Genomic DNA, 115,343 nt, shown 5'->3' on the forward strand with positions numbered 1-115,343 from the left:
TAGTTATTGGCTTCAAGTAAAAAGCACTGTCCCATTAACAGACCTCTACTTTTTACGCTGCCTAACCTTCCGCAGCTTCGTACCACCTTATACCGATGACGGCTTAGATGCATTTAGAAAACACGTCGATGCCATTGTGCAAAAAGAGGCAGAATTTGAAGTTGAGCCTCAACCTTCAACTTCGGAATTAGGTCTGATTTAATAAAAAGCTCATCATTGCGAATCTTAATGAAGCGCTAGAACAGTACTTTGTTAGAGCTCCGTTCTGGATTGCTTCACTAAAGTTCGCAATGATGACAATGTTGTATTGAAAGAGCATGCTACCTCAATATTCATCTCTAAAAATCTAATGTAGCGCGGATGCAACGCAGTTTAATCCGGGAACCATGAGTGCAGCGAATTCATTAAGATTTGTGCAGTCCCTTGCTACAACCCAACACGTGCCAAGTAGACCATTACAAATAGAATTTCCTACCAAACCCCGCAAGAAATTAACAGTATTTAATACTTTGTTTAATTATGATATAGTCCGATGCCTTTTTTTTAACCAACCATCAAGGATAAAAATAATGAAAAATAAGATACTATTTATTGGTCTACTTCTATCATCACTAATGTTCAATGCACACGCCAGTACACTCTTCACTGAAATAACAAGAGCAAACCAAGTTAAATCAGCTCAACAAGAAGAAGCAAAAACAGAAATCTTTATAAACAATAATAGCGATGAAAGTGTTTGGATATCCGTATATGGGCATCTAGAACTACTTCTAAAAGGCTTTACTCTTCGTTTGTATAGCAATGAGGTAGAAATGGAGGCCGTACACATTAAAATGTCAAAAAATATCTTTTCTGATATTTTCTTCGATGGTTTAGTACCTAATCACTCTAAAATTAAAGTAAGAGATTACCTCACTCCCCCTGCATCTAATTCTTAAGTTAACCTCTATCCGCCTGTATTAGGACTTCGTCTAATACAGGCCACACACTGCACTTGTCTTAATAAATGTCGATTGGGCTGTGAAGCTCAACACAGGAGGCAATACAAAGTATGTATGCTAAGCCCTACAGCATCCAACCTACCCATTATTCACACCAACCTTTAGATTGGAGGATTATTTTTTTTAGCAAACGAGCAGAGTGGGTACAGCGAATTTATTGCAGCTTTATGTAAGTCTCTTACTCCACAAGTGGGCCATTACAACTATTAAACTCCGCAAAAAATTAACATAAATCATAGCTCGCATTAGACGAAGTCGTAATACAAGATGGTGAGGCACAAACTCGCATATTATTTACACTATCCTTAAATTATTCTTAGCCGCTAAAACAGTGGGATGTGTAGCACCTAATTTCTTTGTACCAATAGCTATTGCCTTTGCAAAATAAGACCTTGCCGCCTCTTTTTTACCCTGTTCAGAGTATAACGTGCCCAGGTTATTCATATAAGTCACTAAAAACGGATGATCTTCACCATGCTTTTTTTCAACAATGGCTATAGCTTGCAAATAAAGCGGCTCTGCTTTCTCATACTGCTTTAACTCGCCATAAACATAGCCTAAGTTATTTAAACTTTCAGCGTATAATGGATGCGCTTCTCCTAATGCTTTTTTCCTAATCGTCAATGAACGTCGATACAAGGCTTCAGCTTTACGGTAGTTCTTTTCTTCCACATACAAGCCCGCTAAATTGTTTAGCCCATTCGCTATCAAAGGACTGTCGGCTGGAAGCTTCTTTTCATAAATAGCCAGGGCTTGCTGATACAAGGATTCTGCTTTTCTGAAATTATGCCGTTTCACCTGAAAAGTCCCAAGACTTAGTAATGCATTGGCAGTACTAGGATGCTCATTTCCCAATTTGCTTTGGTAAAGCGTAGCAACCTTTTTGTAAAGTTCTTCTGATTGCCTTGTCTTTCCTTGCTCTCCATAAATACCTGCCAGGTTATTCATATCTCGACCGATAGAACGATGGCCCGCAGGAAGGAATTTCTGGTCAATGGCTAAAGATTCCAGATATAATTTTTCTGCCTCTATATAACGGCCCTGTGCTTGATACAGACGGGCCATATTATTTAAGGTCGTAGCATAATCAGGGCCCTTAATTTGCAACTCCTTCAGAATTGCTAACTCTCGCTCATACGTGCGAGTCGCCTTTTCATACTCCCCGATTCCTTCATAGGCTAATCCAAGATTATCTAAACTCGGGGTTAACGAGTAATCTTTAGAATCAGTATGTTGCTCATGTATTTTTATAGCACGTAACAGTAGGGGTATTGCTTTTTCATTTAAGTCTTGACGTATATAGAAATAAGCCAGATTATTAAGGGTTCTCGCCACAGTCGGATGATTTTTTCCGTATAGTTGTTCTTTCAGATTTAATGCGTGAAAATAAAGTGGTTCGCACTTATTGTAATCTCCCATATCCTCATAAAGGTCCGCAAAATTAGAAAAAAGTTCAGCCCTTAACGCCATATTTTGTGTTGGCTCTTTCTTTAAAATCTCCTGAGCCTCTTTATAAAGAGATTCGGCCTGAGCATATTTATTTTGATCTTGATAAACTGTACCCAAAATAACTAAAAATGGAACCCGCTTAACATCGTCTTTACTGTGCTTTTTATCAAAAAATCTCAATGATTTTAAGGCATAATACTCGGCCTTATCATGCTGTCCTTGCTTGCCACAATTCCTGGAAAGGAGATTTAATGCTCCTGCAGCTGAATAGCCCTCACCATATAACTTTTCAAAAAAGAACAAAGCCTTACGTAAAAATTGATCTGCCTGCTTAAAATTTCCTTGAGTGTAATAGGAATACCCTAACTTAAAACAGCTCATGGGTAAATGTTGAACCTCTTTATTTAAGGCAATCGTATAAGCTTGTTTTGCCAGACTTAAAGCCTTTTTGCTATAGCCCTGTCTTTCAGCTTTCCTATAACGAACATTTACAGTTTCCCATGGTGTTTGATGTGCCCAACTCTGGCTTAAAAATAAAAATAAGATTAAAGCAACAACTATTTGCCTGTTTATTTGAATTCCCATGTTCTACCTACTTCATTTAAAAACTGATTCAACAACATACTCTTATCTTCTATTCCTACTTTTTTAGCGCCAAAGAATACATGTTGCCCCACCTACTTGGATTGAGAAAGAAAACCCGCTGTAATCCCTAAAAGACCACCCGTAGTAAACGAAGTCGTCATTCAAACTACACCCAGAAAATATAACTACATTATCCTTAAATTATTCTTAGCCGCTAAAACAGTGGGATGCGTAGCGCCTAATTTCTTTGTGCCAATAGCTATTGCCTTTGCAAAATAAGACCTTGCAGCCTCTTTTTTACCCTGTTCAGAGTATAACGTGCCCAGGTTATTCATATAAGTCACTAAAAACGGATGATCTTCACCATGCTTTTTTTCAACAATGGCTATAGCTTGCAAATAAAGCGGCTCTGCTTTCTCATACTGCTTTAACTCGCCATAAACATAGCCTAAGTTATTTAAACTTTCAGCGTATAATGGATGCGCTTCTCCTAATGCTTTTTTCCTAATCGTCAATGAACGTCGATACAAGGCTTCAGCTTTACGGTAGTTCTTTTCTTCCACATACAAGCCCGCTAAATTGTTTAGCCCATTCGCTATCAAAGGACTGTCGGCTGGAAGCTTCTTTTCATAAATAGCCAGGGCTTGCTGATACAAGGATTCTGCTTTTCTGAAATTATGCCGTTTCACCTGAAAAGTCCCAAGACTTAGTAATGCATTGGCAGTACTAGGATGCTCATTTCCCAATTTGCTTTGGTAAAGCGTAGCAACCTTTTTGTAAAGTTCTTCTGATTGCCTTGTCTTTCCTTGCTCTCCATAAATACCTGCCAGGTTATTCATATCTCGACCGATAGAACGATGGCCCGCAGGAAGGAATTTCTGGTCAATGGCTAAAGATTCCAGATATAATTTTTCTGCCTCTATATAACGGCCCTGTGCTTGATACAGACGGGCCATATTATTTAAGGTCGTAGCATAATCAGGGCCCTTAATTTGCAACTCCTTCAGAATTGCTAACTCTCGCTCATAAGTGCGATTCGCCTTTTCATACTCCCCGATTCCTTCATAAGCTAATCCAAGATTATCTAAACTCGGGGTTAACGAGTAATCTTTAGAATCAGTATGTTGCTCATGAATTTTTATAGCCCGTAACAACAACGGTATTGCTTTTTCATTTAAGTCTTGACGTACATAGAAATAAGCCAGATTATTAAGGGTCAGTGCCACGCTCGGATGATTTTTTCCGTATAATTGCTCTTTCAGAGCTAATGCTTTACGATACAAAAGTTCACATTTATTATAGTCACCCATATCTTTATAAAAATCAGCCATATTAGTTAAGAGCCCAGTTCTTAATTTCATGTTTTTTAATGATTTTTTACTTAAAATTGCCTGAGCCTCTCTATAAAGATTTTCTGCCTGCGTATTTTTATTGTAATGTTGATATACTGTAGCTAAAACAACCAAATACGGAACTCGTCGAGTATTATTTCTTCTATGCTTTTTATCAAAAAGTCTTAACGACTTTAGGGCATAATACTCGGCTTTATCATACAACCCTTGTTCTCTATAATTCCGAGCAAGAAGATTTAATGTCGTTGTAGCAGAATAATCATCTTCACCATATAATTTTTCAAAGAAAAACAAAGCTTGACGTAAAAACTTATCTGCCTCCTTAAAGTTTCCTTGCACATAATAAGAATACCCTAAATTAAAACAGCTCATAGGTAGATGCCTAACTTCTTTATGTCGAGCAATTGAAAAGGCCTCCCTGGCAAGTGTCAAAGCTTTTTTATTGTAACCCTGTCTTTTGGCCGCCCAATATTGAGCATTTACATTTTCCCATGGTGTTTTTTGCGCCCAACCGATACTTAAAAACAACAACAGAATAAAGGTAACAGCCAGCTGCTTGTTTATTTGAACTCGCATGTTCCACCTACTTCATTTAAAAACTGATTCAACAACATACTCTTATCCTCTATTCCTACTTTTTTAGCGCCAAAGAATACATGTTGTCCCACCTACTTGGATTGGGAAAGAAAACCCGCTGTAATCCCTAAAAGACCACCCGTAGTAAACGAAGTCGTCATTCAAACTACACCGAGAAGATATAACTACATTATCCTTAAATTATTCTTAGCCGCTAAAACAGTGGGATGTGTAGCGCCTAATTTCTTTGTACCAATAGCTATTGCCTTTGCAAAATAAGTCCTTGCCGCCTCTTTTTTACCCTGTTCAGAGTATAACGTGCCCAGGTTATTCATATAAGTCACTAAAAACGGATGATCTTCACCATGCTTTTTTTCAACAATGGCTATAGCTTGCAAATAAAGCGGCTCTGCTTTCTCATACTGCTTTAACTCGTCATAAACATAGCCTAAGTTATTTAAACTTTCAGCGTATAACGGATGCGCTTCTCCTAAAGCTTTTTTCCTAATCGTCAATGAACGTTGATACAGTGCCTCGGCTTTACGGTAGTTCTTTTCTTTCACATACAAGCCCGCTAAATTGTTTAGCCCATTCGCTATCAAAGGACTGTCGGCTGGAAGTTTTTTTTCATAAACCACTAGTGCCTGTTGATATAAAGATTCTGCTTTTTTGTAATTTCCCCGTTCTTCATAAAAAGTTCCAACACTTAGTAATGCCGTGGCAGTACTGGGATGATCATTACCCAATTTATTTTGATAAAGTTTCGCGGCCTTTTGATATAACTCTTCTGCTTTTTTCTCCCTCCCTTGAGCACTGTAAACTCCCGCCAAATTGTTCATATATCTACCAATAGAGCGATGGCCTTCAGGAAGAAACTTCTGAGCAATTGTTAAAGCCTGAAGATACAACTGTTCTGCCTCGTAATAATTGCCTTGCAATCGATATAAAGCAGCCAAATTACCTAAGTTCGTCGCATAATGAGGACCATTAATTTGTAGGTTTTTTTTAATACTCAGACTTCTTACATAGGCATGCTTTGCATAACCATACTCTCCTACTCCAGCATACGCCAAACCAAGATTATTCAAACTTTTGGTTAACGTATAATTGTTAGCGTCTGTATATTGTTCATCAATTTTTATCGCGCGTAAAAGCAAAGGTATCGCCTTGTGATACAAACCACTTGCAGTGTAAAAAGTAGCCATATTATTGAGAATCAATGCCACCTCAGGGTGACTTTTTCCATATAATTGCTCAGCCAAAACTACCGCTTGATGATACAATGGCTCGCATTTTTCGTAATAACCCATTTCTTCATAAAGACCTGCAAAATTAGAAAAGAGACCAGCTCTTAATCTCAAATTTTTTGTCGGCTCTTTATTCAAAATTTCCAAGGCCTCTTTATAGAGACGTTCTGCCTCAGCATATTTATTTTGATGCCGATAAACAGTACCTAAAGCAACTAAAAAGGGAACCCTCTCAATCTCATCTTTACGATGATTCTTATCAAAAAATTTCAATGCTCTTACAGCATAATATTCTGATTTATCATATTGCCCTTGCTCATTATAGTTTTTAGCAAGAAGATTTAATGCGCCAAGTGCAGAATAACTATCCTCACCATATAGCTTTTCAAAAAAAAACAAAGCCTTACGTAAAAATTTGTCTGCCTGTTTAAAATCTCCTTGGGTATAATAGGCATATCCTAAATTAAAACAGCTCATGGGGAGATGTTTAATCTCTTTATTTAAGGCTATCGTATAGGCCTGTTTTGCCAAACTTAAAACTTCGTTGCTGTATCCCTTCCTTTCAGCATCCCAATAACGAGAATCTATATTTTCCCAAGGTGTTTTTTGTGCCCAACCCTGGCTTAAAAATAAACATAGGACTAAAGCAAGCACTATTGGTCTGTTGATTTGAATTCCCATATTCCACCTACTTCATTTAAAAACTGATTCAACAACATACTCTTATCCTCTGTTCCTACTTTTTAGCGCCAAAGAATACATGTTGCCCCACCTACTTGGATTGGGAAAGAAAACCCGCTGTAATCCCTAAAAGACCGCCCGTAGTAAACGAAGTCGTCATTCAAACTACACCCAGAAAATATAACTACAATATCCTTAAATTATTCTTAGCCGCTAAAACAGTGGGATGTGTAGCGCCTAATTTCTTTGTACCAATAGCTATTGCCTTTGCAAAATAAGACCTTGCAGCCTCTTTTTTACCCTGTTCAGAGTACAACGTGCCAAGGTTATTCATATAAGTCACTAAAAACGGATGATCTTCACCATGCTTTTTTTCAACAATGGCTATAGCTTGCAAATAAAGCGGCTCTGCTTTCTCATACTGTTTTAACTCGCCATAAACATAGCCTAAGTTATTTAAACTTTCAGCGTATAACGGATGCGTCTCCCCTAATGCCTTTTTCCTAATCGTCAATGAACGTTGATACAGGGCTTCAGCTTTACGGTAGTTCTTTTCTTCCACATACAAGCCCGCTAAATTGTTTAGCCCATTAGCTATCAAAGGACTGTCGGCTGGAAGCTTCTTTTCATAAATAGCCAGTGCTTGCTGATACAAAGATTCTGCTTTTCTGAAATTATGCCGTTTCACCTGAAAAGTCCCAAGACTTAATAATGCATTGGCAGTACTAGGATGCTCATTTCCCAATTTGCTTTGGTAGAGAGTTACAACTTTTTGGTATAATTCTTCTGATTGCCTTGTCTTTCCTTGCTCTCCATAAATACCTGCCAGGTTATTCATATCTCGGCCGATAGAACGATGGCCCGCAGGAAGGAATTTCTGGTCAATGGCTAAAGATTCCAGATATAGTTTTTCTGCCTCTGCGTAACGACCTTGGAATTGATTCAAGCGCCCCAAATTATTTAAAATTGTGGCATATTGAGGACCATTAATGTGCAAAGTCCTCATAATTTCCAATGCTCGTTCATAAGTGCGATTCGCCTTACCATACTCACCTACTCCCTCATAGGCTAATCCAAGATTATCTAAACTCGGGACTAACGTGTAGTTTTTAGAGTCTGTATGTTGCTCATGAATTTTTATAGCACGTAACAACAATGGTATTGCTTTGTCATTTAAGTCTTGGCATATATAACCGTCCGCCATATTATTAAAGATCAACGCCACCTGTGGATGGTTTTTTCCATGTAATTGTTCTATCAAGGATAATGCTTGCTGATAAAGGGGCTCACTCTTATTGTAGTCTCCTGTAGCGTTATAAAAATCAGCTAAATTAGCAAATAAACCCGCTCTTAATTTCAAGTTTTTTGATGGTTCTTTGCTTAAAATTTGTTGAGCCTCTTTGTAAAGATTTTCTGCCTGCGTATTTTTATTGTAATGTTGGTATACTGTAGCTAAAACAACCAAATACGGAACTCGTCGAGTATTATTTCTTCTATGCTTTTTATCAAAAAGTCTTAACGACTTTAGGGCATAATACTCGGCTTTATCATACAACCCTTGTTCTCTATAATTCCGAGCAAGAAGATTTAATGTCGTTGTAGCAGAATAATCATCTTCACCATATAATTTTTCAAAGAAAAACAAAGCTTGACGTAAAAACTTATCTGCCTCCTTAAAGTTTCCTTGCACATAATAAGAATACCCTAAATTAAAACAGCTCATAGGTAGATGCCTAACTTCTTTATGTCGAGCAATTGAAAAGGCCTCCCTGGCAAGTGTCAAAGCTTTTTTATTGTAACCCTGTCTTTTGGCCGCCCAATATTGAGCATTTACATTTTCCCATGGTGTTTTTTGCGCCCAACCGATACTTAAAAACAACAACAGAATAAAGGTAACAGCCAGCTGCTTGTTTATTTGAACTCGCATGTTCCACCTACTTCGTTTACAGACTGATTAAAGCTCGTTTGCTCTTCGCTCATTACTACATCTGAAGGAGCAAAAAATGAATGCCGATTCACCTTTTTAGGCTCCTGAATAATTGGGGCTGGAAATATAGCTCCTACCGAATCCCCCAACTCATTTGTCCTCTCAACAAACTTGGGGACAAGGTTCCCTAAATAATGTATTACTTGAGTATACCAAACCGCCTGAGCATGCTCCGAAGCAAGATGCATGGAATTTGCTGCAGCTGCATAGTTACCTTCATCTAATTGTTTACGGCCTTCCCCAACAAATGATTTGCTTTGCTCTTGAAATAATTCGACGACCTTTTCATCATATAAAAATGTATCCAAAACCCCGATCCCAACTAAAACCCAACCGATGGGACCAGCAAAAGCACCAGTGGCGGATTTTAAAGCAAAGTTAATAGTCAGATCCCCAGCAGTATTTTGCATTGCAGTACCCCAAACATCCTCTTTTCCACCAAGAGAAGCACCATATAAATTGAAAATAAAGCTAATATAAATAATACCTCGACTCCCCATATAAGCTTTAACACCAGCCCCATCAGGAGAAGACAATATTTTAGCTAATTTATCTGCTGAATCAGCGCCAATTTTTTTAGTAAGCCGAGCCCAAGTGTCCTCGGAGCTTGCTTTAACCACTAGGCTAACTGCAGATAAGATTTGGGTTTTAAGCTTCTGTTCAAGTACAGAAGTATTTTTTCCTTTTTCTGAGGACTTAACAATTTCTGCCGCAGTTTCCTCAATATCGCGCTTATTTTTTTCAGGAATCAAAGAAAGTAGCTCTTGCAATGCAGCAGCTGCCTCCTTTTCAGCAACCGACCGTTCTCGATCATTTTCATTTTCTTTTTCAGTCTTTTCCCCTAACTCTTCTTCTTCCTCCTCTTCCTCTTCCTCACGACGAGAAGGTAAAACAGGTTCTCTTTGCTCTGGAAGCTTAGTCTCTGGAACACCCTTAAGCCCTAATGCAGTAGCTATTTTTTCCGCTCCAGATTGAATGTTCTCGACACTTTTTTGCATGTAATCTGAATTAGTAACAGGAACATCCACGGTCACGTGCAACTCGTCGTTTTTAAGTACGGTAGCACCATTTGCAGATTCGGTATGTACCTCTCCCACAACTTCTTTTATGACAATTTGAGCGCCATTTTCTCCATAAACAACAGGAGTATGTTCTACTTGGCGATCTATTTTATCAAAAGTGACTTCTGCCACAGCAATGGCTTGCTCTCCAGTTGCATTGGACGCTTGCTGACCAGCCAACCGTTGTAAATCATGCACATTAAGGCTAACGCCCATACCAGAATAAGATTGATGATCAACTAGCTTTTCGCTAACCAGTTTAGTGATTTCTACCACACCACCATTAATCAGCATCTCACTACCGGTCATATGCGCTTCGTCGATGACGACAGAATGTCCGGTATTATCGGCAACATACATACCGCTATGTTCTCTGACAACGGCTGAATTGCCTTTGCCAACATATGCGGATATTTGTCCAGATAGACTCACTTGGCCTGATTCTGTTTCCGTAGTACTAAGATCCTGCTTGTCAATAATACTCAAATGCTCAATCTTTGCATCCAAGCTCCCTGCGACAATTCGTGCACCATCAAGAGTAACCTGATGCATAGCCCCTCCTTTATAACCTAACTCCATATGACCACCAGCAGACAATTCTGCATTGACATGCTGTGTCGATTTGGTGCTCGTGTGTGAATAGGCAAAAGATGCATCTTGAATTTGTCCCGTGGGGGAAACCCCAACACTTTGACTAGTAACCGTTTGATCTACAGAGGAATGAAGCTCAGCAGAGCGAGCAACAATTTCAGGAGCATTGACCACCATATTGCCCCCTGCGTGAACACGCACGCCATTTTCTAAATCGATGCCTTCTCCAGCTTCCAGATATACATTACCCCCTCGATTTACACCGCCTACACCTTGAGTCTGGTACTTAGTTTTAGTTGTACTTTCTGTCATTGTTACATTGATAGTAGGTGAAAACCCTTTCCCACCGGTGCCACCTAATCCATAGCGTGCAAGTATTTCGCTAGTCAGAGTATGATCGCTCAAACCGCGCATAAAGCTGCTGGTGGTATTATATAAATTAATCCCCAGATTTGATGCATTCGCTAAAAGCTCTGTTGTGTTATTGCTACCCAGCATGGAATTTAACTTGGACAAAGTAGCATCTTCCGCACTCATCGCATCATAAAATGAGCCGCCACTTTTCCACGAGCTCCAGGCTCCCATTCCCGGTACAGAAACACCGATTCCTCTGGATTTTTCAATAACCTCATGATCTAGAATAGCAGTTCCAAACGAGATGCGCCCATGCTCTGCTCGCATATCCAAATCACCATTACCCGCAAAATAAGCACCGCGAGCATCAATACTTCCTTGCGTAGAATAAATACGTGTTACGCCATTATCAACAAATAAAGTAGGAGCGACTTCCTCGTGTTTTTCATCGATTGAATGTTTCGATAATCCCCAGAAGCTACTTGAAGATTTATGCTTTTTAGTTTGCGACTTTAAACTATAAAGTAATACGGTATCCCTGGAGGAAACTTGAGTTCCGCCTGGAGAAATAAAATGGGTTGCAACAGATGTTACCCCCCCTTCTTCGGCCACTAAAGTATTTATCCCACCAAAAGATTGAACATTGGAATGACTAACAGAAGTCGTTGTAGTAACACTTTCGCTGGATTTACCATACCAAGTTTTTGTTTTCTTAACTTTTGAAACATGGGTCTCTTGTCTTGCTTCTAAATCAATACCGTATCGCCCGTAAATATAGTTCGATCCATTAGCAATAAAATTAGAAGCATCAGAACGCACCATACCATTCGCTTTCAGATAAAGACCAATTCCATCCGTATCAGCTAAACCACCGCCTCCAGCGATTAATCCGGGATCAAAGGTTGTAACTTGTCCGTAAGGGCCTCGATGTGTTGACACATTACATTTATTAATTATATCACCTGCGGCAAGTAACTGAGTGTATGCTCCTCCACGAATAACTCCTCCGCAATTCACAATATTCCCGCTTGTTGCCTCCATGTAGGTTTCACTACGCCCATTAATAACTCCGCTACTGCCCATAGGTATACCCCAAGGATTTGGAGGGGGCTCTGTCGTGTCTTTAGGCTTAGACCGAGGAAAAGGGGAAGTAGGAACACCACGAACAACTTTTTCCCAGATACCGCCGGGTTTCTTGGTAGGCGCAGGAACAGAGCCAGGAGTAATATTGATTATCTCACTGGCCTTAATAGAAAGTATATTCCCATTAATACTACCACCCACGTTATAAAAACCGCCCGCAGCCTCAAAACAAACCAAGCCAGCAGCATAAATCTGATTGTTCGTTCTAATCGCCCCAGCAGATTTAACCAAAATGTTAGCGCCACTAAGTGTACTTAATAAATTAATATCCGTGTCCGTGGAAATTAATTTAAGCGTATAATCTGAAATGTAATCAGAGTGCGTAGTAATCCCACTAGCTTTTACCGTTAAATCACAACGGCGATAAAAAGGTAGAGTAAGATCCATGTAATCTGTGGTATCAAATTCAAGGCTACCAGAAACACCATAGCTACTGTACTGCCCACTACCAGAAATAAATTGATTGGCATTAGCTAAGTGTTTAATATCAAAAATGGCATTATCTAGATTTGATGAACCATGTAAATTAGCAGTGTCTGCTTGCACCGCAAAAATATTTCTAGTTGCAGTACCTGATCTGGGTAAATCTGATACGGAGATTCTACCCGCATGCTCATAATGTTTCGTAAAAAACGTAGTCTGGCCTTGATAAGATAATTGGCTGTAATCTACTAATTTATTAGTTGTAACGGTAGAGTCTACTATATGCTCACGCCCATATTGGCTTAGTACTATATCTGTTATGGTAACATTTGAATGATCTAAATTGAATGTTCCATCAGCATTACCTAATAAAGTGCCGTTAAATACCGACTTCTCAAGAGATAAATCTCCACCATGATGAATTTTAGTACGGTCAATCCCTACATCAAAACCTGAAAGGTGCGTGATACCAGTGATATCTCCTGTTTCAGCAGAAATAAACCCATGCGTCAGATCAATTTCGGCAGACGTTCCTACCTCTAATAATTCGCATTTCTCCGTTTTCTCAACCCCATCCTCTTCAGTACGTTTACCATGAATGGAGGTAAAATCACCACCTGTAAGTTTACCATTCAACTGTACTTTTTTTGCCTCAATAGCAAAAATATGTTGAGGTTTAAACTCTTTTTTATCCTCAGGAGTCTCTCCTGCAGGAGTTTCACCTACTGGAGTCGTGGTATCAGTTTCTGAATTCTCTTTGGGAACAAATAATTCATCCTCTGCAGTCTTTTTTCCATTGATGGAAGAGCCTGCTTGCAAAGAAACAGTTTCCGCTTTAACTGACAGAAGATGTTGATAGTCTACTTTTCCTCCAACCTGAAAATGGTCAGTAGTGATCCAGCTATCATCTGATTTGAACTCGGAGGTTGCTGTAGTTAAAAATTCCTCACTATAGTGAAAACTAGTTTTTTGAGAATCAACAGCACCTGTTGAAACAAAGCTATTTCCCGTTAATGCACTCTGAGTTATCCTGGTGTTCGATGTTTCGCTATCACGAAATTGAGTAACCTCACCAGAGCATTTATCTAAAACCTGAGTGTTATTTTGTTGCAAGGAATCGATGTCTAAAGAAAAGCTATCCAAATTCACATGGCCATCATTCACTACCTGATGGCCAGTAATTGAACCATAGCTCAGCGTTATATCTGCATGTTCACCAATAACGAGCTTATCAAATTTGGCAGGCTTCTGTTCTGCTGTATCCTCTGAGGCACTCACAGATGTAGCTTCAAGTGGAGAAGGCTCTGGCTTAGTTTCTATACCTTGTATCAGCGTATAATCTCCACCACTCATAGTTCCATCGAGCATCACTTCCTTTGCTTTTATTTGCAACACATGATGAGGATTAAACTCTTTTTTGACCTCTATAGCCTGTTCGTTAGTTTCTTCAACTGGTTCTGTTTCTTGAACTGGCTCTGTCGTCGATACTTCTTGTACAGTTTCCGTTGTTTGTGCTGGTGCCACTTTAGGTACAAATAGCTCATCATCTGACGTTCGCTCGCCTCGAATTACGGAACCTTCAGTCAATATAACCTTATCTGCTTCGATAAAAAGACCTTCTTCATGTTGTATTTTACCGGCGATGGTGACTTCATGGGCTTTCATAGAAAGATGGGAAGTGTGGGCAGTAAAATTTTCCCCCAGGTTAATTTGATGCTCATAATCCAAAAATGTTCTTTGGGCCTCCAAATGTCCCGTTGACGTATAATCAACTCCCGTAACAAACATATCAGAAAATTCAGTTATCGCATCGTCAGAATCAGTAAATTGAGCAATTTTCGCAAAACCATGACTTAAATGGAGCGTCCCCTCTTGCTCAAGCGAATCGACCATCACGCATGCTTGCTCTCCACGCATCGTGCCAGTATTCACTGTTCTATTTGCTCTATAGGAAAATCGATTAAGCCCTTCTAGAGTTCCTTCGTTATAACCATATTGAGTAGAAAAATTAGCATCCCCCCCTCCAGACCAACCACTATTAAAAAATGCCTGATTATTTATATTATGAGAGAATGCCGAAAACTCTGCTCCAGAGTTAAAACTAAAGAGGCTTCTCTTTGAAGTATTGGACGATAAGATTCCTCCAATATTGAGATTAATTAAGGAATCATCACTATAGCAACCCAAAACTGCCCCTGCTGAACGCATTGCAAAATTTTTATAATCAAAGCCTGCGGCAGCTGATTTAATATCATAAAGCGATAGTGTTTTATCAAGAAATGTACTCTGAATAGAGCTAAGAGCATCGCTCAGATGAGAGAGCTCTGACGGGACCGCGCACGCCATGTTCGCCGCTCCATATGCGGTGGAAATAAGACTCTTTAGACAACTTAACTCAGCCATCAGCTCATGAGATCGCATATGCTTATAGTGTTCCAGGTTAAAATCTGAAAGCTTATGATAAAGACTTTGGACACTGTTGCGAAAATTAGGATCTACAAACATTAGACCCAAATTAATTGCACTACTATAACCAGGAAGTAATGTTGTAGCAGCGATTTTAGCTACTGCTCCCAAGTTACTTAAATTGAAAATATCCCCTGTCTTTCCAGCCAAATTAGGTGTGATTAAACCCGCATTAACTGATAACAAGGTACTGTTTGAATAATTATTTGCGGCAATAAGGCCCCCATTAGCACCATAAAACCCTGCAACAGATAATGATCTTTTTGCATAAGTCTGGCCTAACACGTTAAAGAAATTACTATGGATAACCATCTCTTCTGCAGAGAGTGACCCGGAGTTATATACTTGAGAATCAAATCCCAGGAACATATTCTCAGCCTGAATTGAACCTTGATTAGTGAGAGTGCTTCCTGTAACTTTCAGTTTTCCACACAGCTCAACAGCTCCTTCATGTTGATAATGAGCAGCCTCAATACATAAGCCTCCACGCCCTTCAATTAAGCCTTCCTCAGCAACGGTTAATTCATGAAGCACGTTAATAAAAGGCATTGGCCCTTCTTGTTTTGATTCTTGTTCTGTCTGCTCTTCCTGAGGTGCGTCATGTACTACAAGTGCCCCCATCACGTGCATGTCATTGGCCTCAACTTGCGTCACTCCCGCTAAGGCTAGTGATGCATCAGAAAAAACTTCTAACTCATTTTGGGCAGTAATAGCGGAATTAACCACATCCACCTTGCCCAAAATCGATATAGCGTCTCCCGTCAATGCCGCTTTTTCTAATTTAATTTGAGCATCTAGCGCCACATCAATTAATCCTTCAACCGTCACCATAGACATGGAGTGAGCTGAAAATTGATCGTAAATAGATAATTCTTTTGCTGATAAAAGGCTAGAACATAACTCTGTACGTCCTAATGCAGTAAATTTTTTAGCTTGAACTTTTGAGTCAGTGCTAATAATAGTTGAATCAACAGTATTTTCGAGTTGAGAATCAACAGCTAAAGCACTCTCTTCTTTCAATCTAAGCGAAGAGCTATCCATCAGGGCAACATCAAAAGCCCTTAATACTGAGCCTTGAGACAACTCTACTGTACTTCTCTGAGAGCTAAGCTTATCCTCAATAACAAGAGCACTTGTTTCAAGTTGAATACTTGCATCTTCTTGTTTTAATCGTTCACAAAAAACTGCTGAGTCTTTTGCTTTCATTGCTCCTTGTGAATGCAAAAGTCTTACTTTCATTACACTCTTATCTTCTAATTCAATTTGACCATTAAGATAATTTCTGATGTCATCATCAGTAATGAATTTTGAGTTTCTAAGTTTTAATCCGGCATGAAGTAGATGGCTTATTTTTTTCTCAGAAAGCCCATATACTGTAGAGTCATCAAGTAGAATATGATTAGAGCACTCCAGTATTGCTGTAGTAAAACCACAGCCTCTAAACAGTGCGGGGTCTTCTACAGCACCGCCATTTATTTCCAAATATTTTGAATTAGAGAATAAAGAATTGATATTTGCTTTTTGAGAAGTAATATTTAGGGAATTCACCTTAAAATGAGCTCTATCAATAACCACCGCACCATTCAAAACTAAGGTATCCCCAAAAATACGGGACTCCCTTAAATCAGTGACTCCATTGAGCTCTAGTAATACTTCCGAAGTGATAACAGAGTTTTTACTTGTTAATCGACCATCTATTGTTCTTAAGTATTTTGTCTCAACATTGGCTTTATCAAATAACAATCGTCCTCTGGATTTTATTGAAGTATCTGCTTTAAGCTTAGAGTCATGAATAACCGTCTCAGCCTCTTCATCAACAAATAACTCTTCAATTTCAATTACTGAATGGCTGTTACATTCTAAAGATCCTGCATATACGCTGCACACGCCCCCTTTATAAGCACTATCATGGATAGAAAAATCACGGTCATGCACGTATGTTATTGGGGCAATAAAAAGACAATTTTTAAGCTCTGTTAGCGCTTTATTGCCATGGGTAAAATAATCCGAAAGCTTTATCAGAGAGCTACTCGCATCAAAAATACCCTGCTGCTCGATATGCTGTGCTTCCAAATGGCATTGTTCAAGCAGCAACTCGCCTTTATTTTCTATTTCGTTTACAGAAGACATTGTATTAAAAACATGAACTAAAGCTGACTCATCAATAGCTAATTGTTCATCAACCAACAATGCCCCCTCCTGAGGCAAAGCAGGGTTTCCGATACGGGCTTGAGTATCTCCCCGAAGATGTAAATTACCCGTATGAATATGATTGGTTCCTAGAAATCTAAAGGTGGATAATTCAGTTTCGTGGCCCCAAACTGATGATTTAGATGTTAAAAAACATTCATTATTGACAGTAAAGTCCCCGTTCATTTCACTCTCTGTGGAAACGAGGCGTAACTTGTCAACTATTGTTTTAACCGAAGTATCTTGTTTAAAAAATTGTGCACTAACATCAAATTGCCCTGATGTTTCTACACTCGCAGCCTGATGAACATAAGCGGCATCAATAATTAAATTCTCTGACTTAATAGGTGCTAAAAGACCTATACCTTGACGCGCCTTTAGGAGAATAGATCCTTGAGAAGTAACTTCATCATCCAACCAAAGTGCCTCTGCATCAATGGCTAATACTGAATCAGTCTCCAATGTGCCCTTTATATATACAGGGCCTTTCGCATTAATAAAACACTCTTTTGTTTTAATGGCAGCAAATAGATTAATTTGCTTTTCAGTATAAGATTGAACTATTAATTTTCCATCCAGAGTGGAGTGCCATTCTAAAATCTTAATACCGTTGTCATAGAGTTCCCCATGGCTTTTCGTCCCAATCACACTATCCGTAATATTATATTCACCATTCTTATCGGGTTGAATTGCAGCCTTGGCATGTTCCTGATTGGATTCAAACCAATTAATCTCAGCTAAATAATCAGCATTTACCTCTCGAGGTAATACTCCAAGATCATGCATTCCAATAGTTAAAACTTTAATTGCGCTTGCCATTTTCCTTAGTTCCTTGCTTGCTAATGGTTGGAATAAAATTTACCTGAAATCTATTTGTTACATCCTTAGGTTTGTCGGATTTCTTCTCTTGCTTGCAGATGAAGCATCTGATGGTGGGCGAAACTCACTTTGATTTGAACTATGTAAACCATGTTTCGATAAAAGCGTACTCACATTTTCAGGAATGGTATCTGTTTGCTCTTGGTCAGTTTGAGTCGAAGAGCTTGCAGCACCAGAAGAAACTGTTGGAGCTTTATCTGTATGAGAAGTCATTCTGCGCTCAAAGGTGCTAATTTTACGACTTTGAGAATCGACGTCCTCTCGAATCAATGAGATACGGGCAGTCTGCTCTCGCTTATCCTTTTCATGTTGTATTTCCAGTGTATTTTGACGAACCTCCATTTCGCCAAATTTCTGATTTACATTCTGCATGTCACCTGTATTTTTTTCACACCGCTCCTCCAAACTCGTCAGACGACGTTTTAGCTCCTCTATATAATCCTCTTCTTTATTTTGCTCCGCACCAATACAATCACTAAAGTGATTAACCGCAGTATCTCCCGCTGCCCAAGCCGTACCAACAAGCCCCAAAACGCTAGCCCCTAGTTTGGCTCCAAACGGTATTGCTAATGGAGGCGCAATACAAACAGCCACAACAGTTCCTAAGGATACGATCCCTATACTAATAACACTCCCAGTCCATATAGTGCTTACTTTTTTTTTCATAATTAAACCTTTAACTAATTACTTTAATAAGGTAATGAATGATCATTTACATTGATATTAAGGAGTTATGCTCGTGGGGTTCATTTTCAGGGCTTTTATTCAACTTTTGAGCCAATAGCTCAGCCATACTTATTACCTTGGCATGATGTTCTGTTAATTCCTTATGCATCATATTGGCATAGTTTCGATCTCTACCTGCTAAATCAAATGAACACTCTGGATAAGAGGTAAGTAATTCAGAAAGATCTCTAAAAAACTTTTTATCCTCACTAAATTCACGCTTAAGTTTTACGAATAATTCAGGATCTGAAAAAAATCCTTGCCCACGGGTCAATGTTTGTGAGGTTAAATCAAGGTTCTCTACAAACTCACTAAGACACTCACGAACGCGAGTTCGCTCGTTAAAAATTTTTTCACAAAACTCCACAAAAAACTCAAGTTCTAGCAGCGTCTCTTCCTTAATAAGCGTGCACTCCCCATTTCTTGCCAATGTTCCTATAATAGAGCCCCCGAAGATACCCAGAAAAACACTACCCGATGTTAAAGCAAGTGCTTCAAGAAGAGGGGTTCCTAAAACCATAAAATAAAGATAAGCAGAACAGACTGTAAGACTTGCGAATACTAATTGTGGATAAAAAGTAGCTACAAAAAGAGTAAGAGAACGGCAAAGATTTAAACACAGCAATCCTAGTGCCAACGTTAATTTAGTTAGAGCAGTCAGGCACTCTTGGGAAGCATCGTAAGCCAATGAGGCTGCGTTCGAGAAATTCAAGGCAAACAACGAACCTGCTACTTTACCGAGGATTTTGAATGTTTCGAGTATCAGCGAAAAACCAGAGTTCACATACTGCCACTGCCCAATCCACATAGGGTAATTTATTTTTTTAAAGTCATTAAAACTACGATAAGGACGAAAAAAATAGTCCCCAGGATGTTCCAATAAGCTTATTTTTAATTCATTTAGATATTTTTTTTCTACTTCAGAAAAATTCTCGAACATGATCTTTTCTACCTCATACAATAATTTTTTAGCAAGGCTATGGCTTGACGATTATAGGGAGAATGAAACAGATGGCTTTAAGATTGGTAAGTAAAAATGATTTTTCCATAATTTATCCATTCACAGCAGACTAAGAAGATTGCTTTTCCATACCGATTAAGGTTGAAGAATGTGAAGAATACACGCGTGAATTATTTTTTTCAATAGCGATACCAGTAAGATCATACTGGAAAAATAAAACTCACAAGGAACTAGAATATCCTTATCGTGCTCATGGGAAATTAACAATTTTTAATATTCAATTAGTTATCATTAATTGTTTTTTCATCAAAGCCTAAAGAAAATAATTTAAAAAAAAACAAAAATTCTGTTTGATGCATTCCTCAATAGCAAAATCACAATTACACTCCTTACTTTTCTATTGTAAAATGTAGTATTTTGAACTCTAACTTATGAAATTCCCTTATCAGTTCATTGACTTAACCCATACCTTAGATGGTTCCATTCCCAATTGGGATAACAGCTGTGGCTTTAATCATGAACTGCAAATAGATTATGCTGACTGCCAAGGTGACGATAAATTCCGTGTGATGAAACTCCATATGGATGCAGGGATTGGCACCCATATGGATGCTCCAAGTCACTGTGTTCCTCATGGAAGATGCATTGATGAGTTTGATGTTAATGACTTATGTATGCCATGTATTGTCATTGATGTATCCAGTAAAGCACATGCACATTATCGGGTATCAGCACAGGATATTAGCGATTTTGAAAGCCTGTATGGCCCAATTAGCCTGGATGCATGCGTGATGATTAAAACTGGTTGGGGGCGATTCTGGAGTGAGCCGCTCAAATATCATAATAACCATGTGTTTCCCTCCGTCTCCGCGGAGGCTGCTAATTTATTGCTGGAGCGAGGAGTCGCCGCGTTGGGCATTGATACCTTATCGCCAGATTGTCCAAAATATGGTTTTAAAGTCCATCAAGCCTTTTTAGGAAAAGGCAAAATATTGCTGGAAAATGTTGCCAATTTAGAGCATATGCCGGCAACGGGGGCTTTTGTCCTGATTTGCCCTCTTAGGATACGCAATGGAACCGAGGCACCGGTAAGGCTGTTAGGATTACTTTCATAAGTTAACTCCTCAAAAACCGACATTACCTCGCCCTGCCTCTTTGGCTTGATATAAGGCTTCATCTGCGTGTTTCACTAATGAATAAATATCATCTAAACTGGTTGAAATCGCACAACCAATACTGCAAGTGAGATAAATAATAGATCCATCAAAAGAAATAGGGGTTGCGGCAATCTCATCGCAAATCTGCTGGCTGATTCTCAGTGCTTCGCTTAGATTAACATCTGCTAATACCGCTAAAAACTCATCACCACCATAACGTCCTAATGCATCTTTTGGACGTAATATAGCGCGTATTTTCTCAACCATCGTATGCAGAGCCAAATCTCCAGCTTGATGCCCATATGTGTCATTTACTTCTTTAAAACAGTCAACATCAATCATCAATATTGCAAGAAAGCTGTCCTGGATATTCTCTAGCTCCATGGCAGCAATATCAAAAATAGCAGCCCTGTTCCAACTGTGGGTTAAAGGATCGATGCGACTCTTGCGCTCAAGCTCTTCGTTTTGCTGCGCCAACCTAACTTGTGCTTCAGACAGCACATGAAAATTTAGCTCCCGTTCCACTAAGGAGGCAAGGTCTCGCAGTGTTTCTTGTTGCTCTAAGCTGAATCTACGCGGTTTAGTATCGCCAACACAAAATACACCTATACGTTCACCTTCAAAATGAATGGGAACACCTGCATAAAAAACCCAGGTATCCGTATAAGCACTATCAAAAAAACGAGGGTCTTTGCGCGCATCAAAGGTAACACAAATTTCGTCGTCCAAAATGGTATGGTGGCAATAAGAGTCTTTTCTTATCCCCATAACCGCCTTTAAGCCCTGTGAACTTTTAATCCATGATACTTTCGCCCCCAAAATATCAATTACGGCCAATGGCACGTTAAAAAGCTTACGTGCAAGTCGCGTAATTTTGTCAAAACGTTCCTCAGCGGGTGTACCGAACATCTGTGATTTTTGAACAGCCGCGAGGCGTTGTTCTTCATTGGGCAAGTAAGGAGCTTCTGGCATTCTTGCTTCTCTAATTAGGTGATAAACACCGGGTAATATAGTACTAAATTATAGCAGCGCTTTTGATTTATTTATGGTTTTTCTCTTTTTTTATCGATTACCTTGGTGTGCTTTAAAAGAAACAGACATACACCAAAACATTAAGCAGGGTTAAGGGCAAGCCCAGTTTGATAAACTCAAAAAAACCAAATCCCTTAATACCTCGTTTTTCACTATTTTGAATGATGATAATAGTACTTGCCGCACCTAGAATAGATAAATTACCGGCAATAGTACTTCCTACGGCTAAGGTTAGTAATTGAGAATTGGTGTGAGCGGAGTGCAACAATAAAGGTAAATAAAGTGCTACCAATGGGACATTAGAAATAAATTGGCTTAAAAGAATACTAATCGCGAAAATGACAATTGGGCTGGTTAAGGAAATGTGATAACGATGAATATTCGCTTGAAAGAAACCACTATCCCAAACACTTTGCATCAACACAAAAGTGCTGGCGAAGAAGATTAATGTTCCCCAATCAAGTTTCCTTAGAAACACCAATTTCTGTTTGCTAAATAATAAAGGGAACGCAGAAATAAGCGCAATATAACTAAAATTAACCCTAATTGCTGAATGGGAAAAATCCATAATCATTTTAGTAAAAACCAGGCACAGCATAATAATTAAACTTAATTTAACTAAAACAACCGTCCTAGAATCACGAATCGGAGTAGGCGTTACTTTTTCGATGGGCTCATCAAGCTGCTCTTTATACACAACATAGATAAGTACATAGCAAATAATAAGATTTAAAATGGTTGGAATCGCTAAAGGTTTTATAAAATCAAGAAAAGGAGAAGGCATCTCTCCTTTAACAGCAATCAGTAAGTTTTGTGGATTCCCTACAGGGCTTAGTGCGCTTCCAATCGTCACAGCAAATGCTAAAGCAAAGAGTAAGGGCTTAATTAAGCTCTTATGTGACTTGCATAATTGCAGAATAATGGGCGTACCAATAATCGCAATAGTATCATTCATCAGGAATGCAGCACTTGTTCCGAGTATAAAAACAATAATGAATAAGGCGTGTTTTCCGGTATGCGCATGATAAAAAATATCGTTCGTTACCTGTTCTAAATACCCACTTTCCTCAGCGGCTTGTGCGATAAAAAAGACACCAAATAAGTAGACCATGACCTCTGGGTCAATCGCAACGATTGCCTGCACTGGGGTTATTTGTTGGCATAATAAACTAACAATAGCACCAAAAGCCATAACAGCCCAAATAGGAATAACTGTTCTAGCGACCCGACGTAATGCAATGCCAACGAGGGTAATAAAAAGAATAATAACTGCCAATGGCATTCTAATTCTGCCCTTTTTTGAATTACTCCATTATGAGTGAATCATCTGCAATGTAAAGAGGTCTCATTTGCTTTAGCCCTAATACTATCCTTTAATTTATATACACACCTCAATTATTGAAAATATCATGTCTAATTATCATGTTGAACGGATGAACCGTGATGAAGTGACACTGGCAGTAGATTGGGCAAGACAGGAAGGATGGAATCCAGGTCTTCATGATGCAGAATGTTTTTATCAAACCGATCCTCATGGCTTTTTTGCAGGTAAGCTTAATAACCAAATAATCGCTGTAGGCTCTGCCGTTATCTATGATGAACATTTTGCCTTTTGTGGTTTTTATATTGTTGATGAAAAATACCGTGCACAAGGTTATGGCATGCAGCTTACTGAAGCCAGATTAGCCTATATTGGTAATCGCAATGCAGGTATTGATGGTGTTTTGGAGATGACCGATAATTATGCGCGTATTGGCTATCGTTTTGCTCATAACAATGCACGTTATGCCTTAGAAAATAGACGACTCACTCCTAGAGCCATGGATTATCTTGTTGATTTAAAAACAATTTCTTTTGAACAACTAGCAAATTACGACCGCCGGCACTTCCCTGCCCCCAGAGCTAACTTTCTCGTAAATTGGATTAAACAAGATCAAGCTTTAGCTTTAGCCTATGTCGAAGAGGGGCAACTGCAAGGTTATGGTGTAATCAGAAAATGTTTTGAGGGGTATAAAATAGGGCCATTATTTGCAGATACACCTGCAATTGCAACAGACTTGTTTGAGCAGTTAGTCGCTCATGCTCAGGGCGAAATGGTCTTTCTTGATATTCCAGAAAATAACCCCTCTGCGGTTGATTTGGTTGAGCATTACGGCATGACCAAGATATTTGCTACAGCAAGAATGTACTTAAAAGGAGCCCCTAATTTGTCTATTGAAGGCATTTATGGGATTACTTCTTTTGAGTTAGGTTAGAGGCCATTTAAATGGCATAAAACCACGTAGCCCGTATTAACACTGCGTAAGATGGGAGCGAAGTTTGATTCATGTACCGACCCCGTATTACGCTGCGCTAATATTGGCTATGAACGTTACGTACTCTGTGCTCTCATTCAATTAAAACAAATTGACTTCCCTTTTATTTAAGGTCAAGATTCGCCATCAATCTAAGCCAATATCGGTCATGGGAGCAATGGAAAAGATGAACCCTTTCGCTAAGAATATAAATTACTCTGTTGGCTTATTTATAAAATTTCTTTTACTTCTCATTCTCATCTGCGTCTTTGTCCCTTTTGCGCCAAAAATGCCCGCGTCAACACTTGATTCGTCTTGGGCTGTGGGCTTAAATCAAGCTGTCGTCCAAGGGCTGGCTTTTGGTAAAGACATTATCTTTACCTTGGGCCCCTACTCATTTATTTATACTAAAACCTACCATCCTGCATTAGACACACTAATGGTTGGGGGAAGTCTGTATTTGGCACTTAGCTATTGGCTTTGTTTGCTTCTATTAATAAAAGAATTTCGTTGGTCTTGGGCTTTAGTCTTTTGCTTTTTTCTGTTTATTATGGTCTATGCCCGAGACTCATTGCTTTTTTCCTATCCCTTACTTGTTGGACTCTTTTGTTATAAAAATCTGTCCTCGGCTAAACCATCCCCTTATTTCTCTTACTGGGTAGCCCTATTCTTTGCTCCATTTGGATTAATGATTTTGGTCAAAGGCTCCTTAATACTGTTATGCATCACCATGAGCAGTTTGTGTTGCCTCTTTTTTGTGAGCAACAAGAGAGCCCACCTGGCATTAATTGCGATAATTGTACCTATCCTTTCGATGCTGTTATTTTGGCTTGCTATTGGGCAATCCCTCAGTAATCTCCCTTCATTTTTGAATGGTAGTATCTCTCTTGCTTCAGATTTTACCGAAGCAATGTCTGTTGATGGCAATAAGGATGAAATTATTTTATATAGCCTTAATGCACTCGCTCTTCTAGGCAGCATCGTTTGGCAGAAGAACATTCGTGGGATGAGAAAAATATTTTTATTCTGTATTTTCTTTGTCTTTTTATTTATGTCCTTTAAAGCAGGATTTGCTCGTCATTATGGGCATGCATTAATTCCTGGCACCTCCATCATGATGGCAACTTTGTTTTTACCTTTATTGATTAATAATACAAAACTGCTAATCGCCCTGTTCTGTGTTTCTCTGAATACCTGGTATGTTATTAATAGCCATTACACCCATTTATCGATTAGCGATAACTTTAAATCGAATTACTCTTCTGCCTTGCATGGGCTTAAAAATCGAATAAACAATCCCAATTCGTTAAAACAAGACTTTGCCCTCTCAATGAGTTTTCTGAGCCAACAAGCAGAATTTCCCATATTTCAAGGCACTACGGATATTTATTCGTACAATCAATCTTATTTAATTGCCTCAAACAACCAATGGTCTCCTCGACCGGTGTTCCAGAGCTATTCGGTGTTTAACTCCCGCTTGGCGGAAAAGAATAAACAACATTTGCAGGGAAAAGCCTCCCCAGATAATATTATTTTTAAAATTGAGCCCATCGATGAACGTGTTCCTGCCCTAGAAGATGGCAAGAGCTGGCCCTTACTTTTAGCAAATTACCAACCTGTTGATTTGAAAAATGATTTTTTATACCTTCGCAAAAAGAAGGAAGCAAACAATGGGAGAAATACGCCTACTTTATTAGCTAAAGAACGGCATGTGCTTGGAGAATCGGTAACAGTTCCACATACACAGGCTCCTATTTATGTTGAAATTGAAATAACCCCTACCTTTCTAGGTCGTGTCGCAACGCTGTTCTTTAAACCCAGTCAGTTATACATGACGTTTACATTGGAAAACGGCATAAAAAGGCAATATCGTATCGTAGCGAATATGGCAAAAGCGGGCTTTTTGCTCTCTCCTCTGATTGAAAATACAACGGAATTCACCTTATTGTATGTAAAAAACAGTTACTTAAATGAAAAGAATGTCGTCTCCTTGACTCTTTCTACAGATAATGAGCACAGTGGGTTCTGGAAGCATCACTATGTAATCCATTTTAAGCAATTAAATTAGGCCCTATTAAGGCTATAATCAAATTAATAAGGCTAGCCAGGGAAGAACCATGCGTGACTTAATAGGTTATGGCCCAGATGGATTTAATTTCTATTGGCCCAATAATGCTAAAATAGCAATCAATTTTGTCCTTAACTATGAAGAAGGCGCTGAGCTTAGTCCAGTTAATGGCGATGTATATGCAGAAACGCAAGGAACAGACTTCCCCTTTGCCCCTAAAGATCAGGGAATACGTAACCTCAGTGTTGAATCATTCTATGAATACGGCAGTCGTGTGGGCCTGTGGCGATTACTCCGACTTTTCGACCTCTATCAAATTCCCCTTACTTTTTTTGTTACCGGGCAAGCATTGCTCTTAAATCCTTTATTGGCACTGTATCTCGCTCAAAATAATCATGAAGTTGCAGGACATGGTTGGCGTTGGGTTGATTACGCCGGTGTGCCTCGAGAGGTTGAAAAAGAGCATATTGTTTTGTGCATTGAAACATTGGAAAAATTAGTTGGGCAAAAACCTAGGGGTTGGTATACCGGCAGGCGCAGCGAAAATACCCGGGATTTACTTTTAGAAATTGGCGGGTTTACTTATGATTCAGACAGTTATGCTGATGAATTACCCTATTATGTGGAGCGACATTTAATCATTCCTTATTCTCTTGATTGTAATGATTTTAAATTTACAACCAATCCTGGTTTTGCTACGCCACAAGCTTTCTATGAACAGCTCGTAGCCAGCTTTAATTATCTTTATGAAGAAAAACGCCCAGTAATTATGACGGTAGGATTACACCCTAGGCTCAGTGGTAAACCTGCTCGCTGCCAAGCAATTAAACAATTTTTGGATTATGTGCTGCAGTATGAAGATATATGGATTACTCAACGTATTAATATTGCTGACTATTGGTTAAAAGGATTTCCCGCTGGATAAAGTGGAGTGGAAACATCAAGCTCATCATTAAAGTCCACATTACTGTGGGTTTAAATTAAGAGATTGTGCTGAAATAAATATCCTGTTATTGCGAGGAATGGAACGATGACGCAATCCAGAAGTCCATTGCACGGAACCCTGGATTGCTTCACTGCGTTCGCAATGACGGCTGGAATTAGATTCAAAAATAGTGCCCAAATAAATACCTCGTCATTGTGAGAAACGTAGTGACGAAGCAATCCAGGAGTACGAGCACGGAACTTCGGAGTTCTTCACTTCGTTACAACAATGACGGTTTATTGTCTATTTTATCTAGGCGGTATAACGAACAGCTAAAGCAACAACGTCTCCTGAGCCCTTATATTTCGCACTCACCTGATTCACCTCTTGAACCCCAGCCCCCCCAAAAGCTACTTGAGTAGCATGTAGCCGTTGATCATTCATGAAAATATGCGAGTATGCCCCATCAAGAGATAAATATTTATTAATCATATAGCTCAGGCCAAAATTTAGCACAACGCGGTCCGCATCAGGGAAACGAGGATCATTAAATCGCTTGCTTACTGGTGTTTCATCATAAGCAACACCTCCTCGAGCAACCCAGGATGGATTAACACGATAATCAACCCCTAATGCCCCAAACCATGCATCACGCCACTTCATAGGCCCAGTGCTTATTTGGTTAAATCCATTCGGCGTCTCTATGCGAAAGCGATTCATGCCATTCCAAAAACTAACTTGTGCTGTGGCCTTAACAGTCCACGCATTAATATCCCGAGCGGCACTCATAGTTAACACCCCAGGAGTCTTGAGATTAGTATTCGCATAAGATTCAACATTAGCCAAAAAGGTATTCGCAGGAGCGGGAATAAGCCCCTCACCTGGCAAGGTATAAAGTTCAGCAGATCCCATTTGACGTGATGAAATTTGGGAACGATATCCAATTCCCAATCGCGTTAATTGATTAGGCTGATATAGGGCTCCAAGAGTATAACCATATCCCCAATTATCCCCTTCAATGTAAGAAGGTCTGGTCGCCGCTAAATACATATCAATAGCAGGGGTAGCCGTATAAATACCATTAAAATTAGAAAGTTCTGTTTTAAGGTATTGCGCTTGAAAACCAACCCCCAAAGACCACTGCTCATTTACTTGATAAGCAATAGATGGATTAATATTAACGGAATTAATTTCCGATTTAACTGCAGCAAATCGTAATACTGAATCTCGCGAATAATTATTCGACATGTAATATGGTTCAAGAACGGCAACACCAAAACTAAATTTATTATTAAAAAAATGCCAACCAATATAACCATTAGGAATAAAAACTGATTTGTTTAAATTATTTCTATGCGTATCGCCAGATACGGACGTAGAAAAATTAGTCGGTGGAGTGCCTGGCACATTAAAAGTATGTACAGCGTCTCCCTGAGACACGCTCATATTAGGGAATAATTGGCTTGCACCGATATAAGCTTGAAGGCCACTTAGCGTAGACAATGTTGCGGGGTTACTAAACATTGCAGAAACATCATTAACTTGCGCGGCAGAACCTGCCATTGCTGTTCCTTGCAAGCTAGTACTCGTCTCATTCAGCTGAAAACCTGCCGCATCTGCATGTATGCCGAATAACGATGAAACTATGGCGGTAAAAGTTACTAATTGTTTTTTTAATAAAGGCGGCTTAATTAGCATAAACTCCCTCTTTTAGTTAGACGATGTGAAGTATTTTTTATTACGAGCTGACATGCTTTTAAGGGGGATTAAAATCCAGGCTTGATAGCGGCACAACGTTCTCAGGGATCGGGACTTAATTCAAATACCGACCCCAGATTGGGCTGCGCCCCATCCAGGATACCTATTCTCCGACGGCTGAAGCATCAGCCGTCTATCTGGAATTAAATATAATTAAATAGAGATAAATTTTGCACGCGCACAAAACTTTCCTGTGCTGCTTGTAGATTTACTAGCTCTTGATTGAACTCCGTTGCGACATCAACAGGATTAGTATCAGTTAAAGACTTTAAAATTTCCTTGCTCATGTCGATCAAATCTTGATTCGAGTCTGATGAGCTAGAAACTTGATTCATTCGAGAACCAATACTTGCAAGCATGTTAGTAAAATTCGTCAACGCATTATCTATTTGAGCTAATATTTGATTGTTCACAGTTACTGCAGAAGCCTTTTCTGTCGCAGTAGAATAAGGCAAACTTAAATTGTTAACCATGGATTGAATCGTAGCAAAAATAGACGTATTCGTTGAGGGATTAATAGCAAACGCATCACCAGCGTTTGGCATGCCAGACACTTCTACCGTCATACCATTGAAACTAACAGACATTCCTTCTTGATATAATGGTGCATCATCAGGCGAGCCCGATGGAGGAATCACATTACCAGTTGTGGCCCCACTCACCATGACCACTAATTCACCGGCAGAGTTCGGTACAAAGTTAATCGTATAATTGTCAGGAATATAGGCAGCCTCATTGGTCACAGACCCTGTACTGGCCGAAGCAGTACCCGTATTAGGTGTTGCTGTTTGGCTTACAGTAAAACTACCATTTCCGCCAGGTATATTCATAAAAATCCCATTACCTGGATCATTAATTGCGATCTGCAAGCTACCTGAAATAACCTGATAACGAGTAGTACTATCGCCATTATAAACATACTCTCCCGCAGCATTTAAAGAGAATGGTTCCGTAGAGGTTTGGCCACCGGAAAAAAGGTAATTGCCATTATTATCTTTGGTATTTCCAAACGCCTGCAGTTGCGTCAATATGTCGTTAGCTTCAACAGCATAGGCTTTCCGTTGGATATCAGATAAAGTACCGTTTCCAACCAAAACCTGAATATCTCGTAAACGTTGCAGGTTGCTAACACTATTCGTTAATATTGATTCTTCTAAACCCAGCGCATTTTGAGCATTAATGCAATTCGTTTGTAATAATTCAGTCGTGCTCACACGCTGATTCAACCACTGAATTTGAGCATAGGAAATAGGATCATCAGAGGCATATTGTACCTTAACTCCCGTTGCAAGCATTTCTTGCAATTTTGTTACACGCATTTGCTGAGTTAATAAACTACTTAATCCAGTCTGGTACACCTGATTTGTTGAAATACGCATTTATCACCTCATCATCTCAAACAGCACTTGCATCATTTGATTAGAAACTTCAACTAATTTTCCTGCAGCTGCATAAGCCTGCTCGAGCCTCAATAAATTTGCGGCCTCTTCGTCTAAGTTCACCCCGCTTTTACTTTCTTGAAAATAAACCGCTTGCTTGTACAACACATCAAAAGCGTCATAACGCGTTTTTGCTTGGCGAGTTTGACTTCCAACACTAGAAAGTAAGTCAGAATAACAATCAAAAAGCGACTCATTGCCACTATCAAATAACTGTGCTTGTTGAATACCTGCGAGTAATAAACCATTCGTGTTATCACCAAAACCACCTTGGTTATATTCAGCAGTAAAACTATCTCCTGCATTAGGTATTCCAGAGAGAACCACTGAATAGGATGGGTTTGTTGCGTCAGGAATTTGTACCACATTGTCCATATTAGGAGTAAAAGGTAAAGGACCTGCAACTGTAGTGCCTGTAGTGACATCAACCACATTAAATTCAGTAGGTGAGGTAAAATTAATTGCGTATTGATCCGACACACCTGAGGTATTAAATACGGTACCTAAAGCAATTTTCCCAACCCCAGTATTGCTGGTAGCTGCAGAAGTTCTAACAGGTGATGCTAAAGCCATTAAATTAGGATCGCTCACTAAGAGCTCTAAATCACGCGCAGCGCCACGTGTAGGGATTAATGAATAGGAGTCATTATTCACTAATTTACTTATGTCATCGACAGTAATAGTCATTCCATCAACTTCTATTTGTCCTGCAGGAGGAGCTGGTGGATTACTGGACCAATTAAGCGTCATACTCGTGCCATCAGATTGACGAATAAGACGTACTTCATTGGTTCCCGTATCATTAACCACTAACTGATAATCGCTTAATTTCATTTGCGACAGATCAGAAATAGCCACCGACAATACGCCAGTGCCCACATTATCAGTAGAAGAAATCGAACGCTTTAACTGTGCAGTACTGCTGTTAAAATCAGTAAAATAATCTTGTCCGATTTGGTTATAGAGATCCATGCCTAATTTGTTTTGGGCATTGAATGTTTGCGCTAAACCAATCGCCATGAGCCCTACTGTTTGGCTGGTTTGCGCAATAATATTGCTTTCATAACTCATTAGACCACCTAAGGTTCCAGTGGTTAGCTCAGCAGAAATATCTAACTGACCGGCCCCGCTGCCTAATAAAACGCGAGTACCTAATGTATTTAAAGGATCAAACTGGACGGATAAGGTTCTTTGGTTTGGACCAACAACCAACATTTCGCCACTTCCAATCCCAACGTTTACCGTACCATTATTTTGGACAATAACCGTTAAATCAGAGAATTCTGCCAATTCTTTAAGTAATTGATCGCGCTGATCTAAAAGTTCAGGCGAAGTTGGATTTCCCATGATTTCTTCATTAAATGCAACCAAATCAGCACCTATCTGATTAATTCGGTTAGCAATCATGGTTATTTGAGCGGTAGTATTTTCTTGAATTTGATCCAAATTAGATTGCAAGAAATTAAATTGTTGCACCAATAATTGACTTTGGCTTAATGCAACACCACGTGAGGCTGTGCTATCAGGCGCATTATTTAACTGATTAAATGAATCGAAAAAAGATTGCATTGCAGCAGAAATGCTACTGCCATTTTGAGAGATTAACTGATCAATCTGGCTTGCTTGGTTATAAAATGCCTCATATTGGCTACGAGTGCTTAAAGCGGCTCTCATTTGAGTATTGGCAAATTGATCGGCATTCCGGTAAATAGAGGTAATAGAAACCCCTGTACCTACATAAACGCCACCATAACGCTCCGACATCGCATCCGCTAACAATATACTTTGTTTGGAATAACCTGGTGTTCTCTGATTTGCTATATTATTAGCGGTTACATCCAATGCATATTGGAAGGCATTTAAGCCCGAATACGCGATACTCAAAATCGACATAACTGTTCACTCCCTGACCTATTATTTCGTTACCATTTCAACTTGGGACTGTTTTCCTCAAGCTAGCGAAACGCAAACTGTCCCTAGTCTTTTATTAGCTTACCACAATAATTCTAATATTATCATAGTTTTATTATTAAACCTGTGCCGATAAATCGCAACGTTGGATTGCCTGATTTAATTCATCACCACGATAAATAGACAAAATCTTTGTACTGTACTCTGGATCTGTTGCATAACCAGCTTTATGTAACTCACGCACATAACTTTCAGGATTGGCAGCGCTCGCTAAAGCATCTTGATAACGCCCATCTCGCTTAATCAAGGAAATATAATCCTCAAAACCCTGCTCTATTGAAGAGTATTTTCTAAACGATGCGTTCACCTTAATAGGTGTATCGGCAATGTACTCCGTTGTTTTAACATTAACCGAATCATAGTCACTATTAGCACCAGATTTGATATTAAATAAGTTATTACTGCTATTCCCTTCAGAATCCTTCGTAATAAATTTACCCCATCCAGTTTCTAACGCAGCTTGTGCCATTAAAATCTTTGGATCCAGACCGATAAGGGAGGCCGCTTCTTTGGCCTTGGGCCAAATGGATTGCACGAAATCATCCACGGTAGTTGGTGGTTTATTGGTATCGCTGCTAATCGCTTGTTTCGGAGTTATATACTGCATATCAGCAGATGCTGTTGGCATAACCGTCGGGGGCGCATTCGGAGCTGGGGTTTCTATATTGTTTACTGATCCTAAGTGTCGAGTCAGCATCGCAGCAACACCAATACCTTTTGAGCCTGCAATGTTACTTGCATACTGAGCATCCAACATGTCTTCGAAGGTTTCTCGATTTTTGCCTCGAAAAGGGCTGGAGTCATCAAGAAAATGTTGTCCCATACGCATACTTTTTAGCATGGACTGTAGGAAAATTCCTTCAAATTGTTTGGCCACTTCAGGAGCTGCTCCCTTAGCATCAGTAACTGCCTTCGCTTTTAAATCAGCCAAAGCTGAGAAATCACTGGTTGCAATGCCATGTAACATAGTAACTATCCTTATCAATTAACCTAAATTCTAGCTCAAAAAAAAAGCAAATTCTTTTTTGAGCTATTTTGATTCTTTGTCACCTCCGCGTAAGCAGAGAGCTTTTAATTAACTTTTAAGTTTTTATTCGGCTTTCTAAACGACCGAATCCCTATCTTATATCACGATTAAGGTTGCATTCAATGCACCAGCCTGCTGTAAGGCTTCAAGTATGGCAATAACATCCGCCGGTGTCGCCCCTACTGCATTAATACCTCTAACGATATCTTTAAGTGTGGTGCCCCTAGGTAATACAAATGCGTGATTATTTTTCTGCGCAATATTCACCTGGGATTGTTGTCTGACCACCGTTCTACCGCCTGCAAATGCATTTGGCTGGCTAATTACAGGCGTTTCAGTAACACTTAATACGAGATTACCATGAGATACTGCGGCTGATTTAACAATAACATTGGATGAAATGACCACCGTACCTGTACGCGAATTAATAATAATCTTAGCCATTGGTTCAGCAGGCTTAAATTCTATGTTTTCTATAACCGAAACGTAATCAACTCGTTGTGACATTTTCACCGGCGCAGTCACCACAACGGAGGTTGCATCTAATGCCTTAGCAGTACCTGGGCCTAATTGCTGATTAATTGCATCCGACATACTTTTAGCCGTAGAAAAATCAGGGCTATGTAAATTATAAGTAAGGTTTTTAGTAAAATAAAATGGATTAGGAATATCAGCTTCTATTGTCGCACCATTAGGAATACGCCCTCCACTTGGCACGTTGACCGTAACACTGGAGCCATCGCTTCCTGAAGCACTAATACCTGAAACGATAACGTTTCCCTGAGAGATTGCATAAATACGGCCATCAGCTCCTTTTAGCGGAGTCATCAATAAAGTGCCACCTAACAAACTTTTAGAATCCCCTATTGAGGAAATATTAACATCCAAAGTTTGCCCTTTTTTCATAAACGACGACAAACTGGCTGTTACCATAACAGCTGCCATGTTTTTCGAATTAAGTTTGGTCCCTGCTCTAATATTTACACCCAACTGCGTGAGCATGTTTGCAAAGCTATCTTCGGTATAACGTGTGCCATTTTTATCACCCGTACCATTTAAACCAACGACCAAGCCATAGCCAATTAATTGGTTAGTACGCACACCAGCCAGCGTTGCCAAATCTTTGATCCGTTCTGCATAAACCTGATTTAGTAACAGGTTCATTGCGAACAGGCATGTAACCATCAGCACTCGCCGCATTACTGTTCCTTTCATTATTATTAATATCCAAATTCCAATGCCACACAAGCAAGTAAGCTTTACCAGGTTGAGCCCGAAAGCCCAACCCCAAATAACACTATTAGGTTGGGAATAAGGGGCCCCACATAATTCGAGCCAGCCACCCTTGAGCATTTGTATTATTAACCTGTCCTGTACCACCATAAGAGATTCGTGCATTGGCAACCCGATCTGAAGTAATCGTATTATCGCCTTTAATATCTTGTGGCCGCACAATACCTGACAAGCGAACATACTCCTCGCCCTGATTGATTTTAACCCACTTTTCTCCTTGAACGACCAAATTACCATTAGCTAAAACTTTGGCTACAGTTACTGAAACATTCCCAGCCAACTTATTATTTTGTACCGCTTGTGCTGAACCGTTAAACTGGCGTTGATTATTTAAATCAAAATCCATGCTGTAACCACCGCCAAGGGAAATAGGACGACCTAGAAATAGTTTGTTGGTTACCTTATTAGTATCATTTTTCATTTGCTGGAGTGTCGCATTCTTGGTGGCATTCGTATTTTCAATCAAGAGCACTGTCAATATGTCCCCTTCATGGCGAGCTCGGTTGGTCTCAAATAGTGGTAAGGCGGTTTCAGGATCATAAATGGCTCCTGTTTGCCTTCTCAACTGTTTGGGATCCGGCGATGCAGGATAAGTAGGTGCATAATCAGGGCTTTTTCCAGCGACAGGCGGATTTAAAGCATCACATCCGCCTAAAAAAAGTGCCATACAACCAACTGTTAAAAAGTTAAGTAATTTCATCGTTCCAATCTTCTTAAACAGTCTGATTTAAATATTGCAACATATTATCTACGGTTTGCATTCCTTTCGCAGTAATTTCATAGCTACGTTGAGCCTGGATCATATTGACTAGCTCTTCAACTACGTTCACGTTCGACGCTTCCAAATTATTCTGCAATAAAGTTCCCAGACCATTATTTCCAGGGTTATCAAGTATAGGATTTCCACTTGAAGGCGTTTCAACGAATAAGTTTTGACCTAATGGCTGAAGTCCTGCTGGATTCATAAAATTAGTAAGCTGAATAGTGCCGAGATTAGTTGGTGTTGTAGAGCCTGCTACAGTAGCGCTAACTACTCCATCCTGGCTAATTGTCACACCCAATGTCTGAGCTGGTAAGGTAATTGCTGGTTGCAATAAATACCCGTGGCTATCAACAATCTGGCCTGTACTATCAATTGTAAATGCACCATTACGGGTATAAGCCTGAGTACCGTCTGGCATCAAAATAGTAAAGAAACCTTGTCCCTGGATCGCAATATCATAAGCGTTATTGGTGTTCTGAATGCTTCCTTGTTGAAACATTTTTTGAGTAGAAACCAAATGAACCCCTGTTCCGGTATTAATACCCGTTGGAACGATGGAGTTTTCCGAAGACTGCGCTCCCGCTTGACTAGAAGTTTGATAGAGTAAATCTTCAAATTGAGGCCTGTCACGCTTAAAACCAGTAGTGTTTACGTTAGCCAAGTTATTTGCAATTGTACCGATAGTTTTTTCTTGAGCTTCCAAGCCCGATTTGCTCACCCATAATGCTGGTTGCATGTAAATCTCCTACATTTATTCAAAAATAATCCACACCACTTAAAATTAAAAACTTATTTAATCACCTATTATTTGGGTTAGCTTTTGAGCATTTTCCCCCATAGTTGATAACAAGTTCATTTGAGTTTCAAAATCTCGTCCAGCATTTATCATTGCAACCATTTGTTCTACCGCCTGAACGTTAGACCCTTCAAGCGCACCACTGGTCAGCTTCAGTGTAGTGTCCGTAGGAGCAACTCCACCTTTGTTTAATTGGAATAAACCATCAGGACCTTTAGAGATGTTGGCAGGATCTAAAGAAACCATTTTAATTCTATCTACTGTAGTCGCAGATTGAGGCCCGTTTCCGGTTGGTACAATCGTTATTGTGCCATCGGTACCAATATCAATATTGGTGGCAGGAGGAATCGAAATTGGACCGCCATTTCCAATGACCTGTCTACCAGATGCGGTCACTAAAAAACCATTTGCATCAATATTGAGGCTTCCAGCTTTGGTATAAGCTTCTTTTCCATCACTACCGCGCACCGCTAGCCAACCTTTTCCACCAACCGCTACGTCCAGGTTACGCCCAGTTACAACAATAGGCCCTGGAGTAAAATCAGCAGCAGAAGGATTTTGGACAGTAAACGATTGACCGTAATTATTGCTGCCCTTGGCGCCTTGCACATAGAGTGTTTGTGCTTGGTACATATCAGCTCTAAAACCGGTAGTACCTACATTTGCCAAATTGTTTGCAATCACTTCCTGACGGGCGAAATTACTACGCCCGCCATTGGCAGCATTATACAAAATAGGATCCATTAATTAGCCCCTTAACGCATATTGATAATCGTTTGTGTGATCGCATCACCAGTACGAATGGTTTGAGCATTCGCTTGGAAATCACGTTGGGCGCCAATCAAACTAACCAGCTCGCCAGTTAAATCAACATTCGACTGCTCTAAACTACCAGAGCGAATACTGCCCAAATTACCGGTTGTTCCAACCCCAATTAAGGGCTGGCCTGAAGCGGCTGTGGCAGACCAACATACATTACCAATGTTTTGTAAGCCTTCAGGGTCTGCAAAGTTAGCTAATTGGATTTGCCCCATAGCTAAAGTTTGACCATTGGAATAACTTCCAGAAACCGTACCATCAGCAGAAACATTTAATCCAGCTAAATTACCAGTGGTGTATCCATTCGAGTTTGCTGACTGCACCGCAAATGGACTGCCAAACTGAGTACAATTTGATAAATCAACATTTAGATTCAGTGGATTAGCACCATTAGTTAATGTCATTGATAAGGGAATCAAATTACTTGCTAATGGAGTTCCTGTGGTATCTTGCACTAATGAAAACGAACCATCGGAATTAAAATTAGCTGCATAAAGATTGGCGCTATTGCCAGGCGTCGTAATTGCAGGAACATCCTGATTATCAATCTGAAACGCTACATACCATTGGTTTTCAGTTCCTGGAGGTGAAGCAGCATCAGGGCTTCCACCTGTGGCCGCAGCATCCGCTTTGATGAAATACATACTCAATACATGCGAATTACCCAAGCTGTCATAAATCGTCATTGAGGTTGTATTGTTATACGTATCACTTACAGGTGCTGCCCCACCAGCCCAATCAGCTGCAGGCGGTGTAGTACCGGAATTCAAATTAAGTCCTGCAGTTACGGTAGTACTTGCCTGTGGGGCCAGATTTGCCTGATTCACCTGGATTCTACCAGTAGTTCCAGTGATATTTCCTGAAGCGTCTGCCAAATAACCAGTAAGAAATTGGCCTGTTGAGTTGGTAATATAATTCTGATTATCAAGACCAAACTGCCCTGCTCGTGTATATGCGGTGCTACCTTGGTTATCCAAAATAAAAAAGCCATTGCCGCTAATAGCAAGATCTAAGGTGTTATTTGTATTAGTAATGGTACCATTTTTAAACATCTGCTGAACTTGAGTCAACATAACACCGCCACCAACAGTGGTGCTGCCTCCTGAGTTATAGCCACCAAAAGAGTAAATATCACCAAAATTAGCACGAGACCCTTTAAAACCAACGGTTGAAGAGTTCGCAATATTATTACCGATTACATCGAGATGGCTTGCTGCCGCATTCAGTCCACTTATACCAGTATCAAAAATCATTTTTGTCTCCGTCCTATACCGTTATTTGTTTTACCTGGTCTAATGAAACTGCTCCGACCCCAGCTACATTCAGTTTTAAACCATCTCCATTTTGGCCAAGGCTCACGCTATCTACATTCGCAGAGGTCATTGTCCTAAATGCAACCTCTTTACCCATATACTTAGCGTGTACTGCTACTTTGTATTGTCCCTCTGGTAAACGGCTTCCATCCTGCCCCATCCCATCCCAAGCGAATTGATAGAACCCAGGTACTTGCTGACCTAAAGGAATTGTTTTTATCAGCTCACCCGATGCACCATAAATAAATGCATTGATGTCGCTTACTCCTGGTGGGATATCAATAGCTGTTTTTACATCACCTTCTTTATCCAACTTGAGGCTATCACTATTGACTAAAACTTTGCGCCCTACTAATGCTGAGGCTTGTAATGCTTGATTTGATTGCAATGAGTTTGCCATTTGTTGCATAGACTCTTGCATTTTATTAACGCCATCGTTTGTGCTAAATTGCGCGAGTTGTGACAAAAATTCACCATTTACCTGCGGCTGCATTGGATCTTGATTTTGAATTTGAGCGACCATTAACCGCAAAAAATCCTGCTGTCCCAAATTTTGGGGAGCCATTTGGCTTGCCGACATCTGAGCCGCACCGTTTACTCCATTTATTGAATTTGTTGTCATTCCCTTTCCCCTTACTCACCTAATTGCAAAGTACGTTGCATTAATTGTTTTGCTTGACTAACTAACTGAAGATTCATTTGATAAGACTTCGCAGCGGAAATAACGTTGGCCATTTCTTCGGCGTAATTGACATTAGGCGTATAAACATAACCATCCTTATCTGCTATAGGATTATCCGGTTGGTAATGCTTAATAGGATCAGCATTGCTAACATAATTTCCTTTTAGTTGCACACCAGCTTTTACCTGATCACCAATCCATTGATTTGCACCTTCTTGTATTGATTTGAATACAGGGTATTGGACGCGATATACATTATCCATATCACCTGTTTCTATGTTGGCATTACTTAAATTTGAAGTACTGCTAGTTAAACGTGCAGTTTCAGCAGTTAGTGCTGAACCTGCAATATCAAAAATCGAACCGATAGACATCCCTACTCTCCTTTCAATGCAAGCATCATAGTTTTAATTTTATTATTAAGAAAAGTCAAACTTGCCTGATAATTCAGAGAGTTACGAGCAAATTCCATGGTTTCTAAATCTTTATCAACCGTATTTCCATCTAAAGCAGTTTGTGCAGTAACACGAAACTTCGCATTAGCCGCAAGATCACCATTTTTAGTAATATGATTCGCTGAAGTAACGGCCATTTGCTGTGCACTTGCCGCCATTTGCTCGGCCAGAAAACTATTAAAATCCACGTCTTGGGCTTTGAAATTTGGTGTGTTGGCATTAGCCAGATTATTGGCTAGCATTGAGGCTCGCTGATCTCGTCCAATTAAGGCTTTGGCGTGAACGCCAAAATAAGAGTCAAGATTTCGTGACATACATACTCCCTTGTAACTTTACATCCCTCAGCACAAACATTGTGCCAATTCTAAATAAATGAGAAAATAGCTCGTTGCAGGAAATCAACGATCCTCGATGATTACATGCAACATCTAGCAATAGTCGATCTAATATAAATTTGAGTACTCGCCATGTCAATTACTTATGAACTTCCTGTAGATGCTATAGAACAAGTAAAAGCTTATCTTTTGCAATTACAAAACAATATTTGTACTGTTATTGAAGATTTGGATGGGCACTCGCAATTCATTGAAGATGCATGGAAACGCCCTGCTGGTGGCGGTGGTATCACCCGTGTATTAGCCCAAGGTAAGGTCTTTGCAAAAGCCGGAGTTAATTTTTCCCATGTTTCAGGAGAACAGCTTCCCCCTTCAGCCAGCGCGCATCGTCCTGAATTAGCAGGTAGAAAATTTAGCGCCCTTGGTGTCTCTTTGGTGATTCATCCAGATAATCCTTACATTCCTACATCACATGCGAATGTTCGCTTTTTTATTGCAGAAAAAGAAGGTTCATCTCCCGTTTGGTGGTTTGGTGGCGGGTTTGACTTAACACCTTACTATGGATTTGAGGAAGATTGTCGGCATTGGCACCAAACGGCATTAAATGCCTGTCAACCTTTTGGTGAGGACATTTATCCCCGTTTTAAAAAATGGTGTGATGAGTATTTCTTTATTAAACACCGTAATGAAGCCCGCGGTATCGGTGGTTTATTCTTTGATGATTATAATGAAATTAGCTTTGAACATAGTTTTTCCTTGATGCAAAGTATTGGAGATCATTACATCAAAGCCTACGCTCCTATTGTATCTCGTCGAAAAGAACTTCCTTTTGGAGAGCAAGAAAAAGCTTTTCAAAATTATCGACGTGGACGTTATGTAGAATTCAATTTGGTTTATGACCGCGGTACGTTGTTTGGTTTGCAATCTGGTGGTCGAACCGAATCGATCTTAATGTCGCTTCCACCTGATGTCTCCTGGGCGTATAACTGGCAACCTAAAGAAAATAGTCCTGAGGCTCGGCTTTACAGTGATTTTCTTCCGGCTAGAGATTGGTTGAGTAATTATTAGGCATAGTCTGGTTGCTAACAACTAGATTTTCTATTTTACTCAATGCACTCTCACTGCTTGCCATTTAAGGAAAACCTGGTTGCAAGCAACCAGGCTACACTAAACCAATTGTCGTCACACGTTTTAAAAATCGCCATGCAAGCCAGGCGGCAATCGTATTCAACCCACTTAAAACCAAAAACATTTGCGGAATGGCTGCACTAAAATGCAAAAACAGCATGACCATTAATGAACCTAAAACCATAAATAATGCATTATAAATATTATTTGCAGCAATTACGCGTGCCCTGTGTTCTGGTGCACTAGCAACTTGTAAATAGGTATATAAAGGCACGACAAATAAGCCCGCACTAAAGGCCAGTAAGAATAAATCAATAGCAATGCGCCAATGAGTTTTATTAGTGAAAAATGACATGAATGTTAATAAAGATTCATGTTCCTGAATATAGGATGAGGCCCAATAAAGATCCGCAGTAAAACAAGTAAATGCAAACATCGCCCAAGGAACTATAGCCAGAGCAATTCGACCCCGAAAAATGATGTTAACACTCACAGAACCTGCAGCGATTCCCAGAGAAAATAGAGCTAGAAATAGAGCAAAAACTGTATTATTAGCACCTAAAACATAATTGGTATAATCAGGTAATTTGGTCAATAAAACCGTTCCTAAAAGCCAAAACCAAGAGAGGATTAAGGTAGCTACTAAAATACCAAAATGCTCCCTCGCCTGCTTTATCAATCGATAGGTTGCCCGCCAAAACTGAATATCAATCTTTAGATTGGATGAGTTTGGAGGAGCGCTAGGAATAAACAAAGAAGACAACAGGCCTAGTAAAGCAACTAAAATAGTCATAAAAATAGCGATATAGGGTGTAGAGCCTTTGATGCCTATAGCTAAACTTCCTAAAGTAGTTCCTAAAAGAATCGCAATAAAGGTACTTGCATCAACAAGCCCCGTTGCACCCAACAAATCTTTTTTGGGCAAATGATCAGGCAAAATAGCATATTTTATTGGTCCAAAAAATGTTGAATGGGTTCCCATTCCAGTTAAGGTAAACATCATCCAAAAAATATTACCGCAATAAAGCGAAAAACTGCCGATAATCATTAAAAGTACTTCAAAGATTTTAATGATGCGGATAACCTTGGTTTTATCGTATTTATCGGCTATTTGTCCTGAAGTGGCCGAAAGTAAAAAGAATGGCAATATAAATAAAGCGCCAGCGAGGGCTTGGTAATATTCTGATTGAGCCTGAGAATCAGTTAAATAGTAGCTAATCATGGTAAGCATTGCTAACTTGAATGCATTATCATTAAAGGCACCTAAAAACTGAGTAAAGAAAAAAGGCAAAAATCGCCGTTCTTTAAAAAGGTAAATAACACCTAACCCCATAAGGTATCCCTCTGTTTTACAAGCAAAAGTGGCTAAGAATAATCATGTCTTACAGGAAAGTAAATGATTTTCAGTGCAGCGCCACTGGATTGCTTCATCACTTCGCTCCTCGCAAGAACGAGGTGTAAACATGCAGTTTGAGTCCCCCACCCCTCCGTCATTACGAACGAAGTGACACAATCCCGGGGATCGTGTTCCCAATACTCCAGGGTTGCTGCGTAGCTCTATACTTGCAATAAAATAAAGAGTGGTTTTTTTGAGTCTATTTGCTCATAAATAAGGCAATCTCTGTGCTAAAATTAATTAGATATAGAGCTTGTTTTGATAAGGATCGATCATGAACAATGAATACATCGAAATCTATCAAGAGCATAAGTACCATGAGCAGAAAGATACGATTGATGCATTGATAGAAACTTTAGAACGATTAAAAAGTGACACCGAAAAACAGCAATCATCCTGGTTACACTCCATCTTACGCGGCACAAAAAATGGTTTATTGGGATTTTTTAAAGATGCGTTACCCAAGTCAAACTCCCCTGAAACACTAGTGCTGATCGAACAAATCATTGCAAACTTAACCGCTTTAAAACACAGTGACACCTACCAAGAAGAAGGTGAAACAGCAAATACTCAACTGGAGTTTTTGGCTATTTTAGGCCCGGCATCAAATGCACTTCCTGAAAGTAAGCTGCAGGAACTACTGAACAATGTGATGTTTAATGAGGGTTCTAATTATTTTTCCATGCGCGAAAGTAGCATTATCGAACCCTCCCCAATAGAAATATTATCAGGCGAAGAAGAACCTTATGAAGAAGAACAACAATGGGCGGTACCTTATATTGAAGAATTGCTAGCAAGAAAAAATTTGCCTCAAGATATTTTTTATACTGAAGAGAAAAACCAACCTCGACTGGAAAATGGTATTGAGGAGCATGTGCGTTGGGCATTCAACAATATTTATAATTACTATTATCCCTATGGCGCACAAGAAGAAGCTTTAGCCCGTGTTTATCATGGAATAGAGCATGTGAGCCGTGCGGCGGTATACGCTAAAGTTTTCGCGAATCTTTATCGTAAACATGGCGATTTAGAAGCCGAAAATTTAAGTGAGGAAGATCTTAAATTAATTCAAATCGCACTAATATTTCATGATTCGGCGCGTGAGGATGAGAATGTTGACCGCTGGGATCATGAAAGCGCAATATTTTTATATTATTACCTAACCCGTGTACTTGGAGTCGAGCCCCAAAAAGCGAGATTTTTAGCAGAAGCAACTGCAAATAAAGATCCCAGTCCTGAGAAAGGCTATTTTGAGCTTTTTGAACACGAAGATGGCGAAATTTCTTGGCAATTTACCCAAAATGAAAATCATTCATTTCCAGAAAAAAATATCTTTCAAAAAATCATTCATGATTGCGATTGTTTAGACATTATTAGAGCTCGAAATCAATTTGATGCCCGCTATCTCGACTTTTATAAAGAAATCGCCAGTAAAGCAGGTAATGAAATCGCTTTGGAAGAAATGGCAGAATTCATCATGGAAGCCCGTGGCCTGATTTATACTCAAGGCGATTCACGCATTAAACTTAAATTAGACGTAAAAAAACGTTACGAGCATGAGGATGCTTATGCCAGTATAACCGCAGATCTCCATGCAGACACGAGCCCAATTATTTTTGCACTACACGGACGATTACTGGATAAAGATGAATTAAAAGAATCCCTCTTCATTGATCTAAGTCCTTTTGATAAAACAGCAGAGCTATCAGGAAATAACCTCAAAGCAGCCTTACGCGAAGGACAAATATTAGTACGAGGTATTGCAACACCGAGTGCTAAACCAAAGGCAAAACCTCATAAAGAAGCCTATGCAGATGCAACTTTAGCTGAAAAAGAAATCCGTAAAACCATGCGTTCAGGTCTTATAAATGTCAAACGAAGAAAAGCTGAACCCATACCCCAACATAATAACCCCCTACGCTCCGTATCTATACTAGGGTATGGCAGTGGCGTTTATCCCTCCGCAGGGATGTTAATTTTTAATCCTGATGTAGCAAGCATTAGAAAAATTTCTTCTGAGGATTTTGATAGTGGTCGGGGAAGCAAAAAAAAATTAGCTCACCTACAAGAAAAGGAATACAGACAAACAGCGTCCTTATTAGAACAGGAATATACTGGATTAATTGGGAAAATGAAGATTGGTTTATTTGGTAGAGCCAATACACCAACCTCAAACTATCCTGAAATTTTGTACGATATAAATCATTATGATGCTATTTTTTATACTAATGATCCCGTAATCGCTAACGAAATTGCTTATGATGATCCTGAGCCATCCCATCCATTTTCACCACTGCTACAAGCTATTTATTTACAACAACAATATGAACAACAATATGAGTCCACCAAAACAGCGTTTATCTTAGAGCATGGAGAAACTCAAGGCTTGGCGCTTTTTTTAGAGCGATTCGGTGCAAATAAAACTTTACCTATCTATGAATATTCAGGACAAAACAATCGCATCCAACAAGTTGCTCCTAAGGAGTTAACGGAAGAACATATTATAGAAATGTGGCTTACGATGTGTTCTGACTTTATGAAAAAACAACTAAGGACTCTTGAAGAAAGCTCTCTCTATGCCATGAGTGTTGATGAAATTAAATTGCTTAGCATGTATAAATATAAAGAGAACTCCCTTGCCAAAATAAATCAACCCGCTGACTTAAATTATCCTTCTGAACTAAGAGACACCATTTCATTAGCTATTGAAAAAGAAAAAGAGCGGCTTATTGCTGAACATGAAGCAGAATTATGGGAAAAACTTAATAATAATGAATTATCCGTATTTTCAAATGAATATTTCATTCCCCTAAATCACAGTACCGAACTACAAGCATTAAGCACTAAAAAAATAAAAGAAGAGCTTCGTAATTTTATTCAATCTGCGCAGGAATCATCTTTTACAAATGATCTTATTATCGAAAACAATGCATTTCGCTTTGTTCCAATTAACGATCTTAATGAGTTGAGCCCAATAAAACTATCGAACAACACATTAATCAAAGCCTACCGCCTTGCTAAACAATTTGCTTTCGAAGAGGAGGCACAACAGATTAGCAGAATAGCGTGCGCATCAGTGAATGCATTGATACTAGAATGGTGCGCACCAAAAGATACGTTTAGTCGAATGGATCACTTATCCAAGGCTTTGAATTTAAGAGAAACATTACGGCTCATAAATGCTGATGAAAATACATTGGCTCAGGTTGATCAATTTTTATTAGATACTCTTCGAGATCAAATGGAACAGCAAGCGAATGTATTTAAATTGAGTCGCTCCATTGCTGATCTATTCAAAACGAATACCGTTCGCCCCGAACATCTTGAAATAATTCGCCATGGATATAATCAACTTAGAGAGAAAATAACTCAATTCAATGGACAAGATTTAACGGGCTTTTTACGCATTGGCATATGTTTAGGGGAAAAACCTCAAGAAGAATTCATTCAGTGGCTGGCTACTCAAAAACAACTTACACGAGATGCACTCATTTCATTTAAAAAGCCTTTGGCAAAAATCTTAGTTTTTGATGATACAAACTTAGATGTATTTAAAGAGTGTATAGAGAAAATTCATCCTTATGAAAATCTTATTGGTAACTATGTGGAGTTTAATCATTGGTTTGCATGCATTAATGAAGTAAAAAACTGGGTTGCAAATAAAGAATTTTCACCAGCACAATTAGAAATTATCAATGATCGATGCAACGTGCTCGCGGATAAATTCATAAAAGTCTCTATTGACGAATCGAGGTCATTTTTTTATCGCACAGCGCATCCAAATAAACAGCAATGTAAGTTATTGAGGAGCTATGCTGAAGGAATTTCTGATATTCTAAAACAAGGAATTGTATCTCCTCCAGATAACTTAATTGAGGGGTTTAATCAGAATTTGCTTGAGCTTGATCAACAAAACTTTAGCAATTCGGGATTAGAACAACATCAAGTAAATTTATTTAAAAAACTACATAAACAATTACCCCAGCAAGAACTACGGCAGGAAGCAATAGACAGATTAGATGAAGAGCTGATACTTTTAAAACAAGCAATCTCAGAACCTAAACCACAACCACAGGCTCAACAACCACAATTAGGCATGCTATAGACAAAAAGGCAAAAGCGAAAGGACGACCCTAATTTAGGATAACTAACCTAACATTAAAACCGAACCTCCGCCTATGCTGAAAAAATGCTCGGCGATAGCTAATGATGTAATCGGTTTTTTACTTACTCTGCTTCAGTAATTAATGCAACGTCTTGAGCTTTTAAGCCTTTAGGCCCTTTATCAAGAACAAAGGTTACTGGATCGTTTTCGTGCAAAGTTTTAAAACCTACACCTTGTATATCTTTATAATGTACAAAAATGTCATCACCTTGCTGATTAATAATAAACCCAAATCCCTTTTTTTCATTAAACCATTTTACATGGCCTGTCTCTCTCTGTGACATTAGTATCCCCTTTGTCTTTAAACTTTTTACTTATTTATGCTTATTGTCACGCAAGCCCAAGTGGTAAAAAGTTAACTCACTAAAGAGAACTGCGTTATAATAAACATTTACTCTGTACTCGTAATTTCGTACAGCCAGATTAGCATAACAGTTTTTTAGGTATTGTTAAGATTTTTTTATTAAATTCAATATAATTAACCTCTTTTTGTGCCATTGGAAAACCACTATGAATCATACAAAATCATCTTTTATAAAATTAGCGCTTGATTGCCAAGTTTTAAAATTTGGCGAGTTTACTTTAAAGTCGGGTAGAACAAGTCCGTACTTTTTTAATGCTGGATTATTCTATCAAGGCAGTGCACTTCGTCAGCTTGGTCAATTTTATGCCCAAACCTTATTAGAGCATAAGGCGGAATTCGAACATTTGTTTGGCCCTGCTTATAAAGGCTTACCTCTAGCCACTGCAACAGCCGTTGCCTTATCAGAATTAGGTAAAGAAACCACGGTGACCTTTAATCGCAAAGAAGCGAAAGATCATGGTGAAGGAGGTAAATTAATTGGAGCGCCATTAACAGGCAATACCATTATTGTTGATGATGTAATCACCGCAGGAACCGCTTTTCGTGAATCTCAAGGATTAATTAAAGAACATGGTGGAAATCTCACTGGAGTAATCATCGCACTCGATCGTTGTGAACGCGGACTAACGCATGAATCTACCCTGTCTGAAATTAAAGCTCAGGGCATTCACGTCTACTCCATTATTAACTTGTTTGATTTGATTGATTATTTAAAAGAAGCCAATGAATTGGAACAAGTGAAGAAATTGGAAGAATATCAAAAAATTTATGGTTGTTAAAAACCAAAATCTCGCCCGTATTTCTACCGCTTGCTTCGCGTATGTTGGGCGCATGGCCCAACATACGCATCGTACTACACTCGCACGCAATGTCGGCCATCGGCCCAACCACCCATAACTTAACAACAGCGTCTCTTGACAGGCCATCAATTCTTCTCTAACATTGCAACAATGTTACACTACGTTAATACATTATTATGAAAACACATACTACCATAAAACATTCTGCTCTTCCTGATTTAATGCATGCAATTAGTCTGCTGGAAAATAAAGAGGAAGCCCTACAATTTTTTACAGATCTATGCACACCTGCTGAATTAGAAGCAATGGCGGATCGTTGGCAGGTGGTTCCCCTTCTGCGACAAGGTATTCCCTATCGCACCATACATGAACAAACCGGGGTCAGTGTTACAACCATTACTCGAGTTGCACGCTGTTTAAGTTTTGGTACAGGCGGTTATGAACTAGTCGCGAATCGATCGGAGTTACTGTGAAAAATCGTTTACGTTTAGCATTACAAAAAAAGGGGCGCTTATCGGAAGAATCGCTGAATCTGTTACAACGTTGTGGCTTAAAGTTTCGTATCAAGCCCAATGCCCTACTCACTCATGTAGATAATTTTCCTATTGATTTGTTATTCGTCCGTGATGATGACATTCCAACTCTGGTTTTTGATGGACTTTGCGATGGTGGAATTGTTGGGGAAAATGTCTTATTTGAATCCTCACTAGCGAATCCAGGCAAATCATTTAAAACAACCGCAAAACTAGGAAGTTGTACCTGCCGCTTATCGCTTGCTGTCCCTGAAGTTTTTGACTATCAAGGCCCAGGCAGTTTAGAAGGTAAACGAATTGCAACCAGTTATCCAAACCTCCTGAATCAATACTTACAGGAACGAAAAATTTGTGCCGAAATTCTGGTTTTGTCAGGCTCTATTGAAGTAGCTCCACGCATGAGCATGGCCGATGTCATTTGCGATTTGGTCTCCAGTGGACAAACCCTAGAAGACAATAAGCTTTATGAAGTAGATACACTACTCCAAAGCCAGGCTGTCTTAATCCAAAGCGAGCTCGATTGCCCGCCCCAATTTCAAGATTTATTTGACATGCTGGCTCGCCGTATTCAATCCGTGCAACAAGCGCAAGAACGCAAATACATTGTCTTTCATGCACCTAAATCCGCTCTAGAGCGCATCGCAGAAAAATTACCCGGTGCTGAATCACCAACGATTCTCCCCTTACCAGGTAGCCAAGATAAGGTAGCGGTGCATGTCGTTTCCAGTGAACGAGTCTTTTGGAATACCCTGGAAACCATCCAAGAATTAGGAGCCAGTTCCATTCTGGTTTTACCAATAGAAAAGATGTTGGAGTAACGATGATGTTAACAATTACAAACTGGGAATCGCTTTCTGAGACAGGAAAAAAATTAGTTTTATCACGCCCCACACAGGCCACAAGTGCTAAAAATGGGGTTTTAGACATCTTGAAACAAGTACAAACCTTTGGTGACAAAACACTTATTGAATTAACCCAAAAATTTGATGGAATTGCATTGGATAAGCTACAAGTACCTATGGAACAAATTCAGTATGCTCGGGTAAGTCAATCCGCTTTAACAGCATTAAATACAGCCATCGAAACTATTACTCGCTACCACCAATCTCTTTTACCTGAGAGCAAAAGCATTAGCACCACAAATGGAGTAAACATCCAAACGGTCTATCGCCCCATTCAACGTGTTGGCTTATATGTTCCCGGGGGAAATAAAACACCGCTCGTTTCTTCCTTACTAATGCAAGCCGTACCGGCATTAGTCGCAGGATGCCCAATTAAAGTATTTTGTACTCCTCCAGATGCAAACGGCAGTATCAATGAACACTTACTAGTCGCAGCACGCTTATGTGGTATAGATACTATCTACACCTTAGGGGGAGCCCAAGCGATTGCTGCCATGGCTTATGGGACTGAAAGCGTTATCAAAGTTGATAAAATTTTTGGTCCTGGAAACCGTTACGTTACTGAAGCCAAAACTTTAGTTGCCAGCGATCCTGCAGGAGCCGCAATCGACATGCCTGCCGGACCATCAGAAGTAATGATTATTGCAGATAATGCAGCAAATCCTGCCTTTATTGCGGCGGATCTATTAGCCCAAGCAGAACATGGCATTGATTCTCAAGTCATCTTAATTTGTGAGAGCGAGCTTCTAGCCCAACAGGTGAATCAACAATTAGAAGTGCAACTTAACACCTTAACACGTACACAAATTATTAAAGAATCATTGGTGAATAGCTTCATCATTTTATGTAAGCAACGGGATGAGCAACTTCGTATTATTAATAGCTATGCACCAGAACACTTAATTATTAACCGCCAGGATGCTGACACTTGGGTCGAGCAAATCAATGCAGCAGGCACAGTATTCCTAGGCTCATGGGCGGCAGAAACTTTAGGCGATTACGTAACTGGCTCCAATCACGTATTACCTACAAATGGTTTTGCTAGAAATCATAATGGCCTTAGTACCGCAGATTTTTTAACTCGTTTTAGCGTGCAAACAATTGACCAGGAAGGCATTAAAAATTTGGGAGCAGCCGCAATTACCTTAGCACAAATTGAAGGATTAAGCGCACACGCGAATGCAGTAGAAATTAGGCTTAATTCCCTGGAGGTTTAAATGTCCATACTTAATTTAATACGACCGGAGCTATTGGAAATTCCGACATACATTGCTGGCTCCGAGCAAATAAAAAATAGACTGCACGCTAATGAATTACCATGGTCATCAATCAATGCAGATTCTATTGATTTGAATTTTTATCCTGAAGCCGAGTATAAAACACAGCTGCAAGAGCAATTAGCTCAACTCTATCAAATAGAATCGGATCAATTAGTATTAACTCGGGGCTCTGATGATGGTATTGATCTGCTGGTACGTTTATTTTTAAACGCAGGACAAGATGCATTCATGCAATTTCCCCCAACTTTTTCTATGTATGAATTTTATGTGCAATTACAGCAAGCACAAATAATTCAGTGCCCTTTAGATCCTGCAAATAATTTTGCATTGGACCTCGAGCAAATTAACCGTTGTTGGCAAGAAAATTGCAAAATGATCATGCTGTGTAGTCCCAATAACCCGACTGCGAACGCCATTGATTTAAAACTCATTGCCAAATTGTGCCAGCAATACAAAAATCGCTCAGTTATTGTCGTCGATGAGGCCTATATTGAGTTCGCTAATCGTCAAAGTGCTACCTCTTTGATTGCGCAATTTGATAATTTAATTGTGTTGCGCACCTTATCTAAAGCATACGGTTTAGCTGCTTTGCGCCTAGGAATCGTCATTGCACAATCGCAGGTCATTCACGCCTTAAACAAGATTATGGCACCCTACCCATTATCCAGCGTGGTGATGCGCCTAGCACAGCAAGCACTCAGCAATGATGCTTGGTTTACTACAGCAATCGAACGCATTAAAAAAGCACGATTGAAACTCAGTGCTGATTTAGCGGCAAATTCGCTGATTGAAAAAGTTTACCCATCAGAAACCAATTTTATTCTGGTGAAAACAGCTTATGCCAAGGAGTTAGTTAATTGGTTAAATCAACAAGGCATCACCATTAGAGGCTTCACAGCCAATTCAGTTTTACATAATCACTTACGTATTACTGTGGGTGATGAGCAACAAAATCTGCTCCTAATAACTGCTTTATCTTCATTTAAAAATAGAATTTCGGGGTTGTAACATGCAAAAAATATTATTTATTGATCGTGACGGTACCTTAATTGAAGAACCATTTGATTACCAAGTGGATTCATTAGATAAAATTAAATTAACCCCTGGGGTAATCCCAGCACTTCTGCAATTAAAAGAAGCAGGATTTCGTTTCATCATGGTCAGCAATCAAAATGGAATTGGTACAAACTCATTTCCTGAAGAGGATTTTAGTATTTGCCACGAATTTACCTTGGATTTGTTTTCATCTCAGGGAATATTCTTTGACAGTATTTTTGTTTGCCCGCACATGCCAGAAGATAATTGCCTCTGTCGTAAGCCAAAAACCGGCTTGCTCGACCAATTTATGAAAGAAACCGCGATTAGTCTGCCGTTCTCATGGGTTATTGGCGATCGCGATACAGACCGCGAATTAGCGGGTAATTTAGGTATTAAATTTTTACCGGTTTCTGAAGAACATGGCTGGACGCAAATTACACAAGCAATTTTAAATCAAAGGCGTTCTGCAACGATACAAAGAAAAACCAAGGAAACCGAGATCAGCTTAACGGTAGTCTTAGACGAAGATCAAAAAGGCTCCATTGCAACGCCACTGCCCTTTTTTAACCACATGCTAGAACAAATCGCCAAACACGGTGGATTTAATCTGGCCGTAGAAGCTATAGGCGATATTGAAGTCGATGATCACCATTTAATAGAGGATACAGCGATTGCTTTAGGGGAAGCATTAAAAGAGGCATTAGCTGACAAATGGGGCATTAATCGCTATGGCTTTACCCTGCCGATGGACGAGTCACTCGCCTCCATTGCCATAGATATTAGTGGGCGCGGCTTTTGTGATTTTAAAGCTGAATTTACGCGCGAATTTGTTGGCGGAATGGCAACTGAAATGGTGCCCCATTTCTTTCAGTCCCTCGCTTGTGCGCTAGGAGCTACAATACACCTGGAAGTCAATGGTAAAAACCACCACCACATGATTGAAGCCTGCTTTAAATCATTAGGAAGAGCATTGCGGCAAGCGTGCACGAAAACAAATAATTCCATGCCATCCACCAAGGGGATTTTATGATTGCGGTAATTGATGTCAGCGGCAATAACCTGGCCTCTCTCGGAAATGCTTTAAGTAGATTGGGATTTGATTATGTATTAACCCATGATGCCCAACAAATCCGTAATGCCAGCCATGTGATTCTTCCAGGAGTGGGTACTGCAAATTATGGCATGAACTCCTTGCAAAGACATGACTTGGTAGAGGTACTCAAATCATTAACCCAACCACTGCTAGGGATTTGCCTAGGCATGCAATTATTATTGGATTTCAGTGAAGAAGCTGGAGTTAAGTGTTTGGGTTTAATTCCCGGCAGAGTAAAGCGTTTAGTGCAAAAAAATGACTTTCCTGTACCACACATGGGGTGGAATCAACTGCAATGGTGCCAAGATTCACCATTGCAACGTGACTTAAGTAAACAAGCTTACGTCTATTTTGTTCACAGTTATGCCCTATGTAGCTCAGAATATGCCATAGCTCACTGTGAATACAGTGAGCCATTTACCGCCATTGTTAATAAAGATAACGTTTGGGGAATGCAATTTCATCCCGAAAAATCGGCCCAAACGGGAATGATCTTGCTTAAAAACTTTTTAGAACTGGAGGCTGTATGATTCTTATTCCAGCAATTGATTTACAAAATGGCCGTTGTGTACGTCTCAAACAAGGACAATTTGATCAGGTGACTTCATTTGATGTATCACCTGTTGATCGCGCTGCATATTTTGCTCAATTAGGAGCCAAGCGCTTACACGTTGTTGATTTAGATGGCGCTCAAACGGGCAGTATGCAGCAACTTCCCTTAGTTTGCGCTATGCAAAATACAGGAGTTAGAGTTCAAGCAGGTGGTGGAATTCGCTCTTTAGAACAAGCACGAGCCTGTTATGCTGCTGGTATTTCTAACTTAGTGCTAGGTAGTATTGCTTTAACAAACTGCAATCTCACCACTGAAATTAGTACTGAAATTGGTCCTGAAAATATTATTCTGGCCTTAGATGTCCGGATTACCAATGGTGTACCAATTCCTGCGACCCATGGCTGGAAAGAAGCGTCAAACAACAATTTGTGGGATGTTGTCGCTTACTACCAACAACTAGGTATCCAACAAATTCTATGCACAGACATCGCCTGTGATGGCATGATGCAAGGGCCAAGTTTCCAGCTCTATAAAGAAGCCGTAGAACGTTTTCCGAATATAGCTTGGCAAGCCTCAGGTGGTATTCGTAATCAAGAGGATCTCGCCACTTTAGATAAGTTAGGTATCGCAGGCGCAATATTAGGCTTGTCCTTATATCAAGGTACCATTGATTTAGCCCAGAGCCTCCAGGAGTACGAATTATGTTAACCAAACGAATTATTCCCTGCCTTGATGTGCGCGATAACCAAGTGGTTAAAGGCGTAAAATTTCGTAATCACCGCATTATTGGTGATATCTTGGAATTAGCCACCTACTATTCTGAAGCCGGAGCAGATGAGCTCGTGTTTTACGATATTACTGCCAGCGCAGAACAACGGGCTGTTTGCCCAACCTGGGTGAACCAGGTTGCCGCAACAATTAATATTCCATTTACCGTTGCCGGTGGAATTCGTTCATGTAATCAGGCAAAATCCATTTTAAATGCTGGAGCAGATAAAGTATCAATTAACAGCCCTGCGTTAGAAAGCCCTGATTTAATTAATGAGTTAAGTCGACAATTTGGTGCTCAATGCATTGTTGTTGGTATTGATAGTCAATGGATTGAAGATGATTATTATGTTTACCAATACACTGGCGATGAGGGCAAAACATTGAACTCGAAACGCAAAACCCGCGAGTGGATAGAGGAAGTGCAAAAGCGTGGAGCAGGAGAAATTGTATTAAATTGCATGCAATCCGATGGAGTACGCTCTGGTTATGATATAGAGCAATTACGCGAAATGCGTTCTTTATGCCAGGTCCCTCTCATTGCTTCTGGAGGTGCAGGCGCTCTAGAACATTTCACCGAGGTATTTATACAATCAGAAGTTAGTGGCGCTTTAGCTGCCAGTATTTTTCATGACAAAACACACACCATTAATGAAGTTAAATCAGCACTTAAGCAACGAAATATTGAGGTAAGATTATGAATCAATTGGAAATTAGCGCCCTAGATTGGCAAAAAATGAATGGTTTATTACCTGCAATTATCCAAAATGCGGAAACAGGTACAGTGTTGATGCTCGGCTACATGAGTGAAGAAGCATTAATTGCTACCATCACAACAGGCCAACTTACGCTATATAGCCGAAGTCGCAAACGATTGTGGCGTAAAGGTGAAACTTCAGGCAACACCATGTCCGTCCAACAAATTAGTACGGACTGTGACAGTGACAGCCTATTAATCTTGGTACTGCCCAAAGGCCCAGCCTGCCATTTAGGTTTTAACAGTTGCTATCAACCCGACTGCAACAGTGCATTGAGTTTTATGGGCGATTTAGTTGATATCATTAATGAGCGTGCAGAGATGCAAGATGAAAATAGCTATACCGCAAAATTGTTAGATTCGGGTATTAGCCGCTGTGCACAAAAAGTTGGTGAAGAAGCAGTTGAAACTGTGATAGCTGCCGTGAACCAGGATAATGAAGAGTTTATTAATGAAAGTGCGGACCTAATATTCCATTTGTTGGTTCTTTTAAAAGCCAGTGAGTTGAGTTTTTATGATGTTTTAGAATGTTTAAAAAATCGAGATAGGACTGTTCATACCTAATATCTCTCAGCTGTGTACTTTTTATTGCTTAAGAAAAACCTTTTTCTGATCTTGACTCACAATATTAGACACTAGGAGTCATAGCCCGTATTACGCTGCGCTAATACGGGCTACAACTCTAGACTACCGCCAATAATACAGCTGTTAAATAATTTCCTTCCGGAAAAGACGCTAAAGTAGGATGGCAGCTTGCAGGACCATAAACGCCTAAAACACGCGCCTGCTTGCCAACAGCACCAGCTTGAGCACTTACCAAAGAACAAAACTCTTGGGATGAAAGTGCCGAAGAGCAATTACAAGTCATTAATAAAGAACCTGAGTTCATGTGCTTGAACACTTCGCGATGCAAAAATCGATAATAATTTTTTGCACGCTGAACGTGTTGTTGGGATGGGACTAACTTAGGTGGGTCAAGTACAACAATGTCATACTCCCCTGCTTTCATTAGATAATCTCGGGCGTCAGCTTCAATAAACTCGATATCAGTCAAACCATTTAACGCAGCATTATTAACCCCCTGTGCGATTGCTTGAGCCGAACTGTCAACTGCAGTTACTTTAGCAGCCCCAGCTTTAGCCGCGTGTAGAGCAAAACCACCAGTGTAACTATACAAATCCAATAACTTTTTACCTTTAGCCAATTGAGCAATGCGTTGGTGATTTTCACGTTGGTCAATAAACAAGCCCGTTTTTTGCGCATTGGCAAACTCAACTTGGTAAATAACTCCAGCTTCAAGCACCTGTGCACTCTGCTCCACCACTTGAGGAGTTACTTGTTTCCAACCATCTTGTCCTAAAGGTTTCGCTTGTGACATCCAAATAATTTGATCATTTGGAAACAGCTCGTGTAAGGCTTTGCTAATCACATCCTTATTGGCTTCAACCCAATAAGCTGAACTTGCTACAACACAAACCTGATTAAACCGATCAATAGTTAACCCAGATAAGCCATCTGCCTCACTATTGAAGAAACGATATGCCGTTGTTTGTTCGTTCGGTAAATTTAAGCACTGCCTGACAAGATGAGCTTGTTTTAAACGATGCGTAATTAAAGTATAAAAATTAGTTCGGTCAATGTTCTCATTAGTTAAGGCTAAAACTCTAACTCGATATAAAGAGTGCTCATTATAAGCACCGACTCCAATTAACTCTTCATCAGCATTATAAATGTCGACTAAATTACCCGTAATAAGCTTCCCAGAAGTACGTGCGATAGCTTTAGGAAAAATCCAGGGATGGCCACGTAATACGGTGCTTTGCTTTGCAGCAAGCAAAATGACTTTTGCATTCATTATCTATTTCCCAACGGACAAAAATCGGCTAATCTACACAAAGAACCGTAGACCTGCAATAGATATACTTCGAAACAAGTACTCCCAGGCTAACTCACTACTTAAAAAACATCGAATGGCACCGCTCGCTAAACGGTTTTTTCTAAGATAATGTGTAGTCTTTTCATCAGGCTATCGCAATTCACTAAATAAAAAAAATTATAGGGATGCTTATGTCACATTACGTAAAAATATTCGTTCTTTTCCTCTGTGCAGGGCTGAGTGGGATAACTTATGCAGGCCCATGGTTCACCGGCCCAATCTTAGCACCAGCAGGCCATACCGTCCCTCGTGGCCACACCAACTTTGAACTGTATGGTATTGATGTAGAAACCGATGGTATATATAACGGTTCCGGAAAATTTCGTAGAACTCCCCTATTTAACAGCGTACTCTTAAATCCGATCCTGACTCATGGATTTACCGACTGGCTCGATGTGCAACTTTCAGTACCCTATGCCTTTAACAGCACACGCGGGGTACACTATAACCGAGTTACGGATAGCTCTGTAGGAGTGGGACTGCAACTAGTTGAGCAAAAAAAATCAAAATGGCTCCCTGACATTCGTTTTTTTATTCAGGAAACCTTTCCTACTGGAACCTATGATATGCTAAATCCTGCATTTTTAGGAACTGATGCCACAGGATTAGGCAGCTACCGAACACTCATTGCAGCAAACTTTCAATACCTAAAGGAACTCTATGACTCACATTACCTACGTACTCGTTTCATAGTCTCTCGACTCTACTCATCCTCAGTAAATGTCACAGGAGTAAATAGCTTTGGAGGTACAGCCAATACACGTGGCCGAATCAATCCAGGTGCTGAGGATAACGTGGATCTGGCTTTTGAGTATACCCTGACTCAAAACTGGGTTGCCGTGATGGAAGGCTATTATTCTGAAGGTCAAGCTAGCCGCTTCAATGGTATTTTAGATATTGTTAATAATGACTTGGCAGCGATTGGCTCCCAACAATATGTTGAATATGGACTTGCTCCTGCACTCGAATATAATTTTAATTCTAATGTAGGCGTTATAGGTGGTGTGTGGTTTCCAGTGTACGGGAAAAATACCTCTCACTTCATGGCTTATGTACTCGCTGTTAATGCTTATTGGTAATAGTCTCTTTTAATAAGGCGCATTGTTTCATGGAAAAAACAAATAAATTCTCCTATGGACTGACATTAGCTGCTCTAGGTGTTGTATTCGGGGATATAGGAACTAGTCCCCTATATGCATTAAAAGTTACTTTAGAAAATCTCAGCGTAAATGAAGGAAATATTTTAGGGGTTTTATCGCTTATTTTTTGGTGCTTAATCATTATTATTTCATTTAAGTACTTAATTATGATTTTTCGCGCCGATAACGAGGGTGAAGGCGGTATCCTTGCTCTGTTAGCCTTATTAAAACACAAAGATGCTAAATACGTCCCTCTATTTTATATCCTCGCAATGTTTGGTGCGGGGCTACTCATAGGAGATGGCATGCTCACCCCTGCCATCTCCGTCATTAGTGCCGTAGAAGGACTTGGCACCTTATCCGGCTCATTTACCCCGTATATCCTACCCACTGCCGTGGTGATTCTGGTTTTTCTCTTTATGATCCAATCAAAAGGCACCGCCAGTATTGGTTATTTATTTGGTCCATTAACCCTCATATGGTTCCTTACCATCGCGATACTAGGTATTGTTCAAATCATTTCAGCACCAGTAGTGCTTAAGGCAATCAATCCTTATTATGCCATTGCAATGCTACGTGACACCGGTTTTAAGGGCTATTTATTATTAGGTGGCATTTTTCTTGTTGTGACTGGTGGTGAAGCCCTCTACGCAGACATTGGCCATTTTGGAAAGAATCCTATTCGTACCAGCTGGTTTTTCCTTGTTCTACCCTGCCTGGTATTAAACTATTTTGGTCAAGGCGCTAATTTACTCCTACATCCAGAAGCCATTAGCAACCCATTTTATATGATTGCACCAAGCTGGTTTTATTTGCCATTAATTATTCTGGCAACTATTGCTACCATCATTGCCTCTCAGGCCGTAATCTCTGCAACGTTTTCCTTAACCAAACAGGCCGTTTTATTAGGCCTATGCCCAAGAATACCGATAGTACAAACCTCGAAAGAATATTCAGGACAAATTTATGTTCCGCAAATCAATTTTATCTTGTTCATAGGCACAATAGCCCTTTCTTTTACCTTCCAAACCTCAGATAAAATGGCGCATGCCTATGGAATAGCCGTGAATGCCTATATGCTCATGGTTGATTTTATGGTCGCATACACCGCGATTTCCATTTGGCAATGGTCAAAAACCAAAACGGCGATGATCTTTGGTTTATTTCTTATTGTCGATTTCGCCTTCCTAGGCTCGAACTCCCATAAGTTTTTAACAGGTGGCTGGGTACCCGTAACCCTTGCCTTTATATTAGCCACCATCATGTATACCTGGAAATATGGACTGGAATATCTACGTTGCAATTTCTATATGAATAAAGAGGATATTTCTGGAATTTTAAAGCAGTTGCACTATAAAAATTTAAACCAACTACATAATTTAACTGCGGTTTTCGTTACCGATGTCTATGATAAAAGTGGTGGCAGCTTTTTGCATTTTCTAAAACTCAGCCGCTCCGTTCCAGAGCATGTGCTCATTGTAAATTATGTCGTGGATAATATTCCGTATGTACATTACAGCCAACGCTATGAAGTAACCTGTCTGGATGAACGAGTCTATCGCTTAACCTTGCATTATGGATTTATGGAAACCGTTTCCATTCCGCGTGCTCTAGAACGGGCTTCTGATAAAAATATTTTGCCGTTCAAGTTTAATAAAGACCGAGCAACCTATATGGTTGAAATTCCAAATATTTTAGCTTCAAAAAGCAAGAAATCATTAACTTTTTTCTGGCAAGAAAAGTTATTTGCGTTCTTAATTCGAAATTATTCTGCCAATTTAAATATCGAATTCTATAAACTTCCGTATAATAGGACCATAGCAATTGGCACTTATTATATTATGTAAATCAGGAGTTGTTCATGTGGTTTAATAACGCACTTATTTATCAATTTGAGCTTGATGACGCGAGCGTTTTAGAGGCGTCCTTAGTTGAAAATATTCTCAAGCCCTGCCCACCGCACGCACGGTTTATTTATGGTTGGAGTCCAGTATTTTCTGACGAATTAGTTCAGGAAGTTGCTGGCACCTCACTTATATGTATGGGCAAAGAAGAGCGATTGCTCCCCCGCGGTGTAGTTAATAAAATGCTTGCGGAACGAGTACAAGTACTTGAAAACCAGCATGGCCGTATGGTGAAGCGTGCCGAAAAAGCACAAATGGCGGAAGATATTGAATTTGAATTACTTCCTAAATCATTTTGTATTCAAAAAAGATTACTGGCTATTCTGGATGCGGCTAGTAAGCGCATTATTATTAATGCCTCCAGCAATAACCAAGCATCACAGTTAACCTCGTTACTACGTAAATCAGTACCAGGTATTAGCATTGATCCAATCACGCTTACTGAGAACCTGGCTGTACGTTTTGCAGAATGGATTCAAGCCCCTGCTACCCTTCCTGCAAATTTCCAATTAGCTTCTGATTGTGTTCTCTTCTCCTTAGATAATGAAAAGAAACGAATTCATTGCAAAGGCTATGAGTTACCTGCAGATGAAATTTTGACCTTGCTTGAACAAGGCATGGTTACTTCCGAAATTTCATTAATTTGGAAAGAGCGCATTCAATTTACCTTAACCCATGATTTCACCTTTAAGAAATTGAAGAGTCTTGATTATCTAGTTGACGATTTCAATGAAATTAAAGCGCTAGATGAAGAATTACAACAACGAGATGCCGCACTGACCCTGCTATCTGGCGAATTACGCGAATTAACAAACGATCTTTTAGCTGCTTTCAAAGTCAAAACCCCTGATTTAGAAGAAGCTATCTAATTATCCTAACCTGGTTGCGTGCGCAACCAGGTCCTCTCTATTATCGAACAAGAACAAACCGGCGTAATGATTGGTATCAAATTCACTTTTTAATACCCTATCATAAAAAATACATTCACGATGTTATACCTTTATCAATTGCAAGAAACGTAGTGACGAGGCAAGCCAGACTTTCTAACAGCACGAAACCCTGAGTTGTTTCGCTGCGCTTGCAATGACACACATTGAGTGTTGATTTAAAAAAATAAATGAGTCAATTTGAATTCACCATAAACACCTTGCACATTTATTGTGATAAAATAAACAAGGAGATCTATTTTAGATCAGGCGTATAATAAAAAATGCTTACTGTAAAGTAGCATATTCCATTATGAATAAAACGGAGGTTTAAAATGTCTCATAAAATACGCAAAAACTTTAGTAAATCGATTAATTGGAATATAAGCTCTGATAAAGATCAAATACAATCACTCAACAAAAATACACGAATCATTGCGAATGAGCTGGATAAAAATCCTATTCCCAATAAAGATGATTTAAATCCAGAAAATAACAAGAAGAGCTAAGCTAATACCAGCGTTTTATTAAATCACTCCTGAATAAAAATATGGTAGTAAAACAAAAAGAACTGGACGAAAGACACCAATAGTATAATAATAAGCCACTCCATCAGGATAAAATGTGCATAAGCTCACCTCAATGCATATGTTGATGGTAAATAAATCTGGATGAAAAATTTATATCGCCATTTTAAGCTGCGATTACGAATAACGTTTTCTATACTGTTTTTTACCTAAAAAAAGGATTGTTCATTATGTTCTTCAAAATGCTACCTCCCTCGTCCCTCGGGAAAGAAATACCCAAAACTGTAGCGTCAAGATTTAAGCAAATAAATTGGACTTTAAATAAACCAAGCAGCCCTGAGATAAAATTAAGTCCATCAGCTCAAATTATTGTGAATGAGCTTGAAAATACTTCATCATGTGATGTGCCGCCAGCACCTATGCTAAAAAAATAAGAAACCATCCTTGGTTTTCTTGCTTATAGCTACTTGGTGTACGATATTGAAGCTTTATGATCTGTTAACATTTCTAATGCCTCAAAATGCTCGGGAGCCTTTGAGCATAACCGCTCGAACTGCTCCTCATCATAAATCTCCAGTTCGCCATATTGAACAATGGCTACTATATTTTCCTCCAAGTGCTCAATCGCTGTTGAGTGAATACCCTGTCGCACAAAAGCTATTTTAGTAGCACCAAATTTCTTGGGATCAATGACTCTATTGATGCTGCTTGCAATTGAAATATCTGCATTCTTATGTAGTTCTTGAGCATTATTTGCTTTGCTATTAAGCTGGCTTTGATTCAAGAAATCTACATATTCCAACAAATTCACGATGTAAAGGGTGTTCGCCTCACAATCGACAACTACCGATGGTTGACTGCTCTCAGACTCCAGCACGGGTTCATTGCTAAATTTCTTTGCGATAGCAAGTTCAGTATTAATCACATTAATGATTACCTTTTTTGACTGATTCTCTTGCACAACCAAGGGGAAGCGCTCACTAACACTACGATATGAATCTAATACATACTCAGGCGGAGTAACAAAATCATTATTAGCAATACCTCTGGCAATAACTCCATCCACAGCATTTTCAGGTTTTCTTGTTGAAACAGTTATTAAATAAGTGCCATCCTTTTTTAATCCGATATCAAGCCAACTCGGCCAGATGTTACACATTTCTTTAAAAACATTCGGTACTTTTTTACCAGCATCCAGACGGTGCATCAAGAATCGTCCACTCATATTATAAGTCAACACTGCTTCATCATGGGTTAAAGTACCAATATGTTTTTTATGTGTTTCTTTGACACACTCATCGTCATAATAAATTGTTCGTTTTCTATCAACAGTAAGTAGAGCCAACTCATCTAGTCCATATCCGGTTGTTTGCTCTAATTGCAATGCAAAGCTTTCTGTTGAAATTGATTTACCACTTCCCGGCCCTCCGGCCATCAAGACCGTAAATCGATCAGGATAGGTTATGGCAGGTTGTTCTGGCATACCAATAAACGTATTCGCTTCGATTGCAGAAACTAAAGGTAATGACTCAAATTCACCTTTTTGAATAAGAGAATCAACTTTTACCTCAGTAATACTATGAAGCTGTCTATCGATTTCCTCTTTAAGCAATTCATCTGCCACATGACATAAAGCCAGTTCAGTGAGTTCCGAATCTGATAAATCAATTATTTTTTCTTCCCTACGCTTGATAAGTATCTCTTTGCACTGATTAAAATATTTTACTATCAATGCATTTTCTTTACTGGATTGGCTTTCATTTACAAATGTATAGACCCTGTTCAAATATTTTCCCCGCTCAATTGACATGTCTATATTAGGAAGTTCTCTAGAGATATACTGTAAATGAAAATCACGCACAAATTGACCAAAATCATTATTCTTGGGTGGCGTTTTTAGTAAGAGTGGAATTAATGCTCCTGTTATTTGTAAGGAACGTCGTTCCATTTCAAAAACCATCAGATCCGTTATGGATTTACCCTGATGATGTTGATAGCGCCCAAAGCCTTTCAGTAGATATACTAATTCCTCTTTCGTTTGAACCGCATTTTTTAAGGCTGTAAATTCGACCGAAGTTTTTTGGAATATATCCGGATATAATTGTTTACCCAAAAGAAGTACTGTTTCGAGAGAACAAGAACCTTCATTATGTTTTTTCCAATCATGAGAATAGAAGCGAACAATAGTTGTATTACCACCTAATTTTATTGTTCTTTTTGATGACATTGGTGATTTTGATAATTTAGTAAACATTTAGGTACCTTAATTAATGCTCATACGCGTTATGCTACAACATAAACATTAACCAAATATTAACCACCGCGACTATTTAATAATCTTTTTTATGTAACACTTATTAGCAGTCTCTATATCAGTCAAATGGCTGCTTTTTCGTTTTTTTAAAATGACAAAAAAGACGAAATTAAAGAACTTAATGAGCCAACCACTTCGTCTCTTGAAGAAACCGTATTAAGAAATTTGTCACAAATGTATGCTCAAGTAGTACAATTGTACTCTGCAAATAAAAAAAGAAAGCCGAGTACTGAAGCGGTAGAATATGCGGAAGAAAAAAGAGAGACTATAGCTCATAAACAACACAAAACGGACGAGTCAGATACTTCAGAAGAAAATCAGAGGATTATGCGGTTGTAAAACAAAGATCTTATTTAAGTTTTTGTAAGATTATATGGTAGGAAAACCTGGTTGCAAGCAACCAGGCTACATCTTTTTATATTAATAAGTGATTTTTTTCATATTTGTTGTTTGATAAGTCGCTTGATAAACTTTCTTAGCTTCTTCAGCTGCGCTAGTTAACCCCAAAGCAACATTAGATTCATACATCACGACTAATGCTTCTTGTGCACTTGGAGCTTGAGGGTAGTTCTTTACTAAATAACTCGCTCGCTCAATAGCAGCAACATACATCTTACGTTTAAAATAAAACTTAGAAATGTTTAATTCTTTTTGAGCAAACATATTACGTAAATAGATCATACGCTGTAGTGCATTCGCGCGATATTTGCTTTCTGGGAATTTTTGAATAAAGACCGCAAAGTCAGAGTATGCTTGCGTCTGAGTTCCAGGGTCACGCCAAGACTCATCCATAGGCAAGATTTTAGCAAAGACACCTCTCGTTTGTTGGAAGTTTGCTAATCCGCGCATGTAATATGCGTAATCCACATGTCGTGCACGTGGGTAAAGATGAATAAAGCGTTCCGCGGTCGCTGCAGCAGAAGGATAATCTTCATTTTGATAATAAGCATAGATTAACTCCATTTGTGAATTTTCAGTATAATCACTAAATGGGTACATTGTTTCCATTGCTTCCAATCGTTTAATTGCACTCACGTATTCTTTCTTACGTAAAGCCTTTTGCGACTCCTCATGCAGTTGTTCAGCACTCATACCTTTAAACGGGTTTTTATCGTCATCATCTTTATTCCACCAGGTCTTACACGAAGATAAAGAAACCAGAAGACCAACCAGGAATAACACTTGAATTCGTTTCATAAACTACACCTATTGAATTATATCTGCTGCGTCCACAAACAGTAACAAAAAAATTTGGACCATTATACCTAGGACTATCTAATTTGCGAACATTCTTATAAGGATTTAATTTGCAATGAAATCAAAAAAGTATTTGCAAATCTTTTTACGTTGCGATAGTATTCTCGCCTATCGGAGAGATGGCAGAGCGGTCGAATGCGGCGGTCTTGAAAACCGTTGAAGGGCAACCTTCCCAGGGTTCGAATCCCTGTCTCTCCGCCAACTACCTTACCCTTCTTATTATAAAATCAAAACCATTAAATAATAAAAAATTTCAATATCAATTATAGCCTTAGTTTACCTTGCGGCAACATCAAAGCTATGACTGTTGAGGGAAACGAAGATTACCCCCTGCCAGCACAATGATTACCTTATCATCAACATCCCATTTTGGTTCAATTTCACACAACATATTGACTGTATGCCTTTGAAAAGGTGGATTGATAGTAGTATTTACGTTTTAATAGCGCCTACAAATTCATATCCTAATAAAATCTTAAGAAAAAAATTATACAATATGGAAGAATAATGCATTACTTCCTATTTTTCAAAGCCGAGGTATATCGATGAGTAACCAAAATAAACCCCACGATAATATCAAGTTGACTAAAGACAATCAAAGCCAACAAATTAAAAAACCTTTAATGATTGGATGCAGTGGAGGCGGCGGCCATATATCTGCAATATTGGGTATTGAGCAATCACTTAAAACAACCTATTTTTCGGATACTCTTGAACTTCCATCGTATACACCGGTCTTAGCAGAACACAGACCTGCGACTGCATCCATCCATACCGGTGCCAACATCATGCATGCTTATGGTGTAGGGAAACCGCTTCAAAAAATAATTGAATTAACCCCTATTCCTCTATTACCTCATGCCGAGGCATTAGATGAAGAGATTAGAAACCTCAGTAAAAAAGAACAACTCAATGGCTCACGTCCTTATATTGACATGCTACTTGATGTATATCCTGAAGGTTATGAAAGTGCGGCGGTCTGGAACATATTACAGCGTAATGAAAAAACCAAAGCTCTGAAAAAATTAATTGCACTCCAATATGTGAGCGATACATTCAATTATCAAATTGTTTATGATTATTTCATGAAGAAATTACACGAGGCAGAAGCGATAGGCGCCCCCTATACTGAAATCATTAGTACCCAAGCTATGGCTCTACCAGCATTATGTGATGTGGTTAAGGACTATAATGCCAGCCGCCACGAAGAAAACCATATTGTGATAAATCAATACCTTACTGATATCCCCACTTTAGGAGCAGTACATTTTTTTAATGTTCTTGCCACCTTAACTCCAATCCAGCAACGTCAAATGAGACTATATGGCGTAGGCATGGCCGATGAGGTCATTCAGCATTTCTTCCCGCAAGGTAATCATTTTAATAAAATCTATAATGTACCAGCGAGCAGAAACCCCATGGTTCGCGTTGCATTTAAAGACCCATCCTATGATAACAGTGACAAATTCGATCAACAAGTGACACTGAACTTTCAAAAAGAAGTCCTCCCCTACAGTATTGCCCCTGAAGAACAAATTGCCTCAATTATGCTTGGAAGCCAAGCCAGTGCTGATACAGTAAAATATATTACCCCCCTGCTAAAATGTGGAATGGAACGTGTATTCGTATTTGGCGGTAAAAATAAAAGTATTAGTGACAAAATCGATGAACTAATTAATACACATCCAGAATATAAAGATCGCATAGTTCGTTTGGACAATCAAAGTGATAAAGAAATCTCTGCTTTAATGACTCGTAGCAATATTGTTGTTACTCGTGGTGGGGGGTTAAGCGTGATGGAGCAAATGGCTATGTCCCATAATCCCGAACAAATTATACTGATTCATCATTCAGACACCAATGAGAATGAGCCATTAAGTTCAGGAATTAGTTGGGAGGACAGTAATGTAGAAAAGTTAATCGAGAGCCTGCAAGAAGGCAATATTTATGCCCAAAAAACCTCTCCTAATTTAGCATTACGCCATATTGCTGAAGGTCAGATCAGCAGCTGCATTAAAAGAAATCAACAGATTGAACTTAAAGATCTGGTACAAAAAGTACAAGGTATATCAAAATCTACATTAAATCAGTGCTTAGCCTGGCTTAATGAAGGACATGCAGACAAAGTTAAAGAGTACTTTAAATGTTACACGAATAAAGAAAATCAGCATGAGAAAAAGTACTTATCCATAATTGAAAATCTTAATGCTCGCTGTGATGATTGCATCGAATATCTAAGCAAACAAATTTTGGATGAAATGAAAAATCAGAATGAGTGTTATATTCAACTCATCGAAATGGGCGGAGATGCAGATATCATGGCTATAGAACCTCTCGATGCAGCCCATATTGTTATGCAAGTACTCAATAAAGAACTAGAAAATCCAAGCCCTGCTTTATTTGCCGTGGCTAAAAGTTATGATGCCATTCAAACACTGCAAAGAACCATTAGTTGTACCAATGAAGCTCAGTCTCCATTTGAAAAATTAAATGCCTTTAAGGATAGCTATCGCGACAAAGAGATAAAACAAACAATACAATCCAATCAGAGTAATGTATTTAAACGACTAATTGATGAAATTATTTATCATTTGGCCATTGTTTTTAGCTCTAAAAAGGCTGAAACCTTGTTTAACCCAACAATGGTATTACGTAAAGAAATTCATAACTTGAAAGATGAAACGTCTATAGAACCGTTTGATGGAACGAATACACTTACTTAAAGAATTCGTGGCACTTCATAACTTCCCGGTTGCATGCAATCGGCTATAATTATTTTCAACATAAAGATAGGAAGCTCGTGTCATGTACAAACTATGTTTCTATGTCCCTATATCCCATTTAAATAGTGTTAAAGAGGCTGTTTTTAACGCGGGTGCAGGTAATCTGGGCAATTATTCTCATTGCGCATGGGAAATCTTAGGCGAAGGCCAGTTTATGCCTTTGCAGGGAAGTAACCCATTTATTGGCGAAACCAATGAAATAGAAAAAGTATCCGAATATAAAGTTGAGATGGTTTGTGTTCATGAGTGCATTCATGAAGTGATTGCTGCCTTAAAAAAAGCACATCCTTATGAAACTCCAGCATATTATGTTTGGAAATTGGAAAATTTTTAACTAAACCATATACGAACTTAAACTGGGCTGAAAAGCCCAGTATTGAGGAGATGTTTGCTGGGCCCTTCAGCAGCCCAGCTTACGTACCAAAAAACTATCCCCTATTGATATGTACGAGTACTTTCATATGAGGGAGGAGGCAAATCATCCATCAATGGCGCTGTTGGATGTAGAACATTAGTTTGATATTCTCCCACATATCCACCCGCATCAAAGCCCTGCGACATCATAGGATTTTGCTGCTGTCCCATAAAATAATCTTGTGGCGGCGGTGAAACGAAACGTTGTTCTACCACAGGAACATATGCATAGACTTGGGGTGGCAAGTAATATAGAGTTTTTAACTCGCAATCAAAAAACAAGTCTCCCACCTGAATACTGGCTCGATTGCCACTACGTAGCTCTCTAACCTGTTGCAGACACTCATTAACTTTAGCCATGCTCTTATCTTTCCGCGAAAAGAACATTGGAACATCAGCATCTTTACTATTTAAATGCTTAGCAATTTCTGCACGAAGCGCTACTATCGCTATTTTCACCATAGAAGGATCAATGCCATTGTTAGCTAAGTTATGTTCTTCATTAGCTGTTAGTCTAAAACGAAGTGGATCTTTGGGATCCATAGCATTTTGATCTTTTTGCAAAGGACTATATAAGAGATTCATTACAAATGCGCCGATACCCGCACCAATAGTGCTGAGCAGAACAGCGCCAGTTATAACCACCGCAGCAGGGCTAAAGCCCGCCATAATTGCCAAACTTGTCAAAGGAGCAGCAGCAAATGCCCAAGTAAGAATAGTAGAGCCCGCACCAAAAGCAATGGAATTAGCCATTACCAATGCAGCCTTTAACCAACCTTCATTGTAGTAAAAACGCTCAGCGCCTTCTAAAAAATGATTAAGCATATAATATGCAGCGACACTGGCTAATACAGCAGCAATTGCCGCCATCAGTAATAATGCTAATGCCGCCAGTGTTTCTGAATCAGTATCAAAACAACCTCCACCATGGCCATGATGACCAGGGTACCCACCATGAGGGAATCCGCCATGAGGATAGTGATGCCCATGACAGTCATGAGTAATTGCACTTAGCATCATCCAATCAAATAACAAGGAATCACGATGATCATAGCGATGATAATGATGGTTGTGTACCAATTCAATTTTAACGTTAAACGTGGGAAGTTCTGGTTTAAAATTTTGTTTCTCGAGATCAGAAAGGTCTTTATAAATAGGTAATGCGTAAAAAATAGCATTAAAAGACTTGTAAACTTTGGCTTTTTCAGCAGCCTCTAACCGGAAAAAACTACCATCAGGCGATTCAAGGGAATATTGTACTGCGAGGAACATTTCATTATAAATTGATGTTACGTCTTTTAGCGTGCCTGTTTGGCCTAGATAATCCTTATAATGCTGTAAGACATTACCATAAAATAGCATCAACTTATGATCAGTAAATTTACGTATATTTGTCATAGCTACTCCTAAAATTAAGTAGCACTAATCCCATTTAACTCAGGGCTTATTTGCATTTTATTGCATCCCTTATTCAGCAGTCCCTTGCTTTTGACCGGGGCTAAATTCAGCCCCTTTTCATCTATATACCAGTCAAAATTAAATAGAACTCGTACTAATGTCTTTCAATTTGGGCTTGATTAATTAAACTTTTTGCATATAAATCATAATCCATCATGCCATAACTAGCTTCGATCTGTTGAATGAGGCTTTCCTGTTGTTCTTTATCCAAAGTACTTAATTTTCCATCATTAATGTGCTTTAGTCTTACAACAACATAATCACCATTAGGCAATACAGCACCATCGCGGCTTTCTGGTCGTAATAAGTTAAATGCCAATTCATTAATTTGTGGATCTGCTTTATCACTATCTCGAGCGGATTCTTCTACAGTAGTCCAAGATAGTTTATTGGCACTAAGAATTTCTTCATGCTTTTTGCCATCAACTGGGTTTTGCAAACTCATTCCAAGTGTTTTAGCTTTGGCTTCAGCACCCTGCTTTGTTAATGTAGCCTGAATTTGTTTCTGTACTTCGCCTAATGATTGTTCCTTTTCAGGAGTATGCTCACTAACACGAGCAACAATAACCGAGTCATTATCTAATTGAATAGGCTCACTATTATTACTGAGCTCTAATACATCATGACTAAACGCCGCATTAATTACTTGTGGGTTTTTAGTTAAGTTATCCTGGCCACCGGCACGAGAAAATGGTTGTGTCGTTTCAATTTTTAATTTGAGCGCATCAGAAACAGGCTTCAAAGAATCTGGTGATTGGTAGCTTAAATCAGATAATTGCTCTAAAGCTTGGGCATATTTAGCTTGAGCCATTTCAGTCATCAATTGCTCTTTAATCGTTGTCTCAACTTCTGATAGCGGCTTAATTGTTACAGGCTTATAAGCAATTAATTTAAAAATTTCAAAACCGTGTTTTGTTTGAGCTGGAGCAGATATTTCTCCTGCCTTCGTTAAATTAGATAAAACTTTATCGTAATCATTTTGTCCAGCGGTAATCCAAGGAAGTTCGCCTTTATCAGCTACTGAAAGTTTATCATCAGATTCTGAAGCAACGAGCTTGTCGAATTGGCTAGGGTCTTGTTGCAATACAGCATACGCATCATCAGCTTTTTTCTGAATTTGATCCAGTTCGTCTTTAGAAACACCTTCTGGAATTGCAAAAAAATGTGGGCAACATGCCATTGTGCTGGAGTTAAATAGTTGTTTTGATTTTCATTATAAAAGCGGCTTACATCGTCATTTGATATCTTTACTTGCTTCTTAATATCATTCATAGATAAAGTTACATATTCGAGACTTACTTGCTCTGGAGCCATAAATTCTTTTTGATGTTGCTTATAATATTCAGCAATGGCATCAGCAGAAACATTAATTTGCTTTTCAAAACTCGAAGCAGGAACAACAAGATAATCATAATCTCTATTTTGCATGTACAAACGAACGAAACGCTCAATTTCATCAGGTAACGCAAATGAAGTACCTATAAAAGCAAAACGTTGTTGGTTCAACAACATGCCCTGGCTTACTTCATTTTGAAAACTAGATTGAGTGAATAAAGCAGCACTAAGTGCTTGCTGATATTTTTCAGCAGAAAAATGACCATCTTCCTGAAATTGGGGAATACTCAATATGGCAGCATTCGCTTGGTTTGCACTCACGTCAAAACCATTTTTACGCGCTGCTTGCACCATAACTTCGTTCGCCACCATTTGGTCTAGGACTTGGCTTTGTAGTTTTTTCTCATCTTCTGCAGTCATATGTGCCGCATCTTGCATTCCGCGAGCACGTCTGTAATTTGTTTCAAATGATTGATAAGTTAAAGATTCACCATTAACAATCACTTTCGCATTTGATGTTTGATGCGATTGAAAATAGTAATCAACTCCAAAAAGAGTAAACGTAATGCCGATTAAAACGACAACTAGCCAAGCAACAACACCTTGTATGCGCTCATTTAACTTCTGCAACATGTCCCGAGATCCATTTAGTATTAACAAAGTTTTAATGAAGTGGGATTGTAACCTAATCGGACAAAAATCTAAACAAAAACCGCTAAATTTTACAAATAACTGTACCCGAGAGGCATCCTTTAAAATCAACGTGAATGCTTAAAGTAGTTAATCATACAGCACACAATTAGATCAAATTACTATCAAAGACAAGATATATTATCTGCTTATGTCAAATCGTAGCCGTATTAGAAATTGTAATACAGAGACTGATGGCAAATCCCCCTCTCCTAAATAATACCGCGGGTCGGGCCCATGGACCAACATTTCTCATCATCACCAAGTCAAATAAAATTAAATACATCTTTCCCTTGTCTTTTTAAGAATTTCTTTTTGAAAAAAACTGATGGATATATGAGAATTACCAGTCTCATCATGAAGGGACCTGAGGAAATGTCCGGCCATAAGCCGACCTACCTGTAGTCTGAAAATTAACATAACAATGAAACTCTGGTTTCAAGCAACCAAGGTACACTTTTTTTGCGTTTGAATGATGACCTCAGATATTGAGGTCATTAAGGATATTGGCGGAGCGGACGGGGCTCGAACCCGCGACCCCCGGCGTGACAGGCCGGTATTCTAACCAACTGAACTACCGCTCCAATATGGTGGGTGCTGTAGGGATCGAACCTACGACCCTCGCCTTGTAAGGGCGATGCTCTCCCAGCTGAGCTAAGCACCCGAAATTGTTATAAATTTCGCTTTACTACTCACCAATTTTGCTCTGCAAAACTTGGTGCTCTCACTTATAATAAAAAACGCGCCTTTTTGAGCGCGTTTTAATAATATGGCGGAGCGGACGGGGCTCGAACCCGCGACCCCCGGCGTGACAGGCCGGTATTCTAACCAACTGAACTACCGCTCCAAATTATGGTGGGTGCTGTAGGGATCGAACCTACGACCCTCGCCTTGTAAGGGCGATGCTCTCCCAGCTGAGCTAAGCACCCCAAATCTTTAAGCTTCTTGAACCGCTTCTTTCAGGTTTTTGCCTGCTTTAAATTTAGCTACTCTTGACGCTTTGATCTCAATGATCTTCCCAGTTTGTGGGTTTCTGCCAGTACGCGCAGAACGGTTACCAGTAGAGAACGAGCCAAATCCAGGTATTACTACTTGGTCACCGCTCTTTAAGGCATCAGTAATAGTGCTAGTAAAAGTTTCAAGCACTCTGCTTGCATCTGCCTTAGTTAAACCAGAACCACTTGCTAAAGCATCAACTAATTCGCTCTTATTCATTGCTTCCCCTATACAGTTAATCTTCCATACTCCAAGTTAACCTAACTTAAACTTAATCAAATTAACCAGTCAAGTAGTTACATCCTTGCAACGCCCGCCAGTAGCGGGCCACGAAAGGAAATATACCTTTAATTAATGGGTATGTAAATCATTATTTTTAATTTTTTTTGATTTTTTACCCGCTAAAACGGCAGTCTGTATATTATCTGGACTATCTAGCCAAGGACTGCGTTGTAAAGCCAGTTCTAACACCTGCTCAATGGTCTTCACAGGGTGTATTGTTAGCTTACGCAACACATTATCAGGGATCTCTTCCAGATCTTTTACATTCTCTTCGGGGATAATTACATGCTTAATTCCACCCCGATGAGCAGCTAATAACTTCTCTTTGAGTCCGCCGATCGGTAATACTTGTCCACGCAAAGTAATTTCCCCTGTCATAGCAACGTCAGCCTTAACAGGAATTTGCGTAACTACAGATACCAACACAGTACACATACCGATACCAGCACTTGGACCATCCTTTGGTGTTGCTCCTTCAGGAACATGCACGTGGAAGTCATTCTTTTCAAAGAAATCATCAGCAAGCTGTAACTTTTTAGCGCGACTACGTACGACAGTCATTGCTGCGTGTATTGATTCTTGCATTACCTCACCCAGTTGCCCCGTATGGATCACCTTACCTTTACCAGGCATCATAGAAGATTCAATCGTCAGCAACTCCCCTCCTACACTCGTCCAAGCTAAACCTGTTACTTGGCCAATTTGATCAAACTCTTCAGCAAGACCATATCTGTATTTCTTAACCCCTAAATATTTTTCAATATTATTTACGGTAACAGTTAATCGCTTAGCTTTTTTCTTGTTTGATAAAATCTCTTTTACGACCTTTCGACAAACACTAGCAATATCTCGCTCCAGATTACGAACACCCGCTTCACGTGTATAGTGACGAATGACTTCGCGAATAGCTCCTTCGCTGATATGAATCTCATCGTTACTTAAACCGTTAAGACTAATCTGCTTGGGTACTAAATACTGTTCTGAAATACTAACTTTTTCATCTTCGGTATAACCTGCCAAACGAATAACTTCCATTCTATCTAATAAAGGCGCAGGAATTTCTAATGAGTTTGCTGTTGCAATAAACATTACATCACTTAAATCATAATCAACTTCAAGATAATGATCGCTAAACGTATGGTTTTGCTCTGGATCTAATACCTCAAGTAATGCAGAAGCGGGATCGCCACGGAAGTCCATAGCCATCTTATCTACCTCATCAAGCATAATTAATGGGTTTTTAACTCCAGCCTTACATAATTTTTGAATTATTTTCCCAGGCATTGATCCAATATAGGTTCTACGATGACCACGAATCTCCGCTTCATCGCGCACACCACCTAAAGCGATACGAATGAACGTACGGCCTGTGGCATTCGCAATCGATTGTCCTAAGGAAGTTTTACCAACCCCTGGAGGTCCAACTAAACATAAAATTGGTCCTTTCAAACGTTTTACTCGTTGTTGAACTGCCAGATATTCGATAATGCGTTCTTTCACGCGTTCTAGACCGTGATGCTCTTTATCTAATAGTTTTTCTGCTTTAAGCAAATCAAATTGAATCTTACTTTTCTTTTTCCATGGAACCATAAGCATCCAGTCAAGGTAATTACGAATGACTGTTGCTTCAGCAGACATAGGGGACATCATTTTTAATTTATGAAGTTCAGCCATTGCTTTTTCTTTGGCTTCTTTAGGCATGCCCGCTTTATCAATAGATTTTTCAAGCTGCTCGATTTCATTACCTTCTTCACCAAGCTCACCCAATTCTTTTTGAATGGCTTTCATTTGTTCATTCAGGTAATACTCACGCTGACTTTTTTCCATTTGGCGTTTTACACGGCCACGTACACGCTTTTCAACGTGCAATAAGTCAATTTCAGTTTCAATAGCTGACATTAGACGTTCAAGGCGTGTGCCCACATCTAAGGTTTCTAATAATTCTTGTTTATCATCAACTTTCAAAGTTAAATGTGCGGCAATAGTATCCGCCAGACGACCAGGTTCCTCTATTCCAGCTAAAGGTGATAATACCTCAGGAGGAATCTTTTTGTTCAATTTAATGTACTGCTCAAATTGTGACATTAAAGAGCGCATTAAGATGCCAACTTCAGGCTCTTGTACGGCAACATTTACTTCATCCATAACTTCCAGAGAAGCCTCAAGGTATCCTTTTTCCTGGCTATATCCTTTAACTCGCGCACGTTGCTCACCTTCTACCAGAACTTTTACAGTACCATCAGGTAACTTAAGTAACTGCAACACACTGGATAAAGTACCTACATGGTAAATATCTTCTGGAGAAGGATCATCATTAGATGATTTTTTCTGCGCGACTAAAAAAATTTGCTTGCTATCAACCATAGCGGCTTCAAGGGCTTTAATTGATTTTCCTCGGCCAACAAAAAGGGGAATAACCATATGAGGATAAACCACCACATCCCTCAGTGGCAGCACTGGAATCATAGACACATTTTCAGTCTCATTAGGCGTCACTTTATTTTCAATAGACATAACGAACCCTTATTCAAACAAAAGCTATAGTTATAATTTTACAACAAATTTTTACTGCTCTTTAACTGAGTATAACGGTATTTGAGGAAATGAACAAAGTACTTAATAAGAATGGGAAATTAATATGACAATTTAACTAAATTAGATTCAAGCGCCCTATCAGCTACTAGTTTAAAAGACTTAATTGATTGAATAAAAAAGGACATATGCAACTATTCAACGTTTTAAGTCTCTGAACCAGCAAGTAGATAAAGGCGCAGAGACTAACATAGAGAATAGTCGCAAAATTAATTAGCTATTCTTTACCACCTGCTGCACTTTTCATCTCATCATGTTCATAAATAAGTATAGGCTTTGACGAATTGTTTACGGCACCTTCGTCAATTACAACTTTATTTACTCCTTCAAGAGAGGGTAATTCATACATGGTGTCTAAAAGAATATTTTCAAGTATTGCACGTAAACCGCGAGCACCCATTTTTCGTTCCAGAGCTTTCTTCGCAATCGCAACCAAAGCCTCTTCTCTAAATTCTAGTTCAACTTCTTCCATTTTGAAAAGTGACTGGAACTGTTTGGTAAGTGCATTCTTAGGATTAGTAAGAATATCAATAAGTGCAGCTTGGTCCAGTTCTTGTAGTGTAGTTACTACAGGTAATCTACCAACAAACTCAGGAATCAAACCATACTTAATCAAGTCATCAGATTCTAATTGGTGTAATACCTTCGATACTTCATCACTAGTATCTTTTTTATTTTTCAGCTGGGCCGAAAAACCAATACCTGATTTATCGCTACGTTCTCTGATTACTCTATCTAGACCAGCAAATGCACCACCGCAAATAAATAGAATGTTTGAAGTATCTACTTGCAAGAATTCTTGTTGCGGATGCTTACGACCACCTTGTGGTGGAACAGAAGCAATCGTTCCTTCGATCAGTTTTAGTAATGCTTGCTGCACACCTTCACCAGAAACATCTCGAGTGATGGAAGGATTATCTGATTTACGTGAAATCTTATCAATTTCATCAATGTAAACAATACCCTGTTGTGCTTTATCAACATCGTAATCGCATTTCTGCAATAACTTTTGAATAATATTTTCAACGTCTTCACCGACATATCCTGCTTCGGTTAGCGTTGTTGCATCAGCCATAGCAAAAGGAACATTTAAAATTCGAGCCAGAGTTTGCGCTAAAAGAGTTTTACCGCTACCCGTTGGGCCAATCAATAAGATATTACTTTTCCCAAGTTCAACGCCATCTTCGCTTTTATGCTGCAATCGCTTGTAATGATTATACACGGCAACAGACAACACTTTTTTGGCATGTGGCTGACCGATGACATATTCATCAAGGAATTTTGAAATCTCTTTTGGTGAGGGTAAACGCACTTCTGCTTCTTCATGAGCTTCGTGTGTTTCTTCACGAATAATGTCGTTACATAATTCAACGCATTCATCACACACAAATACAGAAGGACCAGCAATTAATTTTTTTACTTCATGCTGGCTTTTTCCACAAAAAGAACAATAAAGAACCTTATCACCACTTCCATTACTGGATTTACTCATATCCAACCCCTTCTTACAGCCATTACCGGGAAATAGGTAACACATGTAAAATATTAGTCAATCAGAAAAAGATATGCCACTACAAATTAAGAACTAATTTATTTTGAACCCCGCAATGACACATCAATCTCTGGTTTAAAGCTTGATTTAAAAAGCTAAAATCAAGAGATCTCAATGCATATTGGGGCGACAAGTGAGAATTACAACTGCTCAGCTGAATTATTTGTTATTTCTCTATCGTAAAGTACTTTATCGATAAGACCATATTCAGCCGCTTGCGTAGCACTCATAAAATTATCACGCTCTGTATCACGCATAATTTGATCAGGAGTCTTTTTAGTGTGCTGCGCCATAATGTTATTTAAACGCTCTCTTACGGCTAAGGTTTCACGAGCATGAATCTCGATATCAGTGGCCTGACCTCGATATCCACCTAAAGGTTGGTGAATCATTACACGTGAATTTGGTAGACAGAATCTCTTGCCATCCGCACCAGCACAAAGCAGTAAAGCTGCAGCACTTGCAGCTTGACCGATACATAAAGTGCTAACATCAGGCTTAATAAACTGCATGGTGTCGTAAATTGCTAAACCAGCTGTTACTACACCACCAGGAGAATTAATGTAGAGAGAAATGTCTTTTTCAGGGTTTTCAGACTCAAGGAACAGCAATTGAGCAACCACTAAATTAGCCATATGATCTTCAACTTCACCCAACAGAAAGATAATACGCTCTTTCAATAATCGTGAGTAAATGTCATAAGAACGCTCACCACGTGAAGTTTGTTCAATAACCATTGGTACTAATCCACTGGCATTGCGAATTATGTTATCTGAATATCCCGACATATAATTACTCTCCTTTTGTATTCTCAGCCTTTTTAGGATTCATCACTGAATCATAGTCCATAGATTTATGCTTAATCTTAGCATCAGCTGCTATTTTATCAGCAACTACTTCTTCCATGACTAATGCTTCAATTTCAGCAAGATGTTCTTTGCTGCTTTGGTACCAAGCACGTAATTCATCAGGATTTTCGTAAGCACCAGCAAATTTCTCAATCATTGCATTCACTTTATCTTTATCGGCAACGATTTGATGTTTCTTAACATATTCAGAGAATAGTAAACCAAGATGAACACGGCGTTTAGCTTGTTCTTCAAACAATTCTCTTGGGAAATCAGGGATCTGTTCATTTTCATGATGTTCATGACCAAATAGACGATGGTACATATCATGTTTCAAATGTTCGATTTCTTTGTCGATTAAGGCCAATGGTAAATCAATAGCATTAACTTCCATTAGTTTATCAAATAATTTCTCTCTGTTCATCATGCTAACACGACGCTCTAATTCACGAGTCATGTTTGCTTTGATGTCTTTCTTCAGAGCATCAACGCCACCTTCCTTAATGTTAAACTTTTCAGCAAAAGCGTCATTAAGTTCAGGTAATTTACCTTCCATAATATTACGAACAGTAATTTTGAATACCGCTTCTTTGCCAGCTAATTCTTTGTGGCCATAATCTTCTGGGAAAGTAACTTTGATGTCGAATGGCTTATCTTTCTTACCACCAGTAATTCCATCTTCGAAACCAGGAATCATAGCGCCAGAACCGATAACTAATTCGTGGCCTTCTGCACTACCGCCATCGAATAATTTGTCATCTAAGAAGCCTTGGAAGTCGATAACAACTTTATCGCCTTTTTTAACAGCACGTGAAACATCATGCCATTCTTTGTTTTGCTCACGTAGTTTATCCAACATCTCTTCTAGATCTTTGTCAGTAACTTCTGAGCGAGCTAATTCAACAGTCGCTTGATTTAATTCAGCAACTTCAAACACTGGCATCACTTCAAACGTAGCCGTGTATTTAAAATCTTTACCTTTTTCTATTTCTTCAGGCTCGATGTATGGGTAGCCTGCAGGAACTAATTCGTTTTGTTGTAATGCTTCGAATAGGGTTGATTGAACCATTTCTCTAGCAACTTCTTGGCGAACGCTATCTGAGTAACGGCTAGTAACGATGTGCATAGGAACTTTGCCAGGACGGAAACCATCAACTTTAACTTTATGAGCCAGATCTTTGAGCCGCAAACTTACTTCTTCCTCAACTTTCGCTGTAGGCACAGAAATAGTTACCTTGCGCTCCAAACCGTTTAGGGTCTCAACAGAAACTTGCATCAATTCACCTCTTGGATTTTTATAATGAAATGGTGCGAAAGGAGAGACTCGAACTCTCACGGGTCACCCCGCTGGAACCTAAATCCAGTGCGTCTACCAATTCCGCCACTTTCGCAATCAGGTTGGATTATCAATCAGTAATTCGGTCTTGTAAAGACTCAGATGAATCTTTAGCGAAAAACCTTAGTTTTCATCACATGGGGTGAACGATGGGACTCGAACCCACGACAACCGGGATCACAACCCGGGGCTCTACCAACTGAGCTACGCTCACCATAATATAGTATAAATTGCCTTCAGGTCTCACTAGGGGCTGGCACGCCCGGCAGGATTCGAACCTGCTACCCTCGGCTTAGAAGGCCGATGCTCTATCCAGATGAGCTACGGGCGCTTAATTTGGTCGGGGTAGAGAGATTCGAACTCCCGACATCCTGCTCCCAAAGCAGGCGCGCTACCAGACTGCGCTATACCCCGACTGACCCGTCCCGAGGACAGTGCGCACATGTTACTAACCTAAGCGCTTCAGGTCAATAGCTAATTTCACATTTTTTTAAATATTTTAAATTGATTAGCTTTTTCGAGATCATGTTGTGCAAATTAATTTCGAGTTGGTTTTTAATTCACAAAAACACCTAACCTTTTTATCTAGAATTGTAGCTCAAGCACTAATAGAGAGTTACATCTTAATAGTTTTTCAGATAGCATTGCTTCATTATTTATTTCATTTAAAACACTATGAAATCCAAGTTGCTTCCTCTTTTTGATAATTTAAACCATCTACATAAGAATCATGAAAATGCAGTATTACCTGATCCTCAATTTAAGAATGACTTTCATTACACCTTAAATTTCTTAAAAAGCTATACTGGTAGTCAGGGAACATTTAATAGTTACCGCCGTGAGGCTGAGCGTTTGTTACAATGGTCATGGCATATTAAAGGTACTCCCCTCACCGAACTAAAACGGGATGACATTGAACAATACATTCGTTTCTGCCAAAACCCACCTAAAAACTGGATAAGCTTAAAAAAAGTCCCCCGCTTTATTGAAAAAGCAGGTTTACGTATTCCTAATGAAGAATGGCGCCCATTTGTAGTTACTCTAAGTAAAGCTGCGATAAAAAATGGACACAAACCTGAAATAGAACAATTCAGTCTATCTCAAGGAGCTACTCAAGAGATATTTGCTATATTAAGTACCTTATTTAATTTTTTAATTGCAGAAGAATATTTAGTCTCAAATCCAGTAGCTCTGATTCGGCAAAAAAGTAAATTCATCCGCAAACGTCAGCAAAACGCCCCTATTCGTCGACTAAGTATCGATCAGTGGAGTGCCGTACTTAATGCAGCAGAAACATTAGCTGAAGAATCACCTGAAAAACATGAGCGCACCCGCTTTATGTTAAGCATGCTCTTCGGAATGTACTTACGTATATCCGAACTAGCTGCAAATGAACGTTGGATTCCTAGTATGAATGACTTCGCAAAAGACAGTAATGGCCATTGGTGGTTTACCACGGTAGGAAAAGGGAATAAAGAACGTCAAGTTGCCGTCAGTGACGCAATGCTTGATAGTTTAATACGCTGGCGTAGTTTTCTTGGCTTAACCCCACTGCCCTCACCTGCAGATAACTCCCCGCTGATTCCCAAAATCAGAGGTAATGGACCAATGAGCGATACCGCCCCCATCCGCCGCATCATTCAACATTGTTTTGATTTGGCTGGAGAAGAACTGCGTATGAAAGGTCAACGCGAAGAGGCAGATAACCTCGCCGCAGCAACGGTGCACTGGTTGAGACATACCGGGATTTCCGAGGATGTAAAAATCCGTCCTCGCGAACACGTGCGTGACGATGCCGGCCATAGCTCCAGTGCAACTACGGATCGTTACATCGATATTGAAAAACAGGAGCGTTATCGTTCAGCAAGAAATAAAATAATTGATCCTGTTTCCACTGAAGAATAAGGGTGCCTGTATGACAATGAAGCAACCTGGGAACGCGTAGCAAGTTCCCAGGATTGCTCATAAATGGGGCGTCAAAACAGAGCCAAATGACTTAAGTAAGGCTATACCCTCTGGACTAGAACATGATCTATAAAAAGGTGTTGCCCCCTTATTAGCCCCCTCATCGGTTACAGGAGTAAAAAGAACATTTACTTTTTGCAGTGCTTTTGCAAAACCAGACCGATTTTTATTAAGAAATGCTACACCAGAATCACGTTCGCAAAAAAAATAAAAACAGTGCTCAAATAAATACTACCCTCACAACCTCGCATGAAAGTTAATGATTTTCCCATGAACTAAAATGGCCTATAATTGGCGATTTTGTTTGTTTAATATTCTTTCGTTATAATGCACAGCAAAAAACGTAGGAAACAAAAGCACATGACTCAATTTTTCGAATTATCCGATGACATATTACTGGCTCTCTATAAAAAACTACCTCCGCATGAATTATTGAGCCTTGTAAGTGCCGGCGAAAAATTGCCAAAGTTTCGTCGTTTGTCATTAGATGCCCTATTCATGCAACAGTCAGAAGATGCAAAAGTTTGCCAACAGAAAATGCTTGAGTACTGGATGCATTGCCCGACCCCATTATTGACTCCTTCTAAAAAGCTCATACTTCCTGCGCTAAAACACTTAGATATACTCCATCAACTTATGGGATTAAGCTCTCTGAATGGCGCTGTAGATGCTACAAGACAGCTATTTGAGCCCCACATAACTCATTTAGTAACCCAAATTTCCAGTCCACCAACTACACGCTATAATGCAGAGCGTTTACTCCATATTGCACCAATGCTGAGCCCAAGCCATATAGAGGAAATAATTCCTCAGCTACAAAACAACCTATTCGATCCGAATGGGATGATACGCTCAACAACCCAAGCCACGCTTCACAAATTAGCCCATAAATTGACTTCAGCACAGCTCAATACGCTTATTGCCTGGATAGAGGAAAACTTGACGCATAATAATGATTCGATGCGCACTGCCGCCCTATTCGCTCTACCACCGCTGGCGACCAGGCTAACCCCAGAGGAAATTGAGCCACTTATTTCTGGTCTACAAAAAAACTTGAGCAATCAAGCGGACTGGATTCTCTATTTGTCCTTACAGGCTCTTGCCTCATTGTCGAGCAAACTAAGTCCAGAACAAGCTAACTTACTGCTTCCAGAATTAGAAAATAAACTGATGCACGCCCAAGAAAATATGCGCATTACAGCACTACATGCTATTAAAATAATAGCCAGAAAACTCGATCGTAAAGCAATCCCCCAATTGATAACCAAGATACAAAAAAACTTAGAGTATGCTCAAGGAGATATGTGCGTTGAGCTCTTGGACGCACTGAAAACATTAATTCATCGAGATAACCCCGAACAAATTATTCCATTGATTGACACGACCTTAGAAAATCTAAAGCAACCTCAAAAAGCAATGCGCATTTCTTATCTAAACACGGTGAGTGCGCTAGCTGAGTGGTTTACTGACATGCAAGTGAGCTCTTTTCTGCCTAACCTATTGGAAAACCTACAGCATCCAAGCAATCCAGTACGCGAAGCCGCCATGCAAAGCCTTAACGCATTGATTCATAAATTCAACCCGGATCAAGTTAATCAAATTATTACTCTTATACAGGTAAACCTAAAACATCCAAATGATATGATGCGCCTCAACACACTAAGAGCACTTCGAATATTAGCAAGCATTCTCTTTTCAGAACAACTGAGTCTGTTTCTTTCCAGCTTACAAGAAATCATCAGCCTTAATCGCAACCCAGCATCCCTTGCTGCCCTAAACATTCTTGAAGAACAAGCCCACAAACTGATGCCTAATCAACTTACTCTGTTTATTCCTGTATTAAAAGAAATCATGGACCATAAATCCGATCAGGTACGTCTGGCAGTTGAAAAAACACTTGCAGCCTTGATTAGCCAACCACAAAACGAGAACATTGCACAAGAAATTATGGCCTGGACTATGAACTCTATGCATGAATCAAAACCTCCAGAAAACAAAAAATGGTGGCAGCTTCTTTTAACTCTTGATGAAAATTCAAACCATGTTCCCTCCAGGCTTGGTTGTCTTCCGGCAAAAGACAACGAATATCTAGGTAAGGAAGCAATCAACTGGATGCGTAATAAGAAAACATTGGGTAATCTTTCTTTACCCCCAACATTCCTGGTCAATCTATTGGTACAATTAAATGATTCTGAAAGAGCACTCAGAGCCAAAGACTTATTATCCATTACATGTGATCACAACTTCGAAGAAGGAATACGTGACACCGCTCTACAGGCTTTAAGTAGTTGGAGCATTGTGCTTTTGCAAGAGCCTCTAAAATATCAAGACTTGCTGAGTACCCTAGTTCATGATCTGGATGAAGAAGTTCAGAAAATAAATAACCCTTTTGATAAATATTCAATGATATTACAAATGATGAAAATACAAATTCCTCATGAACCAATATTAGTGTCTAATGAAATAGCTGCTCCCTAATAATAAGGAACCTGAGAGACAGTTGCTATGTGAACCAGTCTACGATAGGAAGTTCACGACATTGGAGTCAAACCACAACTGTTTCTGTGGTCATCATCATGAGTATTATCCTTAGCTTTTGCTAGCGGTTTAAGAGCTTGATAGTCCGCTTTAAACTGTCGACATACGTTATTTGTACTCTGAGCGGGATTAGGTGAAGCGGCAGCAGCTGCAGGTTTTTGAGCCGCTTGTGGATTATAAAATCGATTAGGAGGAACAATCGTCGCGACTGTGACAGGCTGTTGAGAATGTGTGAGGGGATTCTGATATGGTTTAGAATTAGCACTCATAGCTGCTGGAATAGGTTGCTGGTGAGGTGCTTGTAGATTATGTAACGATTTAGGATTACTCGCCGCAGCTGCGGGGATAGGTTGTTGGTGAGGTGCTTGTGGGTTATGTAACAATTTAGGATTACTCGCTGCAGCTGCTGCAGCTATAACAGCATATGGATAATACGGTGGTGCATGCTGAGCTAGATTAGGCTTAGCAGCGATGATAGCAGTCGCTTGAGGATGCGGAGATAAATTAGGAAACTGAGCAAGTGTGGCAATATACGCAGGTGTATTAGGAAAAGTCATAGCTGCAGTTACAACTGCGGGCGAATATTTCAAATTGCATTGCAAATTCAAAACTCTATTCGGATTAACATCATTAGAATTGAGTCTGTTTATGATGTCACTATTTAGTAAAATAGTAGTTTGAATAGAAGGATGATCCGTTGCTGTCTTATCCTTCGCACCAAACTGAAGCTACACATGATTTAATAGAGTAGGTCGTTGCATACGATAAGAATTACTGCCATCAAAAAAAGTATGTGCTTGCATGAAATATGAAAATTTTTTGGCACCCGATGAGGCAGGCACTAAATAAGCTCCACTTTCCTGATAACCTCCCGCTGATGGGCTTGAGTACTCCTGTATCGGTTTGTTAAAATTGGTATCTCCTATGTACCCCACCACAGTCCTTTCTGATGCAACGCGTTGCGCATACGCTTTTAATAACTCGACCGCCTTAGCAGGATAGCGCGCTATATCATTAGGGATATGAGGAACTAAGACGCTGTATTTCCCCTTGCCCGTTGCAAAGTGAATTTCACCTACTTTAAAATTTTCAGCGATTGTTGCTTCAGTAGGTGCTATTTGCATGTCATCTCTTATGTAAAAATGCATATTTTGCTTCGAATCATCATGATTCAGGCGATTCTTCCCTTGAAGGGAGGAGGTATATAACTTATAAGTAGCTACCGTGGTGACCTCACTAGAATTAGCTGGATCTCGAGTGCCCTTTAAAGTAAATTCATCAGGTAGATTATTTCTTCTACCCTCTACAACAGCAACGACGTGTGGAGTCTCTCTATTTTCAAATAACTTCACTAACGCCTCATCATACGTACTTACATTGGTATAAGTGCCTATTTTGGAGATCAATGTGGCTTGAGCAACTTGATCCATAGAGCACCTAGCTCCCCCCATATGAGGCTCATAACGCCCCACTCCAGACTCCCAGTATTTAATAGAAAAATGTCGGGATGCCTCCTGAGAAAACACCGCGATTTTAAATCCATCTCTCCACGGCCAATCGGTTGCATCTGACAATATACCGTCTAAATACTGGCGATCTTTAGGGGTTATTGGCCCAGCTTGGCCGGACCCATTAATGAGTACGCTACTACTTTTTGTTTGTAAATTGTTGGTTATTTGTATCTGTGTCGGGCTCCTTTTTAAGGTATATCCACCGGCTCCAGAACCGGAGCCTGCAGCAGCAGCGGTAGCGCCAATTCTAGAGCCAGATGCAGCAGGAGCATCATGAGTGACAGGAACAGGAACAGCATCAGCAGCCGTGGCGGGAGGAGCATTAGCAGGTGGACTTGCAGCTGGCTGAACGAGCTGTTGAGGGCCTGCGTCATCTGTCATGCTCTCATCTTGCGGTTGCTTCTCTGGCATCATAATCTCCAATAAAACGCTAAATGTAAGTACACGACAAGATACTCACAAACAGATATGGTATAACTATAATTATAATGCACAAAAAAAATACAGATTATTTTTCCTTTTATTGCGCACTTAATATGACGCGTATCACTGTATTTCTGGTTAAAGTTACATTCTTCTTTTCATTTTATTAGGCTATATATTTTGATATCTATGATAGAATTCTTCCTCTTCTTTTGTTGCTTATGATTAAAAATGCTAACCCTACGCCAAATCACCTTATCACGTGGTAATAAAGTATTACTCGACAAAGCCAGCGTCACCCTTTATGAAAAACAAAAAATAGGTCTTATCGGCCATAACGGCTGTGGTAAATCCACTTTGTTTGATTTTTTCCTGGGTAAACTAATTGCGGATACTGGGGAGTATTTAATTAATCCTCATCTGCGCATCAGCCATTTATCGCAGCAATTACCTGACAGTGACGAAAAAGCCCTGGACTTTGTAGTTAGTGGTGATGAAGAATACATCAAATTATTGCAACGCTTGGAAAAGGCAGAAAAAGAAGATAACCATGCGGAAGTCGTCGCCTGTCATGAAGAATTAAGCCACTCAGGGGGTTATAGTAAACCCGCTCAAGCAGCAACGATTATGTCTGGCTTAGGATTTAGTAGCGAAGAACAAAATGCCTCCGTGAATAGTTTTTCAGGGGGATGGCGGATGCGTCTGAGCCTCGCACGATGCCTCATGAAACCCGCTGATTTGTTATTACTGGATGAGCCAACCAACCATTTAGATATGGAGGCTATTTTTTGGCTTGAGCGTTTTTTAAAACAAAGTCCCAGTACAATTATCCTGATTTCTCACGATAGAGAGTTTCTTGATGCCTTTGTTACCCATATTCTACATATTGAAAAACAAAGTCTGACTCTTTATGGTGGCGATTACAGTTGCTTCGAAAAAACACATGCCCAACAATTAGCCTTACAACAAGCTATGTATGAGAAGCAACAAACAAAGATTAGCCATATGATGAGCTTTGTCACCCGCTTCAAGGCAAAAGCAACGAAAGCCAAGCAAGCACAAGGGCGTCTCAAGGCTATTGAGCGGATGGAAGTTATTGCCGCAGCTCAAGCAGACTCGCCATTTTCTTTTGATTTTTTCCCCTGTCCTCGTGCTGGTAATCCCTTAATCCAATGCAATCAAGTGGATGCAGGTTATACAGGGCAGGATCCGATACTTAAGAAAATTAATCTATCGCTGAGCCCCGGGGATCGGATTGCCTTATTAGGTCCTAATGGTGAAGGTAAATCCACCTTAATTAAAACACTGACTGGTTCCTTATCGGCTTTAAATGGAACGATTCATCGCTCCGCGCATTTACAGATCGGCTATTATGCACAACATCAGTTGGAGCAATTAGACTGTAAACTAAGCCCTGTAGAAACAATCCAAGCCTTATCCCCAGAAGTACGTGAACAAAGCATCCGGGATTTCTTAGGTGGTTTTAATTTCATGGGAGATATGGCAGTACAACCTATTCATCATTTTTCTGGGGGAGAAAAAGCACGTTTGGCTCTAGCTAAATTGGTTTGGCTTAAACCCAATTTATTATTACTTGACGAGCCAACCAACCATTTAGATTTAGGAATGCGTTCAGCCATCGAATTAGCACTACAAAGTTATGAGGGGGCTTTAATTCTTATCTCCCATGATCGGCATATGCTCAAAACGACGGTAGATAATTTCTACTTAGTTTATCAAAAGAAAGTACAGCCCTTTAATGGCGATTTAGATGATTATTATACTTGGCTACAATCCAAAGATGCAGTGAAAGAAAACACCAATACCACTTCTAGTCCGGCAAATGATTATAAAGAAAAAAAGGTATTACAAAATCGTTTAAAAAAATTAGAGCAAATGATTGAGCAATACCACGGAGAATTAGATAAATTGGATATTCAACTTGGTGATGCTAGTCTTTATGAAGACAGCACTCAACAGAATAAATTAAATCAATTAGTGCAAAAACGAGAACAAGCTCATTCTTCATTAGCTCAGGTTGAAGAGGAATGGTTAGAAATTAGTGGAACGTTGGAAGATTTATAATGTTCGTAGGTTGGGCTGTAAAGCCCAACAAGACGGTTTATGCTAGACCCGATGCTGGGCTTTACAGCACAGCCTACTTCAACTATAGGTTACATTACGAAGGAACGAGCAATGAATGCTTACCAAAAATTAGAGCAGCATTTTAAAAAATATTATGATTTTGAAAATCTTGCAGCGATTGTTTCTTGGGATGAGGCGGCAATGATGCCTATTGGTGGTGGTCCGGCACGTGCAGAAGCATTAGCAACTTTAAGTGCAATACAGCATGATTGGCTAACCGATAAAATCGTGGGCGAATGGCTTAAGCAATGCAAGGACCTAGAACTATCCCCCTGGCAGCACAGGAATGTCTATTGGATTGAAAAACAGTATCAATTGGCCACCTGCATCCCCTCCCTACTCATAGAAGAAGTTACTAATGAGTCATTAATTTGCTCTCAAGCGTGGCGAGAGTTGCGGGCAAAGAATGATTGGCAAGCCTTTCAACCTTATTTAAAAAAGCTATTTGAAAAGGTAAAAACTATTGCTGAAATCAAATCCCAACTTTTTGCTAAATCACCCATAGATGTATTAATTGATGAATACTCACCTGGATTAGATTGCAAAACAATTACACCGATTTTTAATTCTCTAAAGCAAGAATTACCAACATTGATTCCTAGAATTATGGAAAAGCAAAAGTATCGTACTATGAAGCCAATCGCGGGTAATTTTGCGCTTGAGACTCAAAAACTGTTAGGCATGGAAGTTATGTCACGCTTAGGTTTTGATTTTAATCATGGCCGATTGGATGTGAGTCATCATCCCTTCTGTGGCGGGATTTCCACTGATGTTCGCATCACTACACGTTACAAAGAACATGAATTTCTCTCATCCCTTATGGCAATTACCCATGAAACTGGGCATGCCTTGTATGAACAAGGTTTGCTAAAGGAGTGGCTGACTCAGCCCGTTGGGCATTCATTAGGTATGGCAGTACATGAAAGCCAATCTTTATTTATGGAAATGCAAATTTGCCGCAGCTTAGAATTTATACGATTTCTAGTGCCCTTGACGAAAAATTATTTTGGCGAAGCACAAAATATTACTGAAGAAAACCTGTTTTATCATTATACCCAGGTGAAGCCGAGTTTTATTCGTGTTGATGCGGATGAGGTGACTTATCCTTTGCATGTAATCTTACGCTATGAAATAGAACAACAGTTATTCGCGGGTGATATTACGATTGATGACCTACCTGACGCGTGGGATTCCTATATGCAAAAGTATCTAGGTCTATCAACTAAAGGTGATAATAAAAACGGAGTTATGCAAGATGTACACTGGCCGTCAGGAATTTTCGGTTATTTTCCGGCCTATACCTTAGGTGCATTGATTGCTGCCCAGTTATTTTCCTCGGTAAAAAGAGCGATTCCTGATATTAAACAGCAAATTGCGCAAGGTGATTTTAAAGCTTTATTGTTGTGGTTAAGAGAGAATATCCATCAAAAAGCCAGATTATTGCCTTATCAGGAGTTATTGCACCAGGCAACTGGTGAGGAACTCAATCCACAGCATTATTTAATGCATATTCGTGAGCGGTATTTATAATAACGTAGCCCTAACGTCACCCATTTTCACGTTCAAGTCACGGAATCTGCGTAGGCCGGGCCCATGGTCCGACGCTTCCCATCTTTCTCATGGAATCCAATTCATTATTACACGTCTAAAATGAATTGTCGGGCCATGGGCTCGACCTACTTAGCTCTGGATTTTAATTGTTCCAGCATCGATTTTGCCGCTATTTGCTCTGCCTTCCGGCGGTTGGGGCCTTGACCATGGGTTATTTGCTTTGCCCCATCCACAGTACAAGTTACATAAAATATTTGATCATGCTCTTCACCTTCAACTTTCGTCAAAGCATATTCAGGAAGAGCCAGCTTTTCAGCTTGCAAATATTCTTGAAGTTGGGTTTTAGAGTCTTTTAAACAATCGTTTAAATTAGGATCTTCGAGCCTAGACTTATATAGAGTTAAAATTACCTCTTTAGCCGCATCTACACCACCATCGAAAAAAATCGCTGCAAAGACAGCTTCCAAGGCATCAGAAAGAATAGAAGCACGGCGAAACCCACCGCTTTTTAATTCACCTTGGCCTAAATAGAGGTAATCACCTAAATCAAGTTCACGGGCAATCTCAACCAACATATCACCACGAACTAAAAAAGAACGCAAACGACTAAGCTGCCCTTCGCTTTGTTGCGGAAAACGATGGAATAATTCATTAGCAATAACAAAACTTAAAATGGAGTCGCCTAGAAACTCAAAACGTTCATAGTTATCACTACCAACGCTACAATGTGTCAAAGCTTGCTTCAAATAAGCTTGGTTACTGAATTGATAATTTAAGCGCCTGCATAATCTTTCTAAATTAATTTTCACTACCAGGTATACCTCTTTAATGAATCATTTTACCTATATTAGACCAACGAACTGTACCCGTTTTACTGTCCCAGCTCATCCAAACTAAAAAGGCTTTCCCTCTGAAATAAGAGTTAGGAACAAAGCCCCAGAAACGACTGTCTGCGCTGTCGTCTCGGTTGTCACCCATCATAAAATAGCTGTCCTTAGGAACTACGATGTCAAAGTCTACTCCAGGAACATCCGTGCGAACAAAAATATTATGTACCACACCATTTAAATCTTCTGTGTATTTAGATACAGGCTTACCGGAACTTTCATCAATAGTATATTCAACAAAGGTTTGTTTTGCTTCTTTACCATTAATGGTCAATACCTTGTTGTGATAGCTAATTCTATCGCCGGGGACACCAATAACTCGTTTAATGTAATCATAAGAGGGATCGGGCGGCCAACGGAATACAGCTACCTCTCCCGTTTTGGGATCTGCAATTGATACTACCTTTTTTTCTATAACAGGCAATTTTAAACCGTAGGCAAATTTATTAACGGCAACAAAATCCCCTACTAGTAAAGTTGGCTCTAATGATCCTGACGGAATACGAAATGGTTCGATAAGAAAAGAACGTAAAATCAATACCACAAAAAATACTGGGAAAAACGAACGTGCGTATTCAATAATCTTATTTGGCTTTTGCTCAGGAGTACGCTTTTTGGCCCAAAAGATAATATCTAATAGGTAAATTAACCCGCTGATAAATGATAATATAACTAATATTAAAGCAAAATTCATAAATCACATCCTATAAATTGTAGGTTGGGCCCATGGCCCAACAAGACATCGAGCCCCATCCAAGCTCGATGTTGGGCCAGGGCCCAACCTACATGTCATTAATGACAGTGCGCTATTACTTTTTATCTGTTTGGAATACCGCCATAAACGCTTCTTGAGGTATCTCAACATGACCAACCTGCTTCATGCGTTTTTTACCTGCCTTTTGCTTCTCTAGCAACTTACGTTTACGTGATACGTCACCACCATAACATTTTGCCGTTACGTTTTTGCGTAAGGCCTTAACGGTTTGGCGCGCAATAATATGACTTCCTAACGCAGCCTGAATGGCTACATCAAACATTTGTCTTGGAATCAAGTCCTTCATTTTTTCAGCAATTATTTTCCCGCGGCTGTGCGATGAAGAACGATGGACAATAACAGAAAGCGCATCAACTCGCTCGCTATTAATTAAGATATCCATTTTTACCAAATCAGCTTCTTGGAATCGTAAGAAGTTATAATCCAAAGAAGCATAACCCCGGCTGACTGATTTCAAGCGGTCAAAGAAGTCAGAAACCACTTCGCTCATGGGTATGTCATAGGTAACAGAAACTTGACGACCACTATAGGTCATGTTGACCTGCACACCACGACGCTCAATACATAAATTGATGATAGGTCCTAAATAATCTTGGGGGACTAAAATATTAGCCCGCACAATAGGCTCATACATTTCTTTAATTTGCGGTAAAGGTGGTAAATGCGATGGGTTATCAATTAATAAAGTCTCCCCTTTTTGGGTAATAATTTGATAAACCACTGTGGGGGCTGTCGAAATTAAATCAAGGTTATATTCACGCTCTAAGCGCTCTTGAATAATTTCCATATGCAACATGCCTAAGAAGCCACAACGGAAACCAAAACCTAAAGCTTCAGAAGACTCAGGTTCATAAAATAAAGAAGCATCGTTCAGACTTAATTTAGCTAAGGCTTCGCGGAACGCTTCAAAATCATCCGCGCTAATCGGGAATAACCCTGCATAAACCTGAGGTTTAACACGTTGGAATCCAGGTAAAACGCTAGCAGCCTGATTTTTTTCCAAGGTTAAAGTATCCCCAACAGGAGCACCTTGAATTTCTTTAATACCAGCAACCACATAACCTACTTCACCAGCGTTTAACGCATCTAATTTGGTACGCTTAGGAGTAAAGACACCAACCTGATCTACTTCATAAGAACGTCCAGTAGACATTACTCGCATCTTATCGCCTTTGCGAATAGAACCATTCACAATACGCACTAAAGAAACTACGCCTAGATAACTGTCAAACCAGGAATCAATGATCAGCGCTTGTAATGGCTCATCAATATTACCTTCTGGTGGGGGAATATTGGCAACCAAAGCTTCCAACACATCTTCAACACCCAAACCACTTTTCGCACTAGCGCGTATGGCATCATGAGCATCTACACCGATAATATCTTCAATTTCAGCGATCACGCGCTCAGGTTCAGCCTGAGGCAAGTCAATCTTATTTAAGACAGGCAATACCGTTAAAGACTGATCAATGGCGGTGTAACATACTGCTACTGTTTGTGCTTCAACTCCTTGAGCCGCATCAACTACCAGGAGTGCGCCCTCACAAGCTGCTAATGAACGCGATACCTCATAGCTAAAATCTACGTGTCCTGGGGTATCAATAAAGTTCAACAGGTAGGTCTTACCGTCTTGGGCTTTATAATTTAATGAAACACACTGAGCCTTAATGGTAATACCGCGCTCACGCTCAATATCCATAGAATCAAGTACTTGCGCACTCATTTCACGCTCAGTTAACCCACCGCACACTTGAATAAATCGATCTGCTAAAGTCGATTTTCCATGGTCAATATGGGCAATAATTGAAAAATTGCGAATCCGCTTTAAATCACTCAATTCAGCTAACCTTTTTTGCAAATAGCGCATTTTAGCTTAAATACGCGCCAGCTTAAAGTCATTACAAAAATTTGCTAATATTCCACTTTTTTAATAGAATTTTTTTCTTACGCTTCCACATAGATGAGACTTACAATGCAACGAATAATCAGACTGGGTTTTGCCGCGTTAATACTCGCTCTTTTTTCCTTTGCGTCGTATGCAATAGACACTGCCTTCACCAAACGTAAAGATGTACAGCAATTTATTCAAGAAATGGTTAAAAAACACCATTTTAATGCCAGACAACTGACCGCCACGATGAATCAAGTCAAGTTGCAGCCGCAAATTATAGAATCCATGGAAAGACCTTACGAAAAGAAAAATTGGGATGTTTACCGTGATATATTCTTAACCCCTGCTCGCATAAAAGGCGGTGTAGATTATTGGGCTGCGAATAGAAAGACTTTAGAAAAAGCACAACAGAAATATGGTGTGCCAGCAGAAATGATCGTCGCTATTTTAGGTGTAGAAACTCTATATGGTGAGCGTCAGGGAGACCACAGAGTACTCGATGCTCTAGCCACTTTAGCCTTCGATTATCCTAAACGTAGCCGATACTTCAAACATGAGTTAAAAGAATATTTACTGCTTTGTCGTGAACATAATCTTCCTGCAACGCAATATAAAGGTTCTTATGCTGGTGCTATTGGTCAACCCCAATTTATGCCAAGCAGCTATCGAAATTTTGCGGTTGACTTCAAAAATAAAGGCAGACGTGATTTAGTAAATAATAATGATGATGCCATAGCAAGTATCGCTAATTATTTCAAAGCCCATGGTTGGCAAACGAATGGCGGTGTTGCTCAGCATGCAAAACTGATAGGAACACGTTACAAAAATATGCAAATGAACCCTAGAACTGCGAATTATAACTATTCACAGTTAACCGCAAATGGCATAAAACCCGTAACCGCAGCACATAATCATCCGGGACGTGCAGCACTGATGGAGTTAGTTACCGCGCAAGGCAATGAATACTGGATTGCTTATCCAAATTTCTTTGTAATTACTCGCTATAACTCAAGTCCACAATATGCGCTGGTAGTTTATTTATTATCACAACAATTAAAACAACAATGGGTAGCAATGAACGCAAAAAAGCATAGGGCTTATGTATAGTGGATACATTATTCTTATTCACTAAGCATCTTAATGACGAGGGATGTCTTTGCTTAAAACTTGATGCAGATGGGGTTACAAATACCCCACCTGCGCAACGAAGTTTTACAGAAATCCAAACTTTACAACAAGACTGTGATACAGTCGTTATTGAAAGCTGCGCTAATGCCAGCCTTTTAACTCTTGAACTACCTTGGTTGCCAGATCGAAAAGCACGCATCGCCATTCCCTATGCTCTGGAAGATAAATTAGCCCAGTCTCTTGACGAGCTGCATTTTGCATTTGATAAAGCAAGATATCAAAACAACCACTATTTAATTGCAGCAATAAGCAAGCAAAGAATGCATTATATTATGAGCTTGTTGACTGAAAAAAATGTTGAATTTACCGCCATTACTTTAGATTGGTTTGCATTAGAACCCGAAGAACTCTGCATTAGTGAACGTGATTTACTCGTTAACTCAGATGATTTTAGGGGAGAGCTTTCTGGCGATTTAGCAGATAGTTATATAAAAAAGCATCCGCTTTATACTCCTCTGATGTTTACAGACAGTCTCATTAAAGTCGAACTAGATACAATAAAAAAACAAGAAACCTCTTATGAGTGGATTGCTAAAAGAACGTTAAATGCCAAATTAATGAATCTTTGCCAAGGCGAAATGCAACATGGCAACAAGTCGGATTGGATTAAGAAAGGATATCTGCTTGCTGGTGCTTTATTTTGTTTTTGGTTGGTGTCGCTGATTTTGGTTAATACCATTAATCTCTATTTTTTGAATAAACAAACAGCCCAAATTGATAGACAAATTGCTGAAATTTATCATGGCTTTTTCCCTGATGCCAAACAAGTCATTAGCCCTAAATTTCGTATTATGCAATTACTAAAGAACAATAATAACGACGGGCAAACTCGTTTTTGGTTTTTACTCAACCAATTTTCCAAGGTCATGGACAGCACGCAATTTACCTTGGAGCAATTTCGTTATCAAAATAAAACCCTATCCGTTACCCTAATCAGCCCTGACTTTGCTAAATTGGAAAAACTCGAAAACCAATTGAAGCAATCACAGCTTAATGTCAAACAGACGCAAGCATCAACTCATGAACAGCAAGTTGTTGCAACCCTGGAGTTATCATGAGAGCTTATTTAAGTTCGCTAAATGAGCGAGAAAGATGGATGGTAATTTGTGCTGCAGTCTGTCTTGCTCTTTATTGTTATTACCTATTTTTGTATGCCCCATTGAGCCGCCAGGTCAACCAAAAATCCACACAATTGGTTGAGAAAATAACCACTTTGGATTGGATGAAAAAAGTTAAAGGACAAAACCTGCGACCTAACAACAAAGAAACTGTTGATAATAGTCAGCTGCTCACAATTTTAGCAACACAGCTAAAAGAACACACCTTGCAAAAATATCCTTATCAGTTACAACAAACTGGTTCCGGAGATATTCAACTGACTTTTGAAACAGTACCGTTTAATTTGTTTGTTACTTGGTTAACCAAAATTAATGAACGATATGCACTTACCATCAAGCAATTTAATGCGGAAAAAACGCCCACTGCGGGAGTAGCTCGCGTGATGATTTTGATGAGTGCAGCTTAAAATAATTGTTCATTGGACCTATGGGCCAACAACAAATGCATCGCACCACGGCAAAGCATCATGTTGGCCAACCCAAAAGTTCTGGCCCGCAAATTTATTTTCGCCCCTACGAAGCCGTAAGCAATAAAGCCAACCGATAACCAGCCAAAGCAATTCGCTGTTTAATCAACTCTTGAGATTGTTTTTGATATTCTAAACTGGGTACTTCTTTTTCTGTCGTGGAGTAAACCCAATTTTTAGCTAAACTATAACTTTCCTGAGCCCAGATTTTAGGAGGTGCGTTTAACTCTTGATTAGAAAAATAATCCCGAGGATAAGCACTAGTAATTTCTTCAGCGATGCGTTGAAGTTTCTCCTCAGAAAGATCTTTAAATAGGCCAAAGTTGCTATCCCATAGTGCATGCAACGTGATCAATGATTCTTGATGATTCGGATCTTTTACCCAAAATAAATTTCCCCCTTCATCCCCCTGAGGTAATTCTTTATTGGAGCGTGCAATAGCATGCAAAGGCTGGTGTAAATCCCCCGTAATGTGAACAAGAAACGATGTAAATCGTGCTTGCTCACTAGGTGGTACCTCTTTATTTGATAATACACGATTAATTTGCGCTAAAGCCCATACTGCATTATCAGTATCCACAGAAACGCCCGTTGCAGAACCATCACTACTGTACGGTGTGTCTAGATAATGCCAGTGAGTATAAGCCTCTATCGACTGTTTACGTATTGCATCAGGCCAAGTAGCAAGATTAGCCTTTGGATAGTCTCTTCGCAACGTTTGAGTTAATTCATCAAATTTTCTTTGTGATTCAAAATCCAAATTATTATAAGCAATTAAAGCAACCAAACGGTGCCCAGAATCCCACCAAGCAAAGGCATTAAATGAGCAAAAAAAACAACCAAACAACATAAAGCCACGAATGCTAATACGCAACATAATAAATCCCGAATGAACGTTCAATCCCGGCTTATATAGTATCGCTTATCATTGCTGCACACTACTCCAGCTTTTTACTGTAGCCCCATTACGAAGAGCGGCAGGTAAAGAACTTAAAGCTTTTTGCGCATCAGCAGCATCCTTATAAGAGCCATATACGCCACTGTAATAATTTTTTCCATTGCGTTGATATTTTACTTGGGCCATACGATTTTGCTTAGGTGCTTTATAAAGAACTTGTGCTACCTTTGAAGCCTTCTCTCCATTAGCTAACTCAATAGTATAACTTTGCGGGCTTTGATTACGCACCCACTCTTCATCACGCTCATGGAATGAAACAGGAGAACGCATATCACCTACATGGTAAGAATCGGGCACAATCACATCACGCGGGGTTCTGATTGAATAATTGTATTTGTAATTAGAACTAGAATTTCCATAATTACTTTGCATATAGAGTTGGCTATTGTCATAACTAGCATACGCAGGATAATACAAATTTTCACTCGTTTGATTGTCCACAAGCGTACACGCAGACATACTTAAAACACTTAACCCGACGATGGCGAATTTAATATTATTATTCATTATTATTCCCCTGGTTATAAGCTTCCTTATTAATTGTTATCTTCCAAACCCGGAAAAACTTTAGAAAAAAACTCTTTGTTCAAATTGTTTTAGTCTGGTGGCTATCTTAAATCAGTGAAATATGAGCCAACCCTATTGTTTCAACTAATAGTATGGCTTACAGTTACTGTTTTATCATTTCACGGCAAGATTTATGTGGACGCATCGACGCTCAGGACAAACAAACCAACGAGGCACTAACGATCATCGAGATCCTTATGAACGAGATAGAACTCGAGTTATTCATTGTCCTGCTTTTCGAAGATTACAAAGAAAAACCCAAATTTTAGGAACCGATGAGGGGGATTTCCATCGTACCCGCCTTACACATTCGCTAGAAGTGGATTCGATTGGTCGTAGTATTGTGCGTAACCTATTGATCAACCAGGAACAATACGCCGTAGTCGCAGGACTTTTGCCTAACGATGATTTAATTTCTGTTATTTGTTTACTGCATGACATTGGCCATCCTCCATTTGGGCATGGCGGTGAAGTTGCCTTGAATTATATGATGCGTAATTACGGTGGTTTTGAAGGAAATGGGCAAACACTGCGTCTATTAACTAAAGTTGAAAGCAGTTATGGTGCTTTTGGCCTAGATTTAACGCGCCGTGCTTTGCTTGGTGTTTTAAAATACCCAGTACAACGTTCTAAAGTTATTGCTCCGGAACAGCCTCCTGTCCATGAGTCAGTTCATAAAACCATCAAGGTAAATGATTGGTTGCCTCCTAAAGCTTATTTTGATTGCGAACAGCCTGAAGTCGATTGGTTATTAGCGCCCTTTTCCGCAACAGATCGTGAATTATTCCAATCCCTGTCTGTAGAGCCTTATGGGACTAAGGTAGGTAAAGCCGCTTATCACAGTTTTGACTGCTCCATTATGGATACAGCAGATGATATTGCCTATGGAGTTCATGATCTAGAGGATGCCATTCATCTGCGTCTGATTAACCCCTCACACTTGGACACTCCTGAATTTAGAGGGTTATTGAAGAATACTACCCTTTCTGATCATCAAGATCGGCTAATTAATTCTCTATTTTCTCATGACCCGTATTTAAGAAAACAGACTATTGGGGAAATGGTGAATTACTTTATTACCTCAACTCAAATTAGTGTAACTCATGAAGGCTTTGAGAATAATTTATTAAAATATAATCTGGCCTTAATTCCCGAGGCTGCTAGCTTATTAAAGTATTTAATGCACTGCATTTATAATAATGTAATTGACTCTCAAGAGGCACGAACCTTTGAGTATGGAGGCCAAACCGTAGTGCTACGCTTGTTTGATGCCATCAGCTCAAATCCAGGAAGTCTGTTAGATAATAAAAATCGTTTGTTATTTAAGCAAGCTAAAGACGAAATGGAAGCTTATCGAGTAGTCTGTGATTATCTAGCCAATATGACCGATGAATATGCTTATCGCATGCACGAGCGCCTTTTTGGGTTTAACACACGTACAATTTTTGAACGTTTATAGCTTGTGGGATGTTGGCGCTTCCGGCTACAACAAAACATCGCGTGATACCAAAGCACCATGTTGGGTCATTGACCCAAGCTGCAAATGCATCATGAGCATCGCAACTAGAACACGGTAATTTGTTTTTATAAATCAGTGTAGCCTGGTTGCTTGCAATCAGGATTTCCTAAAAACAGTAATCAATCATGAGAACACGAATTAGCTTTAAGCACTTCATTCCGAGTGAAATAAATATTATCTAAAAAAATTTTTAGCGTATTGAAAATTAGGAATGATTTTATTGAATTAGCTGATATAAGAAACGAAAAACTGCCTAAAAAATGGCGTCCCCAAGGGGGTTCGAACCCCTGTTCTCGCCGTGAAAGGGCGATGTCCTAGGCCGCTAGACGATGGGGACCTAGATTTTTATTCTACTACATTTTACAACTATTTACTACAACAAAAAACACCAAAATGGCGTCCCCAAGGGGGTTCGAACCCCTGTTCTCGCCGTGAAAGGGCGATGTCCTAGGCCACTAGACGATGGGGACCCTGAACGTTTTTCCCATCAACATACTAAGATGTTGATGGTGGAGCTAGGCGGGATCGAACCGCCGACCTCTTGCATGCCATGCAAGCGCTCTCCCAGCTGAGCTATAACCCCTGAATAAGGCTCGCATTGTAATGACCTCATCCTATCCTGTCAAGCAGTTTTTTATTTTTTTAATACGCAACAGATTTTGGCCTATTTAGATGATTTCGGCTTACCTATTCCAGAGATATAGATAAAGATTGCTACCCCTTTATTTTTGAATTATTATTGCCCACACTGTTATTTTAATTTGCTTTTGGGAAAATATATGCGCCGGATTGTTAACATTACTACTCTTTCACCAGATGAACAAAATAAAATTATGGAACGGATCATCCAATTGATTAGATATCAAACCGGTGCCTTACTGGAAGTAAGAAGAAATCCTGATGAAGAATTTGGAAATTGGGAAGGTGTAAGCGCCTTGATGAATCAGGAACAAGCAGCTGCGTTAAAAAATATAATTGATGCGATAGCAGGATTTGAGATTTGCGCTGTATTTCAATCTCGATCTGCAATTGGGCAATATCGCGTAGTTATAGATCATCACCGTGCAAACATATCTGAACTATCAACCCTAGCATTAGTTCCTTTCGCCAATTTAATGAACACATTTTATCCTATCATTGATAAGAATAAAAATAATACTAAGCAAATGAAGTGGAGCAAAGACAGTATGTATGTAGAGGGTTATCCAGCCTTAACAATCCAATATATAACAAATGCATACACCTGGCCGAATCAAGATAGAACGCATGACCCTGAAATTTATGAATACCTTACTCAGCTTAAAAATAAAGGTTTTGATATCCGATATAGTTCCTCAGATCGTTATTACGACTATGCATCTATTCCTCTTACCGACGCAAACTATCAATTACTCATGTCGACAGCCACTTTGTTTGATGAGCTAAAACAAGATATCGCGTTAATAACAGTAATGACTGCAACAACGAGGTTGGGCGCAAACGATTCAACATTAACATCAAGGTTAATGCCATTAATTGCAGAGAAAGCAGATAGCATCTACGGTAAAATGGAGATTGCTAGAGGAACATTTTATAATTTGCCTTTATTCCAAGAACTTCAGAAATTACAAGATTTATGGATGCTCCGCCTGATTTCTGATTATAATGAAAACAATATGTCAAAAGAGGCATTTAAACTCTTCAAAAAGTTAGAACACCCATCCTCTTCCAAAGCACAAGAATACTTACAAGTGATAATAATGAGTTACTATGCTCTTCATGCTACGGATTTTAATAAACCTGAGAAAGTCTCCAAACTGGATTTATTTGGAGAAATGCTAGCGCTTGTAAATAAACCGAGTCAGGATATTCGTGCGTTATATGCCTATACGATGAACGAAATTTTAAATAACAAAACTGAGCCCATGGACTTTTCAGAAAACCAGGATCTGTTACGAACAATTTGGGAGAAAGCTAGCAAAACAGAACTTCAAAACAAACTTTCCTCTAAAAATTTGTTAGTTCTCATTGCTCTGGTATTTATCGACACTAAGGAGCACTCTTTAGAATCTAATATGAAAGCGATTGAGTTGTTAAGAGTAATGCCCAATTTACAACAAACAACAGCGTGTTTTACGAACGGGAAGAATATCCTCTATCGTTGCCTGGCAAGTTATTTTATCCAAACACAATCGAGCCCAAACATATCAGCACAATTGCTATGGGCTCATTTGTCTCCTGGCGATAATAAAAAACTCCAAGAACAAAAATCTACTACTGAAAAAATGTTAATGAATTATTACCTTAAATCCATCACAAAGGCAGCTGAAAACGAACTGCAAAGCTCAGGAAGCAAACCTTTGAGTAGTGCTACTTATGGTACAAGAATGTTTAAAGAGGGCTCAGAACAAACACAGGCTACCCCTGATACTCACCTTCCAGGTTATTCATTCCCTTCCAGTTCAAAGAGCATGAACTAGATTAAAAAAGAGCAGAGAAAAGAAAGATTAGAAAAACAAAACAAACCACAAGCGAGTAGCAGCACAACTCCCAAAAGGTAACTTCACATAAAATCAATTTTCCGTCATTGCCTCCTCCTAGGCAATGACGGAAACAACAATTTGATCAAAATAATACGACTACTCAATGCGTTACTAAAAATCAAGATGAATTCCGAGTAACCTCCTTACAAGTTTTTTGGCTCTCTAGGCTTGTTTTAATCCATTAAGTCTGATTTAATTCGCTCCGGTGTTTGAGCAAAGACACCTATGGAAAAAATGTAGGCTTGTATCTCATCGATACAAGTGGAGTACAGCAAGTTAGCAAATAATGGAAACGGAAGATGTCTAACGATTTAGCGATCTATTTAAGTAAACAATTACTTTGGCATGCATTGCTCATTGCATCACCAATAGTTCTGGTCGCGCTCATTAGTGGTTTACTGGTTTCTATCCTTCAAGTTGTTACTCAAATTCAAGATTCAACCCTAAGTTTTGTCCCTAAGGTTTTAGCGGTAGTGCTCATGTTGATGCTTTGTGGCGGATGGATGTTACATTCTTTAGTTGAATTTGCACAAACCTTGTTTCTTAATATTCCAGGGGCCATCAAATCATGACCCTATCCCTCCTTTGGTTAAGCGACCTATTTTTTATCAGCATTCGTTTGGGCACGGTATTCCTCTTTACCCCAATTCAAGCAATACGTTATTTACCTATTCATGCACGCTTACTTTTTATTTTTACCCTGAGCATGCTTTTAGCCAATTACGTTCCCTCTTCCCCATCCATTTTAAGCAATAATGCTATTCTTCTCGGCGGGCTCGCTGAATTTGCTAACGGATTAATCTTGGCTACCAGCCTTTATGCAGCCTTTGCACTCTTTCAAATAGCAGGCCAACTTATTGATAACCAAACAGGTTTTAATGCCACCGCTATTTTTAATCCCAGTGAACATTATCAAGAAGCCTTAACCAGCCATTTGTTATCTATGCTTGCTATTTTGTTCTTTTTTAGCCTGGATGGTCATCAATGGTTATTTAAAGGCTTAGCCTTTTCTTTTGCGATTATTCCGCCAGGAACCCTCACCCTGTTTTCAGGGTTTATTCCGGTTACGAAACAGTTTAGTTTTATGTTTAGTATGGCGTTTATAATTGCCAGCCCAATTATTCTTGCATTACTTGCCGTTGAGCTCTGTGGTGCATTAATTACCCGCAATATGCCGCAAGTTAGTACCTACTTTCTGACCTTGCCTATAAAAATAATTTTAGGCTTATTCCTCTTATTTATGATGATGAGCTACATCGCTCCCATTACCAACACCGTATTTGCTCAATGTTTTCAATCCTGGCAGGAACTTATGTCATGAGTGAGAAAACTGAAAAAGCGACACCCCATAAATTACGCAAGGCGAAAGAAAAAGGGCAAGTAAGCAAAAGTATGGAATTAACAACCTGCGCTGCCTTATTCGTTATGTTAGGCATGTTAAGTGCCCTGTGGCCAAAGCAATTACATGAGTTACAAAATATGTTTCGTCATTTATTGCAATTGGCAGCACATCTACAATTTAGCATTGATAACATCAATCACTTACAGCAATTTATTTTCGGCCAATTTATCAGTCTGTGGCTGCCCTTTGCTTTAGCAGGCAGCTTAGCTACGATCCTTACCAACCTGGCACAAACTGGTGTGGTGTGGTCAACTACTCCATTGATACCTGACTTCAAACGCATTAATGTAGTTCAGGGGTTTAAGAAACTATTTTCAATAAAAAGCTGTTTTGAAACAGTAAAAAGTACCCTGAAATTAAGCCTGGCATTTATTTTTTTATTCTTCACCTTAAAACATCAAATACCCAACTTATTGCAGTTAGTCTTAACGCCGATTAGCAAACAGCCTGGCATCATGATGCACTTTCTTTTAACCCTTATTTTTCAATTATTGCTGCTGCTCTCAATGCTCGCTGTACTGGATAAGTTCTATACACGTTGGAACTACGCCAAAGATCAACGGATGAGCAAACAAGAGATAAAAGATGAATACAAACAACGCGAAGGCGACCCAAAAGTCAAATCGAAAATCAAACAGTTACAACAGCAATTACGGCAAAAAACCGCTTCATTGAACCAAGTAAAAACAGCGGATGTAATCATTACTAATCCAACCCACTTAGCCATCGCTTTAAAATATGAGCGCAGCAGTATGCCCGCCCCAAAAGTAGTTTGCAAAGCGCAAGATAAGATGGTGTTACAAGTCAAAGAACTGGCAAGAAAACACGGTGTTCCCATTGTTGAACACAAGGCCTTTGCGCGCATGCTCTATCATTCTGTGGATTTAAACCACTGGATTCATAAGGAACTGTATCCCTTTGCTGCGGCAATCTTTCGCGAAATTTATGCGCGTAAGCAGGATACAAAATGAAAACCACTTTCTTTAATAACAGCAGTGAAATGCTCATGATTGCTTTTGCTACAAGCATTCTCTTTATTCTGTTTGTGCCCATCCCTGCTGCATTATTAGATTTATTACTGATTGTAAATTTTAGTTGGGCTTTAACTATTCTCTTACTGACCTTCTACACGGATAAACCTTTAAGTTTCTCTACGTTCCCAGCGTTATTATTAATCTCAACCCTGTTTCGCCTCGCCTTAAACATTTCCGCTACTCGTCTTATTTTGTCAGATGCTCATGCAGGTAAGGTCATTGATGCCATGGGACACTATGTTATTCGCGGTAATTATGTGATGGGTTTGGTGGTTTTTTTAATCTTGATCATCGTGCAATTCATTGTAGTGACCAATGGTGCTCAGCGTGTGGCCGAAGTAGCTGCCCGATTTACTCTGGACAGCATGCCAGGAAAACAAATGAGTATTGATGCCGATTTAAATATGGGTAGTATTTCTCAAGATGAGGCCAAGCTCAGACGCTCGCAAATCGAAAAAGAAGCTAATTTTTATGGCGCGATGGATGGAGCCAGTAAATTTGTGAAAGGTGATGCCATTGCTGGTATTTTAATTATTCTGGTCGATATCATCGGTGGATTTGCTATTGGTTTATTACAAAAAGGTTTTAGCCTTTCCGAATCCATTCAAACTTATACCCTACTTACAGTGGGTGATGGCTTAGTGACGCAAATTCCCGCTTTAATTATTTCCACCGCTACTGGAATTATCGTAACCCGTGCGGCTACTGATGCACATTTAGGCTCTGAGGTTGCCAAACAAATTAGCGCCTACCCTAAGAGCTTAATGCTAGTGTGCTTAAGTTTAACCTGTCTTTTATTTCTGAAAGGTATTCCCCTCATTCCTGTACTGTTTATTTTAGCCTTATTTGTATTCATTACCTTTTTAGCCATTAAGTCTAAAAAAGAGGAAATACTCACCGAAGAAGCCGAAGAAAATCTATACGATAAAATTCGCATTCATCCGATTGAAATTAGTCTGAACAAAGAGTTGTATCAAACACTATTACCTCATGAAGAACAGGTATTAAAAATCATCCAACAAATTCGTGAGCGAATCGCTTTTGATTTAGGTTTTGTGCTGCCGGATGTAAAACTAAAAGCGGATAAAAAACTCAGTTACCCTCTTTATCATATTGCCATTCAAGGCAATCATTCCGGCGTGAATCCTCTCTATTTGGATAGAGTACTCGCCATTTTTTCTAGCCGCAATAAAAAACCGGGTACCACACTAAGTACTGGATTTGAAGTGCACGACCCAAGTTATGGCTTACCTGCGTGCTGGATTGAACTAGAGAAAAAGAAAGAGGCCACCGAAGCAGGTTATACCGTATGTGAGCCACTTACCGTATTAACTACCCATCTCAATGAAATTATCTATGCGCATATTGATCAGTTATTAACGCGTGAAGAAACTGAAAAACTGTTATTACAACCTGGCATTAAAACCCTAAGTGAAGAATTAATTCCTGCTCAATTGCCCTTAAGCCATGTGCAACGTATTTTGCAAACACTCTTGCAAGAAAAGGTTTCTATTCGCCCCCTACAACAGATATTGGAATTATTATTAGAACATGCCAAACAACTCCCAGATCCCATCCAACTAACTGAGTTAGTGAGAGCAGGCCTAGCGATGCCGATTTGCCAAAAACTGCTAGGCAATCAAAATAGCTTATACGTTCTGACCTTAGAACCCTCCTTAGAGCAACAGCTCAATCAAAGTATCAGCGGGAAGAATCATTTAGCGCTGGAGCCCAAAATTACGGAAAACTTAATCAGTGCATTAGCAAATCAGGTGGAAACGATGTTAGGAGAGCGCAAACGCCCCATTTTATTGTGTTCCTCTCTACTGCGCCGCCATATAAAACAATTAACTCAGCGAGTAATTCCCCATTTAACCGTGCTGGCAATGAGTGAAATTCCAGTCACGATTCAGGTGGAATCTTTTGGGATAGTAAAATAAGGAAAAATTATGCTTGATGCGATTACCGCCACACAATTGGCCATGGATTTTGATCAATTAAAACTGCAATCGATCAGTCAAAATATTAGCAATATGAATACTCCAGGATTTAAGCGACAACTGGCAGAAACAGCCGCGTTTACTGACCATCTGCAAGCGAATATTAATCAGGCAACTCAACAGATTGAGCAAGGGCAGGTAAAAACCCAGGGCGTACTGAACCAAACGCAGAATCCCAAAGATATTGCTATTAGTGGTGATGGCTACTTCCACGTGCAAGGGGAACAAGGTGTTTTTTACACCCGCCGTGGTGATTTCCAAGTAAATAGTCACGGGGAACTCACTACCGCAACAGGTGAAACGGTTATGGGTAAAGGTGGTGTTATCAAAGTAGATAATCACGCATTCACGATTGACACCCAAGGCCGATTATTCATTGACCATCATCAAATAGATCAATTGAGCATCGTGCAGTTTAATCAACCTAATTTGCTGCGTTACACCGGTAATGGACTGTATCAAAGTGATGAATCACCTGTTCCTGCGGGAGCCAATACCCGGATTCACCAAGGATTTGTAGAGCAATCCAATGTGAAATCTATGGATGAAATGATGGATATGGTGAAAACCTCGCGTCATTTTGAAGCCAGTCAACGGGTCATGCGCACCGCAGATAATTTATTAGCAACTGCCATTAATCAGTTAGGAGAAGGAAATGTCTAACACACTCGCCATAGCCGCTAGCGGACTTAAAGCAGAGGAATATCATATTGATCGTATTGCCAATGACTTGGCAAATTTGAACACCCCCAATTATAAAGCCAGTACCGTAACCTTTGAGGATGTGCTCTACCAAAATATTAATGGTGAAGAACCGCTGTTTAATACCCAGGCCAGTGCCAAATTTGGCTTAGGAACTGCCGTCTATAAAACAGGTAAAGATTTTACCCAGGGGCCTTTAAAGATCTCCAGCAGCGATAAAGATGTTGCTATCAATGGCGAGGGCTTTTACCAAGTAATTAATTCCGACGGTAATATTGCCTATACGCGAAACTCCAGCCTACGCATCGATGAGGAGCACTATCTGGCAACGCAAGATGGATTAAGACTTGCAGATAATATTCAAATTCCCGATGACGTCGCTAAATTAACGATCAAAAACAATGGGGAAGTTGAAGTTCTCTTAACCGGTGAATCCGAAGTACAGATAATAGGTACTATCCAGTTGGCTAAATTTACCAATCCTGAAACCTTAAATCCTATAGGTTCAGGAATCTATACCGTAACGGATCAAACCAGCGAGCCACTAATCGATAACCCAGACAGTAGTGGGTTAGGAACTTTAGTTCAATATCAAAACGAAGGTTCGAATGTTGATATGGTCAGTTCGCTGATGCAACTCACCATGGCACAGCGGGTTTATCAGCTTAATGCAAAAGCAGTACAAATTGCGGATGAATTGGAAAAAATAACGAATGAAATTCGTGGTTAATTTATTACTGTTGCTGAGCATTTTTCCGATTCAGGCAGAAACGGTGCTGCGCTTTCGCACGCCCATTACTCCCGAAGCTAAAAAGCTAGGTGATCTGCTGCTTATTACTCCGGATAAACATCAGTGGGGAACAATCATGTTGGATAGCAAACCCATGCCAGGCACCAAAATCAATCAACAGCAAGTCCTCACTTGGTTGCACCATAAAGTGGGAACCTTTTCCTACCAATGGAAAGGTAAAACCAGCGCCACTATTCGTGAAAGCACACGTACTAAGGCCAAAGATTTGCTCTCTACAGCACAAAACGCCCTAGCTAAACAGCTAAAAAAGCAAGCTTATAGCCAAGTAGAACTAAATAGCAAGACGGTAGTTAAAGACAGCAGTATTGCTTTGGCTAATTTTAAAATCCAACTCCCTAAAGGCTATCCAATTGCGAAACGTGTTTGTGTTCGCCTGCGTTATCAAAATCGCTCCATTCCTATTTGGTTTGCAGTTAAAGCCTATCAGTCCGTCTTGGTCGCAAAACATCGAGTTAAGCGTGAAACCCTACTTCGTCCATCGGATGTGATCTTGAAAAAACGTAATATAGCAGGTCTCAACAGCGCCCCATTAATACAATTCCCAGCTACTGTTTGGCTTAATCAATCGATTAATAAACAACAAATTTTAACGCAGAACCTGCTTGGTAACCAACCCGAAGTAATGCAAGGACAAAAGGCAAACGTCCTTGTACAACAGCATGGAATTGCAATCACTATTGAGGCCATTGCACAAAGTAATGGCACCTTGGGACAATCCATACGCATGAAAAATCCACGTACAAATAAATACTTTTTTGCAGTCGTCACTGGAAAAAATTCAGCGGAGGTTGCAGCATGAACTCGCTATTTAAAAAACTGCTACTCTTGGGAACATTAGTATTTAGCCAAACATTATGGGCAATTAATCTTTTTGATGAGGAGGTTTACCGGCCCTTGATCGCTGACCGTAAAGCGACCTTGCCCGGCGACATACTCACCGTCATTGTGATGGAAACGTCTAATGCCCAAACCAGTGCCGATCTTTCTTCACATAAAAAGATTAAAGCCGCATTAGAGGCCGGTTATAACCGCAACAACCACAAAGTAGATTTTGGTTTAGAAGGCGAAGGAAAGGCCGCAGCCAAAACCGGACGTAATGGTAAAATAAAAGCCGCTCTTACTGTGCGTATTAAGGAAGTATTCCCCAACCAAACTTATCTGGTTGAAGGAGCACAGCGAATTACAATTAATGGCGAGAATCAAAAAATCCTGTTACGCGGTGTGGTACGGCCTGAAGACATCAGCCCACAAAATACTGTTTTATCAACACGTTTAGCCCAGGCTCAGATCGTTTATACCGGAGCAGGTTCTGTATCTAACTCTCAAGATCGTAATTACATTTATAAGATCCTGTCGTTTATAGGGGTCGTATGATGAGTGTAGGCAAAAACCTGTTACTTCTGGTAGCTTTATTTACACCACTATGCTGGCAACCAAGTTATGCGGCTGTGCGTCTGAAATCGATTGCTCGTTTATCTGGCCTACAGGAAAACCCGATTACAGGTTATGGCCTAGTTATTGGTTTGGCAGGCTCAGGGGATTCTCGACGAAATAAGGATACTACTCAGGCGATTTCAAACTTACTGCAAACTTTTGGTGTCACTCTAAGTCCCCATGAGATTAACAGCCGTAATACTGCAACCGTAATTATCACTGCCAATCTCCCCTCTTTTGCTCATCAGGGAGATAAAATTGACATCAATGTAGCCTCGCTAGGTGATGCCAAAAGCTTATTGGGTGGAACCTTACTGGTAACTCCGCTAAAAGGAGCTGACAATCAGGTTTATGCCCTAGCCCAAGGACCGATTTCAATTGGTGGATTTAAGTATGACCTTTATGGCAATGTTATCCAAAAAAATCATCCTACTACGGGTTTAATACCCGGTGGAGCCATTATTGAAAAAACCATCTATAACGATTTAATCGAAAAATCGGGGGAGATGCACCTGATTTTGAATCATCCAGACTTCACCACTGCAGACAGTATTGAATCAGCAATTAATGGTCAATTTGGCAACAACACCGCACATGCACGTTCCGCACAAGATATTGAAATCCGCCCGCCTCAGTCAGCTCGCAAGCATTTTATTCGTTTTGTAAGTCAGCTTGAGAACATAGTGATTACTCCAGATAACTTACCAACGGTCGTGGTAAATGAGCGTACGGGTGTTGTCGTGGCTGGAGCTGATGTCCGAATCGATGCGGTTACTATTTCTCATGGCAATTTACAAATTGCTATTTCTACCGATTATCAAGTATCCCAACCGACCTTAGTACAAAACATGGGAAGACAAATACGTACTGCTGTTGTACCGAACACCAATATTAATGTGAATGAACGTATGGCCAACACCGTGAAATTAAAACAAGGCGCCACGGTAGCTGATTTGATTAGCGCCTTAACTAAAGTCCAAACCTCCTCGCGTGACATCATCGCCATACTGGAAAGCTTAAAACGCGCCGGGGCATTGCACGCAGAATTGGTGATTCAATAAGGAAAAATGATGAGTACAGATTACACCATACAATTAGTTAGTCTGGCATTAGATGCTACATTAATGCGCCAGACAGCTATTGCCAATAATATTGCCAATATCAATACGGAAAATTACCAAAGCATGGAAGTTAATTTTGAACAGCAATTACAGGAAGACCATTTAAGTCCCAACACGAATGACTTATCGGAGATTGCGCCGTACTACCAGAATTGTGATCACCAATCCAGCATTGATGAACAAATGGCGTTAAATGTGCAGAACATGACCCATTACCGCGCTCTGGTTAAAGGCTTAAATCAAAAGTTAGCCATTATGAAACTCGCATTACAAGGAAATCAATAATGAATTACGCGCAAATTTATGCCATTTCCGGCCAGGGAATGAATGCGGAAAAATTACGTGTTGATGTGGTAGCCAATAACATTGCCAATCAACACTCATTACAAAATGCGGATGGCTCGGTATTCCAGGCAAGTCAGGTAATTACCTCCGCCAAAACCTTCGCCGAATTAGTAGAAAACCCTCAAGAAATGGGTATCAACTCCGTAGAGGTAGTGCCGCAAAATTTACCCCCGAATAAAGTTTATCAACCTGGGCATCCAGCTGCCGACAAACAAGGTTATGTCACCTATCCCGGAATTAGCACAATTGATGAAATGACCACACTGATACGCGCCTCTCGAGCCTATGAAGCCAATGTCAAAATGATCAATAGCGCACATAGCATGTACTTGCAGGCATTAAGCATAGGAGATGACCGATGAGAATCGATGCGCTAGATAACATTTTTTTAAAGCCTAATGTGCAAAGCCCTGAAATAGCGTCAGCTAAAGTCGCTCCCCCAGAGTCCTTTTCTTCCTGGATAAGCGACAAGATAGGCGATACCAATACTCAATTAAATAACGCAGATAAAGCTTTAAACGAGCTCGCCAGCGGCCATGCAGAAAACTTGCATCAGACCATGATTACCCTGGAACAAGCTAAGTTGTCGTTTCAGTATTTAGAGCAAATTCGTAACCGTTTGATGAGTGCGTATCAAGATTTATTAAGAGAGCAGATTTAAAGTGAATTATTTACAAACAGCAAGCCGCTGGTTCAGCAATTTGGAAGCAAAACGTAAACTCAGTTTAGTTGCATGCATCGCCGGTATTGTCATCATGACTCTTATGCTCAGCTGGTGGGTCTTATCCCCTTCCTACGCTATTTTATTTAATCATTTGGATGAGCAAGACGCGAATAAAGTTTTAAGCCAATTGGATCAGGAGAATATTTCCTATCAGCTTCGCAATGGTGGCCGAGACATTTTAATTGATAAGGATATGGTGGCGAAAACCCGCTTAAAAATCATGGGCTCGGGCATGCAGTTGGCTGGCAATGTAGGCTTTGAATTGTTTGATAAAAATGATTTTGGTATGACTGATTTTTCGCAAAAAATTAATTACCAACGTGCCTTACAAGGAGAGCTGGAGCGCACTATTTCTAGTATTGATGAAATACGTCAGGCACGAGTACATTTGCTGATTCCGGAAAGTCATTTATTTGACCGGGAAAACAATCAGACTAAAGCTTCGGTTACCTTGCATTTAAGGCAGGCTTTAACGCCGAAACAAGTGCACAGCATCCAACAGTTGGTTGCCGCAAGTGTTGCACATTTAAGTTTAGCAAATGTGGTCGTAGTGGACCAAAATGGAAATACCTTATCAGCAATCGAAGAAGATCCCTCCTCCAGCCATTTCACCGCACAAAAAGCTATAGAGCATTATCTGAATGACAAAGTCATGCAATTGCTGCAAAAAATCTTTGCCAAAGATCAAGTCATGGTGAAAATCAATGTGGCCATCAATTATGATGAGCTGCAACGAGAATTAGTGAAGCCTCAAAGCAAGGGACAAATTACCCACGAAAAACAAACCAAGCATTCTACGGTAAATAAAAAAGGGGAGCAGAAAGGTAAGCAGGATTTAACCTTGGAAAAAACCTATGAATTTGGCCGTGAAAAAGAATTATTTAAACGAGCCAATGGAACCATTGAGCGCCTTTCAGTTAGCGTGGTTTTACCACAACAGACGGATGCAAAAACCATTGCACAGGTTCAACGCCTCATAAAAAGTACAGTAGGTTTTGATGAAAAACGAGGCGATATTATCAGTGTAGAAGCCTTAATTAGCATGCCTCAAGTGTTAAAAACCACCGTCATACCAAACCCTCAAGAAATTACTACAAAACCTTTTAACGACTTAGTTTTGGAGCAGTGGAATGAAGAACGCAAATGGCAGGCTCTTGTTGGTTTCATCGTACTGACCGTATTTGGCAGTGCCACTGTATTGCTCTTAAAACGCAATCGACAAAAAAAGCGTCAACAATTGCTAATTGAGTTAACCCAATGGCTAAATCATCATGAATAATGAATTAAAAAGAATCGTGCTTAATTTAGCAAAATTAAAATCTGCCGATCAACGTTGGGTACTGAACCAATTAACTCCGACACAGCGCGAGCATTTTGTAGGCATGAAAGGACATGCACTACTTAAAGAAGCGAATAAATTTCGTCATCTTCCTTGCCCTCAGCCGATAGTTAAGGAGTTTAGTTTGCCGGAATTTTGCCAACAGCTAAGCCAACAAGACCCTCTTTATATCGCCATTATTTTGGAGCAAGGACAATTTGCTTGGGAGCCCCTGTTTTTAGAGACGTGCATGCAAAAGCAGAAAATCAACGAGCAATTAACTACCCAAGTGTTGCAGCTGAAACCAGCGGCAAAATTATACCTCTTCCAACAATGGCAAAAGCAATTAAGCTTTAGTGAACAATTGGAGGTGCCGCATGGCAACGCTCTATAAAAATGTTTTAGTCAGTGAAGAAGAAATCTATTTATACCAAGAGGCTCCTGAGCTAACTGAAGAGGTTATTGCGGAGCCCCCTACTGTAGTAGATGAGTCACGATGGGAGGAAATTCGTCAAGAAGCTTATGAGCAAGGCTATTTAGCAGGAACAACTGAAGAGCGTGCTCGGTTTGAGCAAGAAAACAACCAAAGCCAACAACAATTGAAACAAATGCTAGCTTCACTACCCCAGGCTGTCGCACAAAATCGCCTGGATTTGGCTCATGAAATTGCCGATATTGTATTGCTCATCAGCAAACAGTTTTTTATTGAAAACAGCAATAATCAACAAGCACTAAGTCAACAAATTAACCATATTCTTACGCAATTAAATGACAAACAATCAGTTGAGCTGTGTTTACATCCTCAAGAAATTGCCGCGTTGCAAAATGGCGTCATGCAATTAAGTGCACAGCATTTAAATGGTTTAAAAATAAAAACCGATGAGTCGCTTGCCTTGGGAGGTTATGTGCTTAAAACTAGTCATGGTGTTTTTGATGCCAGCATCGAAAAACAAATCGATAAACTCAAAGAAGTTTTACTGCAATTAAAGCAGCGAGGCACTCATGCATCCATGGATTAATGGACTCTTAGCCGTGGAACGCTTAGGAGAAATTGAGCAATTCATTGGCTTAAAGCTAGTTGCTAATGGACCGCCACAAACATTCATTGGCGAGGTTTGCGATATCCTGGATCAGCATCATCAACCGATTATGCAGGCTGAGGTTATCGGTTTTGAGCAAGGGAAGGTCTATCTTATGCCCTATGATTCGGCTCCTGTTTGCATGGGGTATAAAGTGCGAGCCACAGGAAGCCCATTAAGTATTACGGTGGGTGATTCCTTATTAGGCCATGCGCTTGATGCCTTTGCGAAACCAATCGATGAGCGTTTGCATATACACAACAAAGAACGGGTGTTTACCCAAAATAAAAAGATTAGTCCCTTTAATCGTTTGCCAATTAGCGAGCGTTTAAGCACGGGAATCCAAGCTATAGACGGTTTATTGCCCTTAGGGAAGGGACAACGAATTGGCATTTTTGCGGGTAGTGGTGTGGGAAAAAGTACCCTGCTTGGCAACATGGTACAAAACCTGCAAACGGATATTAATGTAATTGCATTGATTGGTGAGCGCGGCCGGGAGGTCAATGACTTTATCTGTAATCATTTGGATGCGAAGACATTAAAAAAATCAGTGCTGGTGGTTGCTTGCAGCGATGAATCCGCATTGAAACGTCGTCAGGCGGTGTATACGGCTACCTCCATTGCTGAATATTTTTGCCAGCAAGGCAAACACGTCATGTTGTTTATGGATTCGATTACCCGCTTTGCCATGGCACAACGAGAAATCGGTCTTAGTTTGGGAGAACCCCCTACCGCACGTGGCTATACCCCCAGTGTTTTTGCGTTGCTCCCTGGCATTGTTGAGCGTACAGGAAATTTTAAGAATCAAGGAAGTATTAGTGCGGTATATACGGTTTTGGTTGAAGGGGATGATTTTAATGAGCCATTAGCTGACCATATGCGCGCGCTTCTTGATGGGCATATTGTACTCACTCGTGAGTTAGCACAGCGAGGTCACTACCCGGCAATTTCAATTCTGCAAAGTGTCTCTCGGTTGGCCAAGCATTTGGTTAGTGCAGAAGAACAGCAAATCATGAGCCAGATTTTCTCCACCCTAAGTATTTATGAACAAAATAAAGATTTGATTGAATTGGGGGCTTACAAACCTGGAAATCATGCCCTCTTGGATGCCGCCGTTCAACACATGCCCACGATCAATGAGCTGCTCATTCAAGATACAAAGCTGCCTTTATCCTTTAATGAACTCATGCATCGCTTTAAAGAGATTTTATTATGAATAAATCGCTTGCAGCACTGATGACCAAATTAAACTGGCAACTTAATGAGCTTAATTTGCAATTACATGAGGTACAAAACCAATTAGAAAAAGTGCGCCAAGAAATGGAATCACTGGATAAGCAAATACAGCAAGCAGGAATTAATTCCTTGACCATTAATCCTGATTTTGAAATTAACCGGCTCAATTTTATAACGCAACGACATGAAAAAAAGGAAGAGTTGAATATGGCGCTTAAACAGCATCAAGATACCGAACGGAGTGTGCAGGAAAAAATGCAGCGTATTAAAACAGAATTAAAGATGTTAGAAAAATATTTGGAACGTGAACAGACTGAACGCCAGGAGCAACAAAAGAAAGCAGAGAATAATGCCTTGGATGAATGGGTTATTCAACGTGGTTGAGGTAGATAATAGGAATATAATGAAAATTAACGAGTCGCTACCACAATACCATGGACAGTCCAAAAAACAGACCAACCAGCAATCATCTGTTGGCTTTGAACATTGGTTAAATAACCCTGCCAAGCAAAGTAGCGGAGATGAATATTATTGGCAGCACCAAACTCAGCTACAACAGTCCGAGTTACACTTTGATGCGAAGCCATTGCAAACACTGAAAACAGAACAGCTGCTTTCTAAGCAAAATGAGCCTGTATTCTCCCCTTCTGCCCAGGTCCAGAAACCTCAACATGTTGCCTTACAAAATACATTAATCACTCCAACGGCGGATACCACTTCCCCCTATTCACCTGAAAATAAATTGATCCCACTTATGACTGAGCTAAAGCACGTATTGGAACAATCATCGTTACCAATGCAAACGAGCCAATCCACTCAGAATGCCTCAACAATCAAAGAAGCTAATAGCATCTCAAATAGCATGATGACAAGTGCCCTACAGTTTAAAAACAATCACCTGTTTATTCTGGGAGAACAAGCAGAACTAACCCTAAATCTGCACACATTAAATAAACAAGAACAGAATGAACTCGTGCAGCTCATTCAAAATTATTTAAAGAAAAAAGGCTTAGTCTTAAGCCGCTTAACTATTAATGGAGTAAACAATGACTGAACCAGTTGCGGCAGCAAGCATGGGCCAAGATGAGTACATGAAATTATTCATGCAAGAACTAACCTATCAAGACCCGTTAAAACCTATAGATAACCGTGAATTTATGGCGCAAATGGCACAATTTTCTTCCTTGCAGCAGGCAGCTGGAACTAATGATGGAGTACAGCAGTTATTAAAAATAGCCGAAGAAAAT

At 39.7% G+C, this 115,343-nt stretch carries 92 protein-coding genes, 12 tRNA genes and 1 pseudogene (2 of these 105 cut by a window edge); 54 read left to right on the plus strand and 51 right to left on the minus strand.

Going from position 1 to position 115,343, the window contains the following annotated elements:
* On the plus strand, nucleotides 1–202 hold the 3' portion of the coding sequence (locus J2N86_RS09825) for a hypothetical protein (protein ID WP_252579216.1). 158 nt of this gene lie to the left of the window's left edge; the window shows 202 of its 360 coding nt (coding positions 159–360); the start codon falls outside the window, past its left edge; the stop codon is at nucleotides 200–202.
* 367 nt (nucleotides 203–569) lie between these two features.
* Nucleotides 570–938, plus strand: coding sequence for a hypothetical protein (locus J2N86_RS09830; protein ID WP_252579217.1), 369 nt, complete (start codon nucleotides 570–572; stop codon nucleotides 936–938).
* 357 nt (nucleotides 939–1,295) lie between these two features.
* Here J2N86_RS09830 and J2N86_RS09835 read toward each other — a convergent pair whose 3' ends face one another.
* The 7 genes from J2N86_RS09835 to J2N86_RS09865 form a co-directional block, all read right to left on the minus strand.
* Nucleotides 1,296–3,035 (minus strand): tetratricopeptide repeat protein, encoded by a 1,740-nt coding sequence (locus tag J2N86_RS09835; RefSeq protein WP_252579218.1) that lies wholly within the window; start codon nucleotides 3,033–3,035, stop codon nucleotides 1,296–1,298.
* A gap of 185 nt (nucleotides 3,036–3,220) precedes the next feature.
* Entirely contained in the window at nucleotides 3,221–4,963 is a 1,743-nt protein-coding gene (locus tag J2N86_RS09840; protein WP_252579219.1) for a tetratricopeptide repeat protein, read from the minus strand.
* Between the two features lie 185 nt (nucleotides 4,964–5,148).
* A complete protein-coding gene (locus J2N86_RS09845) occupies nucleotides 5,149–6,891 on the minus strand; it encodes a tetratricopeptide repeat protein (RefSeq protein ID WP_252579220.1) in 1,743 nt (580 codons plus the stop codon).
* A 184-nt stretch (nucleotides 6,892–7,075) separates the two neighbouring features.
* A complete protein-coding gene (locus tag J2N86_RS09850) occupies nucleotides 7,076–8,818 on the minus strand; it encodes a tetratricopeptide repeat protein (protein ID WP_252579221.1) in 1,743 nt (580 codons plus the stop codon).
* Nucleotides 8,803–17,925 (minus strand): hemagglutinin repeat-containing protein, encoded by a 9,123-nt coding sequence (locus tag J2N86_RS09855; protein ID WP_252579222.1) that lies wholly within the window; start codon nucleotides 17,923–17,925, stop codon nucleotides 8,803–8,805. The genes J2N86_RS09850 and J2N86_RS09855 overlap by 16 nt, the downstream gene beginning before the upstream one ends.
* 57 nt (nucleotides 17,926–17,982) lie before the next feature.
* Nucleotides 17,983–18,651, minus strand: a complete 669-nt coding sequence (locus J2N86_RS09860) for a hypothetical protein (RefSeq protein ID WP_252579223.1) — start codon at nucleotides 18,649–18,651, stop codon at nucleotides 17,983–17,985.
* A gap of 46 nt (nucleotides 18,652–18,697) precedes the next feature.
* Entirely contained in the window at nucleotides 18,698–19,651 is a 954-nt protein-coding gene (locus J2N86_RS09865) for a hypothetical protein (RefSeq protein ID WP_252579224.1), read from the minus strand.
* A 452-nt stretch (nucleotides 19,652–20,103) separates the two neighbouring features.
* Between J2N86_RS09865 and J2N86_RS09870 the strand changes: the two genes are divergently transcribed.
* The gene (locus tag J2N86_RS09870) at nucleotides 20,104–20,787 is read left to right on the plus strand and encodes a cyclase family protein (protein ID WP_252579225.1); all 684 of its coding nucleotides are present in this window, start codon (nucleotides 20,104–20,106) and stop codon (nucleotides 20,785–20,787) included.
* Nucleotides 20,788–20,796: 9 nt separating this feature from the next.
* Here the strand turns inward: J2N86_RS09870 and J2N86_RS09875 are convergent, their stop codons facing one another.
* Together J2N86_RS09875 and J2N86_RS09880 are read right to left on the minus strand one after the other, a co-directional pair.
* The gene (locus J2N86_RS09875) at nucleotides 20,797–21,801 is read right to left on the minus strand and encodes a GGDEF domain-containing protein (RefSeq protein ID WP_252579226.1); all 1,005 of its coding nucleotides are present in this window, start codon (nucleotides 21,799–21,801) and stop codon (nucleotides 20,797–20,799) included.
* A gap of 112 nt (nucleotides 21,802–21,913) precedes the next feature.
* Nucleotides 21,914–23,143: an SLC13 family permease gene (locus J2N86_RS09880; RefSeq protein ID WP_252579227.1), complete on the minus strand. Its 1,230-nt coding sequence runs from the start codon at nucleotides 23,141–23,143 to the stop codon at nucleotides 21,914–21,916.
* A gap of 127 nt (nucleotides 23,144–23,270) precedes the next feature.
* Between J2N86_RS09880 and J2N86_RS09885 the strand changes: the two genes are divergently transcribed.
* The 3 genes from J2N86_RS09885 to J2N86_RS09895 all read left to right on the plus strand — a co-directional run bounded on the left by J2N86_RS09885 (nucleotide 23,271) and on the right by J2N86_RS09895 (nucleotide 27,148).
* A complete protein-coding gene (locus tag J2N86_RS09885) occupies nucleotides 23,271–24,116 on the plus strand; it encodes a GNAT family N-acetyltransferase (RefSeq protein WP_252579228.1) in 846 nt (281 codons plus the stop codon).
* A 328-nt stretch (nucleotides 24,117–24,444) separates the two neighbouring features.
* Nucleotides 24,445–26,223 (plus strand): hypothetical protein, encoded by a 1,779-nt coding sequence (locus J2N86_RS09890; RefSeq protein WP_252579229.1) that lies wholly within the window; start codon nucleotides 24,445–24,447, stop codon nucleotides 26,221–26,223.
* Between the two features lie 49 nt (nucleotides 26,224–26,272).
* Nucleotides 26,273–27,148: a polysaccharide deacetylase family protein gene (locus J2N86_RS09895; protein ID WP_252579230.1), complete on the plus strand. Its 876-nt coding sequence runs from the start codon at nucleotides 26,273–26,275 to the stop codon at nucleotides 27,146–27,148.
* A gap of 312 nt (nucleotides 27,149–27,460) precedes the next feature.
* On the opposite strand, the gene J2N86_RS09900 is transcribed toward J2N86_RS09895, so the two are convergent.
* The 12 genes from J2N86_RS09900 to flgB form a co-directional block, all read right to left on the minus strand.
* The gene (locus tag J2N86_RS09900; protein ID WP_252579231.1) at nucleotides 27,461–28,846 is read right to left on the minus strand and encodes an OmpP1/FadL family transporter; all 1,386 of its coding nucleotides are present in this window, start codon (nucleotides 28,844–28,846) and stop codon (nucleotides 27,461–27,463) included.
* A 203-nt stretch (nucleotides 28,847–29,049) separates the two neighbouring features.
* Entirely contained in the window at nucleotides 29,050–30,285 is a 1,236-nt protein-coding gene (gene flgL, locus J2N86_RS09905; RefSeq protein WP_252579232.1) for a flagellar hook-associated protein FlgL, read from the minus strand.
* Between the two features lie 3 nt (nucleotides 30,286–30,288).
* The gene (flgK, locus tag J2N86_RS09910; protein WP_252579234.1) at nucleotides 30,289–32,238 is read right to left on the minus strand and encodes a flagellar hook-associated protein FlgK; all 1,950 of its coding nucleotides are present in this window, start codon (nucleotides 32,236–32,238) and stop codon (nucleotides 30,289–30,291) included.
* Nucleotides 32,239–32,374: 136 nt separating this feature from the next.
* Entirely contained in the window at nucleotides 32,375–33,283 is a 909-nt protein-coding gene (gene flgJ, locus J2N86_RS09915; RefSeq protein WP_252579235.1) for a flagellar assembly peptidoglycan hydrolase FlgJ, read from the minus strand.
* Nucleotides 33,284–33,439: 156 nt separating this feature from the next.
* Entirely contained in the window at nucleotides 33,440–34,543 is a 1,104-nt protein-coding gene (locus tag J2N86_RS09920) for a flagellar basal body P-ring protein FlgI (protein WP_252579236.1), read from the minus strand.
* Nucleotides 34,544–34,643: 100 nt separating this feature from the next.
* Nucleotides 34,644–35,336 (minus strand): flagellar basal body L-ring protein FlgH, encoded by a 693-nt coding sequence (locus tag J2N86_RS09925; RefSeq protein WP_252579238.1) that lies wholly within the window; start codon nucleotides 35,334–35,336, stop codon nucleotides 34,644–34,646.
* A 13-nt stretch (nucleotides 35,337–35,349) separates the two neighbouring features.
* Nucleotides 35,350–36,135 carry a flagellar basal-body rod protein FlgG gene (gene flgG, locus J2N86_RS09930; RefSeq protein ID WP_133135527.1) on the minus strand — a complete coding sequence of 262 codons (786 nt, stop codon included), beginning with the start codon at nucleotides 36,133–36,135 and terminating at the stop codon, nucleotides 35,350–35,352.
* Between the two features lie 57 nt (nucleotides 36,136–36,192).
* Complete coding sequence (gene flgF, locus J2N86_RS09935; protein WP_252579239.1) at nucleotides 36,193–36,939, minus strand: flagellar basal-body rod protein FlgF; 747 nt, start codon at nucleotides 36,937–36,939, stop codon at nucleotides 36,193–36,195.
* A gap of 11 nt (nucleotides 36,940–36,950) precedes the next feature.
* Nucleotides 36,951–38,267, minus strand: a complete 1,317-nt coding sequence (gene flgE / locus J2N86_RS09940; RefSeq protein ID WP_252579241.1) for a flagellar hook protein FlgE — start codon at nucleotides 38,265–38,267, stop codon at nucleotides 36,951–36,953.
* A 13-nt stretch (nucleotides 38,268–38,280) separates the two neighbouring features.
* A complete protein-coding gene (locus tag J2N86_RS09945) occupies nucleotides 38,281–38,949 on the minus strand; it encodes a flagellar hook assembly protein FlgD (RefSeq protein WP_252579243.1) in 669 nt (222 codons plus the stop codon).
* A gap of 11 nt (nucleotides 38,950–38,960) precedes the next feature.
* Nucleotides 38,961–39,383 carry a flagellar basal body rod protein FlgC gene (gene flgC, locus J2N86_RS09950; RefSeq protein WP_252579244.1) on the minus strand — a complete coding sequence of 141 codons (423 nt, stop codon included), beginning with the start codon at nucleotides 39,381–39,383 and terminating at the stop codon, nucleotides 38,961–38,963.
* A gap of 2 nt (nucleotides 39,384–39,385) precedes the next feature.
* Nucleotides 39,386–39,778, minus strand: a complete 393-nt coding sequence (flgB, locus tag J2N86_RS09955) for a flagellar basal body rod protein FlgB (protein WP_252579246.1) — start codon at nucleotides 39,776–39,778, stop codon at nucleotides 39,386–39,388.
* A 153-nt stretch (nucleotides 39,779–39,931) separates the two neighbouring features.
* Between flgB and hemF the strand changes: the two genes are divergently transcribed.
* The gene (gene hemF, locus J2N86_RS09960) at nucleotides 39,932–40,867 is read left to right on the plus strand and encodes an oxygen-dependent coproporphyrinogen oxidase (RefSeq protein ID WP_252579247.1); all 936 of its coding nucleotides are present in this window, start codon (nucleotides 39,932–39,934) and stop codon (nucleotides 40,865–40,867) included.
* A 94-nt stretch (nucleotides 40,868–40,961) separates the two neighbouring features.
* On the opposite strand, the gene J2N86_RS09965 is transcribed toward hemF, so the two are convergent.
* Nucleotides 40,962–42,260, minus strand: a complete 1,299-nt coding sequence (locus J2N86_RS09965; protein ID WP_252579248.1) for an MFS transporter — start codon at nucleotides 42,258–42,260, stop codon at nucleotides 40,962–40,964.
* Between the two features lie 337 nt (nucleotides 42,261–42,597).
* Here J2N86_RS09965 and J2N86_RS09970 point away from each other — a divergent pair, with 337 nt between their 5' ends.
* A complete protein-coding gene (locus J2N86_RS09970) occupies nucleotides 42,598–46,428 on the plus strand; it encodes a SidE phosphodiesterase domain-containing protein (protein ID WP_252579249.1) in 3,831 nt (1,276 codons plus the stop codon).
* Between the two features lie 122 nt (nucleotides 46,429–46,550).
* On the opposite strand, the gene J2N86_RS09975 is transcribed toward J2N86_RS09970, so the two are convergent.
* On the minus strand, nucleotides 46,551–46,772 hold the full coding sequence (locus tag J2N86_RS09975; protein ID WP_058535461.1) for a cold-shock protein: 222 nt from the start codon (nucleotides 46,770–46,772) through the stop codon (nucleotides 46,551–46,553).
* A gap of 226 nt (nucleotides 46,773–46,998) precedes the next feature.
* Here J2N86_RS09975 and pyrE point away from each other — a divergent pair, with 226 nt between their 5' ends.
* The 10 genes from pyrE (at nucleotide 46,999) to hisIE (ending at nucleotide 55,140) form a co-directional block, all read left to right on the plus strand.
* Nucleotides 46,999–47,631, plus strand: coding sequence for an orotate phosphoribosyltransferase (pyrE, locus tag J2N86_RS09980; protein ID WP_252579250.1), 633 nt, complete (start codon nucleotides 46,999–47,001; stop codon nucleotides 47,629–47,631).
* A gap of 197 nt (nucleotides 47,632–47,828) precedes the next feature.
* Entirely contained in the window at nucleotides 47,829–48,125 is a 297-nt protein-coding gene (locus J2N86_RS09985; protein WP_252579251.1) for a YerC/YecD family TrpR-related protein, read from the plus strand.
* Nucleotides 48,122–49,003, plus strand: coding sequence for an ATP phosphoribosyltransferase (gene hisG, locus J2N86_RS09990; protein WP_252579253.1), 882 nt, complete (start codon nucleotides 48,122–48,124; stop codon nucleotides 49,001–49,003). Before J2N86_RS09985 ends, hisG begins: the two co-directional genes overlap by 4 nt.
* Before the next feature lie 5 nt (nucleotides 49,004–49,008).
* Nucleotides 49,009–50,304: a histidinol dehydrogenase gene (gene hisD / locus J2N86_RS09995; protein WP_252582439.1), complete on the plus strand. Its 1,296-nt coding sequence runs from the start codon at nucleotides 49,009–49,011 to the stop codon at nucleotides 50,302–50,304.
* The gene (gene hisC, locus J2N86_RS10000; RefSeq protein ID WP_252579255.1) at nucleotides 50,305–51,375 is read left to right on the plus strand and encodes a histidinol-phosphate transaminase; all 1,071 of its coding nucleotides are present in this window, start codon (nucleotides 50,305–50,307) and stop codon (nucleotides 51,373–51,375) included.
* A 1-nt stretch (nucleotide 51,376) separates the two neighbouring features.
* Nucleotides 51,377–52,435 carry a bifunctional histidinol-phosphatase/imidazoleglycerol-phosphate dehydratase HisB gene (gene hisB / locus J2N86_RS10005; RefSeq protein WP_252579256.1) on the plus strand — a complete coding sequence of 353 codons (1,059 nt, stop codon included), beginning with the start codon at nucleotides 51,377–51,379 and terminating at the stop codon, nucleotides 52,433–52,435.
* Nucleotides 52,432–53,028: an imidazole glycerol phosphate synthase subunit HisH gene (gene hisH, locus J2N86_RS10010; RefSeq protein WP_252579258.1), complete on the plus strand. Its 597-nt coding sequence runs from the start codon at nucleotides 52,432–52,434 to the stop codon at nucleotides 53,026–53,028. Before hisB ends, hisH begins: the two co-directional genes overlap by 4 nt.
* Nucleotides 53,025–53,759, plus strand: coding sequence for a 1-(5-phosphoribosyl)-5-[(5-phosphoribosylamino)methylideneamino] imidazole-4-carboxamide isomerase (locus J2N86_RS10015; protein WP_252579259.1), 735 nt, complete (start codon nucleotides 53,025–53,027; stop codon nucleotides 53,757–53,759). Before hisH ends, J2N86_RS10015 begins: the two co-directional genes overlap by 4 nt.
* Nucleotides 53,753–54,520 (plus strand): imidazole glycerol phosphate synthase subunit HisF, encoded by a 768-nt coding sequence (gene hisF, locus J2N86_RS10020; RefSeq protein ID WP_252579261.1) that lies wholly within the window; start codon nucleotides 53,753–53,755, stop codon nucleotides 54,518–54,520. The genes J2N86_RS10015 and hisF overlap by 7 nt, the downstream gene beginning before the upstream one ends.
* Nucleotides 54,517–55,140 (plus strand): bifunctional phosphoribosyl-AMP cyclohydrolase/phosphoribosyl-ATP diphosphatase HisIE, encoded by a 624-nt coding sequence (gene hisIE / locus J2N86_RS10025; protein ID WP_252579262.1) that lies wholly within the window; start codon nucleotides 54,517–54,519, stop codon nucleotides 55,138–55,140. Before hisF ends, hisIE begins: the two co-directional genes overlap by 4 nt.
* 118 nt (nucleotides 55,141–55,258) lie before the next feature.
* Here the strand turns inward: hisIE and J2N86_RS10030 are convergent, their stop codons facing one another.
* Nucleotides 55,259–56,431, minus strand: a complete 1,173-nt coding sequence (locus J2N86_RS10030) for a class I SAM-dependent rRNA methyltransferase (protein WP_252579263.1) — start codon at nucleotides 56,429–56,431, stop codon at nucleotides 55,259–55,261.
* 212 nt (nucleotides 56,432–56,643) lie between these two features.
* On the opposite strand from J2N86_RS10030, the gene J2N86_RS10035 reads away from it, so the two are divergent.
* The 4 genes from J2N86_RS10035 (at nucleotide 56,644) to J2N86_RS10050 (ending at nucleotide 60,990) form a co-directional block, all read left to right on the plus strand.
* Complete coding sequence (locus J2N86_RS10035) at nucleotides 56,644–57,591, plus strand: hypothetical protein (RefSeq protein WP_252579264.1); 948 nt, start codon at nucleotides 56,644–56,646, stop codon at nucleotides 57,589–57,591.
* 29 nt (nucleotides 57,592–57,620) lie between these two features.
* Nucleotides 57,621–59,498, plus strand: a complete 1,878-nt coding sequence (locus J2N86_RS10040) for a potassium transporter Kup (RefSeq protein WP_252579265.1) — start codon at nucleotides 57,621–57,623, stop codon at nucleotides 59,496–59,498.
* Between the two features lie 14 nt (nucleotides 59,499–59,512).
* Nucleotides 59,513–60,424, plus strand: a complete 912-nt coding sequence (locus J2N86_RS10045) for a recombination-associated protein RdgC (RefSeq protein WP_252579266.1) — start codon at nucleotides 59,513–59,515, stop codon at nucleotides 60,422–60,424.
* Between the two features lie 392 nt (nucleotides 60,425–60,816).
* The gene (locus J2N86_RS10050) at nucleotides 60,817–60,990 is read left to right on the plus strand and encodes a hypothetical protein (protein ID WP_252579267.1); all 174 of its coding nucleotides are present in this window, start codon (nucleotides 60,817–60,819) and stop codon (nucleotides 60,988–60,990) included.
* Nucleotides 60,991–61,471: 481 nt separating this feature from the next.
* On the opposite strand, the gene J2N86_RS10055 is transcribed toward J2N86_RS10050, so the two are convergent.
* Nucleotides 61,472–63,262: a hypothetical protein gene (locus J2N86_RS10055; protein ID WP_252579268.1), complete on the minus strand. Its 1,791-nt coding sequence runs from the start codon at nucleotides 63,260–63,262 to the stop codon at nucleotides 61,472–61,474.
* 234 nt (nucleotides 63,263–63,496) lie between these two features.
* Between J2N86_RS10055 and J2N86_RS10060 the strand changes: the two genes are divergently transcribed.
* Nucleotides 63,497–63,661: a hypothetical protein gene (locus J2N86_RS10060; protein ID WP_252579269.1), complete on the plus strand. Its 165-nt coding sequence runs from the start codon at nucleotides 63,497–63,499 to the stop codon at nucleotides 63,659–63,661.
* Between the two features lie 81 nt (nucleotides 63,662–63,742).
* On the opposite strand, the gene J2N86_RS10065 is transcribed toward J2N86_RS10060, so the two are convergent.
* The gene (locus J2N86_RS10065; protein WP_252579271.1) at nucleotides 63,743–64,519 is read right to left on the minus strand and encodes an outer membrane protein assembly factor BamD; all 777 of its coding nucleotides are present in this window, start codon (nucleotides 64,517–64,519) and stop codon (nucleotides 63,743–63,745) included.
* 173 nt (nucleotides 64,520–64,692) lie between these two features.
* On the opposite strand from J2N86_RS10065, the gene J2N86_RS10070 reads away from it, so the two are divergent.
* The 3 genes from J2N86_RS10070 to J2N86_RS10080 all read left to right on the plus strand — a co-directional run bounded on the left by J2N86_RS10070 (nucleotide 64,693) and on the right by J2N86_RS10080 (nucleotide 67,696).
* Nucleotides 64,693–64,780 (plus strand) — tRNA-Ser (locus J2N86_RS10070).
* Nucleotides 64,781–65,124: 344 nt separating this feature from the next.
* Nucleotides 65,125–67,302 carry a hypothetical protein gene (locus J2N86_RS10075; RefSeq protein WP_252579273.1) on the plus strand — a complete coding sequence of 726 codons (2,178 nt, stop codon included), beginning with the start codon at nucleotides 65,125–65,127 and terminating at the stop codon, nucleotides 67,300–67,302.
* An 82-nt stretch (nucleotides 67,303–67,384) separates the two neighbouring features.
* The gene (locus J2N86_RS10080) at nucleotides 67,385–67,696 is read left to right on the plus strand and encodes a Nif3-like dinuclear metal center hexameric protein (protein ID WP_252579275.1); all 312 of its coding nucleotides are present in this window, start codon (nucleotides 67,385–67,387) and stop codon (nucleotides 67,694–67,696) included.
* A gap of 101 nt (nucleotides 67,697–67,797) precedes the next feature.
* Here the strand turns inward: J2N86_RS10080 and J2N86_RS10085 are convergent, their stop codons facing one another.
* The 15 genes and pseudogenes from J2N86_RS10085 to J2N86_RS10160 all read right to left on the minus strand — a co-directional run bounded on the left by J2N86_RS10085 (nucleotide 67,798) and on the right by J2N86_RS10160 (nucleotide 79,279).
* Nucleotides 67,798–69,174, minus strand: a complete 1,377-nt coding sequence (locus J2N86_RS10085; protein ID WP_252579276.1) for an aromatic acid exporter family protein — start codon at nucleotides 69,172–69,174, stop codon at nucleotides 67,798–67,800.
* Between the two features lie 154 nt (nucleotides 69,175–69,328).
* Nucleotides 69,329–71,202 (minus strand): annotated as a pseudogene (locus J2N86_RS16175) (SurA N-terminal domain-containing protein).
* A 564-nt stretch (nucleotides 71,203–71,766) separates the two neighbouring features.
* Nucleotides 71,767–71,843, minus strand: a tRNA-Asp gene (locus J2N86_RS10100).
* A 4-nt stretch (nucleotides 71,844–71,847) separates the two neighbouring features.
* Nucleotides 71,848–71,923, minus strand: a tRNA-Val gene (locus tag J2N86_RS10105).
* A gap of 106 nt (nucleotides 71,924–72,029) precedes the next feature.
* Nucleotides 72,030–72,106, minus strand: a tRNA-Asp gene (locus J2N86_RS10110).
* A 6-nt stretch (nucleotides 72,107–72,112) separates the two neighbouring features.
* A tRNA-Val gene (locus J2N86_RS10115) sits at nucleotides 72,113–72,188 on the minus strand.
* A gap of 7 nt (nucleotides 72,189–72,195) precedes the next feature.
* On the minus strand, nucleotides 72,196–72,474 hold the full coding sequence (locus tag J2N86_RS10120; protein WP_058535483.1) for an HU family DNA-binding protein: 279 nt from the start codon (nucleotides 72,472–72,474) through the stop codon (nucleotides 72,196–72,198).
* 132 nt (nucleotides 72,475–72,606) lie between these two features.
* Nucleotides 72,607–75,051 carry an endopeptidase La gene (gene lon, locus J2N86_RS10125; RefSeq protein ID WP_252579280.1) on the minus strand — a complete coding sequence of 815 codons (2,445 nt, stop codon included), beginning with the start codon at nucleotides 75,049–75,051 and terminating at the stop codon, nucleotides 72,607–72,609.
* A 295-nt stretch (nucleotides 75,052–75,346) separates the two neighbouring features.
* Nucleotides 75,347–76,621, minus strand: a complete 1,275-nt coding sequence (gene clpX / locus J2N86_RS10130; RefSeq protein ID WP_252579282.1) for an ATP-dependent Clp protease ATP-binding subunit ClpX — start codon at nucleotides 76,619–76,621, stop codon at nucleotides 75,347–75,349.
* A gap of 200 nt (nucleotides 76,622–76,821) precedes the next feature.
* Nucleotides 76,822–77,469 carry an ATP-dependent Clp endopeptidase proteolytic subunit ClpP gene (gene clpP / locus J2N86_RS10135; protein WP_252579283.1) on the minus strand — a complete coding sequence of 216 codons (648 nt, stop codon included), beginning with the start codon at nucleotides 77,467–77,469 and terminating at the stop codon, nucleotides 76,822–76,824.
* A 4-nt stretch (nucleotides 77,470–77,473) separates the two neighbouring features.
* Nucleotides 77,474–78,805 (minus strand): trigger factor, encoded by a 1,332-nt coding sequence (gene tig / locus J2N86_RS10140; protein WP_252579285.1) that lies wholly within the window; start codon nucleotides 78,803–78,805, stop codon nucleotides 77,474–77,476.
* A gap of 30 nt (nucleotides 78,806–78,835) precedes the next feature.
* Nucleotides 78,836–78,920 (minus strand) — tRNA-Leu (locus J2N86_RS10145).
* Between the two features lie 83 nt (nucleotides 78,921–79,003).
* Nucleotides 79,004–79,079, minus strand: a tRNA-His gene (locus J2N86_RS10150).
* Nucleotides 79,080–79,119: 40 nt separating this feature from the next.
* Nucleotides 79,120–79,196 (minus strand) — tRNA-Arg (locus J2N86_RS10155).
* Between the two features lie 6 nt (nucleotides 79,197–79,202).
* A tRNA-Pro gene (locus J2N86_RS10160) sits at nucleotides 79,203–79,279 on the minus strand.
* A 261-nt stretch (nucleotides 79,280–79,540) separates the two neighbouring features.
* Here J2N86_RS10160 and J2N86_RS10165 point away from each other — a divergent pair.
* Together J2N86_RS10165 and J2N86_RS10170 are read left to right on the plus strand one after the other, a co-directional pair.
* Nucleotides 79,541–80,770, plus strand: a complete 1,230-nt coding sequence (locus tag J2N86_RS10165; RefSeq protein ID WP_252579286.1) for a tyrosine-type recombinase/integrase — start codon at nucleotides 79,541–79,543, stop codon at nucleotides 80,768–80,770.
* Between the two features lie 420 nt (nucleotides 80,771–81,190).
* Nucleotides 81,191–83,308 carry a hypothetical protein gene (locus tag J2N86_RS10170; protein WP_252579287.1) on the plus strand — a complete coding sequence of 706 codons (2,118 nt, stop codon included), beginning with the start codon at nucleotides 81,191–81,193 and terminating at the stop codon, nucleotides 83,306–83,308.
* 53 nt (nucleotides 83,309–83,361) lie between these two features.
* Here J2N86_RS10170 and J2N86_RS10175 read toward each other — a convergent pair whose 3' ends face one another.
* Nucleotides 83,362–83,925 carry a hypothetical protein gene (locus J2N86_RS10175; protein WP_252579288.1) on the minus strand — a complete coding sequence of 188 codons (564 nt, stop codon included), beginning with the start codon at nucleotides 83,923–83,925 and terminating at the stop codon, nucleotides 83,362–83,364.
* Between the two features lie 171 nt (nucleotides 83,926–84,096).
* Nucleotides 84,097–85,293, minus strand: coding sequence for a hypothetical protein (locus tag J2N86_RS10180; protein WP_252579289.1), 1,197 nt, complete (start codon nucleotides 85,291–85,293; stop codon nucleotides 84,097–84,099).
* A gap of 240 nt (nucleotides 85,294–85,533) precedes the next feature.
* Here J2N86_RS10180 and J2N86_RS10185 point away from each other — a divergent pair, with 240 nt between their 5' ends.
* Entirely contained in the window at nucleotides 85,534–87,387 is a 1,854-nt protein-coding gene (locus J2N86_RS10185) for an ABC-F family ATP-binding cassette domain-containing protein (RefSeq protein ID WP_252579291.1), read from the plus strand.
* A 111-nt stretch (nucleotides 87,388–87,498) separates the two neighbouring features.
* Complete coding sequence (locus J2N86_RS10190; protein WP_252579293.1) at nucleotides 87,499–88,977, plus strand: carboxypeptidase M32; 1,479 nt, start codon at nucleotides 87,499–87,501, stop codon at nucleotides 88,975–88,977.
* 146 nt (nucleotides 88,978–89,123) lie between these two features.
* Here the strand turns inward: J2N86_RS10190 and rnc are convergent, their stop codons facing one another.
* The 3 genes from rnc to lepA all read right to left on the minus strand — a co-directional run bounded on the left by rnc (nucleotide 89,124) and on the right by lepA (nucleotide 92,527).
* A complete protein-coding gene (gene rnc / locus J2N86_RS10195) occupies nucleotides 89,124–89,807 on the minus strand; it encodes a ribonuclease III (protein ID WP_252579295.1) in 684 nt (227 codons plus the stop codon).
* A gap of 16 nt (nucleotides 89,808–89,823) precedes the next feature.
* On the minus strand, nucleotides 89,824–90,579 hold the full coding sequence (gene lepB / locus J2N86_RS10200) for a signal peptidase I (RefSeq protein WP_252579296.1): 756 nt from the start codon (nucleotides 90,577–90,579) through the stop codon (nucleotides 89,824–89,826).
* Nucleotides 90,580–90,694: 115 nt separating this feature from the next.
* Nucleotides 90,695–92,527, minus strand: coding sequence for a translation elongation factor 4 (gene lepA, locus J2N86_RS10205; protein WP_252579298.1), 1,833 nt, complete (start codon nucleotides 92,525–92,527; stop codon nucleotides 90,695–90,697).
* A gap of 105 nt (nucleotides 92,528–92,632) precedes the next feature.
* On the opposite strand from lepA, the gene mltB reads away from it, so the two are divergent.
* Genes mltB through lspM form a run of 3 tightly spaced genes read left to right on the plus strand, consistent with a single transcriptional unit; the run spans nucleotide 92,633 to nucleotide 95,264 of the window.
* Complete coding sequence (gene mltB / locus J2N86_RS10210) at nucleotides 92,633–93,658, plus strand: lytic murein transglycosylase B (RefSeq protein WP_252579300.1); 1,026 nt, start codon at nucleotides 92,633–92,635, stop codon at nucleotides 93,656–93,658.
* On the plus strand, nucleotides 93,658–94,797 hold the full coding sequence (gene gspL, locus J2N86_RS10215) for a type II secretion system protein GspL (protein ID WP_252579301.1): 1,140 nt from the start codon (nucleotides 93,658–93,660) through the stop codon (nucleotides 94,795–94,797). The genes mltB and gspL overlap by 1 nt, the downstream gene beginning before the upstream one ends.
* Nucleotides 94,794–95,264, plus strand: a complete 471-nt coding sequence (gene lspM, locus J2N86_RS10220; RefSeq protein WP_252579302.1) for a GspM family type II secretion system protein LspM — start codon at nucleotides 94,794–94,796, stop codon at nucleotides 95,262–95,264. Before gspL ends, lspM begins: the two co-directional genes overlap by 4 nt.
* 106 nt (nucleotides 95,265–95,370) lie before the next feature.
* Here lspM and J2N86_RS10225 read toward each other — a convergent pair whose 3' ends face one another.
* Both J2N86_RS10225 and J2N86_RS10230 read right to left on the minus strand, forming a co-directional pair.
* Nucleotides 95,371–96,201 (minus strand): S1/P1 nuclease, encoded by an 831-nt coding sequence (locus J2N86_RS10225; RefSeq protein ID WP_252579304.1) that lies wholly within the window; start codon nucleotides 96,199–96,201, stop codon nucleotides 95,371–95,373.
* Between the two features lie 48 nt (nucleotides 96,202–96,249).
* Nucleotides 96,250–96,789, minus strand: coding sequence for an SPOR domain-containing protein (locus J2N86_RS10230; RefSeq protein WP_252579306.1), 540 nt, complete (start codon nucleotides 96,787–96,789; stop codon nucleotides 96,250–96,252).
* A gap of 193 nt (nucleotides 96,790–96,982) precedes the next feature.
* Between J2N86_RS10230 and J2N86_RS10235 the strand changes: the two genes are divergently transcribed.
* Entirely contained in the window at nucleotides 96,983–98,308 is a 1,326-nt protein-coding gene (locus J2N86_RS10235; protein WP_252579308.1) for an anti-phage deoxyguanosine triphosphatase, read from the plus strand.
* A gap of 321 nt (nucleotides 98,309–98,629) precedes the next feature.
* Here the strand turns inward: J2N86_RS10235 and J2N86_RS10240 are convergent.
* The 3 genes from J2N86_RS10240 to J2N86_RS10250 all read right to left on the minus strand — a co-directional run bounded on the left by J2N86_RS10240 (nucleotide 98,630) and on the right by J2N86_RS10250 (nucleotide 98,951).
* Nucleotides 98,630–98,705: transfer RNA gene (locus J2N86_RS10240), tRNA-Glu, on the minus strand.
* A 57-nt stretch (nucleotides 98,706–98,762) separates the two neighbouring features.
* Nucleotides 98,763–98,838 (minus strand) — tRNA-Glu (locus tag J2N86_RS10245).
* Nucleotides 98,839–98,875: 37 nt separating this feature from the next.
* A tRNA-Ala gene (locus J2N86_RS10250) sits at nucleotides 98,876–98,951 on the minus strand.
* Between the two features lie 196 nt (nucleotides 98,952–99,147).
* Between J2N86_RS10250 and J2N86_RS10255 the strand changes: the two genes are divergently transcribed.
* From J2N86_RS10255 to J2N86_RS10350, 20 genes are all read left to right on the plus strand, one after another.
* Nucleotides 99,148–100,827 (plus strand): hypothetical protein, encoded by a 1,680-nt coding sequence (locus J2N86_RS10255; protein ID WP_252579309.1) that lies wholly within the window; start codon nucleotides 99,148–99,150, stop codon nucleotides 100,825–100,827.
* A gap of 362 nt (nucleotides 100,828–101,189) precedes the next feature.
* Nucleotides 101,190–101,462, plus strand: coding sequence for a flagellar biosynthesis protein FliQ (gene fliQ, locus J2N86_RS10260; protein ID WP_252579311.1), 273 nt, complete (start codon nucleotides 101,190–101,192; stop codon nucleotides 101,460–101,462).
* Complete coding sequence (locus tag J2N86_RS10265; protein WP_252579312.1) at nucleotides 101,459–102,211, plus strand: flagellar biosynthetic protein FliR; 753 nt, start codon at nucleotides 101,459–101,461, stop codon at nucleotides 102,209–102,211. Before fliQ ends, J2N86_RS10265 begins: the two co-directional genes overlap by 4 nt.
* Nucleotides 102,208–103,263, plus strand: coding sequence for an EscU/YscU/HrcU family type III secretion system export apparatus switch protein (locus tag J2N86_RS10270; RefSeq protein WP_252579314.1), 1,056 nt, complete (start codon nucleotides 102,208–102,210; stop codon nucleotides 103,261–103,263). Before J2N86_RS10265 ends, J2N86_RS10270 begins: the two co-directional genes overlap by 4 nt.
* Entirely contained in the window at nucleotides 103,260–105,266 is a 2,007-nt protein-coding gene (locus J2N86_RS10275) for a flagellar biosynthesis protein FlhA (protein WP_252579316.1), read from the plus strand. Before J2N86_RS10270 ends, J2N86_RS10275 begins: the two co-directional genes overlap by 4 nt.
* Nucleotides 105,267–105,275: 9 nt before the next feature.
* Nucleotides 105,276–105,989 carry a flagellar hook-basal body protein gene (locus tag J2N86_RS10280; RefSeq protein WP_252579317.1) on the plus strand — a complete coding sequence of 238 codons (714 nt, stop codon included), beginning with the start codon at nucleotides 105,276–105,278 and terminating at the stop codon, nucleotides 105,987–105,989.
* Nucleotides 105,982–106,758 carry a flagellar hook-basal body protein gene (locus J2N86_RS10285; RefSeq protein WP_252579319.1) on the plus strand — a complete coding sequence of 259 codons (777 nt, stop codon included), beginning with the start codon at nucleotides 105,982–105,984 and terminating at the stop codon, nucleotides 106,756–106,758. The genes J2N86_RS10280 and J2N86_RS10285 overlap by 8 nt, the downstream gene beginning before the upstream one ends.
* Entirely contained in the window at nucleotides 106,742–107,638 is an 897-nt protein-coding gene (flgA, locus tag J2N86_RS10290; protein WP_252579320.1) for a flagellar basal body P-ring formation chaperone FlgA, read from the plus strand. The genes J2N86_RS10285 and flgA overlap by 17 nt, the downstream gene beginning before the upstream one ends.
* Nucleotides 107,635–108,213: a flagellar basal body L-ring protein FlgH gene (locus J2N86_RS10295; RefSeq protein ID WP_252579321.1), complete on the plus strand. Its 579-nt coding sequence runs from the start codon at nucleotides 107,635–107,637 to the stop codon at nucleotides 108,211–108,213. Before flgA ends, J2N86_RS10295 begins: the two co-directional genes overlap by 4 nt.
* On the plus strand, nucleotides 108,210–109,334 hold the full coding sequence (locus J2N86_RS10300; protein WP_252579322.1) for a flagellar basal body P-ring protein FlgI: 1,125 nt from the start codon (nucleotides 108,210–108,212) through the stop codon (nucleotides 109,332–109,334). The genes J2N86_RS10295 and J2N86_RS10300 overlap by 4 nt, the downstream gene beginning before the upstream one ends.
* A gap of 6 nt (nucleotides 109,335–109,340) precedes the next feature.
* A complete protein-coding gene (locus tag J2N86_RS10305; RefSeq protein ID WP_252579323.1) occupies nucleotides 109,341–109,679 on the plus strand; it encodes a flagellar basal body protein in 339 nt (112 codons plus the stop codon).
* Nucleotides 109,679–110,101 (plus strand): flagellar basal body rod protein FlgC, encoded by a 423-nt coding sequence (gene flgC, locus J2N86_RS10310; protein WP_252579325.1) that lies wholly within the window; start codon nucleotides 109,679–109,681, stop codon nucleotides 110,099–110,101. Before J2N86_RS10305 ends, flgC (J2N86_RS10310) begins: the two co-directional genes overlap by 1 nt.
* Nucleotides 110,098–110,400 (plus strand): flagellar hook-basal body complex protein FliE, encoded by a 303-nt coding sequence (gene fliE / locus J2N86_RS10315; protein ID WP_252579326.1) that lies wholly within the window; start codon nucleotides 110,098–110,100, stop codon nucleotides 110,398–110,400. Before flgC (J2N86_RS10310) ends, fliE begins: the two co-directional genes overlap by 4 nt.
* A 1-nt stretch (nucleotide 110,401) precedes the next feature.
* Nucleotides 110,402–111,742, plus strand: a complete 1,341-nt coding sequence (fliF, locus tag J2N86_RS10320) for a flagellar basal-body MS-ring/collar protein FliF (protein WP_252579328.1) — start codon at nucleotides 110,402–110,404, stop codon at nucleotides 111,740–111,742.
* Nucleotides 111,735–112,175: a hypothetical protein gene (locus tag J2N86_RS10325; protein WP_252579329.1), complete on the plus strand. Its 441-nt coding sequence runs from the start codon at nucleotides 111,735–111,737 to the stop codon at nucleotides 112,173–112,175. Before fliF ends, J2N86_RS10325 begins: the two co-directional genes overlap by 8 nt.
* The gene (locus J2N86_RS10330) at nucleotides 112,159–112,800 is read left to right on the plus strand and encodes a FliH/SctL family protein (RefSeq protein ID WP_252579331.1); all 642 of its coding nucleotides are present in this window, start codon (nucleotides 112,159–112,161) and stop codon (nucleotides 112,798–112,800) included. The genes J2N86_RS10325 and J2N86_RS10330 overlap by 17 nt, the downstream gene beginning before the upstream one ends.
* Nucleotides 112,784–114,076, plus strand: coding sequence for a FliI/YscN family ATPase (locus tag J2N86_RS10335; RefSeq protein WP_252579332.1), 1,293 nt, complete (start codon nucleotides 112,784–112,786; stop codon nucleotides 114,074–114,076). The genes J2N86_RS10330 and J2N86_RS10335 overlap by 17 nt, the downstream gene beginning before the upstream one ends.
* Nucleotides 114,073–114,480, plus strand: a complete 408-nt coding sequence (locus J2N86_RS10340; RefSeq protein ID WP_252579334.1) for a flagellar FliJ family protein — start codon at nucleotides 114,073–114,075, stop codon at nucleotides 114,478–114,480. The genes J2N86_RS10335 and J2N86_RS10340 overlap by 4 nt, the downstream gene beginning before the upstream one ends.
* Nucleotides 114,481–114,499: 19 nt before the next feature.
* On the plus strand, nucleotides 114,500–115,150 hold the full coding sequence (locus J2N86_RS10345; protein WP_252579335.1) for a hypothetical protein: 651 nt from the start codon (nucleotides 114,500–114,502) through the stop codon (nucleotides 115,148–115,150).
* Nucleotides 115,143–115,343: the 5' portion of a flagellar hook capping FlgD N-terminal domain-containing protein gene (locus J2N86_RS10350; protein ID WP_252579336.1), read on the plus strand. 168 nt of this gene lie beyond the right edge of the window; 201 of the gene's 369 nt are visible here — the first part of the coding sequence; the start codon lies at nucleotides 115,143–115,145; its stop codon lies off the right edge, out of view. Before J2N86_RS10345 ends, J2N86_RS10350 begins: the two co-directional genes overlap by 8 nt.

Origin of the sequence: Legionella lytica, assembly GCF_023921225.1 — a bacterium.
GTDB classification, from domain to species: Bacteria; Pseudomonadota; Gammaproteobacteria; order Legionellales; family Legionellaceae; genus Legionella; species Legionella lytica.

Coding starts and splice junctions, on each gene's coding strand:
- J2N86_RS09830 (WP_252579217.1), top strand. CDS start 570: ATGAAAAATAAGATACTATTTATTGGTCTACTTCTATCATCACTAATG.
- J2N86_RS09835 (WP_252579218.1), bottom strand. CDS start 3,035: ATGGGAATTCAAATAAACAGGCAAATAGTTGTTGCTTTAATCTTATTT.
- J2N86_RS09840 (WP_252579219.1), bottom strand. CDS start 4,963: ATGCGAGTTCAAATAAACAAGCAGCTGGCTGTTACCTTTATTCTGTTG.
- J2N86_RS09845 (WP_252579220.1), bottom strand. CDS start 6,891: ATGGGAATTCAAATCAACAGACCAATAGTGCTTGCTTTAGTCCTATGT.
- J2N86_RS09850 (WP_252579221.1), bottom strand. CDS start 8,818: ATGCGAGTTCAAATAAACAAGCAGCTGGCTGTTACCTTTATTCTGTTG.
- J2N86_RS09855 (WP_252579222.1), bottom strand. CDS start 17,925: ATGGCAAGCGCAATTAAAGTTTTAACTATTGGAATGCATGATCTTGGA.
- J2N86_RS09860 (WP_252579223.1), bottom strand. CDS start 18,651: ATGAAAAAAAAAGTAAGCACTATATGGACTGGGAGTGTTATTAGTATA.
- J2N86_RS09865 (WP_252579224.1), bottom strand. CDS start 19,651: ATGTTCGAGAATTTTTCTGAAGTAGAAAAAAAATATCTAAATGAATTA.
- J2N86_RS09870 (WP_252579225.1), top strand. CDS start 20,104: ATGAAATTCCCTTATCAGTTCATTGACTTAACCCATACCTTAGATGGT.
- J2N86_RS09875 (WP_252579226.1), bottom strand. CDS start 21,801: ATGCCAGAAGCTCCTTACTTGCCCAATGAAGAACAACGCCTCGCGGCT.
- J2N86_RS09880 (WP_252579227.1), bottom strand. CDS start 23,143: ATGCCATTGGCAGTTATTATTCTTTTTATTACCCTCGTTGGCATTGCA.
- J2N86_RS09885 (WP_252579228.1), top strand. CDS start 23,271: ATGTCTAATTATCATGTTGAACGGATGAACCGTGATGAAGTGACACTG.
- J2N86_RS09890 (WP_252579229.1), top strand. CDS start 24,445: ATGCCCGCGTCAACACTTGATTCGTCTTGGGCTGTGGGCTTAAATCAA.
- J2N86_RS09895 (WP_252579230.1), top strand. CDS start 26,273: ATGCGTGACTTAATAGGTTATGGCCCAGATGGATTTAATTTCTATTGG.
- J2N86_RS09900 (WP_252579231.1), bottom strand. CDS start 28,846: ATGCTAATTAAGCCGCCTTTATTAAAAAAACAATTAGTAACTTTTACC.
- flgL (WP_252579232.1), bottom strand. CDS start 30,285: ATGCGTATTTCAACAAATCAGGTGTACCAGACTGGATTAAGTAGTTTA.
- flgK (WP_252579234.1), bottom strand. CDS start 32,238: ATGTCGATTTTGAGTATCGCGTATTCGGGCTTAAATGCCTTCCAATAT.
- flgJ (WP_252579235.1), bottom strand. CDS start 33,283: ATGTTACATGGCATTGCAACCAGTGATTTCTCAGCTTTGGCTGATTTA.
- J2N86_RS09920 (WP_252579236.1), bottom strand. CDS start 34,543: ATGCGGCGAGTGCTGATGGTTACATGCCTGTTCGCAATGAACCTGTTA.
- J2N86_RS09925 (WP_252579238.1), bottom strand. CDS start 35,336: ATGAAATTACTTAACTTTTTAACAGTTGGTTGTATGGCACTTTTTTTA.
- flgG (WP_133135527.1), bottom strand. CDS start 36,135: ATGCAACCAGCATTATGGGTGAGCAAATCGGGCTTGGAAGCTCAAGAA.
- flgF (WP_252579239.1), bottom strand. CDS start 36,939: ATGGATCCTATTTTGTATAATGCTGCCAATGGCGGGCGTAGTAATTTC.
- flgE (WP_252579241.1), bottom strand. CDS start 38,267: ATGATTTTTGATACTGGTATAAGTGGACTGAATGCGGCAGCAAGCCAT.
- J2N86_RS09945 (WP_252579243.1), bottom strand. CDS start 38,949: ATGACAACAAATTCAATAAATGGAGTAAACGGTGCGGCTCAGATGTCG.
- flgC (WP_252579244.1), bottom strand. CDS start 39,383: ATGTCTATCGGTTCGATTTTTGATATTGCAGGTTCAGCACTAACTGCT.
- flgB (WP_252579246.1), bottom strand. CDS start 39,778: ATGTCACGAAATCTTGACTCTTATTTTGGCGTTCACGCCAAAGCCTTA.
- hemF (WP_252579247.1), top strand. CDS start 39,932: ATGTCAATTACTTATGAACTTCCTGTAGATGCTATAGAACAAGTAAAA.
- J2N86_RS09965 (WP_252579248.1), bottom strand. CDS start 42,260: ATGGGGTTAGGTGTTATTTACCTTTTTAAAGAACGGCGATTTTTGCCT.
- J2N86_RS09970 (WP_252579249.1), top strand. CDS start 42,598: ATGAACAATGAATACATCGAAATCTATCAAGAGCATAAGTACCATGAG.
- J2N86_RS09975 (WP_058535461.1), bottom strand. CDS start 46,772: ATGTCACAGAGAGAGACAGGCCATGTAAAATGGTTTAATGAAAAAAAG.
- pyrE (WP_252579250.1), top strand. CDS start 46,999: ATGAATCATACAAAATCATCTTTTATAAAATTAGCGCTTGATTGCCAA.
- J2N86_RS09985 (WP_252579251.1), top strand. CDS start 47,829: ATGAAAACACATACTACCATAAAACATTCTGCTCTTCCTGATTTAATG.
- hisD (WP_252582439.1), top strand. CDS start 49,009: ATGTTAACAATTACAAACTGGGAATCGCTTTCTGAGACAGGAAAAAAA.
- hisC (WP_252579255.1), top strand. CDS start 50,305: ATGTCCATACTTAATTTAATACGACCGGAGCTATTGGAAATTCCGACA.
- hisB (WP_252579256.1), top strand. CDS start 51,377: ATGCAAAAAATATTATTTATTGATCGTGACGGTACCTTAATTGAAGAA.
- hisH (WP_252579258.1), top strand. CDS start 52,432: ATGATTGCGGTAATTGATGTCAGCGGCAATAACCTGGCCTCTCTCGGA.
- J2N86_RS10015 (WP_252579259.1), top strand. CDS start 53,025: ATGATTCTTATTCCAGCAATTGATTTACAAAATGGCCGTTGTGTACGT.
- hisF (WP_252579261.1), top strand. CDS start 53,753: ATGTTAACCAAACGAATTATTCCCTGCCTTGATGTGCGCGATAACCAA.
- hisIE (WP_252579262.1), top strand. CDS start 54,517: ATGAATCAATTGGAAATTAGCGCCCTAGATTGGCAAAAAATGAATGGT.
- J2N86_RS10030 (WP_252579263.1), bottom strand. CDS start 56,431: ATGAATGCAAAAGTCATTTTGCTTGCTGCAAAGCAAAGCACCGTATTA.
- J2N86_RS10035 (WP_252579264.1), top strand. CDS start 56,644: ATGTCACATTACGTAAAAATATTCGTTCTTTTCCTCTGTGCAGGGCTG.
- J2N86_RS10040 (WP_252579265.1), top strand. CDS start 57,621: ATGGAAAAAACAAATAAATTCTCCTATGGACTGACATTAGCTGCTCTA.
- J2N86_RS10045 (WP_252579266.1), top strand. CDS start 59,513: ATGTGGTTTAATAACGCACTTATTTATCAATTTGAGCTTGATGACGCG.
- J2N86_RS10050 (WP_252579267.1), top strand. CDS start 60,817: ATGTCTCATAAAATACGCAAAAACTTTAGTAAATCGATTAATTGGAAT.
- J2N86_RS10055 (WP_252579268.1), bottom strand. CDS start 63,262: ATGTTTACTAAATTATCAAAATCACCAATGTCATCAAAAAGAACAATA.
- J2N86_RS10060 (WP_252579269.1), top strand. CDS start 63,497: ATGTATGCTCAAGTAGTACAATTGTACTCTGCAAATAAAAAAAGAAAG.
- J2N86_RS10065 (WP_252579271.1), bottom strand. CDS start 64,519: ATGAAACGAATTCAAGTGTTATTCCTGGTTGGTCTTCTGGTTTCTTTA.
- J2N86_RS10075 (WP_252579273.1), top strand. CDS start 65,125: ATGAGTAACCAAAATAAACCCCACGATAATATCAAGTTGACTAAAGAC.
- J2N86_RS10080 (WP_252579275.1), top strand. CDS start 67,385: ATGTACAAACTATGTTTCTATGTCCCTATATCCCATTTAAATAGTGTT.
- J2N86_RS10085 (WP_252579276.1), bottom strand. CDS start 69,174: ATGACAAATATACGTAAATTTACTGATCATAAGTTGATGCTATTTTAT.
- J2N86_RS10120 (WP_058535483.1), bottom strand. CDS start 72,474: ATGAATAAGAGCGAATTAGTTGATGCTTTAGCAAGTGGTTCTGGTTTA.
- lon (WP_252579280.1), bottom strand. CDS start 75,051: ATGTCTATTGAAAATAAAGTGACGCCTAATGAGACTGAAAATGTGTCT.
- clpX (WP_252579282.1), bottom strand. CDS start 76,621: ATGAGTAAATCCAGTAATGGAAGTGGTGATAAGGTTCTTTATTGTTCT.
- clpP (WP_252579283.1), bottom strand. CDS start 77,469: ATGTCGGGATATTCAGATAACATAATTCGCAATGCCAGTGGATTAGTA.
- tig (WP_252579285.1), bottom strand. CDS start 78,805: ATGCAAGTTTCTGTTGAGACCCTAAACGGTTTGGAGCGCAAGGTAACT.
- J2N86_RS10165 (WP_252579286.1), top strand. CDS start 79,541: ATGAAATCCAAGTTGCTTCCTCTTTTTGATAATTTAAACCATCTACAT.
- J2N86_RS10170 (WP_252579287.1), top strand. CDS start 81,191: ATGACTCAATTTTTCGAATTATCCGATGACATATTACTGGCTCTCTAT.
- J2N86_RS10175 (WP_252579288.1), bottom strand. CDS start 83,925: ATGACTTTTCCTAATACACCTGCGTATATTGCCACACTTGCTCAGTTT.
- J2N86_RS10180 (WP_252579289.1), bottom strand. CDS start 85,293: ATGATGCCAGAGAAGCAACCGCAAGATGAGAGCATGACAGATGACGCA.
- J2N86_RS10185 (WP_252579291.1), top strand. CDS start 85,534: ATGCTAACCCTACGCCAAATCACCTTATCACGTGGTAATAAAGTATTA.
- J2N86_RS10190 (WP_252579293.1), top strand. CDS start 87,499: ATGAATGCTTACCAAAAATTAGAGCAGCATTTTAAAAAATATTATGAT.
- lepB (WP_252579296.1), bottom strand. CDS start 90,579: ATGAATTTTGCTTTAATATTAGTTATATTATCATTTATCAGCGGGTTA.
- lepA (WP_252579298.1), bottom strand. CDS start 92,527: ATGCGCTATTTGCAAAAAAGGTTAGCTGAATTGAGTGATTTAAAGCGG.
- mltB (WP_252579300.1), top strand. CDS start 92,633: ATGCAACGAATAATCAGACTGGGTTTTGCCGCGTTAATACTCGCTCTT.
- lspM (WP_252579302.1), top strand. CDS start 94,794: ATGAGAGCTTATTTAAGTTCGCTAAATGAGCGAGAAAGATGGATGGTA.
- J2N86_RS10225 (WP_252579304.1), bottom strand. CDS start 96,201: ATGTTGCGTATTAGCATTCGTGGCTTTATGTTGTTTGGTTGTTTTTTT.
- J2N86_RS10230 (WP_252579306.1), bottom strand. CDS start 96,789: ATGAATAATAATATTAAATTCGCCATCGTCGGGTTAAGTGTTTTAAGT.
- J2N86_RS10235 (WP_252579308.1), top strand. CDS start 96,983: ATGTGGACGCATCGACGCTCAGGACAAACAAACCAACGAGGCACTAAC.
- J2N86_RS10255 (WP_252579309.1), top strand. CDS start 99,148: ATGCGCCGGATTGTTAACATTACTACTCTTTCACCAGATGAACAAAAT.
- fliQ (WP_252579311.1), top strand. CDS start 101,190: ATGTCTAACGATTTAGCGATCTATTTAAGTAAACAATTACTTTGGCAT.
- J2N86_RS10265 (WP_252579312.1), top strand. CDS start 101,459: ATGACCCTATCCCTCCTTTGGTTAAGCGACCTATTTTTTATCAGCATT.
- J2N86_RS10270 (WP_252579314.1), top strand. CDS start 102,208: ATGAGTGAGAAAACTGAAAAAGCGACACCCCATAAATTACGCAAGGCG.
- J2N86_RS10275 (WP_252579316.1), top strand. CDS start 103,260: ATGAAAACCACTTTCTTTAATAACAGCAGTGAAATGCTCATGATTGCT.
- J2N86_RS10280 (WP_252579317.1), top strand. CDS start 105,276: ATGCTTGATGCGATTACCGCCACACAATTGGCCATGGATTTTGATCAA.
- J2N86_RS10285 (WP_252579319.1), top strand. CDS start 105,982: ATGTCTAACACACTCGCCATAGCCGCTAGCGGACTTAAAGCAGAGGAA.
- flgA (WP_252579320.1), top strand. CDS start 106,742: ATGAAATTCGTGGTTAATTTATTACTGTTGCTGAGCATTTTTCCGATT.
- J2N86_RS10295 (WP_252579321.1), top strand. CDS start 107,635: ATGAACTCGCTATTTAAAAAACTGCTACTCTTGGGAACATTAGTATTT.
- J2N86_RS10300 (WP_252579322.1), top strand. CDS start 108,210: ATGATGAGTGTAGGCAAAAACCTGTTACTTCTGGTAGCTTTATTTACA.
- J2N86_RS10305 (WP_252579323.1), top strand. CDS start 109,341: ATGATGAGTACAGATTACACCATACAATTAGTTAGTCTGGCATTAGAT.
- flgC (WP_252579325.1), top strand. CDS start 109,679: ATGAATTACGCGCAAATTTATGCCATTTCCGGCCAGGGAATGAATGCG.
- fliE (WP_252579326.1), top strand. CDS start 110,098: ATGAGAATCGATGCGCTAGATAACATTTTTTTAAAGCCTAATGTGCAA.
- J2N86_RS10325 (WP_252579329.1), top strand. CDS start 111,735: ATGAATAATGAATTAAAAAGAATCGTGCTTAATTTAGCAAAATTAAAA.
- J2N86_RS10330 (WP_252579331.1), top strand. CDS start 112,159: ATGGCAACGCTCTATAAAAATGTTTTAGTCAGTGAAGAAGAAATCTAT.
- J2N86_RS10335 (WP_252579332.1), top strand. CDS start 112,784: ATGCATCCATGGATTAATGGACTCTTAGCCGTGGAACGCTTAGGAGAA.
- J2N86_RS10340 (WP_252579334.1), top strand. CDS start 114,073: ATGAATAAATCGCTTGCAGCACTGATGACCAAATTAAACTGGCAACTT.
- J2N86_RS10345 (WP_252579335.1), top strand. CDS start 114,500: ATGAAAATTAACGAGTCGCTACCACAATACCATGGACAGTCCAAAAAA.